Origin of the sequence: Algoriphagus sp. AGSA1, from assembly GCF_021390545.1 — a bacterium.
Lineage (GTDB): Bacteria > Bacteroidota > Bacteroidia > Cytophagales > Cyclobacteriaceae > Algoriphagus.
Genome location: NZ_JAJUWR010000013.1, coordinates 1 through 115343 on the forward strand (window position 1 = coordinate 1; position 115343 = coordinate 115343).

The 115343-nt window shown below is 42.5% G+C and carries 102 protein-coding genes, 2 tRNA genes and 1 riboswitch (1 of these 105 running past the window's edge); of the genes, 53 read left to right on the forward strand and 51 right to left on the reverse strand.

The features are described 5' to 3' along the window. Positions 1–225 precede the first annotated feature (225 nt). Both LZF95_RS11610 and LZF95_RS11615 read right to left on the reverse strand, forming a co-directional pair. Entirely contained in the window at positions 226–897 is a 672-nt protein-coding gene (locus LZF95_RS11610; RefSeq protein WP_233755168.1) for a PolC-type DNA polymerase III, read from the reverse strand. Then, positions 894–2840: a DUF294 nucleotidyltransferase-like domain-containing protein gene (locus tag LZF95_RS11615; protein ID WP_233755315.1), complete on the reverse strand. Its 1947-nt coding sequence runs from the start codon at positions 2838–2840 to the stop codon at positions 894–896. Before LZF95_RS11615 ends, LZF95_RS11610 begins: the two co-directional genes overlap by 4 nt. Before the next feature lie 124 nt (positions 2841–2964). Here LZF95_RS11615 and LZF95_RS11620 point away from each other — a divergent pair, with 124 nt between their 5' ends. Then, the gene (locus tag LZF95_RS11620; protein WP_233755169.1) at positions 2965–3138 is read left to right on the forward strand and encodes a hypothetical protein; all 174 of its coding nucleotides are present in this window, start codon (positions 2965–2967) and stop codon (positions 3136–3138) included. A 54-nt stretch (positions 3139–3192) separates the two neighbouring features. On the opposite strand, the gene acs is transcribed toward LZF95_RS11620, so the two are convergent. From acs to LZF95_RS11645, 5 genes are all read right to left on the reverse strand, one after another. Beyond that, positions 3193–5085 (reverse strand): acetate--CoA ligase, encoded by a 1893-nt coding sequence (gene acs, locus LZF95_RS11625; protein WP_233755170.1) that lies wholly within the window; start codon positions 5083–5085, stop codon positions 3193–3195. A 48-nt stretch (positions 5086–5133) separates the two neighbouring features. Beyond that, a complete protein-coding gene (locus tag LZF95_RS11630) occupies positions 5134–6819 on the reverse strand; it encodes a sodium:solute symporter family protein (RefSeq protein WP_233755171.1) in 1686 nt (561 codons plus the stop codon). Between the two features lie 19 nt (positions 6820–6838). Then, positions 6839–7102 carry a DUF4212 domain-containing protein gene (locus LZF95_RS11635; RefSeq protein WP_233755172.1) on the reverse strand — a complete coding sequence of 88 codons (264 nt, stop codon included), beginning with the start codon at positions 7100–7102 and terminating at the stop codon, positions 6839–6841. A 168-nt stretch (positions 7103–7270) separates the two neighbouring features. Continuing rightward, complete coding sequence (locus LZF95_RS11640) at positions 7271–8026, reverse strand: ZIP family metal transporter (protein ID WP_233755173.1); 756 nt, start codon at positions 8024–8026, stop codon at positions 7271–7273. 88 nt (positions 8027–8114) lie between these two features. Next, positions 8115–9182: an FAD:protein FMN transferase gene (locus LZF95_RS11645; RefSeq protein ID WP_233755174.1), complete on the reverse strand. Its 1068-nt coding sequence runs from the start codon at positions 9180–9182 to the stop codon at positions 8115–8117. A gap of 121 nt (positions 9183–9303) precedes the next feature. On the opposite strand from LZF95_RS11645, the gene ruvB reads away from it, so the two are divergent. Then, complete coding sequence (ruvB, locus tag LZF95_RS11650) at positions 9304–10338, forward strand: Holliday junction branch migration DNA helicase RuvB (protein WP_233755175.1); 1035 nt, start codon at positions 9304–9306, stop codon at positions 10336–10338. A gap of 125 nt (positions 10339–10463) precedes the next feature. Here the strand turns inward: ruvB and LZF95_RS11655 are convergent, their stop codons facing one another. The 5 genes from LZF95_RS11655 to dapF form a co-directional block, all read right to left on the reverse strand. After that, entirely contained in the window at positions 10464–11231 is a 768-nt protein-coding gene (locus tag LZF95_RS11655) for a S1/P1 nuclease (RefSeq protein ID WP_233755176.1), read from the reverse strand. A gap of 64 nt (positions 11232–11295) precedes the next feature. Then, positions 11296–12486, reverse strand: a complete 1191-nt coding sequence (locus LZF95_RS11660) for a M20 family metallopeptidase (RefSeq protein WP_233755177.1) — start codon at positions 12484–12486, stop codon at positions 11296–11298. Then, a complete protein-coding gene (locus tag LZF95_RS11665) occupies positions 12467–13015 on the reverse strand; it encodes a hypothetical protein (RefSeq protein ID WP_233755178.1) in 549 nt (182 codons plus the stop codon). The genes LZF95_RS11660 and LZF95_RS11665 overlap by 20 nt, the downstream gene beginning before the upstream one ends. Positions 13016–13022: 7 nt before the next feature. Next, positions 13023–16403 carry a preprotein translocase subunit SecA gene (gene secA / locus LZF95_RS11670; RefSeq protein WP_233755179.1) on the reverse strand — a complete coding sequence of 1127 codons (3381 nt, stop codon included), beginning with the start codon at positions 16401–16403 and terminating at the stop codon, positions 13023–13025. A 102-nt stretch (positions 16404–16505) separates the two neighbouring features. After that, positions 16506–17279, reverse strand: coding sequence for a diaminopimelate epimerase (gene dapF / locus LZF95_RS11675; protein WP_233755180.1), 774 nt, complete (start codon positions 17277–17279; stop codon positions 16506–16508). 269 nt (positions 17280–17548) lie between these two features. On the opposite strand from dapF, the gene LZF95_RS11680 reads away from it, so the two are divergent. Further along, the gene (locus LZF95_RS11680; protein ID WP_233755181.1) at positions 17549–18019 is read left to right on the forward strand and encodes a nucleoside triphosphate pyrophosphohydrolase family protein; all 471 of its coding nucleotides are present in this window, start codon (positions 17549–17551) and stop codon (positions 18017–18019) included. Here the strand turns inward: LZF95_RS11680 and LZF95_RS11685 are convergent. The 5 genes from LZF95_RS11685 to mutS all read right to left on the reverse strand — a co-directional run bounded on the left by LZF95_RS11685 (position 18003) and on the right by mutS (position 23440). Next, on the reverse strand, positions 18003–18872 hold the full coding sequence (locus LZF95_RS11685; protein WP_233755182.1) for a mechanosensitive ion channel family protein: 870 nt from the start codon (positions 18870–18872) through the stop codon (positions 18003–18005). The two genes, LZF95_RS11680 and LZF95_RS11685, sit on opposite strands and share 17 nt — an antisense overlap. Before the next feature lie 750 nt (positions 18873–19622). Then, positions 19623–19706 (reverse strand) — tRNA-Leu (locus LZF95_RS11690). A gap of 67 nt (positions 19707–19773) precedes the next feature. Further along, a tRNA-Gly gene (locus tag LZF95_RS11695) sits at positions 19774–19846 on the reverse strand. Positions 19847–19985: 139 nt separating this feature from the next. Further along, positions 19986–20783, reverse strand: coding sequence for a helix-turn-helix transcriptional regulator (locus LZF95_RS11700; protein ID WP_233755183.1), 798 nt, complete (start codon positions 20781–20783; stop codon positions 19986–19988). Between the two features lie 50 nt (positions 20784–20833). Next, on the reverse strand, positions 20834–23440 hold the full coding sequence (gene mutS / locus LZF95_RS11705; RefSeq protein WP_233755184.1) for a DNA mismatch repair protein MutS: 2607 nt from the start codon (positions 23438–23440) through the stop codon (positions 20834–20836). Between the two features lie 89 nt (positions 23441–23529). Here mutS and LZF95_RS11710 point away from each other — a divergent pair, with 89 nt between their 5' ends. Continuing rightward, positions 23530–24063 carry an RNA methyltransferase gene (locus LZF95_RS11710; RefSeq protein WP_233755185.1) on the forward strand — a complete coding sequence of 178 codons (534 nt, stop codon included), beginning with the start codon at positions 23530–23532 and terminating at the stop codon, positions 24061–24063. Here the strand turns inward: LZF95_RS11710 and LZF95_RS11715 are convergent. The 6 genes from LZF95_RS11715 to LZF95_RS11740 form a co-directional block, all read right to left on the reverse strand. Further along, the gene (locus LZF95_RS11715; RefSeq protein WP_233755186.1) at positions 24060–24473 is read right to left on the reverse strand and encodes a hypothetical protein; all 414 of its coding nucleotides are present in this window, start codon (positions 24471–24473) and stop codon (positions 24060–24062) included. The genes LZF95_RS11710 and LZF95_RS11715 overlap by 4 nt on opposite strands. A gap of 27 nt (positions 24474–24500) precedes the next feature. Next, on the reverse strand, positions 24501–24956 hold the full coding sequence (locus LZF95_RS11720) for a PaaI family thioesterase (protein ID WP_233755187.1): 456 nt from the start codon (positions 24954–24956) through the stop codon (positions 24501–24503). Between the two features lie 128 nt (positions 24957–25084). After that, on the reverse strand, positions 25085–25672 hold the full coding sequence (locus LZF95_RS11725) for a hypothetical protein (protein ID WP_233755188.1): 588 nt from the start codon (positions 25670–25672) through the stop codon (positions 25085–25087). Between the two features lie 35 nt (positions 25673–25707). After that, positions 25708–26466 (reverse strand): SDR family NAD(P)-dependent oxidoreductase, encoded by a 759-nt coding sequence (locus LZF95_RS11730; protein WP_233755189.1) that lies wholly within the window; start codon positions 26464–26466, stop codon positions 25708–25710. 51 nt (positions 26467–26517) lie between these two features. Next, the gene (locus LZF95_RS11735) at positions 26518–27051 is read right to left on the reverse strand and encodes a YfiT family bacillithiol transferase (RefSeq protein WP_233755190.1); all 534 of its coding nucleotides are present in this window, start codon (positions 27049–27051) and stop codon (positions 26518–26520) included. A gap of 5 nt (positions 27052–27056) precedes the next feature. Beyond that, positions 27057–27749, reverse strand: a complete 693-nt coding sequence (locus LZF95_RS11740) for a ComF family protein (RefSeq protein ID WP_233755191.1) — start codon at positions 27747–27749, stop codon at positions 27057–27059. Between the two features lie 80 nt (positions 27750–27829). On the opposite strand from LZF95_RS11740, the gene LZF95_RS11745 reads away from it, so the two are divergent. From LZF95_RS11745 to LZF95_RS11810, 14 genes are all read left to right on the forward strand, one after another. Further along, positions 27830–28171 carry a carboxymuconolactone decarboxylase family protein gene (locus LZF95_RS11745; RefSeq protein WP_233755192.1) on the forward strand — a complete coding sequence of 114 codons (342 nt, stop codon included), beginning with the start codon at positions 27830–27832 and terminating at the stop codon, positions 28169–28171. A gap of 6 nt (positions 28172–28177) precedes the next feature. Then, positions 28178–28540 carry a hypothetical protein gene (locus LZF95_RS11750; protein ID WP_233755193.1) on the forward strand — a complete coding sequence of 121 codons (363 nt, stop codon included), beginning with the start codon at positions 28178–28180 and terminating at the stop codon, positions 28538–28540. A gap of 3 nt (positions 28541–28543) precedes the next feature. Further along, positions 28544–29305: an exodeoxyribonuclease III gene (locus LZF95_RS11755; RefSeq protein WP_233755194.1), complete on the forward strand. Its 762-nt coding sequence runs from the start codon at positions 28544–28546 to the stop codon at positions 29303–29305. A 36-nt stretch (positions 29306–29341) separates the two neighbouring features. Further along, positions 29342–29743 (forward strand): ATP-binding protein, encoded by a 402-nt coding sequence (locus tag LZF95_RS11760; protein WP_233755316.1) that lies wholly within the window; start codon positions 29342–29344, stop codon positions 29741–29743. Between the two features lie 3 nt (positions 29744–29746). Continuing rightward, positions 29747–30172, forward strand: coding sequence for an rRNA maturation RNase YbeY (gene ybeY / locus LZF95_RS11765; protein WP_233755195.1), 426 nt, complete (start codon positions 29747–29749; stop codon positions 30170–30172). A gap of 75 nt (positions 30173–30247) precedes the next feature. Next, entirely contained in the window at positions 30248–32113 is a 1866-nt protein-coding gene (gene mnmG / locus LZF95_RS11770; protein ID WP_233755196.1) for a tRNA uridine-5-carboxymethylaminomethyl(34) synthesis enzyme MnmG, read from the forward strand. A gap of 124 nt (positions 32114–32237) precedes the next feature. Further along, the gene (locus LZF95_RS11775) at positions 32238–33011 is read left to right on the forward strand and encodes a class I SAM-dependent methyltransferase (protein ID WP_233755197.1); all 774 of its coding nucleotides are present in this window, start codon (positions 32238–32240) and stop codon (positions 33009–33011) included. Next, positions 33008–34678 carry an Ig-like domain-containing domain gene (locus LZF95_RS11780; protein WP_233755198.1) on the forward strand — a complete coding sequence of 557 codons (1671 nt, stop codon included), beginning with the start codon at positions 33008–33010 and terminating at the stop codon, positions 34676–34678. Before LZF95_RS11775 ends, LZF95_RS11780 begins: the two co-directional genes overlap by 4 nt. A 464-nt stretch (positions 34679–35142) precedes the next feature. Next, positions 35143–36891, forward strand: a complete 1749-nt coding sequence (locus LZF95_RS11785) for a long-chain fatty acid--CoA ligase (protein WP_233755199.1) — start codon at positions 35143–35145, stop codon at positions 36889–36891. A gap of 350 nt (positions 36892–37241) precedes the next feature. Further along, on the forward strand, positions 37242–37712 hold the full coding sequence (locus LZF95_RS11790) for a MarR family winged helix-turn-helix transcriptional regulator (protein ID WP_233755200.1): 471 nt from the start codon (positions 37242–37244) through the stop codon (positions 37710–37712). A 44-nt stretch (positions 37713–37756) separates the two neighbouring features. Next, positions 37757–40162, forward strand: coding sequence for a 3-hydroxyacyl-CoA dehydrogenase/enoyl-CoA hydratase family protein (locus tag LZF95_RS11795; protein ID WP_233755201.1), 2406 nt, complete (start codon positions 37757–37759; stop codon positions 40160–40162). A 78-nt stretch (positions 40163–40240) separates the two neighbouring features. After that, positions 40241–40594 carry a four helix bundle protein gene (locus tag LZF95_RS11800; RefSeq protein ID WP_233755202.1) on the forward strand — a complete coding sequence of 118 codons (354 nt, stop codon included), beginning with the start codon at positions 40241–40243 and terminating at the stop codon, positions 40592–40594. A 41-nt stretch (positions 40595–40635) separates the two neighbouring features. After that, positions 40636–41811, forward strand: coding sequence for an acetyl-CoA C-acyltransferase (locus LZF95_RS11805; protein ID WP_233755203.1), 1176 nt, complete (start codon positions 40636–40638; stop codon positions 41809–41811). A 76-nt stretch (positions 41812–41887) separates the two neighbouring features. Continuing rightward, positions 41888–43675, forward strand: coding sequence for an acyl-CoA dehydrogenase family protein (locus tag LZF95_RS11810; RefSeq protein ID WP_233755204.1), 1788 nt, complete (start codon positions 41888–41890; stop codon positions 43673–43675). Positions 43676–43984: 309 nt separating this feature from the next. Here the strand turns inward: LZF95_RS11810 and LZF95_RS11815 are convergent, their stop codons facing one another. Both LZF95_RS11815 and dgt read right to left on the reverse strand, forming a co-directional pair. Then, entirely contained in the window at positions 43985–46999 is a 3015-nt protein-coding gene (locus tag LZF95_RS11815) for an AsmA-like C-terminal region-containing protein (protein ID WP_233755205.1), read from the reverse strand. Between the two features lie 264 nt (positions 47000–47263). Then, positions 47264–48610, reverse strand: a complete 1347-nt coding sequence (gene dgt / locus LZF95_RS11820) for a dGTP triphosphohydrolase (protein ID WP_233755317.1) — start codon at positions 48608–48610, stop codon at positions 47264–47266. Between the two features lie 101 nt (positions 48611–48711). On the opposite strand from dgt, the gene LZF95_RS11825 reads away from it, so the two are divergent. From LZF95_RS11825 to LZF95_RS11845, 5 genes are all read left to right on the forward strand, one after another. Beyond that, positions 48712–49518 carry a DUF4382 domain-containing protein gene (locus LZF95_RS11825; protein WP_233755206.1) on the forward strand — a complete coding sequence of 269 codons (807 nt, stop codon included), beginning with the start codon at positions 48712–48714 and terminating at the stop codon, positions 49516–49518. Positions 49519–49603: 85 nt separating this feature from the next. Next, a complete protein-coding gene (locus LZF95_RS11830; protein WP_233755207.1) occupies positions 49604–50401 on the forward strand; it encodes a DUF4382 domain-containing protein in 798 nt (265 codons plus the stop codon). Next, entirely contained in the window at positions 50401–51426 is a 1026-nt protein-coding gene (gene ribD / locus LZF95_RS11835; protein WP_262912239.1) for a bifunctional diaminohydroxyphosphoribosylaminopyrimidine deaminase/5-amino-6-(5-phosphoribosylamino)uracil reductase RibD, read from the forward strand. Before LZF95_RS11830 ends, ribD begins: the two co-directional genes overlap by 1 nt. Further along, positions 51419–51901, forward strand: a complete 483-nt coding sequence (locus LZF95_RS11840) for a GAF domain-containing protein (protein ID WP_233755209.1) — start codon at positions 51419–51421, stop codon at positions 51899–51901. Before ribD ends, LZF95_RS11840 begins: the two co-directional genes overlap by 8 nt. 46 nt (positions 51902–51947) lie before the next feature. Further along, complete coding sequence (locus LZF95_RS11845) at positions 51948–52250, forward strand: GIY-YIG nuclease family protein (protein WP_233755210.1); 303 nt, start codon at positions 51948–51950, stop codon at positions 52248–52250. 226 nt (positions 52251–52476) lie between these two features. Here the strand turns inward: LZF95_RS11845 and LZF95_RS11850 are convergent, their stop codons facing one another. Both LZF95_RS11850 and dxs read right to left on the reverse strand, forming a co-directional pair. Continuing rightward, a complete protein-coding gene (locus tag LZF95_RS11850) occupies positions 52477–53250 on the reverse strand; it encodes an alpha/beta fold hydrolase (protein WP_233755211.1) in 774 nt (257 codons plus the stop codon). A 3-nt stretch (positions 53251–53253) separates the two neighbouring features. Further along, on the reverse strand, positions 53254–55170 hold the full coding sequence (gene dxs / locus LZF95_RS11855) for a 1-deoxy-D-xylulose-5-phosphate synthase (RefSeq protein ID WP_233755212.1): 1917 nt from the start codon (positions 55168–55170) through the stop codon (positions 53254–53256). A 182-nt stretch (positions 55171–55352) separates the two neighbouring features. Here dxs and LZF95_RS11860 point away from each other — a divergent pair, with 182 nt between their 5' ends. The 4 genes from LZF95_RS11860 to LZF95_RS11875 all read left to right on the forward strand — a co-directional run bounded on the left by LZF95_RS11860 (position 55353) and on the right by LZF95_RS11875 (position 60572). Continuing rightward, positions 55353–56102, forward strand: a complete 750-nt coding sequence (locus LZF95_RS11860; protein WP_233755213.1) for a ScpA family protein — start codon at positions 55353–55355, stop codon at positions 56100–56102. Between the two features lie 94 nt (positions 56103–56196). After that, positions 56197–57261 (forward strand): lysylphosphatidylglycerol synthase transmembrane domain-containing protein, encoded by a 1065-nt coding sequence (locus tag LZF95_RS11865; RefSeq protein WP_233755214.1) that lies wholly within the window; start codon positions 56197–56199, stop codon positions 57259–57261. Position 57262: 1 nt separating this feature from the next. After that, positions 57263–59725, forward strand: coding sequence for a bifunctional UDP-N-acetylmuramoyl-tripeptide:D-alanyl-D-alanine ligase/alanine racemase (locus tag LZF95_RS11870; RefSeq protein WP_233755215.1), 2463 nt, complete (start codon positions 57263–57265; stop codon positions 59723–59725). A gap of 37 nt (positions 59726–59762) precedes the next feature. Then, the gene (locus LZF95_RS11875) at positions 59763–60572 is read left to right on the forward strand and encodes an ion transporter (protein ID WP_233755216.1); all 810 of its coding nucleotides are present in this window, start codon (positions 59763–59765) and stop codon (positions 60570–60572) included. Here the strand turns inward: LZF95_RS11875 and LZF95_RS11880 are convergent. From LZF95_RS11880 to LZF95_RS11890, 3 genes are all read right to left on the reverse strand, one after another. Beyond that, on the reverse strand, positions 60569–61258 hold the full coding sequence (locus LZF95_RS11880; protein ID WP_233755217.1) for a TrkA family potassium uptake protein: 690 nt from the start codon (positions 61256–61258) through the stop codon (positions 60569–60571). The genes LZF95_RS11875 and LZF95_RS11880 overlap by 4 nt on opposite strands. A gap of 63 nt (positions 61259–61321) precedes the next feature. Continuing rightward, positions 61322–63136, reverse strand: a complete 1815-nt coding sequence (locus tag LZF95_RS11885; RefSeq protein WP_233755218.1) for a TrkH family potassium uptake protein — start codon at positions 63134–63136, stop codon at positions 61322–61324. A gap of 30 nt (positions 63137–63166) precedes the next feature. Continuing rightward, positions 63167–64429: a voltage-gated chloride channel family protein gene (locus LZF95_RS11890; protein ID WP_233755219.1), complete on the reverse strand. Its 1263-nt coding sequence runs from the start codon at positions 64427–64429 to the stop codon at positions 63167–63169. Positions 64430–64564: 135 nt separating this feature from the next. Here LZF95_RS11890 and LZF95_RS11895 point away from each other — a divergent pair, with 135 nt between their 5' ends. Next, the gene (locus LZF95_RS11895) at positions 64565–65455 is read left to right on the forward strand and encodes a TIGR01777 family oxidoreductase (RefSeq protein ID WP_233755220.1); all 891 of its coding nucleotides are present in this window, start codon (positions 64565–64567) and stop codon (positions 65453–65455) included. A gap of 13 nt (positions 65456–65468) precedes the next feature. Here LZF95_RS11895 and LZF95_RS11900 read toward each other — a convergent pair whose 3' ends face one another. Beyond that, the gene (locus tag LZF95_RS11900) at positions 65469–65642 is read right to left on the reverse strand and encodes a PLDc N-terminal domain-containing protein (protein WP_233755221.1); all 174 of its coding nucleotides are present in this window, start codon (positions 65640–65642) and stop codon (positions 65469–65471) included. 212 nt (positions 65643–65854) lie between these two features. On the opposite strand from LZF95_RS11900, the gene LZF95_RS11905 reads away from it, so the two are divergent. The 5 genes from LZF95_RS11905 to LZF95_RS11925 all read left to right on the forward strand — a co-directional run bounded on the left by LZF95_RS11905 (position 65855) and on the right by LZF95_RS11925 (position 72194). Further along, complete coding sequence (locus LZF95_RS11905) at positions 65855–68407, forward strand: M14 family zinc carboxypeptidase (RefSeq protein ID WP_233755222.1); 2553 nt, start codon at positions 65855–65857, stop codon at positions 68405–68407. A gap of 133 nt (positions 68408–68540) precedes the next feature. Next, a complete protein-coding gene (locus LZF95_RS11910) occupies positions 68541–69635 on the forward strand; it encodes an amidohydrolase family protein (RefSeq protein ID WP_233755318.1) in 1095 nt (364 codons plus the stop codon). Positions 69636–70194: 559 nt separating this feature from the next. Next, the gene (locus LZF95_RS11915) at positions 70195–71016 is read left to right on the forward strand and encodes a LytTR family DNA-binding domain-containing protein (protein ID WP_233755223.1); all 822 of its coding nucleotides are present in this window, start codon (positions 70195–70197) and stop codon (positions 71014–71016) included. A gap of 77 nt (positions 71017–71093) precedes the next feature. Beyond that, positions 71094–71729, forward strand: a complete 636-nt coding sequence (locus tag LZF95_RS11920; RefSeq protein ID WP_233755224.1) for an intradiol ring-cleavage dioxygenase — start codon at positions 71094–71096, stop codon at positions 71727–71729. A 135-nt stretch (positions 71730–71864) separates the two neighbouring features. Next, positions 71865–72194 carry a hypothetical protein gene (locus tag LZF95_RS11925; RefSeq protein ID WP_233755225.1) on the forward strand — a complete coding sequence of 110 codons (330 nt, stop codon included), beginning with the start codon at positions 71865–71867 and terminating at the stop codon, positions 72192–72194. 414 nt (positions 72195–72608) lie between these two features. Here the strand turns inward: LZF95_RS11925 and LZF95_RS11930 are convergent, their stop codons facing one another. Next, positions 72609–74996 (reverse strand): TonB-dependent receptor, encoded by a 2388-nt coding sequence (locus LZF95_RS11930; protein WP_233755226.1) that lies wholly within the window; start codon positions 74994–74996, stop codon positions 72609–72611. 134 nt (positions 74997–75130) lie between these two features. Next, positions 75131–75227, reverse strand: a riboswitch (TPP riboswitch). A 160-nt stretch (positions 75228–75387) separates the two neighbouring features. Here LZF95_RS11930 and LZF95_RS11935 point away from each other — a divergent pair. The 3 genes from LZF95_RS11935 to LZF95_RS11945 all read left to right on the forward strand — a co-directional run bounded on the left by LZF95_RS11935 (position 75388) and on the right by LZF95_RS11945 (position 77269). Continuing rightward, on the forward strand, positions 75388–76233 hold the full coding sequence (locus LZF95_RS11935; RefSeq protein ID WP_233755227.1) for a fumarylacetoacetate hydrolase family protein: 846 nt from the start codon (positions 75388–75390) through the stop codon (positions 76231–76233). Positions 76234–76282: 49 nt separating this feature from the next. Further along, positions 76283–76726, forward strand: a complete 444-nt coding sequence (locus LZF95_RS11940; protein WP_233755228.1) for a hypothetical protein — start codon at positions 76283–76285, stop codon at positions 76724–76726. Between the two features lie 111 nt (positions 76727–76837). After that, positions 76838–77269: a secondary thiamine-phosphate synthase enzyme YjbQ gene (locus LZF95_RS11945; protein ID WP_233755229.1), complete on the forward strand. Its 432-nt coding sequence runs from the start codon at positions 76838–76840 to the stop codon at positions 77267–77269. Between the two features lie 3 nt (positions 77270–77272). Here LZF95_RS11945 and LZF95_RS11950 read toward each other — a convergent pair whose 3' ends face one another. The 7 genes from LZF95_RS11950 to LZF95_RS11980 form a co-directional block, all read right to left on the reverse strand. Next, a complete protein-coding gene (locus LZF95_RS11950) occupies positions 77273–78661 on the reverse strand; it encodes a hypothetical protein (RefSeq protein WP_233755230.1) in 1389 nt (462 codons plus the stop codon). A gap of 17 nt (positions 78662–78678) precedes the next feature. Next, positions 78679–79611: a polysaccharide deacetylase family protein gene (locus LZF95_RS11955; RefSeq protein WP_233755231.1), complete on the reverse strand. Its 933-nt coding sequence runs from the start codon at positions 79609–79611 to the stop codon at positions 78679–78681. 43 nt (positions 79612–79654) lie between these two features. Beyond that, complete coding sequence (locus LZF95_RS11960; protein WP_233755232.1) at positions 79655–79921, reverse strand: hypothetical protein; 267 nt, start codon at positions 79919–79921, stop codon at positions 79655–79657. Between the two features lie 29 nt (positions 79922–79950). After that, positions 79951–80187 carry a hypothetical protein gene (locus LZF95_RS11965; RefSeq protein WP_233755233.1) on the reverse strand — a complete coding sequence of 79 codons (237 nt, stop codon included), beginning with the start codon at positions 80185–80187 and terminating at the stop codon, positions 79951–79953. A gap of 134 nt (positions 80188–80321) precedes the next feature. Beyond that, a complete protein-coding gene (locus LZF95_RS11970; protein WP_233755234.1) occupies positions 80322–81554 on the reverse strand; it encodes a serine hydrolase in 1233 nt (410 codons plus the stop codon). Between the two features lie 120 nt (positions 81555–81674). Further along, positions 81675–82736, reverse strand: coding sequence for an aminotransferase class I/II-fold pyridoxal phosphate-dependent enzyme (locus LZF95_RS11975; RefSeq protein ID WP_233755235.1), 1062 nt, complete (start codon positions 82734–82736; stop codon positions 81675–81677). Positions 82737–82744: 8 nt separating this feature from the next. Next, entirely contained in the window at positions 82745–83167 is a 423-nt protein-coding gene (locus LZF95_RS11980) for a VOC family protein (RefSeq protein ID WP_233755236.1), read from the reverse strand. Between the two features lie 60 nt (positions 83168–83227). Here LZF95_RS11980 and LZF95_RS11985 point away from each other — a divergent pair, with 60 nt between their 5' ends. The 4 genes from LZF95_RS11985 to LZF95_RS12000 all read left to right on the forward strand — a co-directional run bounded on the left by LZF95_RS11985 (position 83228) and on the right by LZF95_RS12000 (position 86390). Then, entirely contained in the window at positions 83228–84139 is a 912-nt protein-coding gene (locus tag LZF95_RS11985; protein ID WP_233755237.1) for a patatin-like phospholipase family protein, read from the forward strand. Continuing rightward, complete coding sequence (locus tag LZF95_RS11990; protein WP_233755319.1) at positions 84117–84731, forward strand: bifunctional 2-polyprenyl-6-hydroxyphenol methylase/3-demethylubiquinol 3-O-methyltransferase UbiG; 615 nt, start codon at positions 84117–84119, stop codon at positions 84729–84731. Before LZF95_RS11985 ends, LZF95_RS11990 begins: the two co-directional genes overlap by 23 nt. Before the next feature lie 72 nt (positions 84732–84803). Then, on the forward strand, positions 84804–85406 hold the full coding sequence (locus tag LZF95_RS11995; protein WP_233755238.1) for a trimeric intracellular cation channel family protein: 603 nt from the start codon (positions 84804–84806) through the stop codon (positions 85404–85406). A gap of 90 nt (positions 85407–85496) precedes the next feature. Then, positions 85497–86390: a YitT family protein gene (locus LZF95_RS12000; RefSeq protein ID WP_233755239.1), complete on the forward strand. Its 894-nt coding sequence runs from the start codon at positions 85497–85499 to the stop codon at positions 86388–86390. Positions 86391–86489: 99 nt separating this feature from the next. Here the strand turns inward: LZF95_RS12000 and LZF95_RS12005 are convergent, their stop codons facing one another. Beyond that, positions 86490–87065, reverse strand: coding sequence for an isoprenylcysteine carboxylmethyltransferase family protein (locus tag LZF95_RS12005; RefSeq protein ID WP_233755240.1), 576 nt, complete (start codon positions 87063–87065; stop codon positions 86490–86492). Positions 87066–87100: 35 nt separating this feature from the next. Here LZF95_RS12005 and LZF95_RS12010 point away from each other — a divergent pair, with 35 nt between their 5' ends. Both LZF95_RS12010 and deoC read left to right on the forward strand, forming a co-directional pair. Beyond that, on the forward strand, positions 87101–88309 hold the full coding sequence (locus LZF95_RS12010; RefSeq protein WP_233755241.1) for an NAD(P)-dependent oxidoreductase: 1209 nt from the start codon (positions 87101–87103) through the stop codon (positions 88307–88309). Further along, positions 88302–88964 (forward strand): deoxyribose-phosphate aldolase, encoded by a 663-nt coding sequence (deoC, locus tag LZF95_RS12015; protein WP_233755242.1) that lies wholly within the window; start codon positions 88302–88304, stop codon positions 88962–88964. The genes LZF95_RS12010 and deoC overlap by 8 nt, the downstream gene beginning before the upstream one ends. On the opposite strand, the gene LZF95_RS12020 is transcribed toward deoC, so the two are convergent. After that, positions 88961–90067, reverse strand: a complete 1107-nt coding sequence (locus tag LZF95_RS12020) for a Na/Pi symporter (RefSeq protein ID WP_233755243.1) — start codon at positions 90065–90067, stop codon at positions 88961–88963. The two genes, deoC and LZF95_RS12020, sit on opposite strands and share 4 nt — an antisense overlap. 248 nt (positions 90068–90315) lie before the next feature. On the opposite strand from LZF95_RS12020, the gene LZF95_RS12025 reads away from it, so the two are divergent. The 4 genes from LZF95_RS12025 (at position 90316) to LZF95_RS12040 (ending at position 95256) form a co-directional block, all read left to right on the forward strand. Next, entirely contained in the window at positions 90316–91446 is a 1131-nt protein-coding gene (locus LZF95_RS12025) for a hypothetical protein (RefSeq protein WP_233755244.1), read from the forward strand. A gap of 12 nt (positions 91447–91458) precedes the next feature. Next, positions 91459–91902, forward strand: a complete 444-nt coding sequence (locus LZF95_RS12030) for a nucleoside deaminase (RefSeq protein ID WP_368670777.1) — start codon at positions 91459–91461, stop codon at positions 91900–91902. Positions 91903–92006: 104 nt separating this feature from the next. Beyond that, complete coding sequence (locus LZF95_RS12035; protein ID WP_233755246.1) at positions 92007–92618, forward strand: superoxide dismutase; 612 nt, start codon at positions 92007–92009, stop codon at positions 92616–92618. 205 nt (positions 92619–92823) lie between these two features. Then, positions 92824–95256 carry a TonB-dependent receptor gene (locus LZF95_RS12040; RefSeq protein ID WP_233755247.1) on the forward strand — a complete coding sequence of 811 codons (2433 nt, stop codon included), beginning with the start codon at positions 92824–92826 and terminating at the stop codon, positions 95254–95256. Between the two features lie 54 nt (positions 95257–95310). Here LZF95_RS12040 and LZF95_RS12045 read toward each other — a convergent pair whose 3' ends face one another. Further along, the gene (locus LZF95_RS12045) at positions 95311–96471 is read right to left on the reverse strand and encodes a hypothetical protein (RefSeq protein WP_233755248.1); all 1161 of its coding nucleotides are present in this window, start codon (positions 96469–96471) and stop codon (positions 95311–95313) included. A 109-nt stretch (positions 96472–96580) separates the two neighbouring features. Next, positions 96581–97045 carry a MaoC family dehydratase gene (locus tag LZF95_RS12050; RefSeq protein WP_233755249.1) on the reverse strand — a complete coding sequence of 155 codons (465 nt, stop codon included), beginning with the start codon at positions 97043–97045 and terminating at the stop codon, positions 96581–96583. A 129-nt stretch (positions 97046–97174) separates the two neighbouring features. Between LZF95_RS12050 and LZF95_RS12055 the strand changes: the two genes are divergently transcribed. The 4 genes from LZF95_RS12055 to mtgA all read left to right on the forward strand — a co-directional run bounded on the left by LZF95_RS12055 (position 97175) and on the right by mtgA (position 102104). Continuing rightward, positions 97175–99094: a DUF3857 and transglutaminase domain-containing protein gene (locus LZF95_RS12055; RefSeq protein WP_233755250.1), complete on the forward strand. Its 1920-nt coding sequence runs from the start codon at positions 97175–97177 to the stop codon at positions 99092–99094. Next, positions 99087–101000 carry a DUF3857 domain-containing protein gene (locus tag LZF95_RS12060; protein ID WP_233755251.1) on the forward strand — a complete coding sequence of 638 codons (1914 nt, stop codon included), beginning with the start codon at positions 99087–99089 and terminating at the stop codon, positions 100998–101000. The genes LZF95_RS12055 and LZF95_RS12060 overlap by 8 nt, the downstream gene beginning before the upstream one ends. Before the next feature lie 66 nt (positions 101001–101066). Then, the gene (locus tag LZF95_RS12065; protein ID WP_233755252.1) at positions 101067–101312 is read left to right on the forward strand and encodes a hypothetical protein; all 246 of its coding nucleotides are present in this window, start codon (positions 101067–101069) and stop codon (positions 101310–101312) included. 96 nt (positions 101313–101408) lie between these two features. Continuing rightward, positions 101409–102104, forward strand: coding sequence for a monofunctional biosynthetic peptidoglycan transglycosylase (mtgA, locus tag LZF95_RS12070; protein ID WP_233755253.1), 696 nt, complete (start codon positions 101409–101411; stop codon positions 102102–102104). Between the two features lie 512 nt (positions 102105–102616). Here mtgA and LZF95_RS12075 read toward each other — a convergent pair. Beyond that, positions 102617–104344, reverse strand: coding sequence for a chloride channel protein (locus LZF95_RS12075; protein ID WP_233755254.1), 1728 nt, complete (start codon positions 104342–104344; stop codon positions 102617–102619). A 119-nt stretch (positions 104345–104463) separates the two neighbouring features. Next, positions 104464–105393: a M28 family peptidase gene (locus LZF95_RS12080; protein ID WP_233755255.1), complete on the reverse strand. Its 930-nt coding sequence runs from the start codon at positions 105391–105393 to the stop codon at positions 104464–104466. A gap of 69 nt (positions 105394–105462) precedes the next feature. Here LZF95_RS12080 and LZF95_RS12085 point away from each other — a divergent pair, with 69 nt between their 5' ends. Then, the gene (locus tag LZF95_RS12085; RefSeq protein ID WP_233755256.1) at positions 105463–106449 is read left to right on the forward strand and encodes an NTPase; all 987 of its coding nucleotides are present in this window, start codon (positions 105463–105465) and stop codon (positions 106447–106449) included. A gap of 203 nt (positions 106450–106652) precedes the next feature. Here LZF95_RS12085 and yjjX read toward each other — a convergent pair whose 3' ends face one another. Both yjjX and LZF95_RS12095 read right to left on the reverse strand, forming a co-directional pair. Then, positions 106653–107219 (reverse strand): inosine/xanthosine triphosphatase, encoded by a 567-nt coding sequence (gene yjjX / locus LZF95_RS12090; RefSeq protein ID WP_233755257.1) that lies wholly within the window; start codon positions 107217–107219, stop codon positions 106653–106655. 24 nt (positions 107220–107243) lie between these two features. After that, positions 107244–107951: a YebC/PmpR family DNA-binding transcriptional regulator gene (locus LZF95_RS12095; RefSeq protein ID WP_233755258.1), complete on the reverse strand. Its 708-nt coding sequence runs from the start codon at positions 107949–107951 to the stop codon at positions 107244–107246. A gap of 146 nt (positions 107952–108097) precedes the next feature. On the opposite strand from LZF95_RS12095, the gene LZF95_RS12100 reads away from it, so the two are divergent. Both LZF95_RS12100 and LZF95_RS12105 read left to right on the forward strand, forming a co-directional pair. Then, on the forward strand, positions 108098–109429 hold the full coding sequence (locus LZF95_RS12100) for an NAD(P)/FAD-dependent oxidoreductase (protein ID WP_233755259.1): 1332 nt from the start codon (positions 108098–108100) through the stop codon (positions 109427–109429). A 94-nt stretch (positions 109430–109523) separates the two neighbouring features. Then, a complete protein-coding gene (locus LZF95_RS12105) occupies positions 109524–109952 on the forward strand; it encodes a DUF4890 domain-containing protein (protein ID WP_233755260.1) in 429 nt (142 codons plus the stop codon). A 56-nt stretch (positions 109953–110008) separates the two neighbouring features. Here LZF95_RS12105 and LZF95_RS12110 read toward each other — a convergent pair whose 3' ends face one another. The 4 genes from LZF95_RS12110 to gltB form a co-directional block, all read right to left on the reverse strand. Beyond that, on the reverse strand, positions 110009–111292 hold the full coding sequence (locus tag LZF95_RS12110; RefSeq protein ID WP_233755261.1) for a DNA-processing protein DprA: 1284 nt from the start codon (positions 111290–111292) through the stop codon (positions 110009–110011). Between the two features lies 1 nt (position 111293). Then, on the reverse strand, positions 111294–113390 hold the full coding sequence (locus tag LZF95_RS12115; protein WP_233755262.1) for a RecQ family ATP-dependent DNA helicase: 2097 nt from the start codon (positions 113388–113390) through the stop codon (positions 111294–111296). Positions 113391–113754: 364 nt separating this feature from the next. After that, a complete protein-coding gene (locus LZF95_RS12120) occupies positions 113755–115227 on the reverse strand; it encodes a glutamate synthase subunit beta (protein WP_233755263.1) in 1473 nt (490 codons plus the stop codon). Between the two features lies 1 nt (position 115228). Continuing rightward, positions 115229–115343, reverse strand: partial view of a glutamate synthase large subunit gene (gene gltB / locus LZF95_RS12125; RefSeq protein ID WP_233755264.1) — the final stretch only. Its footprint extends 4376 nt past the window's final position; the window shows 115 of its 4491 coding nt (coding positions 4377–4491); the start codon falls outside the window, past its right edge — the gene reads right to left on this strand; it ends in the stop codon at positions 115229–115231.

Genomic DNA, 115343 nt, shown 5'->3' on the forward strand with positions numbered 1-115343 from the left:
CGGACAAACATGTCTAAAAGTAATCAAAAACACCCCCAGGACACCCAAAACGACAAGTCTAAAATACTAAAACACTGTTTGTCAGTTAATTATAATGAAATGGGACTGACGACTGTCGAAGTCAGGAAAAAGTTGAAACCCAAAAAACTTGGCTTCTAGGCAATCTCTCTGTTATGACGATGGTCAGGTCTTTCAAGTGGATAAAAATCACTCCTTAGAATAACCTCAGCGAATGAGCTGGCCATAAGTATTTACTCCTTTAGCCTCTGCGATTTTAAGTAATTTCAAAAAAAGTAAAGCAGTTAGCAGGGCATCTCCAGTGGCAGTATGTCTATCATCTAAGGGAATCTGAAATCTATCGCATAACGCCTCCAAACTGTAATTATTTGTCTGAATATGATTTGGGTTGGCATTTGGCCCATGGTCTAAACGTATCGTAAAACTCATCGTGTCAATAACAGGATTATGAAATTGGCTTAACCCAAAAGGACTAGCCATCTGCTGAAGCATACCAAGATCAAATCCTACATGATGCCCGACAATAATAGAGTTGGAAAGATAAGTAAGCACCTGCCTGATAAACTGTGAGGTTGGAAGCTGGGGACTACGCTCGACCAACCCATGAATCAAAGGAGATTGGTTGAGGTTTTTGGAGGATTCAGGATACCACTCCACTGCAGACTTTACCAGAATACACTCATTGAAAATCTTCACTGCACCGAAGGAAAGTACTGAGTCGGTTTTGACGTCCAGACCCGTGGTCTCAGTATCTAGGACAACAAACTCAAGCTGGCCGATTGTCCGTATAGAGGGAATAGTGACTTCATTTTTTGAGAGGTATTCCTTGACAAAATCAGAGGATGTGTTTTTTGATTTGGAAAATGGCCACCAGCTCATTGCCCAAAAGTTTCTAGCTGAAAACGTACCTTCACAATATCCTGCAGCTCATCGATGGGCACAAACGTGTTTTTCAGTAATTGTCGCTGAAGCTTTCCGAGGGATTCCGGTTTGATGAATCTCCCATCATTGTCATATTTCATTCCCTCTATGGCTCTGATACGGATGAGGATTTCAAATGCTTTAGCTGCCTGACTGAACAATTCCTTGTAATTGGGCTCCAATTCTCCAAGTCGCTCGAATCGCTTGAAGGTATTATTGATGCCGATTATCCCATGGCTTAAGGTCAGCAGCCTCGCCAAATCCACTAGTGGCCGTATAGCTCTGGCTTTGATATCAAATTGATCTCTATGTTCCCCGGACTTTTCCACCACAAAATTCCTGAAAAACCCGAGAGGAGGGGGGGTGGACAAGGTATTTTGCGCCAGAAAATTAAGAAAAACAGGCTTTTTTCGTAAAGAATCATAGATAAACAAACTTAATTCTTCTGAGAGACTTTTGCTTCCACTTACAGCCCTGAAATCAAAAAATATGGAGGCGGAAAGCAAGGCCTCCTGGGTAGGCGTGAGAATCCAATCGGCAAAATATTGCTGCCATCGGGCCAATGGCTGTACCCATTTGGGGTTGCTGGCCATGATATCCCCGGGACATGGCGCAAAGCCGCATGCAATCAATACTTCAACTACCTTGGCACCCAATTTTAGAAAGTACTGGGCTGCCCGTTCCTTCATTGCCCCCTCCACATTTTCATACACGAGCGCATTGTCCTGATCCGTACGGAGTAATTGTTCTTCACGCCCCTCACTTCCCAAAGTCAGAAAGCAGTAGCGTATAGACTGCATTTGTGGATATTCTTTTTCAAGTGATTCTTCCGCGATCTTAATTGCCCGCTGTATGATCACATCGTTGATTTCGGTCATGACAGAAGCCACGAAATCCATGGCCACCTCATTTTCCAAATAATACGCCAGCATCTTGCTTGCGCGGTTTCTGATGGCGCTGATCTCCTTTACATCCTGGGTATTCAGTAATCCATGAATAAGTACGGCGGGACTATTGCCCATAGATACCAGCACGTCATGATCCGATAGAATACCACAAACCTTCGTCTGATCAGTCCCATCTTCAGTGAGGACGAGATGATGAAGCCTGTTTTTGATCATGGTAAGGTAGAGATCGGAAAAGTTGGCATTTTTCTTACGGGTGACTACCGGAGAAGTCATCACCTTACTGACTGAAGTGGAAAGTGGGAGAGCCTTGGCTATGACATTGAAACGGAGATCCTTATCAGTAATAATCCCAATCGGACAGGAATATTCATCTACGATCACTATGCTGCTTACATCTGCCTGTACCATCAGTTGTGCAGCTTCCTGTACAGAATGGGATGGATCGCAAGTGAGGACATTATACGATATTTTCACTTCGGACTGATCCGAAAAAATAAGCAAGGAATTGTCCCTGGTCTCATTCTTCAGAACCCCTCTGGCTTTTTGCCCTTGTGACAAATCCTGGCGCACCACGACCTGCCCTGAGGCAAATCCAGCCGCAAAATACAACGCCACTCTGCTATTGTCCTTTAAGATCTCTTCAAAGACCTGTACCGGAATAGCATAAATCAGGCTGTCCTGGTTAATCTTGGCATTAAGCACATACGGTCGCTTACCCAACAGTGCCAATACTCCGAAAACATCACCTTCATCCAAATATTCCTTGATCTCTTCTTCTGCTGTGTGGCTCTCTGTAAGATGTATTTCCCCTTCCTTCAGTATAAAGAAATGGGGACATGGGGGATCGCCTTGTCTGAAAAGTGTTTCTCCTTTAATCAAAAACTGGATCTCCACTGCACTGGATATTTTTTCCAATTCCGCTTGCCCTAAAAAAGAGAAAGGTGGAAATCGCTTGAGAAACTCAGCTACTCTGTTGACTACTACATTGGCCATTTGGTGGTGGAGAATCAGATTATCAATGACATACGTATTAATTTCTTTGAGAAATACTGACAATATGGCTATTTTTCTGTACAGGCTAGGCTTTTGAAGCCGACAAAGCAAAGCCATAAAAACCATGAAGTTCACAACCCAATTTCTGCGCTATCTCAAACGCCTAACGTGGGCTTTGATAGTAGCCTTTATGGTCGGAGTCCACAATTTTTATAAACAGGAAATGGACTCCCCAGATTCTATCGTTTCTTCTATCCAGATGGATGAAGAAGAGGAAGATTCCACTCCAAAAGATTAATGAAAAAGAGCCAAGATCTAGGTGTCTTGATTCTAAGATCTTGGCTCTTTTTATCTACTTTTTACCTTCAATAATCTTCGTCACCACGTCCGGGTCAAGCAAGGTGCTGGTATCACCCATATTGTCCAGTGATCCCTCCGCCACTTTACGCAAGATTCTCCGCATAATTTTTCCTGATCTTGTTTTCGGTAATCCCGGCACCAATTGGATTTTATCAGGCTTGGCTATAGGGCCGATAATTTTGGAAACCATTTCCTTGATCTCGTTGATCAGGTTATCCTCAGTTCTGTTAGTCAAGTCAGCTATGACATACGCATAGATTCCCTGCCCCTTCACCTCATGTGGATAGCCAACTACTGCGGATTCTATCACCTTGGGGTGTTCATTGATTGCATTTTCTACCTCAGCTGTCCCCATTCTATGCCCAGAAACATTGATCACGTCATCTACTCGGCCAAGGATTCTATAATACCCATCATGGTCCCGCTTCACACCATCTCCTGTAAAGTACATTCCCTTATACGTGGAGAAATACGTTTGCTTGCAACGCTCGTGATCTCCGTAGGTGGTACGGATCATACTAGGCCAAGGAAATTTAATGCAAAGATTGCCCTCCACAGAGTTTCCGGTAAGCTCGTTCCCTTCAGTATCCACGATGCACAGCTGCACTCCGGGAAGAGGCAAAGTCGCATAAGCTGGCTTGGTGGGAGTGATTCCGGCAATTGGTGAGACCATAATTCCGCCTGTTTCTGTCTGCCACCAAGTATCTACGATCGGGCACCTATTCTTGCCGATATGGGTATGATACCAGTGCCAGGCTTCTTCGTTGATCGGTTCACCTACAGAACCCAAGACTTTCAAAGAGCTTAAGTCATATTTTTGGATAGGGTCTGTTCCATAAGCCTGAAGCGCGCGTATGGCGGTAGGTGCGGTATAGAACACGTTTACTTTGTGTTTTTGCACCACATCCCAGAACCTGCCGGCATCAGGGAAAGTAGGAACTCCCTCAAACATCAGCGTGGTGGCTCCGGCCAAAAGTGGTCCATAGACAATGTATGAATGTCCGGTGATCCAGCCCACATCAGCTGTACACCAATATACATCCCCTTCGGAATATTGGAAAACATTATCGAAGGAATATTGGGAATACACCATGTATCCTCCTATGGTATGGACGACCCCTTTGGGTTTGCCAGTGGAGCCAGATGTATAAAGTATGAAAAGCATGTCCTCGCTGTCCATCTCTTCGGCTATGTATTCATTTGGGGATTCAGCGATCACCTCATGCCACCAGAAATCACGTCCTGCTTTCATAGTCACCTCCTGCTTTGTCCGCTCATAGACAATGACCGTTTCCACAGAACTTTTTTCCAATGCTTCATCCACTACAGCTTTCACCGCAATTTTCTTGCTGCCTCGGAAATTGCCATCGGAAGTCAATATGGCTTTTGCTTCGCAATCATTCACCCGATCAGCCAAAGCAGAGCTGGAAAACCCTGCAAAAACCACAGAGTGGATGGCGCCGATCCTGGCACAGGCAAGCATGGCAATTGCCGCTTCAGGTACCATCGGCATATAGATGATTACCTTATCCCCTTTAGTTATGCCTTTACTTTTTAAGGCATTTGCAAAGCGGTTTACTTCATGGAATAACTCCCTGTAAGTAAGGGTTCTTCCTTCTTCTTGTGGGTCATTGGGTTCCCAGATGATGGCAGGACGGTCACCAATGGTAAACAGGTGACGCTCAAATATATTTTCGGTGATGTTGAGTTTACCATCCACAAACCACTTCACATTCGGTTCTTCGAAATTCCACCTCAACACCTTAGACCAGCGCTTCCTCCAGTGAAATGAATCTGCGATTCTTGCCCAGAATTCTTCCGGTTGGGTTACGCTTTTTTGGTATTCGTAGAGATAGCCGCTAAGGGTATGTATTCTGTCACTCATGGTAATCTTTGGTTTATTGATTTCAATATTGGAGATAATCCCCCTAATTTAATGATCATGTGCTTTTCCAGCACCACGTGGGATCCTAATTTCCTGCACCATGTCCTGGACCGCCTGTGGCGGAGCCGGTGTGAATCTGGAGACCGTTATACAAACGATGAAATTAAGGATCATTCCTATGGATCCTATACCTTCAGGCGAAACACCAAACCACCAGTATTCCGGAATATTCATGTCCGGACTGATGAATTTGAAGAAAATAATGTATCCAATCGTAAAGACCAAGCCCGTAATCATACCTGAAATCGCCCCTTCTTTATTGACTCTGGATGAGAATATTCCCATGATGATCACAGGAAAAAAAGATGCCGCAGCCAATCCGAAGGCAAATGCGACCACCTGGGCCACAAAACCCGGAGGATTTACACCAAAATAGCCCGCTAGCAAAACAGCCCCTGCCGCAGCAAACCGGGCTATTCTCAACTCCTTTTTCTCCGAAATGCCGGGTCTGAAAGTTTTAAATAAATCTCTGGAAACCGAAGTGGAAATCACCAACAGCAAACCTGCAGCGGTAGAAAGTGCAGCAGCCATAGCTCCTGCGGCCACCAATCCTACCACCCAATTGGGAAGCTGGGCTATCTCAGGACTTGCCAATACCATGATATCCCTATCTATACTCAATTCGTTGGCTTCAGGATCGGCTACATACTGGATCTTTCCATCCCCATTTTTATCATCCACTTTAATCAAGTCAGTTTTCTGCCAGGTGCTGATCCACTCCGGTAGATCAGAAATACTTTTTTCAGAAGTGGAGTCAATAGTATTATAGATGCCAAAAGCAGCAATCGCAGGTGCTGTGGTATATAAGATTGCTATAAATACCAATGCGTAACCCGCCGACAGCCTGGCGTCTTTCACCCTGGGTACAGTGAAAAAGCGGACTATCACATGGGGCAATCCCGCAGTACCCACCATCAAGGCCAACGTAATCATAAACATATCCGTGATGCTTTTTCTTCCTGATGTATATGCCGCAAAGCCCAACTCTGTGAGTACTCCGTCCAGTTTATCCAACAGCGGTGTGCCATCAGCGACAACCCCTCCCAGACCTAATTGAGGTACAGGATTCCCGGTTAATTGCATGGAAATAAAAATAGCCGGAACCATGTAAGCGAAGATCAATACGCAATACTGCGCCACTTGGGTGTAGGTAATGCCTTTCATTCCTCCGAGTACAGCATAGAAAAACACAATACACATCCCTATCACCACTCCCCACTCGATCGGCACTTCCAAATACCGGGAAAAAACTATTCCCACGCCGCGCATTTGTCCCGCTACGTAGGTGAAAGAGATGAATAAGGCACAGATTACCGCCACCACTTTCGCCGTGTTGGAATAGTACCGGTCTCCCACGAAATCCGGGACGGTGAATTTCCCGAATTTTCTCAGATATGGAGCTAGAAGTAGCGCCAGAAGAACATAGCCTCCTGTCCAGCCCATGAGATATACGGAGCCATCATAGCCTGCGAAGGAAATGATCCCCGCCATGGAGATAAAAGATGCCGCAGACATCCAGTCTGCGGCGGTGGCCATGCCATTTGCCAGTGGGGACACTCCTCCTCCCGCCACATAAAATTCCTTAGTGGATCCGGCACGTGACCAGATAGCAATACCGATATATATTGCAAATGTAACTCCTACCAATAGGTAGGTCCAGGTAAGTATTTCCATAATTTTCTAGCTTAAAAAGTTACTCCTCATCCACATCAAATTCCCGATCCAGTCTATTCATCCGAACGACATAGACAAAAATCAAAATCACAAAGGCGTAAATAGAACCCTGCTGGGCAAACCAAAAACCGAGCTTAAATCCCCCAAGCCGGATTTCATTCAGCGGATCTACCAAGAGGATACCAAACCCGAATGAGACTACAAACCATACGGTAAGCAGCATAAAAAGTACTTGTAGGTTTTTACGCCAGTAGGCTTTCATTTTTTCTTTTTGGGTAGGCATATCTTGGGGTTAAGGCTGAGAAATTGAAATTACGCCATAAGCTAGCGATAGCATCTGTAGGAATGCAAGCTGTTTGCTGTGAAATATTAGAAATTTTAGCGCAAGCCCCAAAAAAACAAGTTTCTATTGGAAAAAGAGAACTAGCATGTAAGAAGATTGCTGCCAGTATCAATTCATAAAAAACTCAGACAGAATGGCCAGGCCGGCAGCAAAAAAACTTACCAGCAATTTGTTTAGCTGAAACTTGTGGTGTGGACTGCTTTCAAAGAAAATCGTAGTGGAAATATGCAAAAAACCACCGGCTACCAAGCCATATAAAATGCCGATTCCCTGCTTTTCCAGAATACCACTTTCAAATAAAAAGGAGCTGGACATCATCCCAAGTGGAGAGGCCAAGGCAAAAAGTGTCAATAAAATTAAAGTGGTCTTTTTGCTCAAAGCACTAGATAAAACCGCCACAAGGGCAAAAGCAGCCGGACCTTTATGAAGAAGAATTCCCAGTAAGACTGTTGTGCTGTTGTGCACATGCCCCAGTGCATGCTCGCCTTCATCCATCAATTCTCCATGGGAAAGTAAAGTGCCTTCCAGAAAAGCATGGATAAACAAGCCCAACATAACTGTGACCATTGCCTTGCTCCCTTGATGCTCGTGGGCATGGATGTGGCCATGCTCAATTCCACTGGACCAAAACTCCAGTAACTGCTGAAGAAGAAAGCCTATCAGAATATAAAACCCCATCTGCTTGGTATCAAATCCACTGTCGAACAATTCTGGAAGTATGTGTAGAATGGTAATGGAGAATAAATACGATCCCGCAAACACCAATACCAGCCGAAAGTATTTTTCTCTGAAATCGGGGGCAAAAAAAACCAAAGACCCTGCGATCATGGCGGTAAGAAAAAGAAGTAAAAATTTGAAATCCATTGCTCTAAATCGCTTTTCTTTTTTCCGGAAAAGTAGAATTATACTAACCCTGACAAAGGTAATATAATTCAATACTGTTGCATTTAAATTAATTCTCCTGCAAAAAAGATAAATATGGCTTTAAGCTCTCACTTGCAAATGTTTTATAACCACCATTCCCGTCATCAAAAATCAGAAAAACATCGATTTCGCTAAGTACGGAATCCAGAGCAAGTGCCTTATCTTTTCCCATGACCATCATGGCCGTGGCATATGCATCAGCCAGAATGCAACTCTCAGCCAATACAGTAGCACTGAGGAGGGAGTGGTTTACCGGATATCCGGTCGCCGGATTGATCGTATGTGAAATCTTCACAGAATCCCTCATATAAAAGTTACGATAATTGCCGGAAGTAGCCATTCCGCGGTTTTGAAGCGCGATAATACTGATCAATTCGGCTGCATTGGCCGATTCCTCTGGCTTATTTACACCAACCTTCCATAGTTCTCCTTTTTCATTTAAGCCATTGGCTACCAGCTCCCCACCTATTTCCACTAAGAAATCAGTGATTCCTTTACTTTTCAAAAAATCAGCGACTACATCCGACCCGTAGCCTTTGGCTATAGCGGAAAAATCCAAATAGATGCCCGGACTCTTTTTACGAAGTTGCTTTTGATCAAAATCAATCTTGTCAAAACCCACGCTGGCCAACATAAGTTTGATGTCCACACTGTCTTTCAGTTCTGGACCCGTGGGCCCAAATCCCCAAATATTAACCAAAGGCCCTACTGTAGGATCAAATGCCCCATTCGTGTTTTCATAGACTGTTCTGGAGGTCTCCAGAACTGGCAGTAGAAATGGGAGATTAAAATCAATCGTATCCCCCTGATTGAATTTACTCAGTTCGGAATCCGGGATATAAGTGGAAAGACTTTGGTTGAACACATGCAAAAGGGAATCTATAGCCGGCTGAAGGTCGCGGTTTTCTTCATCGAGATAGGTTACATTATAGGTTGTTCCCATTGTTTGCCCCGCCAGGTATATTTTTCCCGGTACCACCTGTGTGTCGGCAATCTTAATCTCCGTGGTATCCCGATTTCTCCACAAGTAAACCAAAATGATGGCAGTCAATAGGACTACAGAATAAATTATGTTTTTACGTGCATTTCGACGCATGGTGAAAAGATTTTGAGAGCGAATTTAAGGCTTATTTTCCAGTTTAGCAGGGGAAGGGATGATTCATAATTTCGGGCAAGGCATCCGTATTTTTCTATATTTGTGGGCGTACAGATATACTATGAGAGAAGATTATTTAAGTGGGGAAGACGAAAGTCTAAGCCCGAAGGACAGAGATTTCGAAAAAGCTTTACGCCCACTGAGCTTTGAGGATTTTACAGGTCAATTTAAGATCGTGGAAAATCTACGTGTATTTGTGCTTGCCGCAAAGAGACGGAACGAGCCTTTGGACCATGTGTTGTTGCATGGTCCTCCAGGTTTGGGCAAAACTACCCTTAGCCACATTATAGCCAATGAGCTCCAGGCCGGTATTAAGATCACCTCTGGGCCTGTGCTGGATAAGCCTTCTGATCTGGCCGGATTACTGACCAACCTAGACGAAGGAGATGTGCTGTTTATTGATGAGATCCACCGGCTAAACCCTATTGTGGAAGAGTATCTGTATTCCGCTATGGAAGACTTCCGCATTGATATTATGCTGGACTCAGGCCCCAATGCCAGGTCTGTTCAGATTTCTCTGAGTCCATTTACTCTGATAGGTGCTACCACACGGTCCGGATTGCTTACTTCTCCGCTGCGGGCAAGGTTTGGGATCAATTCCAGACTGGAGTATTATGATGCTAAATTGCTGACGGATATAGTGAGCCGGTCTGCAGGTATTTTACAGACTCCGATCGACGAAGTAGCTGCTTACGAAATCGCCAGAAGGAGCCGGGGCACACCCAGAATTGCCAATATGCTGTTGCGCCGGACAAGGGATTTTGCACAGGTAAAAGGAAATGGTACCATTACCCTGGATATCGCCAAAATCGCACTGGATGCACTGGATGTAGATGTGAATGGTCTGGATGAAATGGACAACAGAATCCTGCTGACCATCATAGAAAAATTCAAAGGAGGTCCAGTGGGTCTCAGCACTATCGCCACTGCCTGTGGCGAAGAAGCAGAGACAATAGAGGAAGTGTATGAGCCGTTCTTGATTCAGGAAGGCTATCTGAAAAGAACCGCCAGGGGAAGAATGGCGACGGAACTCGCCTACAAGCACCTAAAAATCAAACCTGCCCAAGGAATGGGAGGGTTGTTTGAGGGAATATAAAAATTTTAAGCCATTTATATCCAATAACAAATTGAATTCACAAAGGTTAGACTTAGTAACAAACTAATGGCACCTTAAACAAAAACCCGTTGGGCTATGAAAAACCAACGGCACTTTTTATCCTTTTACCCGTAAATCTCCTCCAGAATCTGCGCCAACCGTACACTCGCAGCAATAAGTCTCTCTTCTAACAATTTTGAATTTTCGTAGCCATAAGCATAGGATATTTTCTTGTTTTCTGGCAGCATATAGATAGCTGGTCTGGCCGCTACAGCTTCAGCTAGCCAATCCTGCATAGTACCCGAGCGGTATTTACTGATTGTTTTTTTATCTATCCTTCTTAAAAGCTCATCACCGATTTCAGTATAGCTCATAGATTTACCATCCAGCATCCCACTATCCCAAACGGCGTGAAGATTAGTGGATTTTCCAAAGTACTGTACCTTCACATCGTTGCCTCCCTTGTCCTCTCCTGTGCCCACATGCAGCGGCTGATGGATATCCTCCACCAAGTGGATAAGCATTTTCAGCATTTCGGTTTCTTTCTGAGATTCGAGGTTCCCGGCCTTCAGTTCACTCTTGATACGATTGATTTCTACATAAATATTACCACCTTTTTCTTGGATTGATTCGTCATATTCACCGCTTTTGCTGGTCATGTAATGCCAGGAATAGGCATAATCATAGGCATGGTCCGATTTGATATCATCCATCCAAGTTCCACTTCTGGCTATGGACATAGGATAAAGCACCTTTTCCACTTTTTTCCGAACAGACTTTTTCAGCTGTTTATCTGCCATGTACCCTATCAGATAGTGGCCTAGTTGACCCCAGGCAAAAGATTGGGTGACTAATAGAAAAACAAGTATTGAAGTGGATAGAAGTTTTTTCATGATAGGTGACATCTAGTAAAGAGGGAATTTACCGGAAAAGAGTCAAAGAGGCGTTACGACAAAATTATCCTTCTTGGAGTTCAGAGATTGCCAAAAATGCCATGAGCCCTGATCCAATTTCCAGCGCATCTTCATCTATATCGAAAGTGGGTGTATGAACCCCAGAGGTAATTCCTTTGGCTTCATTTCTGGTACCCAATCTATAGAAGCAGCCGGCGACTTCCTGAGAATAGAAAGCAAAATCCTCTGCCGCCATCCAGATGTCCAGGTCAAGCACATTCTCTTCTCCCAGATAGGCTATTGCTGCCTGATGGGACCGTTCGGTCAGCTCTGGGTCATTTTTCAAAAAGGGATAGCCCTTTTTGATCTCAAAATCCACTTCTCCACCCATTCCTTCTACTATCCCTTTAGCAATTGAAAGCATTTTTTCATGTGCTTTTGCTCTCCAAGCTTCGTCTAACGTGCGGAATGTACCTTGTATCTTCACTTCATTAGGAATCACATTAGTGGCTCCCAATGCCTCCACTCTTCCAAAGGAAAGCACAGAAGGGATCTTCGGACTGGCAGCTCTGCTGACCACCTGCTGCAATGCCACAATCATATGGGATGCGATCAAAACAGGATCAATCAACGTCTCAGGCATAGCCGCATGACCGCCTTTGCCTTTTACTGTCACGTAGAGTTCATCAGCACTGGCCATATAGATTCCGGGACGGAAGCCCACTTTGCCCACTTCAATAAAGGGCATCACGTGCTGACCAATAATTCCGTTAGGCCGGGGATTTTCTAAAATTTTATCCGCAATCATGAGAGAAGCCCCACCGGGTGCTACTTCTTCCCCGGGCTGAAAGACCAGCTTTATTGTACCTTCAAATTCATCCCTGATTTCATGCAGAATTTTCGCAGCTCCCAATAAAGACGCTGTATGCACATCATGGCCGCAGGCATGCATAATGCCAGGTTTTGTGGACTTGTAGGGAACATCATTTGCCTCAATTATAGGTAAAGCGTCCATATCCGCCCGAAGTGCTATTACCCGCTTTTCAGGGTTTTTCCCTTCTATCAGTACTGCCCATCCAGTGTCGGCTTTTGACTCAATATGTGAGATTCCTATTTCTTGGAGTTTTTCCTTTACAAACTTTGCGGTGTTGTATTCTTGAAAAGACAGTTCCGGATTGGCGTGAAGGTGGCGACGGTTTGCAATTACTTCTTGTTTATAGGCTTTAGCCAGAGCTTTAATTTTGTCCTTCAGCATTTTCTTGGTTGAGTTCATTTAGCGTCTTGAATTCTTCCCGCTGAAAACGATCTTGAATTATCCTCGCGGTAGGGAATTCTGTTTTGACTTGGGCGAAGCTTTTTTGAGCTTCAATTTTATGTGCGAATTTCCCGACCTTCACCAGGTATCTAGGCTGCTGGTATTGCATCTCTGGCACCAAATCAGGAAAGTTTGCCACAAGATCATCACGGGTTTTAAAGGCTTTTGTACGGTCAATTCCTGAATACACCAATACAGAGTATCCACTGAAATAAGGCTCAGACTTATTCTTACTGAGTAAGCTTTCCTGTATTTGATCCAACTGCCCATCAATCGCCTCTGTGGACTCTGGGTATTCTCCCAAGGAGGGTTTTGAATTCATCTGTGCCCGGTAATCTGGATATTCCGGAAGAGAAGGTTCCAGATTTTCTTGATACCTAGCGTAATTAGATGCTGATGCAGAGGTTTTGCCTGTGGATTTACATCCAGCAAATAATAGTAAAAATCCTAAAACCCAGAAAATTCTCATGTCTCCTTTAATTATCGATGATTACACATTTTCCCTCCTGCACATCCTGTTCCACACTTTTATATTTCACATCAGTTTTGGTGGTGCCATTGGTGTATTGCACAGAGACTTTATCATTTCTTCCATACACCTTATCTGATTTTCTAGGAGCTACGACCTGAGGAGTAGGTCGTCCGGCATTGGCCGCGGCTGCAGCGGCACGGTTAGCGCCAGGGTTCAGGGTGCTTCCCACATCTGCTTTTGAAGCCTGCACCTTCGCTTCCGCTGCTCTTTGAGGAGCGGCCGCATGTACTTGATTAGGATCTTGCTTAGGCAGGTCTGCTCTGGTCAAGAATGATGTCATGTCCTCATTCAACTTGCCTATAAAGCGCTTGAACATCTCAAAGGCCTCAAACTTGTAAATGAGTAGGGGATCTTTTTGCTCATAGACGGCATTTTGAACCGACTGTTTCAGATCATCCATATCACGGAGATGCTCTTTCCAGTTTTGATCAATTATCGCAAGGGATACATTTTTCTCAATAGCCCTCACCAGTTCCCTGCCGCCTGTGTTTACGGTATTTTCAAGATTTACAACTACCCCGATTTGCTTGATTCCATCAGAGATGGGAACCATAATATCTTTTACGGTAGCGCCTCTTTCTTCCTGAACCCGCTTAAAGATCGGTAGAGCAGTGCTCATCATTTGCTCACTTTTTTTCTGATAAGCTTCGAATGCTATGGTATATAACTCCTGGGTCAACTGGCCTGCATCCTTTGATTTGAGATCATTTTCCGTAATGTTATGATCTACGCCTAAGGTGGTAAAGACATTCATTCTAAAGTCTTCTGCATCGCCATTGGACTTGCCTATATCTACGAGACCTTCACAGACATCATACATAATATTAAGGATGTCCAGTTCCAGCCTTTCTCCTTTAAGCGCGTTTCTCCGTCTCTTATATACTACCTCACGCTGGGAGTTCATCACATCATCGTATTCAAGCAGTCTCTTTCTGGTTCCAAAGTTGTTTTCCTCTACTTTACGCTGGGCCCGTTCGATCGACTTGGAAATCATGCTATGCTGTATGACTTCGCCTTCTTCCAGCCCCATCCTGTCCATCAACTTGGCTATACGATCAGAGCCAAAAAGACGCATCAGACTATCCTCCAATGAAACAAAGAACTGGGAAGACCCCACATCTCCCTGCCGTCCTGATCTACCACGGAGCTGTCTGTCCACACGTCTGGATTCATGACGCTCAGTACCAATGATAGCCAAACCTCCGGCTTTTCTGGCTTCCGGGGTCAATTTAATATCCGTGCCACGACCCGCCATGTTGGTAGCAATAGTTACAGTACCCGCCTGACCCGCAATAGCAACTACATCAGCTTCCTTTGCATGCTGCTTTGCGTTCAGTACCTGGTGCGGAATCTTCTTTAGGGTCAACATCCTGCTCAGTACTTCGGAGATTTCCACAGAGGTGGTACCCACCAGTACAGGTCGTCCCGCAGCTACCAGCTCATTGATTTCATCACCAACGGCATTGAACTTTTCACGGACAGTCTTATAAACTTTGTCGTCCCGATCTTCTCTAATAATCGGCTTATTGGTAGGGATGACCACTACATCCAATTTGTAGATTTCCCAGAATTCCCCGGCTTCAGTCTCTGCCGTACCGGTCATACCAGCCAGCTTGTGGTACATTCTGAAGTAGTTTTGCAGTGTAATGGTAGCGTAGGTTTGGGTAGCATCTTCCACTTTCACGTTTTCCTTGGCCTCAATCGCCTGGTGCAACCCATCTGAGTAGCGACGGCCTTCCATCACACGCCCGGTCTGCTCATCCACGATCTTCACTTTACCATCTACCAGAATATATTCTGTATCCCGCTCAAACATGCAGTAGGCTTTGAGGAGTTGATTGACAGTATGGATGCGTTGGGCTTTTACGCTATAATCTTTGATCGCTTCTTCTTTTCGAACCAGTTTTTCGGTGTCGGAAATACCTTCTTCTTTTTCCAGATCTGCAATCACGACTCCTATGTCTGGAAGAATGAAAAACTCTGTGTTTTCATTCTTAGTAGTCATCGTCTCGATGCCTCGGTCTGTCAGATCGACTACGTTTGTTTTTTCATCAATTGTAAACAAAAGCGGCTCATCTGCCTCAGGCATTTGTCGTTTGTTATCCTGCAGGTAGTAGTTTTCCGTTTTCTGAAGAATCACGCGGATTCCTGGTTCAGAAAGATATTTGATCAAAGGCTTGTACTTTGGCATTCCGCGGAATGCCCTAAAAAGTGCCAACCCGCCTTCTTTCTCATTGCCGTCAGCGATCATTTTTTTGGCAGAGCTAAGGAAGCCTTGGATCAATTTGCGTTGCTCATCCACTAGCGTTGAGACTCTTGGCTTCATTTCATCAAACTCATGCACATCGCCCTTGGGCACAGGCCCGGATATGATCAGAGGAGTTCTTGCATCATCAATCAGCACAGAATCGACCTCATCTATCATAGCAAAATGGTGCTTACCTTGGACTAGGTCTCCGGCTTCGCGGGCCATGTTGTCCCTCAGGTAATCAAACCCGAACTCGTTATTGGTTCCGTAAACTATATCGGACGCATAAGCTCGCTTTCTACCCTCAGAATTTGGCTGAAACTTATCTATGCAATTCACCGATAATCCGTGAAATTCAAAAAGCGGCGCATTCCATTCGGAATCACGCTTGGCCAGGTAATCATTGACCGTAACGATATGCACTCCTCTTCCGGCAAGGGCATTTAGATATGCCGGTAGGGTAGATACCAAGGTTTTACCTTCCCCGGTGGCCATTTCGGCAATTTTTCCTTTGTGGAGCACCATACCACCGATCAGCTGTACATCGTAATGGACCATGTCCCAGACCACTTCAGTACCCGCTGCCATCCATTTGTTGTGCCAGATCGCTTCATCGCCCTGGATTTCCACGTTCGGCTTGTTGGCGGCCAGTTCACGATCACGGTCAGAGGCCTGTACCACAAGCTTTCCATTCTCCTTAAAACGTCTTGCTGTTTCTTTTACTACAGCAAATGCCTTTGGCAAAACCTTTTCCAAGACTACCTCCAAGGCCACATTCCGGTCTTTCTCTATCTGCTCTATCTGGTTGAAAAGCTGGTCTTTTTCATGAATCGCCTTCACTGGCAACTCCTCCACCTTTGATCTTATGGCGCTGATCTTATCATCAATCTCCTTTAGGTGGGCGTTGATTTCTGCTTTGATTTCCGCAGTTTTAGACCTCAGTTCATCATCACTGGCATTCTTCAGCTCAGAAAAGACCTCGTTGATCTGTTTGACTAAGGGGAGAAGTTCTTTTATATCTCGGTCGGACTTGGTTCCAAATACTTTTGCAAGTCCTTTTGCTATAATATCTAACATGCTAGCTTTTTGTGATTCTCTATATAGGGCTTCAAAATTAAGCCCTTTTTGTTATAATTGATAATAAAACCAGTTCATCGGAGCAGAACTCTTCTTGGTTGGTTAAACGCTTATTTTTCCTCTGTAAACCTGCTCAGCTGGCCCTATAAGCCATATTTCTTTATAGGTTCCGTCTAATTCGGCTTTAAACTCTACGGCCAAATCACCACCAAGGGTTTTTATTTTGATCAATGCTACAGGTCGGTCTTTACCAAACGTGATTGCGGCCGCAGTCACGCCGGTGCCGCAAGAAAGTGTCTCATTTTCCACGCCTCTTTCATAAGTACGGACGAAGATCTCATCATCCGTGAGTTTTTGCACAAAATTGACATTTGTGCCGGATGGCGCATACATCTGGTCATATCTCACCTTCTTTCCTTCTTCAAAAACGGAATAGCCTGCTACATCATCGACAAATCGGATGTGATGTGGTGAACCTGTGTTGACAAAAGAATCGCCCTCTTTCTCTTCTATTCCTGCTACATCCCCCATCAGCAGATGCACAAGACCATCTTTCAACACAGCTTCATGTACCCCATCTATGGCAAGGAATTTCGTTCTCTCTTCCAGAATGCCTAGGAAGGCTGAAAAAGCCACCGCACACCTTGCTCCGTTGCCACACATACTCTGGCTTCCGTCGGCATTGAAATAGATCATTTCAAAATCATAAACCTTATGATTTCTAATCAATATTAACCCGTCAGCACCTATACCAAACTTTCTATCACATAGCCTGCTGATCAGTTTTAAATCCGTCTCGTCAAACTTTGCGGCACGGTCATCGATCATGATGAAGTCATTGCCGGTTCCCTGATATTTGTAGAATGAAATTTCCATTGAAAGTTAAAGTGTATTTCTGGACAAAAACCCATCCAAGCGGTTGTGGAAATACAAACATATACATCTTGTCGCAAAATCAGACGTATTGTCTGATTCTCAAATTAAAAACCGCCAGAAATTGATTCGAATTTAGTTAATACCACGGTGATAATATGAAAAGGAAACCAATGAATTGATAAAGCAAGTAGCAGAATTTTAGTAAAACAGAGCCAAAATCCAGTCTTTTTCATTTATTTCAACCTTTCATTTATTCCAATTATTATCTTATGCAAGATCCAAAATCGCTGACTTCTGTTGCCCTATTTCACGAAACCTTCAAGCACCCGGTATTGCCTTCCCCTGCCATCCCGGAGAAAGTAAGGTGCGATCTACGTGTTTCTCTTCTGGCCGAAGAGCTGAAAGAACTCCAAGAAGCCATTGTGAATAATGATTTGGTAGAAGTAGCCGATGCACTATGCGATTTGCAGTACGTATTATCCGGTGCGATACTGGAATTTGGTTTAGGAGAAAAATTCAAAACACTTTTCGATGAAGTGCAGCGGTCAAATATGAGCAAAGCCTGCAAAACCGAAGATGAGGCAAAAGCTACCGTGGCCCATTACAATGCAAAGGGCACTGAATGCTTCTATGAAAAAGAAGGGGATGTATTTTTGGTATTCAGGGAAGGGGATAGAAAAACACTCAAGTCAGTCAATTATTCTCCGGCAGATCTGACAAGCATTATAGAAGGGAACTAGGGATTGAGGATTTAAAATCCTTTCCCTGATAATTCTTCAGTTCCACCACATGTGCCGGCATATTAAAGCCGGCCTTTTCCAAGGTAGTCAGTACCTTCAAAATAGCCTGTGTCTTCACTTCAGGATCAGAAATGGTCCGTTGGAAAGTGTTGACCCAAAAAGTTACTTGGACATTGAGGGTACTCTCTGCCAACTCCATCACCCAAACCCCCGGGACTTTCGGGCTTTCCAAGACTCCCGGCACTTGAAGTATGGTTTTTCTAATCAAGTCTATCGCTGCCTGATAGTCCGACCCATAGTCCAGTCCGATAATAAAGTCATAGCGCAGAAACCCATCAATAGTAAAGTTGATCAGAGGATTTTTGATTATCACGGCATTTGGAATAAAAACATCCTTGCCATCCCCTGTTTTGATCTGAGTATCCCTAAGATTAAGTGTAAGTACCTTCCCCTTTAGCCCATTAATATCCACAATATCGCCCACCCTAAAGGGACGCTTAAATGCTAAGATTATCCCCGCCAGGAAGTTTTCCCCAATATCCTTCAGCGCAAAACCAATAATAAAAGCAGAAATCCCTGCCCCGGCAAGCATACCTGAGATCACCCCATTCAAGCCTATTATCCTAAAAACGACAAGCAAGCCTGCTAATATCACCAAAGTCCCGAATATTCCTGCGAGAAAGTCAGCAAGGAGATGGTCGTCCATACGCTTAATCAGACGGTTTCGTAACAAATTCCTTGATTTGCGGGCTAAGAATAAAAATGCTAAAAAAACAGCCAGTGCTATTCCGGCAATAATCAACCATTGCTGTAGAATAGACCACTCCAGAGAGAAATGTTCGAATAACTTCATCCTGTTTAAAATACAAAAAAAGTGCAAAATGTGGACAGCTCGGCATTACATTCCCTTAATGTAAGACTGAATTCTCTAATAATACAACACCTGTGAACTCAACACAGATCAACCCCAAAAGCTTGGGATGTATTCGGTACCGCTCTGTGGAAAATTGGTTTATCCGCTTTTTATTCCCCTAACATCGTCTTTCATTTCCCCAGGGTGACACACATAGGTTGTAAGCGATGTGATTCTGCTCCTTGTGCACTGGGGCTACACGCTTTATGGCCAACATATTTTACTGGGCTGATCACAAATCCCTTTACATTACTGATCGTGCCGTTGGCACTCTGAAAACATATCTGCTTCATTAACCCAGAATTGCATTCTGGGCATTTACAGGCCTTGCCTTTGGCAAGGAAAATCCTTTTGCCGGAAAAGAGTTGATTTAAGCGTATGTGCCAAAGGCACAACAGGTAACCGCCCTGAATGCAGCAAAGCGAAATTCAGGGTTGGGAAATCCGAATGAATTCGCCAAGAGTGCCAACGGCACGATCGGTAAACCCTAGGTCACTTCTACTGGCGGGGATCCCTATAGCTCTGGTAAAAACTATGGTGGCTTGGTGGCTACGGGATCCAACACAAGTTAATTACATAATCAAGCATCATGATCCCACCCCAGATATTCAGACTGATCCCAGATCTATCAACGAGTCCGAACACCCCCAAAACCCAAACAAAAAGCCCCACATTTCTGTGAGGCTTCAGTACCAGGAGCGGGAATCGAACCCGCACGGCCTTACGGCCACAAGATTTTAAGTCTTGCGTGTCTACCTATTCCACCATCCCGGCTTCACTCCGGCATACCGGAGCTACTATTGCCGTGAAACAAGAAAGCCCTTGAATCAAGGGCTTTTTGAGCGGGAGACGAGATTCGAACTCGCGACCCCGACCTTGGCAAGGTCGTGCTCTACCAGCTGAGCTACTCTCGCATTGTGTCAACTGAAGTGTAATTCAGTTGAATTGTGGATGCAAAGGTAAGAGTCATTAATAAAAACACAAGCATCTCGAAGATATTTTTTTAATGATCCCAGGAGAAATATTGCCTGAACACTGGTTTTCAACTACCTATCATAAAGGATACGTAGATAATATTTTCGTCATTTCTCCCACATTTTTAGCCTTTAGCTTCTTCAGAATATTTTTACGGTGCGTGGCCACAGTATTCACGGAAATATTCAGCTGCTGAGCTATTTCTTTCGACTCTTTTCCATCCAGAATCAAGGAGACGATCACTTCCTCTTTTCTAGTCAGAGAAACTATTCGGCTATCGGGCGAATTCTTACTTACAAATACCCGGGCTCCATCCTCTTTTTGATAGGAATAATTCCAATCATAACTATTGTTCTTTGGAGGAGTATATAGTTGCACGAGAATATGGAGGTCCATCGCAAAATTACCTGCGGAATCGATTAAGTAAGGACGCGCTTTACCAAGCACCCAGGTCGTTTTTTTGGTAATGCGATGAACCCACCTTGTGGTATAAGAAAACTCAAATGTGTTCTTTTCTTCCATCGTAAGTCTGTGAAAGCATTCAAAAACTATTTTCTGAAAACGGGCAAATTCGGCTCTGTCCTCGGGATGAGTCAGAGCAAAGGTGGTTTCCATTCCCTTTTTCCGATACATGGAAAGAGGATAGCCTGTCAATTCTCTGATGTCTCCAGTAATAAAAACCCAGTTCAAGGTTCGATAATCACAACATGCGATTGTCAAGCCTTCATTTATACCGATTTTTTGACTAAGTTGCTCCAGCTCCTTGATCTTGCCAGCTTCTTCGAGATTTTCCTGAAATTCCTGCTCTTTCCACTTCTGAAAAAAGCGGGTGTACTTGTTTTGCTTTCGCAAATCTTTCAGCAATATCTTATCCATAAAAAATAAATTATCTAACTAAACACAGTCAAGATACAAAAATGGAACACTTAAGATTCCATTTTCTTTTTGATTTCATGCAATTTTAACAAAGCTTCTATAGGAGAAATCGCATTGATGTCTATTCCTTCTATCAAATCCCTGGCTTCCTGAAATTTGGGATCCAGTTCGAACATGCTGAGCTGGTAATTGTTTTTTGGGATAGATTTTACCTTTTGCTGTTGATCTGCCACAGCCTTGTCTTTCTCTAAATGGGACATAATCTCTGCCGCCCTTAAGACAACAGGGTTAGGCATTCCTGCCATCTGAGCCACATGGATACCAAAACTATGCTCGCTCCCTCCAGCCTTCAGCTTACGCATAAAAATCACCTTATTGCCCACTTCTTTTACCGATACGTTGAAATTCTTGATTTTGGGAAAATCCGATGCAAGCTGATTCAGCTCATGGTAGTGCGTGGCAAAAAGAGTTTTTGCCCTATATGTAGGGTGGTTATGCAGGTATTCCACTATTGACCATGCTATGGAAATCCCATCATAGGTGGACGTCCCCCGCCCAATCTCATCCATCAAAACCAAACTTCTATCAGATAGATTGTTCAGAATACTTGCCGTTTCGGTCATCTCCACCATAAATGTGGATTCTCCTTTGGAGAGGTTGTCAGAAGCTCCCACTCGGGTAAAAACCTTATCGATAATACCTATGCGCGCAAAAGACGCCGGAACAAAACTACCCATCTGGGCCATAAGAACCGTTAGGGCTGTTTGTCGAAGAAGGGCAGACTTACCAGCCATGTTAGGCCCTGTTATAATCATGATCTGTTGCGAATCGTGATCCAGATAAATATCATTTGGCACATAATTTTCTCCTGGAGCTAACTGTCTTTCAATTACCGGGTGCCTGCCATCTTTTATTTCCAGTGATTCGGTTTCTGAAATTTTAGGCCGCGCATAACCATTGGAAAGTGCCACCTGCGCAAAAGAGACCAGCACATCCAAGGTACCAAGTACTCTGGCATTTTGCTGGATTTGCGTTACAAACTGGGCCGCCTCCTGCACCAATGCCAGAAAAAAACGCTGCTCTATGGCAATCATTTTATCTTCCGCATTCAGAATTTTGTCTTCATATTCTTTTAGTTCCGGAGTGATATAACGCTCAGCATTCACCAAGGTCTGCTTGCGGATCCATTCCGCCGGCACTTTGTCTTTGTGTGCATGTGTGACCTCCAGATAGTATCCGAAAACTTTGTTAAAGGCTATTTTCAATGAGGTGATCCCGGTTTTCTGTACTTCCCTTTGCTGGATCTGTATAAGAAAATCCTTGCCGGAATTAGCCAGTCCACGGTACTCGTCCAGCTCTGCATCCACACCGTCATTGATTATTCCTCCTTGATGCGTCAGCATGGGAGCATCCTCTTTAAGTTCCTTGTCTATTTTCTCCAGCAAAAACTCACAGGGATACAGTTGATCCGAAAGTCGCTGAAGAGTAGGGTTTTTCTGGCTCTTTAGCAATTCTTTTATAGGAAGGGTGTTTTTCAGGGCGCGTTTGATCTGGTTGATCTCTCGGGGATTGGCTCTGCCCACTACTACCTTGGAGATCAACCGTTCCAGATCTCCTATATGCTTGAGTGGAGAGACTATTTCCTCTATCAAAGAAGCGTTTTGATAAAAGAAGTCCACCACATTCAAGCGTTCTTCTATGGCAGTTTTCTCTTTCAGTGGCAAAACCATCCACTTTTTCATCATTCGGGAGCCCATCGGCGTGACTGTCTGATCCAGAATATGAATCAGGGGTACGCCTCCTTCGTGCTGTGGAAATACCAGTTCCAGATTTCGGATGGTAAACTTGTCCAGCCAAACATACTTCTCCTCCGCTATCCTGGAAATAGATGAAATATGCTGGATCTCTTTGTGCTCTGTTTCTTCCAAATAGTGCAAAATAGCTCCGGCAGCTATGATTCCGTCCGAAATCTCCTCTATACCAAAGCCCTTCAGGTTAGCTGTCCCAAAATGTGATTTAAGCTTCTCGTAAGTGAAATCAAACTGATAAACCCAGTCTTCACAATGAAAAGTGATAAAATCATTTTTGAGCATTTCTGCGGCAGGCTTTTTGGCAGCTTTGGAGAAAATAATCTCTGCTGGCGCAAAACTTTGGATCAACTTCTCGAGATAGGATGCATTGCCCTCAGCACACATAAATTCACCCGTAGAAAGGTCTAAAAACGCTATTCCATGCTTGTCTTTGCCAAAAGAAACCGATGCTAGGTAATTGTTTTTCTTGGTATCCAAAACCTGGTCATTGAACGAAAGCCCAGGAGTCACAAGCTCTGTCACCCCCCGCTTTACAATACCTTTTACAGATTTAGGATCTTCCAGCTGGTCGCAGATTGCCACCCGGTTTCCGGCCCGTACCAACTTGGGCAAGTAAGTATCCAAAGAATGGTGTGGAAAGCCCGCCAATTCAATATGTGAAGCGGATCCATTTGCACGCTTGGTCAAGACAATGTCAAGAACTTTACTCGCGCGCACCGCATCCTCCCCAAATGTCTCGTAAAAATCCCCCACACGAAAAAGCAGTAAAGCACCCGGGTGTTTGGCTTTGATCGCATTATACTGCTTCATTAATGGCGTTTCTTTGCCGTCTTTAGACTTACTCATGGGGTTATGCTTACTTTTGTGATAATTCTGGTTCCTAAACCTCGGAATAAAGCCGAAAATAAGCCATTCACAAAGCAGAACAAAAAAGGATGAAGAAATTAAGCATGGAAGAACTGGAAAGAGTCTCTGTGGAAGAGTTTAAGAAAATGCCAAAATCACCTATCATACTTGTGCTTGACAACGTCAGAAGCTTGAATAATGTGGGGTCGGCCTTTAGAACGGGCGACGCTTTTGGTGTAGAGAAAATATATCTATGTGGGATAACTGGCACCCCGCCGCATCGTGATATCCAAAAAACCGCTTTGGGAGCTACGGATTCTGTAGCTTGGGAGTATTGTCTAAATACTATGCTGGCCTTAAAAGAACTAAAAGAGAATGGATACCAGATTTGTGCATTAGAACAGGTGGATCAATCCGAAATGCTAAATGACTTCGCTCCGGAAAAAGGAAAAAAATATGCTTTGGTATTCGGAAATGAAGTCTTTGGAGTAGAAGAAGAAGTACTTAATGCCTGTGATGCGGTATTGGAAATCCCGCAGTTAGGCACTAAGCACTCCTTAAATATCTCCGTCTCGCTGGGAATAGCGGTTTGGGACTTTATGGTAAAATTGGAACAATTCTAATTTTTGCTGAATCGATATCGAAGACCAAAGGATCCTCGGAACAAAGAGTCATCATTGAATCCAATAATCGGAGCTCCTTCTATATGAAAACCGAAGTCCTTTTGCTCAAAAGGATAAATATTTAATCCTACAGGTATTACGATACCGTCAAAGCTCCCTACTCTTAATCCGCCCCCTCCATAAAATTCAAAACGGTCATTTTTCTTGAAAATATAATTAGCCACTAATTCCGCAGACATACTTTCTAGATATGAATCAGTGCCCAGGCGAAATTCTGGGATAAACCGCTCACCAAACTGGTAATTCACTCCCACAAAGGGCAGGTTACTTTGATGAAATACTATTGTGGTTTGAGAGAAGGAAGCGAAAGAAAATAAGCCAAACAGGGCAATCAGTAGAATCTTTTTCATTTGTGTAAAATTAAGTTGTTTAAAAGTTCAAAATTTTAATTCACTAAGCTTTTGATGCGTTTTGATCATATTGGAAGTGGCTTTGGCAACAAGCTTATCTGAATTCTTAATAATTACGGCTTCCCAATGATTTAGGTTTACTCCTGAGCGAACTAATTTCGCCGAAACCTCTAATTTATCCCCGATTTGAGCAGTAGATAAAAAGTCAACATTCAAATTGATGCTTGTCATCAAGTACGCAGGGCCTGTTGCAAAATTACCCATTCCTATCACCTCATCCATCATCAAGGAAGCAACTCCGCCATGAAGTATTTTAGCAGGATTACACATTTCGGAAGAGACAGTGTAAGCGACCTTTATTTCTCCTTCCTCTACCTCCAGAAGGTTTCCGGCCAGCCAGTTTCCGGCCTTTGAGGGTGTTTGATCAAGCTTTTTCCCAATCAGCTTTCTAAGCTGTAATAAATAAGGGTTCAATTCATTCATGGGTTGTTTGTTTATATCTGCGGTCCTTGGAATAAATTATAGGAATCAATTGAGTATCACTCTAAAGTAGAATGACTTTCAAAGTATAGGCCTCCAAACTGGGAAAATATTTAAAATAAGATCAACACTTAACCATTTACTAATCTAAAATAATCTTCAATAGTTGTTTTTATAGCATCTTTTTCCCCTGGCTTAGACCATATCGGGAACCAACCTGAATCAATCTTAATCTCAAAATCCGCATCTTTCCCTATCCATGACTGAAGCCGCATTACATACGCCAAAAGTTCTGAATTATTTCCGTTTTCCAAATGAAGCACCTGTTGCTCTTTGTTGATCGTTGCACGGATTTCTAAAGGCCAATCCACTCTGGTAGGCTCTAAGTATATGTAGGCCTCATCTTTTATAGAATTGAGCAAGATTACTAAATCCAACAATGGCCCAGAATCCGAAATTTCCCTTTTGCCATGGCGGAACAGTAGCATTGCGGCATCAGCACGGGTTTCCCTATCGTAGTTAATAGCCCTGACATTCAAAAAATATAGACGGCTCGACGAGCTCATGCGGAAAGAACTGTCCCCTCCTGAGTTATTGGCACGTTTGGTATTGAAGAAAGAGAGCACCAGCACGAAGCCTACAGATATTACCCCGAAAATCTTCAGAATTCTTATAAGTTCCGGGGAAAAAACATCCGAATTGGACTGCCTTTGTGGCATGTATAAGTTGTTTTAGGTAGTTCTATTAAAAGTCGTCAATGTACGTATGAGCCCGCATTAATGTCAATAGTTGTTCCGGTAGCATGGTCTGCCAGTCCAGAACATAAAATAGTGATGAGTGGCGCAATATCCTCGGGTTTGGTCAATTCACTTAGCGCAATATCCTTAAGTGCAACCTCATCACCATATTGTGAAAGGATTTCATTTGCCATATCCGTCCGGGTGAATCCCGGGGCTATCAGAAAAGCTTTGATCCCCAGTTTCCCATAATGGCGTGCTATGGATCTGGTCAAACTGACCAAAGCTCCTTTGGAAGCAGCATAAGCAAGGTAATCCGTTGTATCTCCCCGAAACGCCGCTCTTGATGAAATATTGATAATTCTGCCGTTCTTATACTTTCTTGCATGTTCCACAAATTCCTTGCACATGATCCCAACAGCCGTAGTATTCACCTGGAAGGTTTCATTCCATATTTTCACCCAGGATTCAGTAGGTAGGTCGTCTGCTGCAGATAGTGCCACACCGGCATTATTTATCAGTGCTGAAATTGGTCCATATTTCTCTGCGAGCTTTGGGATAAACCCAATGACTTGATTGAGATCAGAAAGATTGCAGGCTTCTATGAAAGAAGGATTACTTAATTCCTTCTGCAGCTTCTCAGCAGCTCCTACGTTAGTGTTATAATGAATGATTACCTCCGCCCCTGATTCGGAAAGTTGACTTGCGATAGCTCTCCCAATACCACGCGAGGCTCCCGTAACCAGAATTCGTTGATTTTTGAGGTTTATGTTCATAGTATGTAACGAAATAAGCAAAAATTAAGAAATCCACTTTCCTCGCTTATCTTACCAATTTTCACGCAAAATCAAGTGCTGTATATGGGCCAAATGGTGCATAGAATGCCAATGGTACATTAAGGTAACTTCTGACAGAGACGCTGAAGCCTTCGTTTCGGGGTGATAATAGGTTTTCTCGAAATCAGTGGATGTCATAGCTTCCAGCACAAAAGCCCATTTCTCATGGATCCCTTCTATCAACCTGAGCGAAATGTCCATCGGGAGTGAGTAATCTGCCAATTTTGCCCAAGAAGCTTCATCGTAAGGTTTGATAGTAGGGTTTTGCTCTGTCAGAGCCAGTTTGAAGCGGATTAAGGCATTCATATGGCTATCGGATAAGTGGTGGATTACTTGTCTCACAGTCCATCCGCCGGGGCGATAGGGAGTATTCAGCTTTGTTTCTGAAAACCCATTGACTGTCTCTCCAAGGTACTTTGGAAACATTCGTAGGTAAGTAATTGCTTCAACGAGGCTTTTTTCCGATAAATGTTCCGGCTTCTGAAATTTCCCAATCGGGTACTTTAATAATTCGATGTCAATCATAATGTTTATCCTCCGGCTGCTATTGTCACCAAATCTACTTTATTTGTTCCATTAGCCAAAAGTACGTTTGCGCAAGCACAAAGGGTAGCTCCAGTTGTAATCACATCATCTACCAGCAGGATTGATGTACCGGTGCCTGTGATTGAAGGATTGGCTTCAAATACCTCCCCCACATTATCCATACGCTCAAGCCGTGATTTTTTGGTCTGAGTCTCGGTAAATTTCTTACGGATCAGCACGTTTTGCAACTTCAGACCCAGTACCTCTGCAATACCAAGCCCAAATTGTTCACTTTGGTTGTACCCTCGTCGCCTTTGTTTCAGTACATGTAGCGGAACCGGTACAATTACATCCCAATGACCTTCAAAACCATTTGTTTTGAGTATTGTGCCATAAAGCAATCCTAGTTCTTTCGCCAACTGAGGTTTATTTCTATACTTCAATTTATGCAGGATCTTTTGACTGTTCCCTCCTTTAGTAAATTTCAGAAATGACATGACTGCACCTACACTGGTCAATCCTCTCACTTTATCACAGAGATCATTGTTGTAGGGTCTCAGGTGATAACTAGTAACCGGTAATGTCCCTTTACATACCATGCATAGATTAACTTCACGATCATGAAGTATTGTACCGCATTGGAGACAATTGCGGGGAAAGAGCAAATCCAAAAAATCTTTTACAAAAAATAAACGCATTGTGAAAATGGCTTGTTAATGAAGGCCAAGGGCAAATAGTGGTATATTTGCCACCAAATACCTTACTAAACATCAAGTTAATGAATCTCATAGAAGAATTCAACGCATATCGCAGCCAAATGAATGAAAAAATATTGGCCGAAGATAATAAAGTAATCAAGCGTATATTTAATCTTGATACCAATGCCTATTCAGAAGGATCTATAGACATTAAATCCAAAGAAATGATTGGATTGGCCTGCTCTATGGTATTACGATGTGATGACTGTGTTAAGTACCACTTGGAGAAATGCCATGAAATAGGACTTACCAAAGAACAAGTCTTTGAAGTATTTTCTATCGCAACCTTAATAGGGGGAACTATAGTGATTCCACATCTAAGAAGGGCAACTGAATTTTGGGAATCACTTGAAAATCAATAACTTACAATGTTTAAACGCGATCTACAATTAGAAAAACGCTGGTCGAAATTATTAGAAGGCCTCAAAGAAACTATCGGGAAAAAACCTGCGGACTTAAATGGCGTTCTCTTTCTTATTGGGGTGCAGGAACTTGGTCAAGGAAATAAGATTTTCAGTAAGGAGCAAAAACAGGATTTGATGCACATTGCAGTTTGCAAAGTATTAAGTTATGATGGCTTTTACGAACTTGATTATGTTGATCAAGATGGCTGGCCTCACTGGAACCTGGTAAAGGAACTTCCACATTTTGATTTATTGGATCAGGAAAAGCTTCTAAAGATTCAAGTATTGGAATACTTTGAAAAAGAATATGAAATAGTTATCGATTAGCTTGTGAAAATAGTATCATATAATGTAAATGGCATTCGTGCCGCAATGAACAAAGGATTTGTAGATTGGCTTAAATCTATTAACCCGGATATCATTGGTTTACAGGAGGTTAAGGCAAATTTAGATCAGATTGATGCCAGTATATTTCATGATTTGGGTTATGAGATTTATTGGTATCCTGCATTTAAAAAGGGATATAGCGGTGTAGCTGTTTTGACTAAAGTAAGTCCTAAATCTGTTAAATTAGGCATGGATCACCCCAAGTATGATGAAGAAGGAAGACTTCTCCAGGTTGATTTTGAAGATTTCTCATTCCTTACGGCATACTTCCCATCGGGAACTACCGGAGATATAAGACAGACATTCAAATATGAGTTTCTGGACGATATGTATGGATATACGCAGGATTTAAAAAGAAACAATCCAAACTTTATATTGAGTGGGGATTACAATATCTGCCATAAAGCCATAGATATACATAATCCGAAAAGCAATAAAAACACCTCTGGTTTTTTGCCGGAAGAAAGAGCCTGGATGGATAAATTCACTGAGTCCGGATTTGTGGACAGTTTCAGGGAATTCAACAATGAGCCTCATAATTACACGTGGTGGAGTTATAGAGCAAACTCTAGAGCAAAGAACTTAGGATGGAGAATAGATTACCATATGGTTACTGAACCACTGGCACATAGATTAAAAGATTCAAAAATTCTCTCAGACGTCAAACATTCAGATCATTGTCCAATTCTCATCGATATAGAATAGTATCAGCGTAGATCATACTCATTGAAAATAATCATGATGAAAACCATTAAAATTTCTATTCCTTCTCTTCTGGAGAACATAAAAATAATTGAAAGTTTCATCGACAATGCTCGTGAAAAATTTGAGATCAATGATGATATCTATGGTAATATTATGATTTCTGTAACAGAATGCATCAGCAATGCAATCATTCACGGTAATCAGTTGGACAAAAATAAGCTAGTCCATTTGGAGCTGACCTTAGAATCGGATTTACTGTTATTCACCATTCAAGACGAGGGAAGTGGTTTTGACCATAATGGACTCAAAGATCCAACCGCACCGGAAAACATAGAAAAGCCAGGGGGGAGAGGTATATTCCTCATAAAGCATTTGTCCGACGATGTGAAGTTTGAGGAAAACGGAACCAAAACCATCCTATCATTTTATATGAATTAGGCTATGGCTATAAATTTCTTTATAGAGGAGATTTCATTTGCATTAAAGAACAGGAGAAGAAGAAAAGCTTGGCTCAGACAGCTTGCCCTTTCTGAAAACCATGACATCGCTGAACTCAATTATATATTCTGTTCGGACGATTACTTGCTCACCATCAATAAGGAATATTTGAACCACGATACCTTTACCGATATCATCACGTTTGATAATTCCGAAGAAGAAGGGGTCATAGAAGGTGACATCTTCATCAGCATCGACAGAGTAAAGGACAATGCCAGAACACTAAAAATTCAAGAAGAGGAGGAACTGAACCGTGTTATTAGCCATGGTTTACTCCACTTACTAGGGTACAAAGATAAAACCAAGGCACAATCAGTTCTCATGCGGAACAAAGAGGATTTCGCCATTAGTTTATACGAGAAAACATAACGTTCCACGTGAAACAGTTCATTCTTCTCAAGACAGAAAACAAATGTTTCACGTGGAACGCTAAATAAAAACACAATGTTTCCAATTTACGATGTGATTGTAGTAGGGGCAGGGCATGCGGGATGTGAGGCAGCTCATGCGGCAGCCAAAATGGGCTCAAAAGTACTGCTCTGCACAATGAACATGAATACAATAGCCCAAATGTCTTGCAACCCTGCGATGGGGGGAGTGGCAAAGGGCCAAATTGTGCGAGAGATAGATGCATTAGGAGGGATGTCAGGGATAATATCTGATAAATCCATGATCCAATTCCGAATGCTCAATAGATCTAAAGGGCCTGCTATGTGGTCTCCCAGATCTCAAAATGACCGGATGAAATTTGCGGAAGAATGGCGGCTCGCATTGGAAAAAACCCCAAATGTCGATTTTTGGCAAGAAATGATTAGCGGTCTCTTGATCAAAAACGGAGAACTAAAGGGGGTAAGAACCAGCATAGGCCTCGAAATACACGCAAAAAGTGTTGTGCTAACCAATGGAACATTCCTAAACGGCTTGATACATATCGGCGAGAAGCAATTCGGAGGAGGAAGAACTGGAGAGGCAGCAGCGAGGGGCATTACAGAGCAATTGGTAGAGCTAGGGTTCGAATCAGGAAGAATGAAAACCGGAACCCCACCAAGAGTAGATGGAAGAAGTCTGGATTATAGCAAAATGGAAGTGCAGCATGGGGATGAAAATCCAGAAAAATTCAGCTATCTAGACTCAACCACCCCATTGAAAGAGCAAAGAACTTGCTGGATCACCTATACAAACAAAGAAGTACACGCTAGTCTGGAAGAAGGATTTGACAGGTCCCCAATGTTCAACGGCAGGATACAAGGCTTAGGCCCGAGATATTGCCCCTCTATAGAAGACAAGATTAACCGCTTTGCTGAGCGGGATAGGCATCAGATCTTCGTAGAACCAGAAGGATGGAATACAGTGGAAATGTATATTAATGGGTTCTCCACCTCCCTTCCAGAAGATGTACAATTCAAAGCACTAAGAAAAATAGCAGGTTTTGAAAACGCAAAAATGTTTCGACCAGGCTATGCCATCGAATATGACTTCTTTCCACCAACACAATTAAAACTCACACTAGAAACACAATTAATAGAAAACTTATATTTTGCAGGCCAGATCAATGGTACTACTGGTTATGAGGAAGCCGCATGTCAGGGACTGATAGCTGGGATAAATGCGAGCTTAAAATCCCAAGAAAAAGATCCATTTCTACTTAAAAGATCAGATGCATATATAGGTGTATTGATCGATGACCTAATCAACAAAGGGACAGAGGAACCCTATCGAATGTTTACTTCAAGAGCAGAATTTAGACTTCTTCTTCGCCAAGACAATGCTGACCTAAGACTGACTAAGAAAGGACACGAAATAGGCTTGGCATCTGATCAAAGATTGGAGAAAATGAACTCCAAGAAAGAAAAAACAGCAAGACTCATTAATGAACTAAAACAAAAAAGACTAGCTCCGGAAACTGTAAATGATGGTCTTCAAAAAATAGGATCAGCACAGATCAAAGAAAAGATTACCGCCGAAAAACTCTTAAAACGCCCACAGCTAGGCATAGGAGACCTTAAAAGATTCCATAACGAACTCGATGCCTATCTATCCAACTATGCGACTGAAGTACTAGAACAAGCTGAAATACAGATTAAATACGACAGCTACATTGAAAAGGAACAGCAAATGGTAGATAAACTAAGTAACATGGAAAACTTTAAAATACCTGCAAAGTTTGACTACTTGGCGATACCTGCACTCTCAGCAGAAGGAAAACAAAAATTAAACAAAATAAGACCCGAAACTATGGGACAGGCTTCACGGATAAGCGGGGTAACACCTGCTGATCTATCAATCATCACCGTTTATCTTGGAAGATAAGATGCTCCAAAAACTTAAAAAATGCCCACTGTGCAAAAGTGGGCTTTTTCTAAATACCTCGGAAGTAAAAGATCATGCGGTAAGCCAAGAAGCTTTCATAATATGCAAATGTCAAAATTGTGGATTGAAATTCACCAATCCAAGACCATCCGAAGAAGCAATAGAACCTTATTACGATTTTCCAGAATATTTCTCCCATGATGATAATGCAAAAAACCTTACCCAATTCCTGTATCAACAAGTAAGGAAAGTTGCTTTATCAGGTAAAGTCAAACTTCTAAATAATCTGAAACCTACAAAGGGTCGGTACCTTGACTACGGTTGTGGCACTGCAGAGCTACTAGTGAAAGCCCAAAAAGAAGGATGGGAGGTAACTGGAGTGGAACCAAGCACAAAAGCGAGAAACTTAGCTATCTCCAAACTAGAAGGAAAAGTCTTCGAAAGCATAAAACACCTTCCATCAGCTGAATATGATATCATCACCTTATATCATGTAGTAGAGCACATACATGAGTTAAGGAAAACCATAAATTTTCTTATAAAGAACTTAAAATCAGATGGTTACATACTAATTGCTGTTCCCAATCCTGATAGTTATGATGCTATCAAATATGGAAAGTACTGGGCAGGCTGGGATATCCCACGACATCTTTACCACTTCAATCAACAAGCAATGACACATTTTGCAGAAATATTTGATCTGCAGCTAGTAATGAAAAATCCCATGCGTTTTGACAGCTATTATGTGTCATTACTTTCAGAAGGATATAAGAATCCCAAACAGGCAACTCTCCTAAAATATTGGAAAGCCATTCAGACAGGCAGTAAATCTAACAGAACAGCTACTAAAGCTGAAAAAAATTATTCAAGCAATCTATTCGTTTTCAAAAAGAAGTGATAAACAATAATGTAATCATACTGCTAGTATTTTGCCTCTTGCTATTTTCATGTGCCAAGCAAAGTGCTCCTATGGGCGGGCCACGGGATGAGGATCCACCGAAAGTAATAGCAATGAGCCCAAAAGATCAGAGCCTGAACACAAAACCCGACCAAATAACAATCACATTTGATGAATACATCAAACTGGACAACGCCACTAAAAACATACTGATAACGCCAAGGATAAACAAGGATAAAGTAATATTCACCGCACTGAAGAATACGCTGAAAATAGATCTGAACCAGGAACTTGAGGATAGTACAACTTATGTTTTTAATTTTCAAAAATCCGTAGTTGATCTAGCAGAAGGAAATCCTGCGGAAAATCTCAAACTGGTCTTTTCAACAGGTTCCAGTATAGACAGCTTGAAACTATCAGGATCTGTGAATGTCTATTTTCCAGAAAGAAATAACAAAATAGAAGATGCCATAGTAGGCCTATACCCCTTGGATGATACTACAAATGTATTTTTGGCTCCGCCATATTATCTATCCCAAGTCGATACAGCGGGAAACTTCGAATTGACGAACATCAAAGCGGGTAAGTATTTAGCCTACGCTTGGAAGGACGATAACAATAGCCTAAAAGCAGAATACAAAACAGAGGCATTTGATTTTATCAAAGATACCCTCACCATCAATGAAGATATAGAAGGATTACAATTTAATCTTGCGAAAGGGGATCAGAATCCAATTCGTCTATTAAGATCCTCTACCCAAGGAGCCAACTATACAGTTGTCCTCAATAGAACACCTGTGGACATTGCAATTGAAAATAAACAATTAGGAGAAGATATATTCTATACACTGGGGGACAAAAGAATAAACCTATATACAGATAAACCAAAAGCAGACAGCCTTCCCTTCCGTATGATACTTACAGATTCGGTAGGATATAGTGTGGATTCTCTGATCTATGCAAAATTTGAAGAAACAGATAGAAAACCCGAAAAACTAACAATTACCCCTAATTCAGGTAAAAGCTTCTACAAGAATCTACTTATCGAACTATCCTTCAATAAGCCGATCATGGATATCTCCTATGATTCCCTATACCTGTCATACGATACAGCGAGTGTTATACCTATACAGCCTGAAATACTCAGCTTCCGGGATTCACTAAGAAGGGATATTATAGAAGTAAGACTGAACATACCGGATTCAATTCCTTTTGATGTGTTCACCTTAAAAGCAAGTGACTCCACATTCAGGGATATTGAAGGCCAATACAATGAAACCGCCCTAAATGCCAATTATAAAAAACTAAAACAGGAAACTCTGGCAGATGAACTGGCAGGTAAAATCGAAGGAGCCTCTGCCCCATTTATTCTCCAACTACTCGATGGAAAAGGAGAATTGAAAAGGGAGGAATACATATCCGAAGGCAATAAATTCTCTTTTAAATCACTAGAATCAGGCAACTATCAAATACGTGTAATAGAAGACAGCAATGGAAACCGTAGGTGGGATCCGTCCAATTTTGAGCAAAAGAGGTACGCTGAAAGAGCCTTCTATTACATTGATCCAGAAACGCGGAACAAAAGCATCACAGTGCGCGGCGGATGGACGCTGCAAGATCTGGTCATCACGGCAACACCCACTTCTGGCCTAAAAACAGAGAACTAATCCGTGGATAAGTACTCCGATAACTGTGGATAGAAGTGGATTAGTAAAGGATAACTCCTCATTTATCAACGAGCCTTATACCACCTCTATCCCAAGCTTCTGACTTTGGGGAAAAGCTCCTACTTATCCACTGATGAAAATCAAGTAATCCACATGCGTCTTTCCAACAGTCCCCACAAGTCAAGGTATCCACAAAAATCAATAAAACCCAATAAAAAAAAGAAGTTCAGGTACTTACAAGTGGACAAAAAGGGGATAACTAGTGGACAATAGCAAGGTAACTCAACAGACAAGGTGGAAAGAATAAAAAGACGAGGTTATCCCCATATCCACACCCCTAATAACCCTAATAAAGAATTTTTTTAAAAATCTATTTTACAACTACTATAAAAAGAGAGCGTGGATAACTCTTTGTATTGCCTCGGCATTTTGGTAATATTATAGAAACCCAAAATGTATATCTTATGGAACTTTCCAGGCTTTTTGACCTGATCCCTTATCAGATCAGCTTATATGATAAAAAAACAGCTGTATCCAAAAAGAAAAATGGAGATTGGATTCATTATTCTTCCAGAGATATCAAAGAAATCATTGATAACCTGAGCTTGGCCTTAATCAAAATAGGAATCAAGCCTGATGAAAAAATAGCTATTATAGCAGAAAACTGCCCAGAGTGGAATTTTGTTGATTTGGCCCTGCAGCAGATAGGAGCTGTCTCAGTTCCTATGTACCCTACGATCAGCTCAGAGGACTATGCGTTTATTTTTGACCATGCTGAAGTGAAAATGATATTTATAGGGGATGAACTCATATTTGAAAAGGCAAAAATAGCCGCGGCAGACAGGCCTATTTACAGCTTTCAGAAGATAGAAGGAACAGTTTTTTGGGAAGATCTTTTGGGCATAGGAATGAACGAAAGCCTACAAGAACTCGATAGAAGAAAATTTGCCGTGGATACCGCTGATATATTTACGATAATTTATACATCCGGTACCACAGGCAGGCCCAAAGGAGTTATGCTCTCCCATCATAATGTACTTTCGAATGTTTTGGGAATAGCTGATGCCATGACTCCAGCTGTCGGTACTTCTAGGATTTTAAGTTTTCTCCCACTCTGCCATATCTATGAACGGACTGGGTTTTTCTGCTTTATGTATCTCGGATATTCTATTCATTATGCGGAGAGTATGGAAACTATAGGGGAAAACCTGAAAGAAATCAAACCTCATGCATTTAATACTGTTCCTCGTCTTCTGGAGAAAATCTTCGACAAAATAGTGGCGAAGGGTTATGAATTGAAAGGAATCAAAAAATCACTTTTCTTTTGGGCACTTAATTTAGGGCTAAGATATGATCCGAATATTAATCAAGGTTTCTCTTACAATCTTCAGTTAAAAATCGCAAATAAGTTGATTTTTTCTAAATGGAGAGAAGCATTGGGAGGAGAAGTAATGCAGATTAATTCCGGTGCTTCATCTTTGCAGCCCAGGCTTGCACGGGTCTTTTGGTCTGCTGGAATAAAAGTATGTGAAGGTTATGGTCTGACTGAAACTTCACCGGTGATTACTGTATCTATTTGTACCCACGAAGAGATGAGGATAGGATATGTGGGTAAATTGATAAAAGATGTCGAAGTGAAGATTGCGGAAGATGGCGAAATCCTCGTCCAAGGCCCAAATGTCATGCATGGATACTATAAGCAACCCGAACTCACGGCAGAGGTACTTAAAAACGGCTGGTTTCATACTGGAGACATAGGAGGGATGGACGACGGCTACCTTAAAATCACGGATAGAAAAAAAGAAATGTTTAAAACCTCAGGAGGTAAATATATCGCTCCCCAACCTATGGAGAATAAATTCAAGGAATCCAGTCTCATAGATCAATTGTTGGTGGCAGGGGAGAACCGTAACTTTCCCGTTGCGTTGATTGTGCCCAGTTTTGAAGGATTGAAGGATTATTGCCAGCATAAGGGAATTCCTTATACTTCTGACAGGGAGATGGTGGAAAGACCGGATATTATAGAAAAATATAATCGGGAAGTAGAAGGATTGAATAAGTACTTTGGCAAATGGGAGCAGATCAAGCGTTTTAGACTTTTACCTGAAGCATGGGGAGTAGAATCGGGTGAACTGACTCCTACCATGAAATTGAAACGAAAAGTAATCCATCAGAAATTTAGTAAAGAAATAGAAAGACTCTATGTGGACTAGAGCTATACTGAGGAGTTAACCAATATGTAAAGCCTTCTTTTCTACTGACTAGGACCTGGTAGGATATACTCTACACAATTAACCCGATCTGTGCTAATTTTACTTTGCGTATAGCTCAGAAGTTTTTTTGTTATCTGTCCCTGCTGGCTGAGGATAAGCGTATGGGACTGATGGATCCTAGGTGTCAGTTTTCGAAGAAGCTATCGAGAGAACCCAACCAGTCTTAAAATGAATTTTTTACTCGAGGAACCAAAATTTATGATGCATGCATAACTTTTTTTCGATATAGTATGCATGCATACATTTTTTTCTTAAATTAGAGATCAGCAATAGGAAGAATCCCTGTAGAGATGAAGAGAGAAGAAACAGTTGATTACCATATCAAAAGTGCCTGGCATGCAATTTCCAGGATGTACAACCAGCAGGCTGCTGAAGAGGGATTCACCACGGCCATTGGATTTGTGCTGATAAATATCAATTCCACTGAAGGGACTCCTGCCACGAAAATCGCACCTAAGCTAGGCCTCGAGACCAGAAGTCTAACCAGGATGCTCAGGACTATGGAAGAGAAAGGGCTGATCTACAAAAAGCCTGACTTAGTAGATAAGCGATCGGTTCGCATTTTTCTTACGGAAGAAGGAAAAAGAAAAAAGGAAATATCCGTGAATACTATCAGGGAGTTCAATGAGCAAGTACGGGAAGTAGTGAGTGGGGAAGATCTTAATCAGTTCTTTGCTGTATTTGAAAAGATACAACTGGTCATAGACCAGATCCAAACGGATAGAGGAGTGGATATCGACAAACCAATATTTGAATTATAAACCAACAACAACCAGGAGGTTATTATGACCAAAAGCCCAAAATTATGAACAGAACAATTAAAAAGGTAGCCATTTTAGGTTCGGGGGTTATGGGATCTAGGATTGCCTGCCACTTCGCCAACATTGGCGTGCAGGTACTTTTGCTAGACATAGTTCCATTCGAACTTACTGAGGAAGAGCAGAAAAAAGGATTGACCAAGGAAGATAAGGTCGTGCGTAACAGAATGGTGAATTCTGCTTTGCAAAGCACATTAAAATCCAATCCTTCACCTATCTATGATAAGTCTTTTGCTAACCGGATCACTACCGGGAATTTTGACGACGATCTATCTAAAATCAAAGATTACGATTGGGTGATGGAAGTCGTGGTGGAAAGATTGGACATCAAGCAGTCTCTTTTCGAAAAGGTAGAAAAACACCGTAAACCTGGGACACTGATCACTTCCAATACTTCGGGCATCCCTATGCACATGATGTGTGAGGGAAGAAGTGAGGATTTTCAGGAGAACTTTGCAGGTACCCACTTTTTTAATCCGCCAAGGTATCTAAGACTATTGGAGATCATCCCTGGGCCAAAAACTAATCCTGAAATCATAGATTTTCTGATGGAGTATGGGGATAGATTCTTGGGAAAAGAGACCGTATTTTGCAAAGATACTCCTGCATTCATCGCAAATAGGATTGGTGTATATGCTATTATTTCTGCCATGCACACCATTGAGAAAATGGGACTTGGAGTATCTGAAGTGGATAAACTAACAGGTACTTTAATAGGAAGAGCCAAGTCAGCCACCTTTAGAACCATGGATGTGGTGGGATTGGATACCACAGTCAATGTGGCAAACAATCTGTACAAAGCCTTGCCACATGATGAATCCCGGGAGAAATTCAAGCTGCCCATAATCATGGAGGTACTCTATGAGAAAAAGTGGCTGGGAGATAAGACAGGATCGGGCTATTTCAACATGATCCGGCATAAGGACGGATCCAAGGAACTAAAGGAAATAGACTTTGAAACTTTTGAGTATAAGGATCTGGAAAAGCCAAAATTCAAGGCATTAGAATCAGCCAAAGAATTTGAAGATCTGAAGAAGAGGATCAAACATTTGGTGAATTTTGATGATAAAGCCGGTGAGTTTTACCGTGCCACTTTTTATGATTTGTTCAGGTACTGTTCTTTCAGAATTCCTGAGATTGCGGATGAACTTTTCCGAATAGACCAGGCGGTAAGTGCAGGTTTTGGTTGGGAACTGGGACCGTTTGAAAATTGGGATTTGCTAGGCGTAAAAGAGACCGTAGAAAAGATGGATGCTGTGGGCGAAAAGCCTGCAGACTGGGTATTTGAAATGCTCGAAGCTGGGCATGAATCTTTTTATAAAGTAGAAAACGGTAAAAAGCATTTCTACGATATTCCGAGCAAAAGCTACAAAGAAGTACCTGGAATGGATGGTTTCATTATTCTGGACACCTTAAAATCTGCCGGAAAAGTAATTTGGAACAATGCAGGATCCTCCATCTACGACATGGGAGATGATGTGATCTGTTTGGAATTCCATAGTAAAATGAACTCCATGGGGCAGGAAGTGATCGAAGGAATCAATACTGCAATCGGAATGGCCGAGAAATCTTACAAAGGATTGGTAATCGGTAATGAAGGTGCGAATTTCTCCGCAGGAGCCAATTTAGCCATGCTGTTCATGTTTGCGGGAGACCAGGATTTTGATGAGATCAATCTGATGATTGCCCAGTTTCAGAATACAATGATGCGGGCAAGATTCTCATCTATACCAGTGGTAGTCGCTCCACACAATATGGCACTTGGAGGAGGATGTGAGCTTTCTCTTCACTCAGACCACGTGCAGGCGCATGCAGAACTATACATGGGATTGGTAGAAGTCGGCGTGGGTTTGATTCCGGCTGGAGGAGGTACCAAGGAGATGACCTTAAGGTTCTCAAATGCCGTCAAATCCGGTGATGTAGAGCTGAATCGACTGCAAGATACCTTTATGAATATAGCCACGGCAAAAGTTTCTACCTCTGCCGAGGAAGCTAGGAGCCTGGGTTACCTGAGACCTTCGGATGGTATTACCCTCAATAGAAAACGCCAGCTGGCAGAAGCAAAAGCGAAAGTAATTTCCTTGCACGAAGAGGGTTATACTCAGCCATTGGAGCAGGCGAATATCCGTGTGCTGGGCAAAGAATCCCTGGCGTTGTTTGAAGCTGGAATTACCGGCATGAGATACGGTGCATACATTTCTGAGCATGATGCTTTGATAGCCAAAAAACTAGCCTACGTGATGTCTGGAGGGGATTTGTCTTATCCTACAGAAGTTTCGGAAAGGTATCTTTTGGATTTGGAACGTGAAGCTTTCCTGAGCTTGACAGGTGAGCAAAAGACACTGGAACGGATTCATAGCATATTGTTCAAGGGGAAACCGCTGAGAAATTAATAGCTGGATATAAGTAGCAAGTAGTTAGATTCAAGAACCAAGAAGCAAGAACCAAAGTTTTAACCTAAATCGATTGTCATGCATAATTTTAAGAATTTGAAGATTTGGCAAAAATCTGTAGATCTGGCAGTAAGAGTCTATAAGATTACCTCCGACTTCCCTTCCTCAGAAAAATTTGGAATGACTTCTCAAATGAGAAGAGCAGGAGTCTCAATTCCTTCAAATATTGCTGAAGGCACAGCTAAATCTTCTTCGAAATCTTTCTCCAATTCCCTTGAGATAAGTTTGGGAGAAAGTTATGAATTAGAAACTCAGATGGTAATTGCAGAAAGAGTTAGCTTAATATCAAGTGAATTGGCCAAGGAAATTGGATCTGATATTTCCGAAGTTCAACGAATGATTATTGGTTTCAAATCCACCTTAACTACTTAAAATTCTTGGTTCTATAATCTCGAATCTAAAAATCTAAAAAAATGGAAGCTTACATAATTAATGGATATAGATCGGCGGTAGGGAAAGCCAAAAAAGGTGGTTTTCGATTTTATCGACCGGATGACCTGGCAGCGGATGTGATCAAACATCTCGTGACAAATACCCCAGGCTTGGAAACCAAAATGGTTGATGACCTAATCGTAGGAAATGCTGTCCCGGAAGCGGAGCAAGGAATGCAGATGGGTAGAATGATTTCCCTATTGGCATTGGGAGTAGAAAATCCCGGTTTTATCGTGAACCGGTATTGCGGTTCCGGGATCGAGGCTATCGCTTTGGCAGTAGGAAAAGTAAAGGCTGGCATGGCAGATTGCATCATTGCCGGCGGCACAGAATCCATGTCTATGGTTCCTATGATGGGCTATAAAACTGTCCTAAACTATAAAATAGCCACGGAGGATCCTTCCTATTACCTGAGTATGGGATTGACTGCCGAGGAACTTGCGGGGGAATACAGCATCACACGGGAAGATTCAGATGCCTTTTCGGTAAAATCTCATGAGAAAGCAATTGAGGCGATCAAGTCAGGAAAATTCAAAGATGAAATCGTGCCTGTGGAAGTGGAAGAAACTTACTTGGACGAGAAAGGCAAAAAGAAAACCAGAAAGCAAATCATAAATACCGACGAAGGGCCTAGACCTGGGACGACCATGGAAGTATTGTCAGGTTTGAAACCAGTCTTTAAAAACAAAGGGCAGGTAACTGCCGGAAATTCTTCCCAAACTTCCGATGGAGCTGCTTTTGTAGTGGTGATGTCTGAGCGATTGATGAAGTCGCTAAGTCTTGATCCTATTGCGCGATTGATGTCCTATAGCGCAGCTGGGGTTGATCCTAGAATAATGGGAATAGGACCTAAAGAAGCTGTGCCAAAGGCGCTAAAGCAGGCCGGTCTTTCCTTGAACGACATAGATTTGATTGAGTTGAACGAAGCTTTTGCCGCGCAAAGCTTGGCAGTGATCAAAGCACTTGATCTCAATCCAGATATCGTCAATGTAAATGGAGGTGCAGTCGCACTAGGCCATCCGCTGGGATGTACTGGAGCCAAGCTGTCGGTGCAGATATTCAATGAGCTCCGTCGCCAAAACAAGAAATATGGAATGGTCACTGCCTGCGTGGGCGGGGGACAGGGTGTTGCTGGGGTGTATGAGCTTTTGAAATAATGCTGTATGCCTTGATTCTAAAGTTCGATTTGAAATCGAGCTAAGTCTTATGTCTAGCGTCTAAAATCTTAATAAAATGGCTACCAAATCAACCCAAGGAGGAGAATTCCTTATCAAAGAAACAAATGCTCAGGACATCTTTATTCCTGCAGAGTTTACTGAAGAACAAAGAATGATGGCCCAGGCCTGTCAGGATTTTATCGATACAGAGATCACACCTTATGCCCAGGAAATCGATAGCATGAAAGATCCGGAATTAGTCCCTAAGATTTTCAAAAAAGCAGGAGATCTGGGACTATTGGGAATCACTGTTCCCGAGGAATATGGAGGAATGGGCATGAGCTTCAATACCTCTATGCTTATTGCGGATATCATCGGGGCGGCGGGTTCTTTTTCTACTACTTATGGTGCGCATACTGGGATCGGCACGCTTCCCATCCTATACTATGGTACTGAGGAACAGAAGAAAAAATACCTTCCTAAGCTTGCCACAGGCGAATGGGCTGCATGTTATTGTCTTACTGAGCCTGATGCTGGTTCGGATGCGAATAGTGGCAAAACCAAAGCCACCCTTTCCGAAGATGGTAAAACCTACCTGATCAATGGACAAAAAATGTGGATTTCCAATGCGGGCTTTGCAGATGTGTTTATTGTTTTTGCCAAAATCGAAAATGATAAAAATCTTACGGCATTCATTGTGGAAAAGTCTTTTGGTGGGATCACCATGAATGAGGAAGAGAAGAAGATGGGCATCAAAGGATCGTCTACCCGCCAGGTATTTTTCAATGATTGTCCCGTACCCGTGGAAAATATGCTTTCTGACCGGCAGAATGGATTCAAAATCGCTGTAAATATCCTGAATATCGGAAGAGTGAAACTGGGAGCCGGTGTACTGGGAGGAGTAAGGACGGTGACTTCTAACGCCGTCAAATACTCCACAGAGAGGAAACAGTTTGGTGTCAGCATCAATTCTTTTGGTGCCATCAAATCCAAGCTGGCTGAGATGGCTACCAAGTCCTACGTGTCTGAAGCTCTTTGTTATCGAGCAGGTCAGGATATAGAAAACAAGATTAACGCATTGGAAGCAGATGGCATGGATCCATCTGAGGCCAAGTTGAAAGGTGTGGAAGCATTCGCCATAGAGTGTGCTATCGCAAAGGTGCAGTGCTCAGAAGTATTGGATTATGTGGTCGATCAGGGTGTGCAGATCTACGGGGGTATGGGTTACTCCGCTGATGCACCTATGGAACGTGCGTATCGTGATGCGAGGATTTCCAGAATCTATGAAGGCACAAATGAGATCAACCGTATGCTGATGGTAGGAATGCTTCTCAAGAGAGCCATGAAAGGAGAAATCAATATTTTTGATCCCGCTATGGCAGTTTCTAAAGAATTGACATCTGTCCCTTCTTTTGAATCTGTAGATACCTCTGAGCTTTTCGCTGCGGAGAAAGAAGTGCTGAAAAAGCTAAAGAAAGTATTTCTGATGGTGGGCGGCAAAGCTGCTATGTCCCTTCAGGATAAGATCGAGGACGAGCAGGAAATCATGATGAATCTGGCCGATGTGATGATAGAAATTTACGCGAGTGAGTCAGCCATACTCCGTACAGAGAAATTAGTATCCATGAAGGGGGAAGATGCCTGCAAGCACCAGATTGCCATGACACAGATTTACCTCTCAGAAGCGGTGGACAAAATCAATACTGCTGCCAAAGAGGCAATTGGGAGTTTTACCAAAGGGGATGAGCAGAAAGTAATGCTGATGGGATTGAAGCGGTTTACCAAATCGGAGCTTTACAATACCAAAGAGCTACGGAGACAGATCGCCGATTACATGATTGATCAGGGGAAATATCCTTTTTGATTGGTACCTATCTATTGGTTCGTTGTTTGGTAAGATCTAAAAATAATTAGTCTAAAATGGATTGAGACGAAGAGAAATCCCACTACCTTGACAGGAATCAGTTTCACCTTTCTCATCACACATCATGGCTAAGCAACCAGAAGGAAAACCAAAAAATGATAAGTCTCAGCCGACCAAAACGCTGAAGGAAAAACGAGCTGCAAAAGCTGCTAAAAAGGAAAGCAAAAAAAGAGATTAACCTAAAAGCAGGGGTCTTTGCCCCTGCTTTTTTTGATAATCTGAATAGGTAGTCTTTGCAAGTTTATTAGATCATTGATCTTTCTTTACAGAAGTACTGTCTGGTTTAGCTGTGGGAGTACTTTTAGGGAAAAACCCCTTCAGCATTTTTTTGGCTTCATCTACAGCTTTGTCCTTAGCCACATCCGCTTGTTTCTCCAGCTCCTTTTTAGTGCTGTCTTGAGCCATTGCAGATTTGTTTTTTAGCACTTGTTTCATACTATCCTGAGCAGCATTGAACTGTTCGGTGGCTTTGTTTTGAAGGCCTTCGGCCTCCCCGGACACTCTTGCCTTAAGTGCATTTGTCAGCAGAGATTCTATGCTGTTTCCTCCAGCAAGGGCTATTTTTGGAGAGTTATATGTTCCCGAGAGATTCAGCGCCAGTGGAATGCTGGTGTTTTCATCCGCAGCAGTTCCGGTAATTGAGGCGAGTAGAGAATTCGCTTGGCTACCAAATTTACCTGCAGGGATCTGCATGTTTACTAGGTAATTTATAGATCCGTCAAATCCCGCAGTTCCTTGCACTTTTGCCTGATAGTCCCAAAGTTTTACATCAAAAGGTTTCACATCCATTACACCATTGTCTATGCTGATAGGAATAGAAATATTCTTCAGTTGCAGGGAATTTGCGTCTTTTAGCTTAGTTAGACTGGTAATTCCTTCAAGGATCTTACTGTCTTTCAAGGCTGTTTCGGCTACTTTCAGTAAACCTTCTCCATTCAGACTAGAGAGCAAAGGCATCATATCCGCCCCTAGTTTTCCGGAGAAATTAAGATTGGAATTGAATTTACCGGTCAGATTCTGGGCTATCGGGGCAAAAGCCTTGATGGTATTGAAGCTTTTGAATGCTTCGGATATACTGAGTTCGGCAATATTCAATTTGAAATTGAACAATGGAGCTGTGATATCCCTTGGATCATAACTACCGTCCATGGCGATAGTTCCACCCATGGTCTTCATTGAGGCATTGGAAAAGCTCAGTACACCTTCTTTTAAGCTCATATTTCCCTTCACCTCTTTGAGGTCAAGATTGTCATACAATACCTTACTTGCAGCTACAGACATACTGAAATCTATATTTTTGGGAAGCTCAATCACTGACAGTTCGAAACTGGCTGTGTCCGAGGAAGTGCTTTCGCTCATCCATTCATTTACATTGAAGCTGTTGCTGGTAAGTGATAGTTGACCCTTAAGGATACCATTTTCTCCCAGGATATACTCCATATAGTTGGTAAGAGAGCCGGTCGCCTGAAGTGGGCTTGAGCCAAGTTTTGAATCAAACTCTGAAAGTTGGATGTTGGAGGGGTTGAAAGATGCTTTGGCAGTGCTGATCTCTACCTTTTGCGGTAAATCATCAGCTACATACCTGAAATTTTTCATTTCCAACTCACCTTGGGTTTCCAGTTGATTGTAATTCTTTGCTTCTACAGCGGCATAGGATCCCTTGGTGCTGATATCCGCATTTATCCTTCCCTCCATCTCCATCCCCTCCATTGGGAATATTGCCAGGATTTTCTTTAAATCTACGCCACCTTTGACCGTGCCTTCCCAAATCAATTTGTCGAAATCCCGGATTTTCATGTTTCCGTTGATTGCCTCACCTTCCAGCTCGAATCCAAACCGGCTAAGATCCACCAAGAAATCCATCATGCTCCCATTGGGATTTTGAACAGAAGCGTTCACGTTGAGTTTTTCTATAGGTGCAGGGTAATCAGCACTTTTCACATAGCCATTGGCCAGTAGAAGTTTTGCATTGAGGGCAGGAATGATACCAGCTGCGGAGTCATATCGTCCTTTTGCAGTCGCATCTACGTCCAGGTTTCCTTTCAGTTCAAGACCTTCAACCGGGAAAATCGAGGTAATCTCGTCCAGATTTAGTTTACCTTTTAGCGCAGCATCCATGGTGTAGCTCACCAAATCGGAGAGGTACAATTTCCCGGAAATCGGATTGCTGCCAAAATCTAGGTTAAAAGCAGGGATATTGACTGAAGTGTTATTGATGTTATCCGTTTCGTTTAATACTTGTAGATCCAGGTTTACATTTTGGACTGGTCTGGGCAAGTCGGGATATTGAAACATACCCTCGTCGATTTTCAAAGAAATATCAAAAGTCGGAGTTTTTTCTTCATTGTAGATTCCCTTGATTTTTCCATGAAAATCCATTGATCCTGAAGTTTTCAGGCTAGAAAAACTTTCGGTATATATTCCCGGTACCAAAGAAAGTATGCTTTTAAACTCGTTGTCTTTACCATCCATAGAAACATCCATCTCTATGTCTTCCCCCGGTATTGCTAAGTAGCCACTCAGGCCGAAAATGAAGTCATTCAACTGAAAATCCCCATCTCCTAGGGTAAACTTCATATTTTCCAGGTCAATATTCAGTAGCGTGTTACCCTTAAAAGTTTTATTGGAAAGGTAGTTTACGTTTTCGTAGGTGACATCTGCAATCAGGGCTTCGATTTCAATGGGGAGATCATATACATCAGCAGTAAATTCACCGGTTCCTTTGGCATTTATCCCCCCTAATGCCATAAAATAATTGAGCTGCCTATCGTCATACACAACATTCAGATTGCTTATTTCAATTTTATCCACGCCTATCTTGAAACTGCTTTCGGCGGTTTTTTCCTGCACTACTTCTTCAGAGGGATAAGTGATGTCATAGTTGGCTGTACCATCTTCCAATACTTTGATATAGAGGTCTCCTCCATTCAAATGCACTCCGGTCAATGTAGGATAATCATCAAAAAGAACTGATCTCAGATTGAAATCAACGGCAAGTTCCTGAAGGGACACAAGCGTGTCTCTTTCGAATGGTGCGTTTCCTACAATATCCAGATCCCTGATCCTTGCAGAGACGTTGGGAAATCTTCGAAAAAGGCTAAGGCTGATGTTATCAATATCATAAATCACCTTTGCGTTGACTGTCTCGGCGATTTCCCTGTCAATACGTGCGATGATTTTATCCTTAAAAATGAAAGGAACAGCAATAGCTGCCGCAAAGAGAAATACAATAATGCCAAGGATGATAAGAAGTGTCTTTTTCATCTATTTATTATTTTTTTCGTTTAAAGATTGTCAGTTGAAATCTCACAAATTATAATCATTACGGTGTGCGGTTTTTTAGTCATGCCTACCTACCGGAGTCTGTTCCTGTACATTTCAATCTACACTGTGCCAAGCTAATTCAACGTTCAGATTAAGTAATTAATATACAATCGATGGACTAGGGTAAATACGAGGTTCGATCCACAATAGGTTAATTGCCAACAACTTTTACGCCTGTACTTTTCACATTGTGATTGGAATAGCTCAGCTTCCAGGAAACGAGATTCCTTTGACTCTTCTGTAGAGATTTAGCGCATATTTGTCAGTCATACCAGAGATGAAATCCACCAAAGAACGGAGTAATGGATATGGGTTGACTTCTGCCCCCCAACCTTTCAAGGGAAAATCCTCCGGTAACAGCCTTAGGATGCTTCTATCCTGTCCGGAGAACTTCGAAGGGTCGTAGAACTGATGATACAGGGCTTTAGAAAACACTTCTAAGAGTCCTTCCAATACCTGAAAACCTGCGGCTTCCTTTTCCAAAACCACTTTGGAACGATAGATTTTTTCTACAGATAGATCCGCAATGGCTTTAAGGGCTTTTGCTGATGGGATAATATCAGTAAGGGCTTTGTCAAAGTTTCCTTTGCACATGCTTTCCTCGTATTGGGCAAATACCTCAACACATTCCCTGATTAATTCACCGATAGCCAGAGCTCTGAGGGCACCCAAATTTTGCGCTTCTGTACGAGGTTTTTTCAGCTTTTCCGGGTCAAACTTATCTTTTAGAATAGGTGCCAAAAGCTTCACTGTTTCCTCAAAACTCACCAGTCCAAGGGTACAACCATCTTCCAGATCTATTATACTGTAGCAAATATCGTCCGCTGCTTCTACCAAAAATGCCAAAGGATGTCTATACCAGCATTCTGGACTAGATTTTTCCATGCCCAGTATCGTTCCCATCTGTTCAAAGTCAGCCAGCTGGTTGATAAAAAAGCCGTATTTTTTTTGACTTCGGCGTGCGATATCCCGCTGTGCAATCATACTGGGACGTGGGTATTTTGTGAAAGCGGCCAAGGTCGCATAGGTCAATTTTAGGCCAAATTTTTTAGAAACCAACATCCGGAAACCTTGTGCATTTCCTTCGAAATTGCAAAGATCAGCCAGCTGTTCTGTTCGTACATGAGGTTCCCAGCATTTTCCCGAAGAATGAAATTTGAAAAAGTCGGAAATCGCCTCCTCTCCCGCATGCCCAAATGGAGGATTACCAATATCATGCGTCAACGAAGCAGCAGCCACGATAGCTCCGATCTCAAATGCGGTTATTCCGTTAGTGGTGAGTTGTGGGTATTTTTTCAACAAAAATTCCCCTGCAGACTTGCCTAGGGAGCGACCCACACTTGATACTTCCAGACTGTGGGTAAGCCGGGTATGGACAAACGCTTGCTCAGGAAGAGGAAAAACCTGGGTTTTATCCTGGAGGTTTCTAAAAGGGGCCGAAAAAATAATTCTATCATAATCGACCTCAAATTCACTTCTGACCACTTGTGTAGGTATAAATCCGGGTGTGTCTCCAAATCTGCCCCGGGCTAAAAGGTGTTCCCATTTCATCATGCCCAAAAATAAGAAGGATATCCACAAGGAGTGTGTTTTTTAGTGTCAAGTCTTGGCATGGTACTTGGATTTTCTAACCCATAATAAATAATTACCCTATGAAAAATTTAATTTCTCATCTCTTAATTTCTCTTTTGGCTATAGCCGGCATATCCTGCACCTCAGATGATGACAATCCGGCTGCCGGAGCAGCACGAGTGAATTTTTACTTGGTCGATGCACCAGCAAACTTTGATGAAGTCTGGGTGGAAGTATTAGCGGTGAGGATAAAGATGGATGACGATGTATCCGATGAGGATGAATCGGGATGGCTGGAAATCAACTATGATAATAGCCAGGCTTTAAACCTACTGGAACTCACCGGAGGTAACAGTGAGTTGCTGGGTACAGAAGATTTGCCTGCAGGCGAAATAGATCAACTGCGATTGATTCTCGGAGAGGACAATTACGTTATCCAAAACGGTGAGCGGTTTGAGCTAAAAACCCCAAGTGCTCAGCAGAGCGGATTGAAAATAAAAATCAACGAATACATTGAAGGAGGTATGTCCTATGATCTGGTGATTGATTTTGATGTAGCCAGATCTATTGTAACTGCGGGCAACTCTGGAAATATTATCTTAAAGCCTGTACTTAGAGCCTATATGGAAAAAGCGGCGGCTGGAATTAGCGGCCAAGTACTTCCTTTGGATGCACAACCTGTACAGGTAACGATTAGCAATGGGGAAAATCAATATAATACCTATGTAGATGAAAACGGCAATTATGTAATCAATGGAATGGATGATGGTACTTATTCAGTTACCTTTTCTCCAAATGATCAATATTTGCCCACTGTCATAGAAGGAGTTCAAGTAACGAACGGGGAAATTGTCACTTTAGATCCTGTGACACTTTCCAGTAAATAGAAAAAACCAACCGGCTTAGGCCGGTTTTTTTATGTCCTTTTGTCGGCGATTCAGTTTTTGCGAACTTTTGGACTAAATTTACCATGTGAAAAAACTGAGCTTTTATCCCCTTATTTGTTTATTTATAGTCCTATTTTCAGCTTGTGAGGATCCGGATTCCAACCCGAAGGCACTTTTAAACGTCCTTTTGGTAGATAGTCCTGCGCAATGGGATTCTGTTTTTGTAGAAATAGAGGGAGTGGACATTGATGTTCTGGTACAAGGAAGAGAGACCCAGGCACAGACATTCTATCTGGAATATAAATCCGGAAATAAAAGGATAAAAGTAAGTGAACTCGTCGGCGGAACTCAGCTGCTTTTAGGTAGAAATGAGCTTCCCATAGGTCAAATAACCAACGCAACGATAATACTAGGAGACAATCATTCCATGTTTATTGGTGAGAATAGGTATGACTTGGAGCTTTCGGGCTCAGATGATAACCGGGTTAGCCTGTCCACATCCATAACTTTGGAACAGGGTATATCCTATGATATTATATTGGACATAGATCTGGAGAGATCCATTGTACAAACATCCGAGTCTCCGCTGACTTATGGCTTTGATCCTAGCTTTAAGCTGGTAAAAGGGACAGGTTTGGTTGAATTAAATGGAAATCTGAAACCTACTTCTTTATATCCCGCTATTTATATGAGGAGTGAAAAAGATACTTTTTCTACCCATATTAATTCTACAGGCGAATATTCATTTAGGGTACCAAAGGACAACTATGTATTGTATTACAATCCTAAAAATGAGCGATATCAAGACACTACTTTTAGCTTGGATCTTACAGCAGTCCGTGATAGTAGCTTAAGGGATATTACTTTTAAAGTGAAACCTTGATGGCAAGCGATTCACTTTATATGCGGAGAGCACTAGAACTGGCGGAGCTTGGGCGGGGAAAGGTAAGCCCAAATCCCATGGTAGGTTGCGTGATTGTGCATCAGGATAAAATAATCGGTGAAGGATATCATCAGGAATATGGCAAAGCCCATGCTGAGGTAAATGCGGTTAATGCTGTGAAGGATCAAGAGCTACTTACCGAGGCTACGGTCTATGTGACACTCGAACCCTGTGCCCATTTTGGTAAAACCCCTCCCTGTGCCCATTTGCTGGTGGAGAAGAAAGTGAAAAAAGTTATAATCGCGGCTTTTGATACTAATCCCTTGGTAGGTGGAAAAGGGATCCAAATTCTAAAAGATGCTGGGGTAGAAGTCGAAATTGGCCTTCTGGAAGCGGAAGCTAAGATTCAGAACAAGCGGTTTTTTACACAAATAGAAAAAAAACGGCCTTACGTAATTCTGAAATGGGCTCAGACACTTGATGGATTTGTATCTAGAGAGGATTATTCTTCTAAGTGGATTACCAATGCATCGAGCAGGCAGCTAGTGCATAAGTGGCGGGCAGAAGAAGATGCGATTATGGTGGGTAAAAACACCGCCAAATATGATGATCCGGCACTGAATGTGAGGGATTGGGTAGGAAAAAACCCCCTTAGAATAGTCATAGACAGTAATCTGGAGTTGCCTAATTCATTAAAATTATTTGATGAGGCTGTTCCCACGCTCTGTTTTAATTCGCAGAAATCAGAAGTAAATGGTACACTGGAATATATAAAATTGAAGTCTGATTTTCAGGTTTCTGATATTTTAAAGGAACTGCAGCAGAGGAATATCCAAAGTGTGATTGTAGAAGGGGGAAGTTTTTTATTGAATAGGTTTTTGAAATCCGAACTTTGGGACGAGGCCCGGGTGTTCACGAGTAGAACCAAATTCGTCCATGGGATACCAGCACCTGTTGTACCTGTTCCAGTCTCTGAGACTATCGAGATCTTGGATGACACCTTAAGAATATATCATCATGTCTGAAACATTATATATACCTGGTTCAGGTACAAAAGCCGAAAAATACGAAGCTATACTACCTCAGATTGAGGCATTGATCACCGGAGAGCCTGACCTCTATGCAAATCTGGCGAATATATCCGCAGCATTGAAAGAGGCATTTGACTTCTTTTGGGTCGGGTTTTACCTGGTTAAAGAGAATCAGTTGGTGCTAGGGCCATTCCAAGGTCCGATTGCCTGCACTAGGATTTCCATGGGAAAGGGAGTCTGCGGTAAGGCGTGGCAGGACGGAAAAACGGTTCTGGTACCGGATGTTGATGCTTTTCCTGGTCATATTGCCTGTAGTTCGGCTTCTAAGTCAGAGATAGTAGTCCCAGTATTCAAAGGAGGGCTGGTAGCTATGGTGCTGGACGTGGATTCCGACCAGTTAGATGATTTCGATTCTGTGGACCAGGAATATTTGGAAAAGCTGATGGGTGTACTGGGTAAGCGGTTATAGTTTTATAAACTAAATTAGTTGGTGTGATTTAAATTGTAATTTTTCCATGAAAGCGTATATGTGCATATTGATTTGTGGTAATGGATCTTATTATACAGGCAACGCCAAAAATCCAGAATTAAGATTGCAAGAACACCAACCCCGCAAGGAATCTAATTTTACACGAAAGCATCTTCCTGTGAAGCAGGCATACTTTGAAGAGTTCGAGAGAATTGATGAAGCATTTGAAAGGGAAAAGCAGATTCAAAAATGGTCTCATGCAAAAAAAGAAGCGCTGATAAATAGAGACTTCCAAAAACTGAAGCAGCTTAACAAAGATGGTTCGACAAGCTCACCAATCGAGAGATGACGCCCCATTCCCAATGATTAATTCCCGGTGACCGAGCGAAGTCGAGGCTCCTAGTGCCTTGGGAAGATTGTTTTGTGAATCGTAGATCAAGGGAGTTCAAAAAAAATCAAATGAAGGGTAATTTGTAATTGATTTTTTACCTTTTCAACAGAATTCTTTCCAATATAAAATCACAGAATAGCTGGATTTATCTTTACAATGTTTCAAGCTCACATTCAGGTAAGCTTTAAGAATCAGTGATCTTCCCGCAAAACTCCCGCAATAGCTCAATGCACTTATTTTTTTGCTCGATCATTCCCAGATGTCCTACACCATTTAATTCGTGGTAGTGGGTAATTGCAGGTTTATGGGCTCGGCTTGCATCGATTTTTACCGCTCCATCCTCAGTGCCCGCTATCATTAGTTTGGGGCCGGTATAATCCCTAAGTACCTCAAAACGGTCTATGCGATCTCTCATGGCTTTGGTGTACGCCAGTAAGCCTTCCAGCGTGGATTGCTTAGCCTGTTCTATTGCCCGTGTGATTTCCTCCTGAAGTTCCTCCTGCTTTTGCTCAGGAATAAGTGGAGGCACGAAAGAAGTCACAAAAGTATCCACGCCATGTTTTTTCAAAAAAATCAGTGTGCGGTCTCTCATGCCCTTCTTTTCTTCATCATCCGCAAAAGCTGTGGAGTGGAAAAGCCCAACTCCTTTTAACTTCGCTCCCATCAATTCCAGTAAAGCCAAGGTCACATACCCTCCTAAAGAATGCCCGATGACAATGGGGTTTTGGATGTTTTGCTCTTCCATCCATTCTTTCAGTTGAACTGCAACGTCTTCTAGGCGATCGTTGGGAATTGATAGAGGAGACTGGCCACAGCCAGGAAGGTCTGGACAGAACACCGTAAATTCATCTGAGAGAGATACTGAAATATCCGACCACATTTCGCCGATCTCACAGAATCCGTGAATAAGAACCACAGGCTGACCAGTTCCTTTAGAAAAAAAATGGACGGAGGACATAATCTAAGTTGTTTTGATGACAGCGGCCATGCTCCTAACCGTGGAAGCTATCCCTTCTGGGTCAAAACCACAGTCTCTGTGAAGCTCGATCTGCTCCCCATGTTCTACTACTTCATCAGGGATGCCGAGACGCTTTACTTGGGCTTGATATCCATGGTCCATCATCCACTCGATCACTGCCGAGCCGAATCCGCCCATCAGGCAGCCGTCTTCAACTGTGACTACCTTCTTGAATTTGCCAAAAATCTCATGGAGCAGTTCCCCATCCAGAGGTTTCACAAAACGCATATCGTAATGTGCAGGATTGATGCCTTCTTTAGTAAGTTTCCCACAGGCTTCTACAGCGTAGTTACCGATGTGTCCAATAGATAGTATGGCAATTTCTTCTCCTTCTTTTACGATACGTCCTTGACCTAGGGGAATTTCTTCAAATGGGGTTTTCCATTCCGGCATCACGCCTTTTCCTCTTGGATATCTGATGGAATAAGGGCCGTTATGGATTGATGCTGAATACATCATATTCCTTAGCTCTTCTTCATTCATAGGTGCCGATACGACCAGATTGGGAATACACCTGAAGAATGCGATATCGTATGCGCCATGGTGCGTAGGTCCATCCGCACCCGCAAATCCAGCTCTATCCAGACAAAATACCACCGGCAGGTTCTGCAAGCATACGTCGTGCAATACCTGATCATATGCCCGCTGCATGAATGTGGAATAGATATTACAGAAAGGGACTAATCCTTGGGTAGCCAGGCCTGCTGAAAAAGTAACCGCATGTTGCTCAGCGATTCCTACATCAAAAGCCCTATCTGGCATGGCTTTCATCATGATATTCATGGACGATCCAGAAGGCATGGCAGGAGTCACCCCCATAATTCTATCATCAAGTTCTGCCAGTTCCACTAAGGTATGTCCAAAAACATCCTGATACTTAGGTGCCTGAGGTGTACTGGGAGTCGTCTTATAAATTTCGCCGGTTACCTTGTCAAATGTCCCGGGGGCGTGCCAGGTAGTTTGGTTCCCTTTTTCTGCGGGAGCGTAGCCTTTGCCCTTCATGGTCACACAATGCAGGATTTTAGGGCCGGGTATATCTTTAAGATCCTTGAGTATTTCAGCCAAGTGATTGACATCATGCCCATCCACCGGGCCGAAATAGCGGAGGTTTAGTGATTCAAATAGATTACTTTGATTGAGGAGAGCTGATTTAATACCACCTTCTACCTTGGATATGACATCTTGGGCGCTAGTTCCGAATTTGCTCAGCTTTCCCAGTATTTTCCAAATCTCATCCTTGGCCTTATTATAGGTCTTGGAAGTAGTGATATCTGTAAGATAATCTTTGAGTGCACCGACGTTAGGATCGATGGCCATGCAGTTGTCATTCAGAATGATCAGCAAATTGGTATCGCTTACTCCTGCATGGTTCATGGCTTCGAATGCCATACCCCCGGTCATGGATCCATCACCTATGACAGCGACATGCTGCTTGGCTGAGAGGCCTTTGTATTGGGAAGCCACCGCCATGCCCAAGGCAGCCGATATAGAGGTGCTGGAGTGTCCCACGCCAAATGTATCGTATATGCTTTCTTTTCTTTTTGGGAAACCTGAAAGCCCTCCATAGAGGCGGTTCGTGTGGAAGCGCTCTCTTCTTCCGGTGAGTATTTTATGGCCATAAGCCTGATGGCCTACATCCCAAACCAGTTGATCTTCGGGAGTGTTAAGTACATAGTGAAGTGCGACTGTAAGCTCTACTACACCCAGGCTGGCACTGAAGTGACCTCCATATACGGAGACATTATCGATGATAAACTGCCTTAGTTCATCACAGATCTGAACCAGTCTATCCTTAGGAAACTTCTTCAGATCTGCTGGACTATTTATTTGGGCTAATAATTCTCCTGGTTGAATGAGCATTTTAGAGCGATGATGTGTGCAAAGAGGTATAACAACAACTATGCTTCTTTGTTTCTATAAATCTTACATTTTCTGAGCAAGAGCATATTGCTCTTTCTCCTGCCAGTTCCAATTAATTTAGCGTAATTGAATATCTTTGGCTACTACTAAGTTGCAAAATTAACCAATAATTTAAATATCCTTTGAGTTTCGAAATCAAATTACCGCTCTTCGAAGGTCCCTTTGACCTGATGCTCTTCTTTATAGAGCGGGATGAGCTGGATATTTATGATATACCTATTTCCAAGATTACCAATGACTTCTTGGATTATGTGCATCAGATGGAGCAGATGGAAATGGAGGTGGCCAGTGATTTTATCCTCTTTGCAGCCACTCTGATGAAAATCAAATCCAGAATGCTTTTGCCCAGGCCCGAGCTGAATGAAGAAGGAGAGGAAATAGATCCCCGGGAAGAATTGATCAGGAATCTACTGGAATACAAAAAGTACAAATCAGTGATCCAAGAGCTGTCGGCTATGGAAGAGGAAGAATTATCAAAGCAAAAGCGGGGAAACATAGCTGCGGAACTAAAAGCTTTGAGTAAAGTAGATGATGTAGATGCTGAGATGCAGGATATGGATCTGTACAAGTTGCTGAAGGTGTTCCAACGGACCATGGCCAAAATGGCCTCGCGCGTGGATGAAACCAAACATACAGTGATCCAGTATCCATATACTATCGCCCAGCAAAAAGACTTCGTACTGGAGAAGATCAGCTTTAAGAAAAAAGTACCATTCGCTGAGTTTATCAGCTACAAACCCGATAAGATTTTTGTGATTTATACCTTTTTGGCTATTCTGGAATTATTGCAACTTTCCCAGGTGACCATCGTCCTAGGAGATGGTTTCAATAATTTCTGGGTGGAAAAGATTGAGCCAATAGCTGCTGTCTAGCGTATGAAATCGAGCATGTCTAAGGCGGTATATAGAGTGATGGTTATCGGTCTTGCGAGATTCCATGTGGCCATAAAAAATCAATTGTAAACACATGAAATTGGATAACAAAAAGATTTTCCAAACTCTCAATCCGAATAAGATTTGGGTGCCAGTCATCATTGGATTGGGGATTGTTTTTGCCATGTTTTACTTTGATCCCTCAGTCACGAGATCTTCGCTACGTGGGGTTTTTGATGCATCCATGCCTTGGATATTTTTGGCTATCACTGTTATTCTGTTTAGGGATGCGGGCTATGTGTATAGAATCCGGGAAATCACAGACCGTCAACTTACTTGGAAACGGGCAATTTATGTAATTATCCTTTGGGAATTTGCCTCAGCGGTAACCCCATCGGTAGTAGGAGGAACTGCGGTTGCGATTTTTATACTGAATAAGGAAGGTCTCAAACTAGGCAGAGCCATTGCTTACGTGATGGTGACCGCTATTTTGGACAATTTGTTCTTTGTGATCGGTGCGCCGGTTATTCTTTTTTTTGCCAAGGGGAATATATTTCCGGTAAGTAAAGTCCTGGAGAGCCAATTGGGTAAAAGCCTGGAAGCCATTTTCTGGGTTAGTTACTCATTGTACGCTGCATATAGCTTGATTATGGCGCTGGCTTTATTCTTCAGACCTAGGGTTTTCAAGTGGCTGCTGATCAAGTTATTCTCTATCAGATGGCTTCGCAAGTGGAAACATGACGCACAAGAATATGGTAATCAGATCATAGAAGCTTCCAGGGAGCTGACGGGTAAGAAAGCAGGCTATTGGATACCGATAATTTTGGCCACGATCTTTATTTGGAGTTCCAGATATCTGATGCTCAATGCACTGATATCGGCTTTTGTTCCATTGGATATATATGAGCATGTGATCATTTTCGCCAGACAGGTAATTATGTGGATTGTGATGATGATCTCCCCTACTCCGGGCAGCAGTGGCACTGCGGAGTTTTTCTTTGGACAGTTTTTTACCGAATTTCTGGGTAACTATACCTTTGTCACCAGTATTTTATGGAGGCTGTTCAGCTATTACCCGTACCTGATTCTAGGAGCTATTTTTCTTCCAAGGTGGATTAGGCAGGTGTTTTTTAGGAAAAAGACAAAAGACGCAGAGTAAGATGTTTCAGGAAATCAATCAAAATACCATTGCTAGTATTCTGAAAGGAAGTATAGTAAGAGAAAACAGTGATGTTCACATTTCCCAGATTGCCATAGATTCCAGGGCAATTCTCCACCCAGAAAAAACACTGTTTGTAGCACTGCGAGGGGCTAAAGCTGATGGTGCTGATTATATCCCGGAGCTCGTAAAATCAGGCGTAAAAACATTTCTGGTCCACCAGGATTTTGATGAACGGGCGATACCTGAGGGCTGCTTTATAAAAGTTCCCGATACCAGAAGAGCCTTGCAGATTTTGGCCAAATTTCAGCGGTCTCTTTTCCGAAACCCGATAATAGGGATTACCGGGAGTAATGGAAAAACCATTGTAAAAGAGTGGCTGGGACAGATTTTGGGAAAGCAATATGCTGTGGCCAAGAGCCCTAAAAGCTATAATTCCCAAGTAGGGGTACCTCTTTCCATTTTTGGAATTGAGGCCTATCATCAACTGGCGATATTAGAAGCAGGAGTCTCCAAATCTGGTGAAATGCAAGCTCTGGAAGAGATGATCAAGCCTGATCTGGGAGTGTTCACCAATCTGGGAACAGCCCATCAAGAGGGGTTTGAAAGCCCCGAGTCCAAGCTGAAAGAGAAGCTTTCCTTGTTTTCGGAGTCCAAGTTCCTGGTTTATTGTAAAGACCAAACACAGGTCTCTGTTTGTATAGAAAGGCTATTTCCTTCGGAAAAGCTAGTGGGATGGTCCGATCGCTCAGGTGCGGAATTTACCAGGTCTGTAAAGGTTAATGAGATGGGTGCGCGTATTATTTTGATCAAATCTGATCTTAGTACGCATACTTTCCAGGTTCCCTTTGCGGATGTCGCATCTTTGGAGAATATTACCCATGTGATTGTAGCAGCTATGACTTTGGGGCTAAATGCGGCTTCTATACAAGAGGGGATTTCTGATTTGAGGTCGATAGATATGCGTCTTACATTGAAGCCGGGTGTCAATAATTCCCTTTTGATTGATGATACTTACAACAACGACCTGGCTGGATTAAAAGTGGCGTTGGATTTTATGCAGCAGCAGAGACCCAAAAGGCGTAGGATCTTAATCTTGTCCGATTTGCTGCAGCAGGGTTCGGCTGAAAAGATATATGAAGAAGTAGCGCATCTGATCAAGAAGTATCAATTTGACATCATAATAGGTGTAGGAAGCGAGATTTTTTATCTGGGAAAAATATTTCCTCAGATTTTTAAAGGTTTTGGATCCACAGAAGACTTGTTGGAAAGTATATATCCGGGGGATTTTGCCAATGATATGATCCTGATCACCGGTGCCAGGGTGTTTGGCTTTGAGGAGGTAGTAAACCGTCTTCAGCAGCGGATACATGGGACTACACTGGAGATCAACCTTAATGCCATTACCCATAATTACAACTTCTACAAGAAGTTGATTTCCCCCAAGACCAAAGTAATGGTGATGGTTAAGGCCTTTGCCTATGGCGGAGGAGCTTCGGAAATTGCCAATCTGGCGCAGACGATGGGGGCAGATTATCTTGGGGTAGCTTTTTCTGATGAAGGGATTGCGTTGAGAAAGGAGGGCATTACCCTACCTATCATGGTGTTAAACCCCATGGAAGAATCTTTTGGGCTTTGCGGCGAATATGATTTGGAACCGGTGGTGTTCAGCCTTGAGTTTTTCCAGAGTTTGGCGAACTGGTGTACCTCGCACCACAAGCAAATGAAAATCCATCTTGATCTGGATACCGGCATGCATAGATTGGGTTTTGAAAAAAAACATATAGCAGAGCTGAACCATTTGGTTACGGCAAATCCACAATTACGTATAGCATCTATCTATACTCACTTGGTAGGTGCTGATGAGGATATCCACCGTGATTTCTCTATTTTTCAACTTGAAAAATTTGAAGAAATGAAAGAGGAAATCCTGAAAAATATTTCCTATAAACCCATTATTCATGCGTTGAATTCAGCGGGGATTGTGGCTTTTCCGGAATGGCAGTTTGATATGGTTCGGCTGGGGATCGGACTTTACGGCGTGGAGCTTACGGGGCGCCATCATTCTTCACTCCGTACAATCAGCACACTCAAAACTACCGTGTCCCAGGTGAAGGAACTGGAGGCGGGTGAAACAATAGGATATTCCCGAAAAGGCAAATTGGAGCATGGGGGGAAAATCGCCACCCTGGCTATAGGCTATGCGGATGGATATGACCGTCGTTTCGGAAATGGGGTAGGGTATGTTTTGATCCATGGACAGAAGGCACCGCTCGTAGGAAACGTATGTATGGATATGTGCATGGTGGATGTCACAGGCCTGGACGTGAAGCCTGGAGATGTGGCAATTATTTATGGAGAAAATATATCTCTTAAGGAACTGGCGCTATTGATAGGAACGATACCCTATGAATTGCATACGAATATCAGTACACGGGTGAAACGTGTCTATTATCTGGATTAGAGTTGGTATTGACTGGTAAATTTCTCTAAATTCCCTTATGATAATCACTAAAAAGCGATTAGCACATATTGTTTTTGAGTCAGATGACTGGGCGTCCAAGACATTTGATATTGTGCTGCTGTTCCTGATTTTTGGGAGTATCCTGGTGGCAATCTTGGATTCTGTAGCCAGTTTGCATAGACAGTACGGAGAAGTGTTTCTATTGTTGGAATGGTTGTTTACTATTCTTTTTACCATAGAATATGCCTTAAGGATATGGCTTTCACGAAAGCCACGGGGATATATATTCAGCTTCTTCGGAATGGTCGATCTGCTGGCGATTTTACCGGCTTATTTGAGTATTCTCATAGTGAATTCCCAGCTGCTTACAGTCATCAGGGCCTTGAGACTATTGCGGGTGATCCGGATTTTAAAACTTGGGAGGTACGTGGCAGAGGCGGAACATCTCACCAAGTCTCTTCGGGCGAGCTCTCACAAGATTATGATATTCATAGGGTTTGTGCTCACTATAGTTCTGATCATGGGTACCTTGATGTTCATCATTGAAGGTCCTGAGCATGGATTCGACAGTATTCCTATGGGGATGTATTGGGCTATTGTGACTTTGACCACAGTAGGGTTTGGAGATATTACCCCACAGACCACAATAGGTCAATTTGTGGCCTCGCTGATCATGCTGCTCGGCTATGCTATTATTGCCGTTCCCACAGGGATAGTTTCTTCAGAGATGGCGGCAGAGAAACGAAGGATGGAGAAAAGAAAAAAGGTTTCCTGCCCTGTCTGCAAGCATACCGGACTGGATGAATGGGATGAGTATTGTAAATTCTGTGGCCACAAGCTGAACTAGTCTCCAAGTGTCAGGAACTGCTGGATGTTCTTTATTTTCCCGAATAGCAGAAGAATATCTTCATTTTCAAATTTATATTCAGGGGTTACCACACCTATTACCTCCTTGTGAGGGGTATTGATTCCCAACAGATTTTTCTTTTGTTGGATTTTGATGATGGTGAGAATATTGAGGTAGAATTCCTTGCGGATATCTGCATCTGCCACCGTCAATCCTATATATCTTGAGGGGACTTTTACTTCCACGATATTATATTCTTCAGATATCTCCAAGGAATCCAATACCCCTTTCATTTCGAGACGCTTAGCTAGTCGATCTGCCGTTTCCTCTTCCGGATGGATGATTTCGTCCACACCAATGGCTTGAATGACGGTTTCGTGCAGTTCATTGATGGCACGGGCAATTATGCGCTTGGCCTTTAGCTGCTTGAATATAGCGGTACTCATGATCGAAGCCCCAATATGTTCCCCTATGGCTATGATCACAACATCTGTGTCTTTCAGGGGTAAATTCTTCACTGCGGCCTGATCAGTTGCATCCATTACTATGGAGTGGGTGATGCCATCCTTTATCATCTCTATCCTGCTTGCATTAGCATCTATTCCTATCACCTCATGCCCGAGATTTGTCAATCGCTTAGCCAGATAGCCGCCGAAGTTTCCTATACCTACTATTATATATTTCATTTTTTATGTGTTATGAATTACTCATTTGGGATTTTGTCCAAAAGCTATCATAGAGTATTTCAGCTAAGTAATAAAGACAGTTTCTTCAGGATATTTGTAACGCAATTCACCGATTTTCCTGACAATTGCAATTAGAATAGTCAGTGATCCCACCCTACCAATCAGCATGATCGCCATCAAGACTAGTTTGCTTCCTATACTTAACTGGGAGGTAATCCCTAAAGAAAGGCCAACTGTCGAAAAAGCACTGAAAACTTCAAAAGCCACATCCATTAAAGCAAGCTCTGGATTAAAAATCATCAGTAGAAATACCCCAAGCCCTATTACTAGCACAGAGAGCGAAATTACCGCAAAGGCTTTTTTAAGCGTTTCATTCGTCAGTTGCCTTCTGAAAACCTCAACTCTGCTTTTACCGGAAGCAATACTGAATGTATTGAGCATGGCCACTGCAAACGTACTGGTTTTCAATCCGCCACCTGTAGATCCCGGAGAGGCACCTATCCACATCAGTAATAGGTAGATCAGTATCGTAGGAACAGTCAGTTCCCTCATATCTACCGTATTGAAGCCTGCCGTTCTAGGTGTCACAGCTCCAAAAACAGTGGTGACAAATTTTCCGTAGGGACTGAGCCCTTTTAACGTGGCCTCCTGCTCGAAGATAGCATAGACAACCATGCCGACTATCAGCAGAATTCCTGTAGTATAGACTACTAGCCGGGTGTTGACGCTGGAAACCCTGGGACTATGTCGATATTTCTCCATACCAAGGATATGTTTGGTGCCTCCCACAATCACATGCTTCAGGTAGGCATAGTAGTTAAGTACCACAGGAAAACCGATTCCACCTAGCACAATAGCCAAAGCTATAGCTAGATGCATAGTATAAGCATCTCTAAAGCCCTCTTCATATAGTCCATTGCTAAGTGTGGAAAAACCTGCATTGCAAAAAGCCGAGATAGCATGGAATAATGAAAAGAAGAAATGATCCCCTATACCGCTAAATTGTGAAGAATCGGTAAACTTATAAACCATATAGGTACACACTCCTTCCACTAAAACCGTAAAAGAGATAATCTTGAAGAGTGTTTTGTATATCTCATTAACATTGTTTTCGTTGATGTAATCCCTGATAAACAGGCGGTTTTCTATTGAATAACTTCCTTTGAAAAAGAAGCCGAAAAAGCTGGTAAACACCATGATTCCCAATCCACCGATTTGAAACAATATCATGATTACTACCTGGCCAAAAAAGCTAAAATCCTTTGCTGTGTCCAGAACAATCAGCCCGGTGACACAAACTGCCGAAGTGGAAGTAAATAGTGCGTCTATGAAGCTAATGCTGCCCGTACTTGCTTCAGGGAGGCTAAGTAGCCCGGCTCCAACCACTATCAGTAAAACAAAAGAAAGAATAAATACCAGGGGAGGACTGAGTTTCAGTTCATTTACAGTGAGACTAAACTTGCTGAGCTCTATGAAAAAGAGAATAATCACTAAACCGTTAATGAGATGGTATTGTCCTGTGAATTCCAGGATAAGCTGTGTAGTCTCATCTCCGAACACGTTCCAGCGTATCAAGGCTGTGCATAGCAATACCAAAGAAAGGAACAATTCGAGCAACACCCGAGCAGGAATGAAGGATTTTTCCAGCAGAAATATTTTTACCAGGTAGCCTGCCCCCATTAACATAAGGGAGGTGGTAAAGAGCGTAGAGGTTACCACCTGTTCTTGGGGATCTATTGAGTAACCTAAATGAAAAAGAAGGATTCCAAAAGCTAGAAAGCTACTTATCCGCACTGTTATTTCCTGAATCTTCACCACCTTCTTTAGGAAAAGAATATTTCGATCAGGGTTGGAAAAAAAATTAAGCTTAAAATTCATGCTTAAGAAATGACATTCGGTAAATATCCCTCATTTTTTTGAATGCTTATTTTTTCCCAAGGTAAATATCCCTTCTGCGGGGTACAAATCAAATTTCCTGTCAAGGTTCTGCGAAGAATAAATACTTGATCTGCCACTGAATAAATAGGCTACCAAGCAGGCAATGCCTAAGAAAATCCCACTTTCGTAGCTAAACAACTCCATTCCCATGACGGTACATGCTAATGGAGTATTGGTCGCTCCCGAAAAAACCCCTACAAACCCCATTCCTGCCAAAAGTGCCAGTGGCAAAGGAATCCATGATGAAAGGGCATTGCCCAAAGTCGCTCCGGTGAAAAACAGTGGAGTGACTTCTCCTCCTTTGAACCCTGCTCCCAAAGTAAAACCTGTCAGTCCTGTTTTGGCCAGCCAATCATACCAGGGCAGTGGTGTCTCGAATGCTTCTACTATCCGGGGAACACCCAGCCCAATATAGGTAGTGCTGTCCGAAATATATACAAATGCAGCTATCAACAGTCCGCCTATGACCGGACGAAGTGGAGGGTAGGAGACGTATTTCGAAAACTGATGAGTAAAGAAATGAGTGCATTGGGCAAATAATCTCCCGGAAAACCCAAAAGCAATCCCTGCCGGGATGACCCAAAGTAAGTTTTCAAAAGTATGTGGAGGTACGAGATCCATAAAATAATGTGTATGGCCAACGCCAAAAAGAGACGAGCAAAACCAATTGGCAACAAATGCAGTCCAAAACGCTGGAAACCACGATTTCCAGCGGAATTTTCGGTGAAGCATCCATTCTAATGCAAAAATTGCCCCTGCTAACGGAGTACCGAAAACTGAAGCAAATCCTCCGGCTACACCAGCGATAAGAATGATCCTTCTATCCTCGGGATTTAAGTGAAAATATTTCGTTAACTGATCGGCTAGGGAACCGCCCATTTGGACAGCAGTGCCTTCACGACCTGCGGAACCACCGAACAAGTGGGTGATAATCGTCCCTAAAAGTACCAAGGGAGTCATTCGTAGCGGAATTGGCTTTTCTGTTTTATAGAGCTCATCCAGTAAAAGGTTGTTCCCTTTTACGGAATTTTCTCCATAGCGATAGTAAGTCCAGCCTATCAGAAATCCTGCTAAAGGCAGGAAAGCAATGATCCAAACATGGTTTTCACGGTAATCTGTGGCCCAGCTTAAGGAAATAAGAAAAATGGCAGATGCGACACCCGAAAGTGCTCCTACTATAAGCCCTAATAGAACCCACCGTAGTAAATACCGAATTATAGATACACTATTCAAACTAGCTTTTACAATAAGTTATGCCAAATTAGGTATAGATATTGGATTTAATAAAGTAATATAAACCCTTTATCACTTGGAAAGTGTCAACATAATTAGAGGTATTCGGGTTATCTTCATATAAATCACCCAACTATGAAAAATATTCTTATTTCCGGAGGTTCTGGTCTAATCGGCCACAAAATTACCCAGTTGCTGGAACTCAAAGGATATACAGTGGCCTGGCTAAGCCGTTCTCCCCAAAAGCAAAAGTCATTTCTCTGGGAAGTGGAAGAGCAGACTATAGATCCTTCGGCCGTGGAATGGTCAGATGCCATCATTCATCTTGCCGGTGCAGGAGTGGCTGATAAGCGATGGACTGAAGGTCGCAAGAAGCTCATTTTGAACTCGCGGGTGGAGAGTACCCGATTGCTGTATGATGCCATAGAGAAAACCATTGATAAGCCCAATGCTATCATCTCGGCTTCCGCTGTGGGGTTTTATGGATTCGATACTGGTACCTCTTTGATGGATGAAAACCATGTTCCGGGCTCTGATTTTTTGGCGCAGGTAGTCGTAGCCTGGGAAAATGAAGTGAGGAAAATGGAGGCCTTGCACCTCCGCACCGTGATGCTCCGAATCGGGATTGTGCTTGATTCAGAAGGTGGTGCGCTTGGCGAGATGATGAAGCCACCGATTGCCGCACCCTTAGGAAATGGAGATCAGTGGATGAGTTGGATAACTATCGAAGACCTGGCAAGAATGTTTGTGTTTGCGCTGGAGAAAACTACCCTGCAGGGGGTTTTCAATGCCGTAGGGCCAAATCCTGCTACCAATCAGCAATTGACCCAAGCAGCTGCAAAGGAGAAGGGAAAGCCGTATGTAGGGATCGGGGTGCCGGGTTTTTTATTGCGGATTGTTTTGGGAGAAATGGCAGCTATGGTCTTGGGAGGGAATCGCGTATCTTCACAGAAGATCCAAAAAGCAGGCTTTGAATACGAATGTCCTGATTTGATCCCAGCACTGAAGCATATTTATCATAAATAATTTAATTTTTACGTTAAATCCTCTTCCCTCTACCGATCACAAACCAAAGCACGGTACCCAGCAAAGGTACCAGCACCACGATGATCACCCAGATCAGCTTATCGTTGTCATTCGCAAAATTGCTGGTGATCACGTCATAAATCGTAAAGGCATATATTGCCAAGCCTATAATTCCAAGTCCGAACATAGTGTGAGGGATAAGTGTTTTTAGTGCTATTTGTCAAAATCAAATATAGGGTAGGTTCAATTCCATGGTATGGAATTTGCCAAATGAGAAAACTTTCACTAGATGGGGTCAAATCCATCTGTTTTCTTCAGTTATTTTAACCATTGAACCAAAATAGCTTTTTTTTTAGAACCAAAATATGAATTTCGCTAAAAGTTAATCCCCAAATCTTTATGAAAAAAAGTTTTCTTTCAATGCTTTTATCCTTTTTTATCCTGAGCAGCTATGCCCAAGTGGACTTGAGCTATTACTTGCCGATGGGATATACATACGACGAATCAATTCCTACTCCTAAGGAGGTCTTGGGATATGAAGTCGGGGAATGGCATGTTACTCATGACCAGCTTGTGATGTATATGAAGGCCGTGGCGGAAGCCTCCGAGCGGGTGACTTTTGAGGAATTTGGAAGAACATACGAGAGAAGACCTCAAGTGCTCCTGACGATTTCTTCTCCCGCAAATCTTGCAAAGATCGATCAGATCAAAGGGGAAAGAATGAAACTCAGGGATGCAAATGCCTCGGTGGATATAGCAAATATGCCTGTTGTGATGTTTATGGGTTATTCTGTCCATGGGAATGAGCCAAGTGGTGCAAATGCCTCGCTTCTTGCTGCCTATCATTTTGCTGCGGCAAAGGAAATAGCAGAAGACTTGGACAGCATGGTTTTGCTCCTCGATCCTGCGCTCAATCCCGATGGACTCAACCGCTTTGCATCTTGGGTAAATACGCATAAGTCATACAATATGAATGGCGATCCGAATAATTTGGAGTTTAGTGAAGCATGGCCTAGAGGTAGGACGAACCATTATTGGTTTGACTTAAATCGGGATTGGCTGCCTGTTCAGCATCCGGAGTCTAGAAACAGAGTGCGAGTTTTTCAGGAATGGCTTCCGAATATTCACTTGGATTTTCATGAAATGGGTACCAACAGCACTTTCTTTTTCCAGCCTGGAGTACCTGCGAGAATGCATCCCCTGACTCCGGAAAAGAACCTTGAACTGACTGCGAAGATCGGTACCTATCATGCCAGTGCATTGGACAAAATCGGCTCACTATATTTTAATCAGGAGAGTTATGATGATTATTACTACGGAAAAGGCTCCACCTATCCCGATGTACAAGGGGCTATTGGGATTCTCTTTGAGCAGGCAAGTTCCAGAGGTCATTTGCAGCAAAGCGCTAACGGTATGCTCAGCTTTCCCTTTACTATCAAAAACCAATTCACCGCGAATTTGTCGTCTTTCAAGGCCGCAAAGGAAATGCGGCAAGAGCTGAACACCTTCATGTCTGATTTTTATAAGAATATTGATAATGAGGTAAACGCTGACCCTAACAAGGCTTACATTTTCGGAAACGAGCAAGATGATGCAAAAAGTTACCATTTGGCGGATTTGATCTTGCAACATGACATTAAGGTTTTCAGCCTAAATGAAGATATTACGGTCAATGGGAGGCAGTTCAAAAGTGAAAATTCATATATAGTCCCTGCTGACCAGCCACAATATCGCCTGATCAAAGCGATGTTTGAGACCAGAAATACATTTAGTGACAGTCTATTTTATGATATTTCTGCCTGGACTTACCCGATGGCATTTAATCTGGATTACATGGCACTCAACTCCCAGATTCTCAATCTTGCCAGTACAGAGGAAGTGACTAAAGACAATCTTGTCCTGCAACCCGGGAAAGTGATCGGAGATGTAGGAGCCTACTCTTATGCCATGGAATGGACTGATTACTACGCTCCAAAAGCAGCTTATAAACTGATGGATGCAGGTTTTTTAGTCAGGGTGGCTACGAAGGAATTTGGAGCGGGAGAAAAACAATTCGGTCGTGGAACCTTGTTGATTTCCAAAGGGGAAAGCGGACTGGATGATCAGGCCTTTCATCAAAGAATCTCTGATATAGCATCCACTTCCACGGTAGATATCTATGCCCTTTCTTCAGGATCCACTACTGGAATCAACCTGGGATCACCTGCAATAAGTCCACTGGATAAACCTGAAATAGCACTCTTGGTCGAAGGGGGAGTGAATGGCTATGAAGCTGGAGAAATCTGGCATTTGATGGATCAGCGATTTGAAATTCCTATTACCCTGCTCGCAATGGATAGGATAGGAGAAAATACGCTTGAGCGGTACAATGTGCTGATTATGCCGGAAGGAAGGTATAATGGCCTCGGCAAAAGCGGCGCCTCCGCGATTCAAGCATGGGTTTCCAAAGGAGGAACCTTGTTGGCAAAAGGGGGTGCTATCCAGTTTTTGAAAGCGAATGAGATAGGGAAATTCAATTTCAGAGAAGCTGCGGAACCAGAGGCAGGCCTACAAAAAGCCTATAGTGATTATGAAAATAATCGGGGTGCAAAAGTTACGGGAGGTGCGATATTCAATGCAACACTGGATCTGACCCATCCCATCGGATATGGCTATACCACTTCGGATATCCATACCTTCCGTAATGATAATTCGTTCATGGAACCTTCCGAAAATCCTTATGCCAATCCTCTGGTTTATACAGATAAGCCTTTGGCTTCGGGATACCTTCACCCTTCCAATCTTCCGGGAATCCAGAATGGATCCGTGATTCAGATTTCAGGAGTGGGCAGAGGACGTGTTGTGGCTTTTGCGGATAATATGAATTTCCGGGCATTTTGGTTTGGAACAAATAAACTCTTCATGAATGCAGTCTTCTTTGGTCAAGTTATCCAAAGCGGTACAGCTAGATGACTTCAATCATTTTAAATCCCGGATCAAGACCCGGGATTTTCTGTTTATGGGAGTTAACTCTGACCAAAAATTTTGCGTAAGCAAGCCTAATGAATTTTACTATATGTCTATGAATATTTCCACAAGGTTTTTAATGGTTTACGCCTTATCGGTTTTCGGCAGTAGTGCCTTTGCTCAGGTTATGAGTTTTGAGGACTACAATCCACCTTCCACACTCAAAGTTCCAGAGCACCCAGTTCAACGGGCTAAGTTTCCTTTTGTGGATATTCACAGTCATCAAGGAGGGATCAATGAGCAGAGAATCGGCGAACTGATCGCAGAAATGGATGAATTGAATATGGGTGTTTTGGTCAACCTAAGTGGCCGGGGTTTTGGTCGGGGAGACAGCAATGCACAGCAAGAATACATAAAGGCCATGCTGAAGGAGTTCAATTCCTATGCTCCCGGGAGATTTATTGTATTTACCAATTTAAACTTCGCAGGCTTTGGAGATGAAAACTGGACTAGAATCGCTGTAAAGGAACTGGAGGAGGATGTAGCGGCAGGGGCAAGTGGACTGAAAATCTATAAAAGCCTGGGGTTGAATGTGAAGGATTTGGATGGAAACAGAATACCGGTGAATCATCCTGATTTGGATGCAGTATGGGCCAAAGCCGGAGAATTGGGAATTCCCGTGATTATCCATTCAGCCGACCCGGCGCAGTTTTGGCAGCCTATGGATGCAAATAATGAACGGTGGCTGGAGCTGAAGACACATCCAAACCGTCAGCGGGGAGCTGATAATCCGGCACCTTTTGAGCAGATTATGGCTGAGCAGCATGATGTGTTTGCGAAGCATCCGGAGACGACTTTTATCAATGCTCACATGGGCTGGATGGCCAATGATCTGGATGCAGCTTCCGCGCATCTGGAGAAATATCCCAATGTGAATTTCGGGATCGGTGCCGTAATTGCGGAGTTTGGGCGGCAGCCTAGGCGGGCAAAGGAGTTTTTTGAAAAATACCAAGATCGCGTACTGTTCGGAAAGGATGCTTACAATAAGGAGGAGTTCTATACTTATTTCCGTGTGCTGGAAACAGAAGACGAGTATTTTCCCTATTACAAAAAGTACCATGCTTATTGGGCCATGTATGGTCTTGGGCTCTCTGATGAAGTGTTGAAGAAGTTGTATTACAAAAATGCGCTGCGGATCGTACCGGGAATGGACAAGCGTGTTTTTCCGGATTGATGTGGTGATTTTCCCGCAGATGGTCGCTGATCTGTCCCGCAGATAATCGCTGATTGAAAACGCTGATTCCCGCAGATTTTCACAATTGGCCTCTGTGCTAACCCGTAACCTTTTCTCAGCTGCTGTTCTTTTTTCTAAAATTCTCGGATAAGCTCCCGCAGAGCTGACTACCGTAGGGTAGGTTTACACAGAAAGGAATACAGATTTCCGCTTACCAAAAGATGTAGCCCTTTCATCCCGATCACCCAATTCCTGCTATGTAAAGCTGCTTTACATAGCATCCCGTATATGTAAAGAAAATCGAGAAATCTTTACATATACTCTTGACTATGTAAAGAAACTATAGCTTTTATTTACTGCCGCAAATTATCTTAATAAACTGGCAGAAGATGGGGTACTGCGCAAGGAGAAACTGGGCACAGGGAATTACTGTGTAAAAGAGAAGCTGTTTTCCTTACTTTCAGTTAGTTCCTAGCGTAAGGGTTAAGGGATTCTGTGTCGGCACAGGTCACAGAAGATTCAACTGGGTAAATTATAGACGAAACAAATAGGCAGATCGATGAGTCCGATATTCCAAGAAAAGAAGCTCAGAATAAAAGCGACACTGAAATACCTAGTCGTTCTGCTTTTGGTATTGCTGGTGACGATCTTTCAGGATTATTTGCATTCACGGTACAATGCTTATTCCTTTTATGCCTCAGAATCCTTTCTTTTTAATATGTTCTGGATTCTGATTTTACCGGTGAGCCTCATCTTTAATAGAGCGTTTACAAAGAATGCCACTCTGGCCCGAATACATGTGCTATGGGTGAAAAGGATTGCTTTCATCCTCCTGGCCTCTTTTTTACACATCCTGCTTTTTGCGGGGATGGTCCATGTGGTTTCTGCACTATTCTATGACCACACCTTTAGTTTTTTCGCAAACCTTAATTATACGATTGCACAGGATTTATATAAATACTTGCTGATCTATTCGGTGCTTGCTTTGGTGCTGTTCCGAAAGGAAAGCCTAAAAGCTGAAGAAACGCCTAAAATCAATCATCTGAACCAGATAATCGTGGATTCTGGAAGGAGTAAAAGTGTTGTCAAAACCGCAGACATTTATTATATCCGCGCAGAAGTCCCGTATGTCGCCATTCATACTTCAGAAAAGAAATATTTGCACACAGCTACCCTCAAGTCAATTTTGGAGCTGCTACCGCCGGAGAAATTTGTAAGGGTCCACAAATCCACGATTATTAATCTCAGTAAAGTAGTGTCATACAAATCACGCTTAAACGGTGACTATGATATCCGGCTTTCCAATGAGCAGGAGCTTCGGCTGAGCAGAAATTATGCAGATATCTTCAGGCAAAGATTTACTTCACATCAATCGTCTTGAGGTAAATTCTCCTCTGCTTGGCCTATTTAATTTTTTAGGGAGGCGACTTTTTCTAAACTTTTGGAAAAAACCAAAACATGAAAAATCTCACTATCGCCATGCTAATGGTATTTCTGCAAGTTAGTTATGCCTGTCAAAGCCAAACAAACTCTTCTAACAATGACCGGTTCGTCGGCGGTGGTTGTGAAGGATGCGAGGCTATTTTTGAATTTGGGGAAAAGAAGCTCAGTCCTGTAGATACCCTGCCACTTTTTTCAGAAAATACGCCGAAATTAAAAATCAGCGGTAGCGTATTTCAAGAAGACGGAGAAACTCCCGCCGCAAATGTGATTATCTATATCTATCACACCAACAGGGAAGGAAAATATCAAACCTACGGAAATGAAAAAGGCTGGGCTAAGCGTCATGGTATTATCCGGGGATGGGTGAAAACGGATAAGGATGGGAAGTATGCTTTTTTCACATTTAGGCCAGCGGCATATCCAAGCAGAGATGAGCCTGAACATATCCATATCACCATTAAAGAACCGGGAAAAACGGCGTATTATCTTGACGACTTTGTATTTGAGGATGATCCGATCTTGACACGGGAAATGAGGGAAAAAATGGCAAATAGAGGCGGATCAGGTATTATGAAACCAACCCAAGCGCATGATATGCTTACGATTCGCAGGGATATTATCCTAGGTCAAAACATTCCCGACTATGAATAAAAAGATAGGGATATCGCCTACAGCGGAAGCTGGGCAGATCGTACACTTGTGGATCGAGCGATAACCCTAAGGGTGGAAGTATTATGTAAATAGGGGATTGTTTACGTTATTGAGTAGATAAACAACTCAGAATTCTTGAAACATTTCCATCATAAGAATCAAAATGATGGGACCAAAGGTCCCCGAACACTTGGTCAGATATTTCTTGCTTCCGGCCTGCTGGTGATTCTTGTTGTAATTTTTGTTGAGTTTGATACAGATCCTCTGAAGGTTGTTTTAGTAGCGGGGGGAGCATTGGTTATTGGGTTGATTTTGGCCTCTATCAAGTCAGGAACTCTTATTGATTTTCAAAACCAACAATTCAGAGAATATAAAAAGATCCTGTGGTTTAGTTTTGGTGAATGGGAGACACTACCGCAAGTCGGCCGTGTGGAATTGATTCACCACAGCTTCCGAACTTCATAAATTCCTAATGGAATTACCCCTACACTCAATGGCCAAGTCACGCTGTACAAAGTCGTTCTACTCGCAAATAATAGAAAGTTTTTAGTACTCGATTATTCCAAAGAAAAAACAGCAATAGTTGCATTGGAAGAATTAAAGGTGGGGTTGGGGATTTGAATTAGTAATGGTTGGAGAGTAATTTGGCATTATGTTGTAGTCTATATATCAAGGAAATTAGGGTGGCCTTTTTCCCGTAGATTTCGCTGAAAATAACGTAGATTTTCGGAGATTCTCTCTCTAAAATAGGATGGAATCTGCTCCTTGGTACCAGTCAATAAACCTGAGTCCCAACAAAGTATTGACCTAAATAAAAAAAGCACGGATTCATGCAGAATTGTTCTGTGGAAATCCGTGCATATACTTTGTTTTCTGCTTTTAGAACTTCAAGTTCAATCCCAACATAAAGTTGGTGCCGGCCATCGGGTAGTAGTAATTCTCCGTTACTAATTCCTTTTGGCTTTCACCAGGTACGAAATAGCTGAAGGTATAGCCGTTTGGCTCATACATCTCATTGAAGATATTGTTTACCAATAGATTTAACTCTACACTTTTGAAGAATCTTGGTTGCACAGAATAGCTGATGCGTATATCGTTTGTAAAGAAAGCATCTAGTGTGCGGCTGTCATTTCCGGTATTGTCCAGATATTGCTTGCCTACGTACTTGCTCATCCAGTTCAGGGATAGGTTTTTCACCGGCTTATATTCGATCATGGCAGATGAAACCACATTTGGGGAAAAAGCAATGTCTGTATCGGAATAAGGAATCTCTTCCTGGGTGAACTGATCTGTGCTGTAGTCATCTATGTACTCGGTAAATTCCTTGATCTTGTTTTGGCTCAAAGCCAGATTGGCACCAAGAGTCCACCGCTTTGACAGCCTATAAGCACCGTCCAATTCTATTCCTGCACGGTAAGAATTTGGCACATTTTCCCGGATATAGGCACCGACATTATTGATCTGCCCTGTAAGAATCAGCTGATCTTTGTAGTCCATGTAATAGAGATTCGCATTGTAATTGAATCTTCCGCTTTGCGCGCGGAGACCTGCCTCTACATTGTTGAGCCGTTCAGGTCTCGGTATTTCTGTGATCGGGTTATCGGTGAAATCTGACCGTGTGGGTTCACGGTTGGCCACAGCATAGCTGGCATACCAGGTTTTGCCATTTTTTTCATAGCTCAGTCCAAACTTGGGATTGAAAAAAGTGTACTTCTCTTCTCCATCCACAATTCTCCCATCGTCATTTACCCCCACAAAAGAGTAATCGATTCCCCTTACTTGAAGATCCCCAAACAGATATAATCCAGAGGAAACTTCGTGGGTAGCTTTGAGATAGATGTTACGGTCATCTTTGACGGCATTGTTGTCATAGTATCGATCCCGGATGTCGGTATCCCCGGCGATTCTGGCCCAGATGATTTCTCCGAAGTGATCTCCATCATAGCGATTGGCTCCACCGCCAAGAACCATGTCCCATTTCCCATTGTCAGAGATATAATTAATAGAGGCTACGGCACCATAGAAGTCATTGTCCAGCCATCGCCTGCGGATAATATCCGTGCTGCTGATCATAGAATCCCCGATGATGACGTCTGGCAGGTTATAGTCGGCAAAGTCATCGTCTGCCCTATACTGCTCATAATATCCCCGGCCGTAGGTATAGTGCAGTGCTGCATGGGTTTTCCAATTGTTTCCGATTCTTCCTGTATAGATCAGCTGGTAATGATCTTGTTGATAGTTGTCAGTTTCGTTGTCGTAGGTATAATAATTCCACGTCCGGTCATTTTCAAGCTTTGCTTCAGGAAGACCATACCAGCTTTGATAGGTTTTTTCATTACCGGAGAATACATTGAGTTTCAGCACATGGTTTTCTCCATAGAATCCAGCGGAGACAAAGTAGGATTTCAGGTCTGAGGTAGCCCGGTCCACATAACCGTCCGAGCTGATCTTGGAAAGGCGTGCATCGACAGCAAATCGATTGTTCAGTAAGCCGGTACCGGCCTTTACTGTATGTCTCCAGGAGTTGAAGGATCCTGCGGAATTGCTGATTTCGGCATAGGCATCATCCTGTCGGGTATCTGTCTGGAAATTGAGGCTTGCACCGAAAGTCGCCGCGCCATTTGTGGAGGTGCCCACACCACGCTGGATCTGGAGATTGTCCACAGAGCTGGCAAAGTCCGGCATATTCACCCAGAAAACCCCGTGGGACTCTGCATCATTCATGGGAATACCGTTGACCGTGACATTGATTCGGGTCTGATCGGAGCCCCGGATACGCATACCCGTGTAGCCTATGCCTGCTCCAGCATCTGAGTGCGTGACCACAGAAGGAGTGAAGTTCAGCAGCATGGGAATATCCTGACCTAGGTTTCTTTTTGCCAGCTCTTCCTTACTGATCTCCTGGAATGTAGTAGGTGTGCTCTGGGAAGCTCTGGTTGCTGAGACAATGAATTCCTCGGTCAAGAGATCCGTTGGGTTTAGCCGTATAGTCAGTTCGCCTGTGTAAGGAAGCTCTAGATTCTGCTTTACCGTAGTGTAGCCAATGTAGGATACCCTAAGATCCAGAGCCCCATTCGATAATTTATTTATGGTAAAAATTCCATTTTCGTCAGATACTCCCCCTTTGCCCTGGTTTTCCGCCCAGACAGATGCCCCCATTAAAGGTTCTCCGGAAGAGGCGTCCAGCACTTTTCCGGTTAGAGCTTGCTGTGCCCAGCCAGAAATTGAGGCAAGGAAGAAAGCGAGGCCAAGAATTACTTTTTTCATGTGTATTAGTTCCCTTGAGGAATTTTGAGTGAAACATGGGAAAGCTTAGGGGAAGTTTTCCGTGATTGTTTACCCTTATGCCCATCAAATTGCAAAATGGCCGAGAAGTATCCCTTCGACTTAGTTTTTACTTTGATGTTGCTTGTTCATTTCCCTTCGCCGGCATTACCCGGATCAGGTCGTATGGGTATGATCTCAGCCCGTTTTGTTAAGGCACCCCTTATGATCTAGAAACAAAGGTAATGGGGAAAAGTTGCTTCGCAAATCCTAGGTTTATAATTTTAATCCCTGCTATTGTCAAGATGTTGGTGGCGGGGAGATGTTTCTATCTTGATTTTTTATCCTTGTCTCAAATCTTTTTCCTAAATTCCCACCTAAACCCTATTGACCTATGAAAATTTACAAATTGCCCGCGGGCACACTTTTACAGCATGAGAACCAAGTTTTTTTGGGCCCGGAACTGGACTGGGATAGTTTGCTTGCGAAAGAAAACCTCAAAGATTATTTAAGTAACGAAGCCAAATCTTGGCAGGAAATTTCCAAGGAGGAGATGGAATCGACTTTAGCCAAAGGAATTTTAGCACCTATGGGTAACCAGGAAATATGGGCTGCTGGAGTGACCTACTTCCGTAGCCGTACTGCCAGAATGGAGGAATCCCAAGATGCCGGAGGAGCGGATTTCTATGATAAAGTATATAATGCAGATCGTCCGGAGTTGTTTTTCAAAGCAACCGCCAGTCGTGTTTCTGCTCCTGGGGCTGCAGTGAATATCCGACAGGATTCCAGCTGGGATGTGCCGGAGCCTGAGTTGACGTTGGTTGTTTCCCCTTCTGGGAAAATCCAAGGTTATACCTGTGGAAACGACATGAGCAGTAGGAGTATAGAGGGGGAAAACCCACTTTATTTGCCTCAGGCTAAAGTCTATGCAGGTTGCGCAGCCATTGGGCCTTGCTTATATCTGACAGATGAGTCAATTGAAGAAACAGCCAACATCCGTCTGGAGATTTTTCGGGATGATGTATTGGCTTTCGTCGGAGAAACAGCATTGACTCAGTTAAAGCGTAAGCCTCAGGAATTGGCGGAATGGCTTTTTCGGGCTAATACCTTCCCGATCGGATGCTTTTTGATGACCGGTACTGGAATAGTTCCAGATGACTTTACACTTGAAGTAGGGGACAAAGTCAGAATAGGTATAGATCATGTAGGAGTGTTGGAGAATTATATAGAAAAGATCTGATTTGTAGCGATTTATATTCATAGACCGTCACTCTTACAAAAGATTGAAAATGAAAAAGGTTAACAAGAGTTTCCGGTTGCTGCTACTGTGTATGATTTCCATTTTGGCAATCTCTTGTCAAGAGGATGAAGAGCCACATGACGTCTTTCCACAGACTTGGAAGCTTGCCGGTTGGCAAGCTTACGGGGTGGAAGAAGATTCAGAATTTCAGCCCATCAGCGACTCCACTTATACCTATTTGTTCAGAAGTGACGGCACCTTTGTCAAAAACGTGGGAGAGGAATCAACAACAGGAACCTATGAAACCGAGGTATTGATCTATGAGGTAGGGGGTAAAAGAAAGCATTACAAACTGATCTTCCCAGAGGATATTTTAAGACATAGTTGCTATGCAAACAGTGAATATCTTCAAATTGATGCAAACGGGATGCTGGTTGGAGGAAGTGCCCCTTGTGATGGGCCAGCCTTGTTCTTTCGTTTACAGGGTAAATAGAAAGATTCAATATTGAAAAGGAGAATAGACCTTACCATAGAATCTGGGACTTTCTGACTGGAATTTGTGCCCAAAGGTGTTTTACTGTGCAGTATGATCTTATTTTTGTAAATGACTCAATTCTTTCAACACAAACTTCGCTTGCAGTCTTTTCCTGCGGGATATCATCTGATCACTGATGAGATAGAAGATGCAATCCCTGAGATCGAAAAGATACAAACAGGATTTTTGCAGGTATTTATCCAGCATACTTCTGCAGCTTTGACCATCAATGAAAATGCCGATCCCACTGTCAGAAAAGACTTTCAGACCTTTGTAAATGAGTTAATTCCAGAATCTTATCCACGGTTTATCCACACCTATGAAGGGCCTGATGATATGCCTGCGCACATTAAAGCCAGTTTTTTTGACACAAGCATTCAGATCCCCATAACTGGTGGAAAACTTAACCTTGGAATCTGGCAGGGAATTTATCTCTGTGAATTCAGAAGAAACGGAGGAGGTAGAAACCTGATTCTGACTGCCTTTGGAGAAGTGAAATGAATCTTATTTCCTAGCCTCAATCTTCACATGCTTTCCTGTCATTAGGATTCGGCGATAACCATCCTTGGTGTCAGTGCTCACTTCTTTTCCCAGCACCTTCACTTTGGAGAATTCCTCTGGGATCTCTATGGACAATCCTCCGTTTTTCTCTGTCTGGGTTATTTCTACTGTTATCAGATTCTTTTCTGTAGTAATGGTAATATTCAGTTTGTTGCCATCAATCCACAGGTTTTCAATACCAGCCTCTTGCCAATCTTGCGGTAGATTTGGACGGATGTAAGTCACCCGATTTTCTATATCCCCATAGATACCCAATAGAGATAAAATCGCCGGTTGGAAAAGCTGCCAGGATGGTTGAATATGACGTGGCTGAGCTTCATCAAACATAAAAATGTCCTTATCTACTTGTTGTGAAAAGACTGTGCTGAGTTCCTGAAGTATGGAATGGAGCTCAGATGGATCTTCCAGGGAAGTAGGGTTCTGGCCACCCGCTTTATACTTAAATATGCCGGCTTTGTACTTGCTCCAGTTGTATGCATCTGTGATATTCTGATCTGGAATCTGGATTTTGGAAGTGGACTGAAGTGAGTCTGTGAGTGTAAATCTTTCATCCCAATCTGCAAATAGATCTGTACGGAGATCTGCCAGTGTTTCCATGGCAGAAAATTCACTTTGGGCAGAACCGGCAATGTACACCGGAACGAGCTCTTCCTCATCCGGTGAAAGCTCAAGTTTGATCTCGAAAGCTGCCCCTGCGCCGAACTCTTCAGGTAGAATAGCACATTCGGGAGAAACAGGATTTAAAACCAAAGCTGTAGAAGAACCCATTACCACAAACCAGTCGTTTTCTTCATCCTTGGTAGTGAATATTCCTGTCAACTCATCGAAGATCACACGATCTGTTGCATATTTGCCAAATGTACTGTCCATCATGGCACCAGGCTTTAAGTCGCTTGTTGCCTCAAATTGAAAGCTTAACTGTTTGGGAGATTTGCCTTTGTTTTTGATAAAATTCAGGATAGTTATGCCCGGTTTATCTTTACTTACAAAAATCACTTGCCTTACCTTCAAATCTTCATTTTCTAACAGATAGTGCTGGTCTATCGCAAATGGGAACTTGGTTTTTCCTGTGGGCTTCTCTAAACAGGATACACCGTTTTCAGTTTTGATTGAGACGCTAAACCCTCGTAGAAGTTGTATGGTTTTCAGGTTTACAGCTCCTTCATCAAGGAGTATATTTTCATTTGCCAAAGAATACTTCTCATCCATGGGGATGGTGATAGAACACAGGCGTTCCAAGCTTTTTACCAGTCTTGCCTCTTCAGATTTTGGTGCTTGACAGGAATAAGCAAGGGTACAAAAAATAAGGATAGCTATAAGGGATCTAGTCATAAAGAATTTTACGAAACTTACATGGTTTTGCCAATTTCCCTCCAAGTTACCAATTGCACCTTGTTTTGTTCCAGTAGAGTTCTGGCTTTTTCACTGGTGAAGAAGTCATAGTCTGCCTGCCTCCAAGGCGCGTGATACGTATCATGCCCTTTAGTCACTGCATTCATTTCCTCATCATCATATGCCAAATGGATCAGAATTACATTCAGGCCTGAGGATAGATTATTGAGTGTATTAGTGTAAAATTCTTCCATTCCACTTTGGTAATCCGCTGGATAGGCCATGAATAGCTGGTCCACCACAGGATAGTTATCCACAATGATTTCTGAAAATAAGTTAGCGTTCGGCTTGATGATGTTATCAATCATCTGCTGGTTGATCATGGCCGGGATATGGAGCTCCTGCGCAATTTTAAGGTAAGAAGCTAAATATTCCGGTTTCCCATAGAATATGCAGCCCATGTGAGAATCCAAATGGGTGGGTGTGATCCCTATTTGGTTTGCGGCTTTTATCTGGGCGCGGATTTCTTTTTCTACTTCCTCGGCACTGGCATTTGCAGTGACTTGTCCACAATCCGGATACATGTGGCCTTTTTCGTTTGCCAATCCAGGAACAGCTGTTTTTCCGGCTTCAGGTCCCCAATTGTAATGAAGCCATTCATTGGTGAGCGTAATGTGTATTCCAATATCCGCATTAGGCATTTCCTTAGCCATTTCGCCTACTTCTGCAGACCATGCAGTAGGCACCATCATGCTGGTGGAATTAACCAGCCCCTTTTTCATCGCCTCAAAAGTCGCTTTGGTTTGAGAATGCGATACCCCTGCATCATCTCCATGAATGATAAGTAATTTACTATCTTTGGGGTAGCCCAGTTTTTCTGCGAGATTTTGGGAAAAAGTATAAGCAGGCACAATTGCCAGTAGAAGTAATAAAATGCAGGATCTTTTCATTTTGGGCTTTTGTTTTCCCTAAGTTAGAAAATCTACAATTTGCTCAACTTTTATAGTGCTTTGATTTGACCCTATATACCCACAGATAGGTGAAAAAGCTCAAAAACACCTGTAAAACACCAAAATGTAGCCAAGTGTAAGGTTCCCTAAGAGGTTCAAAATTGATGGTGTTATTATAATACAGTTTTGAGATCACCAGAGCCAAAATTGTCGCAGGAAGCACTACCACCATCCAAAAATAAAGAAATGAACGGTAAATAAAAGGAATGGTTTTTTTAACTGTTGGAGCTTTGGCTTTGCGGCTTTTCATAATGGGTCTGTGGCTTGTGTGAGTCTAGATCAACTTTCCTCTTTGTATCTCTTAGCTTTTGGTTTATAATCCCTATAGTACATCCATAGCCCAAAAAGTACCTGAAAGATCAGCGTTCTTACATAAGTAGAAGGCAACTTCAATAACTCCCAGCTGATCGATCCTTTGAAAAGTTCGGTGATGAGGATCGTGAGAATGCTGGCAGGAAGGATGTAAACCAGCCAGAAGTTAAAAAATGAGCGGTATAGAAAAGGCGCTTTTTTCATCAGTTATTGGATTGAATTACTCAGGCCTGTCAGGACATGATGACTCATGATTAGGGAGCAGAACCTATATTAATTGGGTGAATTAAGTTGCAAAACCACGTTTTCTCTTCCAGAATTCAAGAGGCTTGATTTTGTCAATATTCGAATTTAACTGCCCGCAGATCGGCAGGAATTGTTTTTTTGCGTTTTGTTTCCAGGTGGTAAAGGTATTTCCCTAACTCTGCAAAAAAAGGAAATCCTATTTTTTCATATTCATAGTGATCATCATTGAGCGTATTGTTGTCATTGACATAGATTACCGCAGAGACGAAAAACTCTATACCTTTTTCAAAATCCACATAATAACTCGCATCTAGCAAATGCCCATAAGCCTGCCCGGTTTTATTGAATATGCGGATGCTTTTTGGGATGTCGCCTTTATCATTTCCATCTAGGTAAAATTTTGAATAAGTGTCCCAGTATTCTTCTTTTGGGTAGTGGGGAAAATCACTTTCCGCCGGAAGCATACCCATGTATTTAAGGATGAAATTCCGATGCTCTTCATTGATAGAGAATCGCTCTGATTCTACAAAAGACATAGGGAAAACAATTCTTTGGACTACTCCATGAAGATCTGAGAGAGCCAGTTTATTTTTATAGGTAAACTCCATTGGCTCCATGATCAGAGAATCTCCCACGTAGAATGCCTCTCCTATCGTTGGATTGTTACTATTAGTATAGTGCTGTGTGGAAGTTCGCTCTGGTTTCTCGAAGATCACATTGCCTACAGAATCCAAAAACCGTATAGGATTAACTATCCGGTTTTCCTCTGGGCTTGAGGCAACACTTAGTCTATGATTGATGACGCTGTGGTAAAGTCCTTTTTCTTTCAGTTTTTCATTGATGTAGTCCTGCCCAAGGAGTTCATATAGACGATTGTAGGCGTCATTGTCCGATACCAACAGAATTTTCTTGATGTAGTGAGCTACACTTGGAACGGAATCTTTTGAGGATAAATCTGATAAGGCTGGCTTTTGGAAAGGACGTATGGAATCCACCAGCATAGCCGTTTCTGCTGTTAACCCCTTTATATTTTGTTCTTCCAGCCATTCCAGTGCAAGGATGGCAATGGGTAATTTTACCGTGGAGGCGGGGTAGAAATAGTGGGTATCGTCAAGGTTTACCGTGAAATCCGTCATCAGCGCATTGCCGTGTTCATTGCGGTCTATCTGGGTGTAAATTATTTGCACTTGATATTTATCCACATCGTCTAATACCTGCTTCAACATGGGAAAATCTTTCAGATCATCTTCGAAAGGCATTGTTGTTTTCGAAGAACATGAACATAGCAATGCAAGAAGACAAATAACCAAAACAGGTTGTTTCATGTGTTTATAATTTGTTTTTCAACGGCAATATTGCCTCTCACAAATTTTTTAGGGGGGTACTTTTGGGGAGAATGGGGTGAATAATCATGACTTTGTGTAATGCATAAGCCACGCTGCTTTTCATGTTTGGGAAAGATCCTGGATTATATCATTCAGGTACATCAGATCGCTGAGCTCATGATAGGCAGAAACCACGATTCGATTTACACTGGGACTATCAGCAGTTGGATAGGCAAAAGATGAGGTGATGATTCCTGCTTTTTCAAATTCTTTCACCCAGGAATCATCGGTATATACAAATGCGGGAAAATACCTTGACCCTTTTATTTGTTTTACTGCGGCTGTTTCCTGTGCAAAAATCCCACAGGCATCTTCTAACCATGTTTTTTTCTCAAGATAAATATCCTCCATATCCAGGAAAGTTTGTAGGTGTGCGGGCGAACCTGGGGATGCTCCTCCAAATAGCGGAGTACTCTTTATCTTTTCAATTTCTGAATCCGATCCCAAAATAATTCCTGCTGGTAGTCCCAGCCCTTTTCCCAATGAGCCTGAGACGATCAAATTGATCGAAGTATGAGCCCATCGTGAGTAAGTACCATAAATACTATTCCCTAATACACCAAAGGCATGGCTATCGTCAACTAATAGGTTGACTTCATGTTTTGTTGCGATATCTTTTACCCACTCATAGTCATGGATTTCACACAGAAATGGATCAACGGCATTGCCGATTAGAAGGATTTTTTGAGGAGCAAGCTTAGCAGCCTGCTCTAAACACCAGTTTTTCCATTGTGCAAAATTTAATTGTGCGGCAGTATATAACCCATCCGGAATCACCGCGGCATGTGCATCAGGGGCGATCCATGTGAGGGTAGATGGGTGATATAAAGATTTCCATGCGGCAATTCCAGCCAAATAGCCCGAGCTCAGCACAGCTGCGGAAGGAGCCGCAGCTGACAGGGCAAAATGCTCCTCGAAGTCCTCAAAAACCTGCAGACGTACGTTGTTGTTTCTACTTTGCCCATGATTGGCACCGTATTCAAAAAGATTATCGGCCAGTACATCCAAAAAATCCATGTTTTGGGCCATCCCCAGATAGGAGGTTCCGCTGAAATAGAGGTATTCCTTACCATCTATTTCTATCATTCTACCTATACCTGTATCTAAATAATGATTTTTCAATTTGTCTATCAGTTGGCGAATATTTGTGATTCATCTTGAAATGACTTGAACTCCAATGCGTTCCCGCAAGGGTCTAAGAAAAACATGGTAGCCTGCTCGCCCACTTCGCCCTTAAATCGGATATAGGGATCTATGACAAATTCGATCCCGTGAGACTTAAGTTTGTCAGCTAACTCATGCCATTCGTCCCAAGGTAGAATCGCTCCAAAATGCCGTACAGGGACATTTTTGCCATCCACGGCATTTGTACTTGCCTGCGCCAATTCTTCAGGCTTGATGTGGGCGGAAAGCTGGTGGCCGAAAAAATTGAAATCAATCCATTTTTCGGTGTTTCTACCTATCTCACAGCCAAGCAGATCTCCATAGAACATGCGGGTTTCTTCAATGTCCCGAATGGGGAAAGCCAAGTGAAATGGTTTAAATTTGCTCATAATGCGTACTTTCGTTGAGGGTTTTTCGGCTTCAATTTAGTTGTTTTATCCTTAAATAATATGAAGAAAAGCAAATCGGTATCATTGGTTCTGAGTAGCGGTGGAGCGCGGGGATTAGCGCATGTAGGCGTGATCGAAGAGCTGGAGAATCGTGGCTACCAAATAGAGGAGATCGCGGGATGTTCGGCGGGGGCATTGGTGGGAGGCATGTATGCAGCCGGCAAAATGAACGAATTTAGTGATTGGATGTGCCACCTGGACAGGTTGGATGTTTTCTCGCTTATGGATTTTACATTTTCCAGCCGGGGATTTATCAAGGGAGAAAAAGTGTACAACGCCTTGAAAAACGTGGTACAAGACTGCCAGATTGAAAATCTGAAAATTCCTTTTTCCTGCAATGCGGTGGATTACCGGAGCGGTGAGGAAGTCGTATTTAGAGAAGGAAGTCTATATGCGGCCATCCGGGCATCAGGCAGTATTCCTACGGTGTTTCAGCCCGCAAAAATCAACGATTATGAACTTATCGATGGAGGTGTGCTGAATCCAGTGCCTATTTCCCTTCTCCGGCATCCTGGTGACAACCTGCTTATGGTAGTAGGATTAAATGCCGCTGACACAGAATTGGTAACTCCCCCCACCAAAAATGCGGAAGGGCAACGGTTTATCTCCATGCCTAAGTGGCTCAAAGATTATAGAAACAAAATGCGGCAGTATTTTCCGGAGCAGGAAAAGGTACCAAAATCCAATTCTCTAAGTTCGATCAACCTGATGACCCGCTCGTTTGATTTGCTTCAAGATCGGTTTTGTTCGCTTTTGGTAGAAAAATACCCAGTAGATGTCACTGTACAGATTGCCCGAAACCAGGCAGGGACGCTGGAGTTTCACCGGGCTGCGGAATTAATAGAAATCGGGAGGCAGAAAGCCGCCAAAGCACTAGATGAATGGGAAAATGCAGATCACGGAACTGAATAAGTTACTCGGCAATATTGATATCTATCTGTTGGATCAGATTCTGAAAGGTAGATTCAGTCCTGATATGAAAATACTTGACGCAGGATGCGGGGAAGGGCGAAACGCCCAATATTTTATTAATGCGGGTTATCAGGTGTTTGGAGTTGATCAGCAGGATCTTGCTATTCAATACCTTCGCTATGCTGCCAGAAGTCTTCACCCTTCTTATGATATTCATCGTTTCCAGCTTGGCAAAATGGAAGATATCCCTTTCCATAAAGAGGCTTTTGATGCAGTAATTTGCTCGGCTGTGCTTCATTTTGCGACAGATGAAGCCAATTTTTGGCAGATGATGAATGAAATGCTCCGTGTGCTTAAGTCCGGGGGGGTTTTATGGTTTAGGATGACAACGGCTTTTGGGGGCATATTGGAACTGAGTACGGAGACCAGTGGCGGTAAATATGCTTTACCGGATGGTTCTGAGCGGTTTTTGTTGCAACAGAGGCATTTGGACAAGTTAAATGCACTTGGCTTACGATTCCTAGAAGCTCCGAAATCAGTACTTGTCCACGGAAAGCGTGCCATGGGAGTTTTTGTGATGGAGAAGACGTAAATTGATTGTTTAAATGGTAAGTTTGAAAATGTCCGTGGAGGGAACAGCATTTTCAATTGAATTTTTAGAAATATGGAATTACAGTATGTCTTGGAATTGCTTGGGACCATTGTCTTCGCCATCTCTGGTGCCCTTGCTATTCGGGAGCGGGAACATGATATGTTCGGGGCTGGTTTTACGGGATTCATTACAGCTATAGGAGGAGGTACGCTGCGGGATATTTTGCTGGATAGTTATCCACTTGTCTGGATTGGAGACGTAAGGTTTCTATATGCTATTTTGATAGGTATTTTGGCCGCCTTCGTTTTCCCTAATTTCCTAAGTAGGCTACGCAGAACCTTCTTTCTTTTTGATACACTGGGTATTGCTTTTTTCACGGTTCTGGGTGTTGAAAAAGCACTAAGTCTAGGGGTTCGGCCTGAGATTGCGGCAATAATGGGAATGTTTTCAGCGGTAATGGGCGGAGTAATAAGGGATACGCTGACGAATGAAATACCTATTCTATTCAGAAAAGAAATCTATGCCTCGGCCTGTCTGTCTGGAGCCATTTTCTATTTGACACTAAATTATTTCGATGTTTCCAGAGATGTAAACTTACTCTTATCCATAGCGGTCATAATCTTGATCAGGCTTCTTTCTATGAAGTACAAGTTGAGTTTACCTAGATTGGATTAGAATGACCGGGAGTAAATGAATAATGTTTATTGCATTATATTGGACTCGGTTTTTCCCAGGAAACTATCGCATTTTATCAGTTAATAATTCATGCATCTTACTCAAAATCACGTGGATTGGAAATCCATTTTGGATCCTTTTTCTATTCTCTACATCATAGCAGGGGTGTTTTGCGCCGCCGCCGCCCTTGAAATGTTCCTTCTGCCCAATCAATTTCTAGATGGGGGAGTAACCGGTATGGCTATTATTGTCAATTTGCACTATGGTGTCAATATCAATCTATTGCTGGTAGCCTTCAATATCCCTTTCCTTTGGCTTGGCTGGAAGAAGATAGGGAAGACCTTTGCGGTACAATCCACATTTTCAATATTCCTGTTGGTTTTGGTGCTGGAGTTTGTCTCCTTCACCCCGATCACAAATGACATGGTGCTTAGTGCCGTGTTCGGAGGTGTTCTGATGGGGGTGGGGATAGGTCTGATACTGCGTGGTGGAGGATTGATCGATGGTTTTGAGGTGATTACGGAGTTTGTGCATAAAAACTCTCCGCTTTCCGCCAGTGAGATCACCATGTTTTTCAACTCACTGATCTTCCTGTTTGCTGCCTTGTTTTTCGGAATAGAGCCAGCGATGTATTCTATCATCACCTATTTTACCGCGATCAAGATGACAGATTATATTGTTGATGGTTTGGAGGAATACACTGCTTTGACCATTATTTCCAAGAATGATGAAGAGGTAAAAAAATTGATAGTAAAGCAGTTTGGCAAGGCTATTTCAGTTTATAAGGGAGAACGGGGATATCTTCCGGAGGCTTTTGATATCAAATACCCATGTGATATCATTATGACGGTAGTAACTAGGCTGGAAGTTCATCGTATCAAACTGGCGGTGCAGGAAATAGACCCAACAGCCTTTTTTTACTTGCAGACGATCAAGGAAGTAAAGGGTGGACAGATCAAGCATGTGGGGAAAAAGCACGGGTGAGGTTCCTAGAGGTTTTTCAGCAAAATGCCGAGCCGAGAGGAAGGTTTTTGCAGAAGCCTAGATGATGTGGGGAAGGAATTCTAATTCCACCTCAGCCGCTTAGCCTAATTTTGGGATCAGTGCAGGCACGGAAGCTTTATAGCTACGATAAGCATCACCATATTTTAGCAGTAATTCTTTTTCCTTAACAGAGATCCCAATCGGCAAGTAAAGGAGAAAGCATCCTAAATGAACCGCAGCAGTAATGGTACCTGAAAACAGGAAATATCCACTAAAAATCAATACTAACCCGGCATAAAGTGGATGCCGGATTTTGGAATATAATCCGCTGGTAACCAATTTTTCTTCCTCTGAATTAGACTCGGATCCCAATAGCCTTTTCAAAGAATACTTCTTGCTTGATTTGGTGACGATGATCGTGCCAAATCCGGCCAGCATATATCCTAAATAATCAGTTAGGCTGCTTTTGGAAATCAATACCGTTTTGTGGATCAACAGTGCCTGCATAGTAATCCCTGATAAAATCAAAATAGCCAATAAGGCATGGACAAGGTGGTACCATTTGTTTGCTTTCCCCCATTTTACCTCCAAAATTCTTTTTATCTTGGATGCAGACAGTAGGGAATGTAACGTGTAAAAAAGCGCCCAGCTCAAAGCCAGAAGAATGTAATCCATTAGGAAATACCAATTTAGGAGAAACTATAATTTTTATGAAAATCGGAATAATTCGCGAAGGAAAAAACCCACCTGACAAACGTGTTCCATTTACTCCTGCCCAGCTGAAGGACATTCAGGACAAGCATCGGGGCGAGCTAAGCATTCAGGTGCAGTCCAGTTCTTTTCGTGCGTATTCAGATGATGAATTTAGGGAAATGGGTGTGGAAGTGGTGGATGATGTCAGTGAATGTGATGTGCTTTTTGGTGTGAAGGAGGTTCCGGTAGCTGATCTGATAGCTGGTAAAACCTATTTTTTCTTTTCGCATACGATCAAAAAACAACCTTATAACCGAGATTTGCTGAGGGCTGTTCTGGATATGAATATCAGGTTGATTGACTATGAAGTTTTGAAAGATGAGCAAGGAAAAAGGGTGGTTGCTTTTGGCAGATGGGCAGGAATAGTCGGTGCGTATAATGCATTTTGGACTTATGGAAAAAAAACGGGATTATTTGATCTCAAACGGGCAAATGAATGTCTCAATCTTGAAGAACTGCACCAAGAGCTGTCAAAAGTCCAGCTTCCTCCGGTGAAAATTATACTGACCGGATCAGGAAGAGTAGGCCATGGTGCGATGGAGGTATTGGATGCCATGCATATCAAGGAGGCTTCAGTGGATGATTTCCTCCATCTTTATTTTGAAGAACCAGTGTATGTAAAATTAAAATCTGAAGATTACAATCGAAGAAAGTCTGACGGGGGCTTTGACAGGGAAGAGTTCCACGCTTTTCCAGAGCGTTACGAAAGCCATTTTCTGAAATTTTCCGAAGCAGGGGAAATTTTGATATCTGGCGCTTATTGGAATCCTGACGCTCCCCGCTTATTCGAACTGAAGGATATAGCAGAGGAGGATTTCCAACTATCAGTGATCGCCGATATAAGCTGTGATGTAGGGGGGGCGACTCCCACCACGCTTACTTCCAGTACAATTATAGATCCCGTGTATGATGTTGATCGTCAATCGGGCAAAAAAATCCCTGCGTTTAGCTGCCAGACCAGTATTTCCGTTATGGCAATTGACAATCTACCCTGTGAGCTTCCACGAGAGGCCAGCAAAGAATTTGGCATTCAGCTGACAAACTGGGTGATTCCGGCACTTTTGGAAGAAAATTCCGGAATTCTGGAGCGTGCCACTATTGCCAGAGATGGGGACTTGACCCTAGAGTTTATGTATCTGACTGACTTTGTAAATCACCATGAATAACCTAAACAGATTTTTGGAATCCACTCTACTTAAGCCCACCATGACAGGCTCTGAAGTGGCGTTGCTGGTAAGAGAAGCAATAGAGGAGCAATTTGTTGGAATTTGCGTCCCCCCTTTTTGGCTGAAGCAGGTTAGGAGAGATTTAGGAGATGAGAATGTACAGCTGGTGACCGTTATCGGGTTTCCTCTTGGCTATACTGATACGGCGACAAAAGTATTCGAGACCAAGGAAGCAATCCGGCAGGGCGCGGATGAGTTGGATCTGGTATGGTCTCAGACTGCATTTCATTCAGGGATGAATTGGCCTAAAGTGGAGATCGCACAAGTAGCCAAAATCTGCCATGAAGAGGGAAGAATCCTAAAGGTGATTATAGAGACAGCTTACTTGACTGAGCAGCAAATCATAGAAGCCTGTACGATCTGTGAGGACGCAGGGGCGGATTTTGTGAAAACATCCACTGGATATGCACCTGACGGCGCACAAGTAGATCACATCAGACTAATGCGCGAGACCTTATCCTCATCAGTAGGCATAAAAGCAAGCGGAGGAATCAAAACACTTGATTCTGCGCTGGAGTTAATCCAAGCAGGTGCGGACAGGATTGGCACAAGCTCAGCTAAGGCCTTGATGGACTCTTGGAGGAATACAGTTTAATTGCTGAAATAAATCAGTAAAAACGGAATGATAAAGAAAGTCAACAGAATATAAGCAAAGCCTATAAACTTGCTGTTAACCGATTTAGTACCCATGTACTTGGCCAATAGTACTGGGAGATTTCTTAGAGTAGGGTATGGCAAAAAGATCAAAGCTCCGATGAAATTGAAGAGAAAATGGACAATGGCCAGTGCGATGGCAGCTTCTGTCTTATAGATTGCCGCTATTGCGGCTGTAATAGTCGTTCCTATATTGGCGCCAATGATAAAGGGAAAGGATTTTTTCACAGACACTTTTTTGTTGGCCACCAGTGGCACGATCAGCGAGGTGGTGACGGTGCTGGACTGCACTGCGGCAGTGAAAAATGTCCCATAAATAAAGGCCATGTAAGGATTCCTGAAGATCAGCTTGTTTAATTCTTGGAAGCTGTCCAGTACAAATGCTTGATAAACGGCAGACGATAGGAGTTTAATAGCCCCAAAGACCAGAAATACAGAAATTATCATGGTCAGAAAGGGGATATCAATCGTACCGGAGATCCACTCAGTTATTGGCCTGGTAAAGACTTTGTTGTAAACAATAGGGCCGGTGTAGGATTCATTTGGTACAAAGAGGTGGGCGATTGAAATGGAAATCTTGGACAAGAAACCAAAATAAACCTCCATTGGCAACAAAAGGACTACCGTGAAAATGTTGAAAATATCATGAAGCATTCCCGCGGACAGAGCCCTCCTGAATTGTTTTCTATTCATGATATACGAAAGGGAAACCAGTGTAGAAGTCAGCGTGGTCCCTATATTGGCACCCATCACCATAGGGACGGCCTGTTCCAGTGTGAGATTGCCCGCAGCCACCACTGCCACTACACTGGCGGTGACTGTGGAACTGCTCTGAATCAGAGCCGTCATCAGTAGTCCGATAAAAAGACTGACAAACGGATTACGGGTAGCTAAAAGAATGTTTTCTGCCACTTCGTTATTTAAGTGGCTCATGGCTACTGTGAGTAAGTCAATGGCAAAGATGAATAGCAAAAGAGCCAGAAGCATCAGCAGATAGCTTTTGGTTCTATTTACTTTGTTTTTTTCCAGCTTTAAGCCCTCCATCTACATGATTTAGGATGTATCCTTGTTTTGGGTAATCAATTGTTTAGGATTGAGGAGCTAGCTGCTTGAGGACAAGCGTACTCTAGAATCCAAATTTTCAATAAAATTATGGGCAAAAGTTGAAATTTTTTTGCGAAAAACAAGATGAAACTGTCTTTTTGAAGTAGAAATGTACTTACTTAACAATTTGATAATATGGATAGAAATATATCTTCTTTAATTTTGCGCGACTGACCTAAAGGCAAACCATGGCCAAGAAGAAAATAGACCAAAATATCAATCAGGATAAGCTGTCAAAAAGCGCTTATTCCCTTTTTGATTTTACCAAAAAAGAAAAATCATTTTTAATAGTTATCTGTGTTTTGATATCCATTGCAGGATTATTGACACCTTATACCTATGCGGCGATGTGGTTTGGATTTGCATTGGCCGCTTACTCTGCCATCGCCAATGACAGTATCCAGACTATCGGGACATTTATAGCCTCCAACTATAACAAGAAATGGTACTGGCTCTGGCTATTTATGGGGTTGATTTTTGTGGGGACGGTAACTTATAGCTGGCTCACTTATAATGGAGATGTAAGTTACCAGCGGCTGAGTGTGCCGGGATTGGATCAGGCTCCTACGAGTTTTGTTTTCCTTCAGCTTGCGGCACCTATCGTACTTCTCATCATGACCAGGATGAGAATGCCAGTTTCCACGACGTTCCTCTTGCTGAACGTATTTACCTACAAGGCAGGAACGATCGTCAGTGTCATGTTCAAGAGTTTTGTGGGCTATTTGTTGGCCTTTAGTATAGCGATGGTGGTCTGGTTTGTCTTGGAGCGTTTTGTGAAAAACTACCTCAAGGGAAAGCCAGCGCCCTATTGGATTTTTCTACAATGGATCACCTCCGGGACACTTTGGGCAGTGTGGATCATGCAGGATGCGGCTAACATTGCAGTGTTTCTACCACGGCAATTAGACGTACTGGAATTCTCCGTTTATACAGGATTTGTATTTATTGGCCTAGGATTTCTGTTTTATATGAAAGGGGATAAAATACAGGGCATTGTCAATGAGAAGACCAGTGTGACAGATGTACGTGCCGCCACTATTGTGGATTTTGTTTATGCGATCATCCTATTTTACTTCAAGATGTATAGCAATGTGCCTATGAGCACTACCTGGGTTTTCATAGGATTACTTGGAGGCAGGGAAATAGCCATTGCACTGGGAAAACATGCCAAAGCGGAAAAAAGAAACGCCTGGCTTTTTAGAGCGTTCAAGCTTGCCAGAAAGGATGTTTCCAAAGCATTTATAGGTCTTGTAGTGTCTCTGATACTTGCATTCATCATCAACGATGGTGTGAGAAATGAAATCCTGGACTTTTTCTAGACAACATTGGAGATAGATCTATACAGTCACGAGTACTTCATGAATGAAGCCCTAAAGCAAGCCCGACAGGCATTTGAAGAAGGGGAGATTCCTGTAGGCGCGGTCATTGTGTCCAAAAACCGGGTTATTGCCAAAGCATACAACCAGACGGAGAAACTCAACGATGTGACTGCCCATGCCGAAATGCTTGCCATCACTTCAGCGGCTAACTACATGGGGGCAAAATATCTGATTGACTGCAGACTCTATGTCACTTTAGAACCTTGTGTAATGTGCGGAGGTGCCCTCTTCTGGTCTCAGATCGCAGAGCTTCACTATGGGGCCTCAGATCCCAAAAGAGGCTTTTCACATAGCGGCCCGGGTGTTTTGCATCCTAAAACAAAAGTCTTTTCAGGAAGTATGGCCCAGGACTCGGAGCTTCTTTTGCAGGAATTTTTTAAAAAGCTGAGAAAATAAAAGGAAATTGAATCCTTGAGAACCTTTTTCTCGCTGCGGTGGTTGCTTAGGCAGACAATTCGTAGAGTTTTCAATCAATCTTTTAACCTTAAATAAATAACAAAATGGCTTTCGAACTACCATCCTTACCTTATGCCGCTACGGCATTGGAACCACACATTGATGCAAGAACTATGGAAATCCACCATGGTAAACACCACAATGGATACGTAACTAACCTGAACAACGCAATAGCTGGATCTGATCTGGAAAGCAAATCTTTGGAAGAGCTGCTTCAGGTAGCCGGATCAAATACAGCGGTAAGAAACAACGGTGGAGGGCACTATAATCATAGCCTTTTCTGGAAAATCATGTCTCCAAATGGAGGTGGGCCTGCTACAGGTGATTTAGGGAATGCAATCAACGCCAAGTTTGGCAATTTTGATGCGTTCAAAGAGGTTTTCAATAAAGCCGCCGCTACACGATTTGGTTCTGGTTGGGCATGGCTGATCCTCACCGCAGCGGGGACCTTGGAAGTGGTATCCACAGCAAACCAGGACAATCCATTGATGGATGTAGCAGAAATCAAAGGAACCCCGATCATTGGTCTTGATGTATGGGAGCACGCATACTATTTGAATTACCAGAATTTGCGTCCAAATTACATTGCGGCTTTTTGGAATGTGATCAATTGGGAGCAGGCAAATGCAAACTATGCCGAAGCATTGAAAAAATAAGGTTCAGGTATGAATCTACTGGATCCCCGGGCACTTTGTCTGGGGATTTTTTTGTTCAAAGCTGAAATTATACTGTCCGATAGTGATACAGTTATTTTTTGGTCAACATTAAAAACTGTCAGATAGAGCTATTTTAGGCGGTTTTACAGCCTTGGCATTTATTTTTCAACAGGTGGCACATACTCACACACAATGTACTATTGAAATGAAAACGACCAACCTGCTTTTTTTAACTCTGTTCATATACTTGCTCGGAGTAAGTGGCCTAGCGGCCAAAGATCCTAGTAGGATTATAGGAAAAATTATAGATCAAAATGAGCAGCCTGTACCTTATGCGAATGTGGCTTTGATTGATGCCAAATCGGGAAACCTTATAGATGGAGCTGTTTCTGACGAAGACGGGGTTTTTTTGATCGAATCAGTTAAGACTGCCCAGGTGAAGCTGGTAGTATCTTCAATCGGTTTTACCCAATATGAATCCAAAGTATTCGAACTCGCTCCTGGATCGAAGAGGGACTTTGGAAAAGTAACTGTACAGGATGAAATGACTGGCCTGGATGAAGTCACTGTGAAATCCACCCGTCCCGAGATCATCATAGAACCTGACAAAACCACGATCAACGTGGAAGGAACTGTGATGGCGGAGGGTTCCAACGCCCTGGACGTAATAGGACGATCTCCGGGGATATATGTGGATCAGGATGGAATAATCAACCTGAACGGAAGAGCCGGAGCGACGGTGATGATCAATGATCGGTTGACTTATATGAGTGCCACAGATCTGGCAAACTTCCTTCGTGCCATGCCAGCGGATAATATCAAAAGTATAGAAGTGATCAATAATCCATCAGCAAGGTTTGATGCCGAGGGTTCTGCCGGTGTGATCAATATCAAACTGAAAAAGAATACAGTTGACGGTATGTTTGGTAATGTACAGGCCGGAGCACTTTATAATGGTCAATGGCTTCCAAATACCGGAGTAGCGCTGAATGTGAAAAAAGGAAAGTGGAGTACCAATGCCAATTTGAATTATAACCACTGGGGAAATTTCAATGACTTGGAGATCAATAGAAATTTTGCTCTTCCGGAAGGAGTTTCAAATTTCTTCCAGGATTCAAGAATCACAACCAGAAACAAAAACCTGTTTTTCAACGGAGCTGCAAACTATGAGATCAATGAAAACCAAAACCTGGCTATCAATATACAGGCATCTAGTTCCAATGATTCCAATACAAGCAACTCGCTGACCACAATCACTTCTCCGGACGCATCTGATATCAGCTATCTCGATTCTAAAAATGATTCTGATGGCAGAAGCAAAAGAATTTTTGCCAACCTACATTATGACGCAAAGTTGGATACTCTAGGAACGAAGATCAGCGCCGATGTGGATTTTACCAGGATGAACTCAGACAGTGAATCTATGCTGGCAAATATGCAGTGGGAAGGGCAGGATGTAGGTAACACATTTGACTACAATATATTGACCCTCAATGATATGTATTATAATATATTCACCGCCAAAACGGACTTTGTCAAGCCGATAGGCAAGGGGAATACGCTGGAAGTGGGACTAAAAGGCAGCTGGGTCATGTCGGACAACAATCTATACTTAAGTAGATCCGAGGAAGAAGGGCCATTTGTTCCAGATCCAAACAGTAACAGCTTTATCTATAATGAAAATGTCCTGGCGGCTTATGCATCCTATAAAGGGAAGTTATCCAAAAAACTTAGCTATCAAGTAGGCTTGAGGGGCGAGCACTCCGATATCACCGGCAACTCAGTCACCCTAAATCAAGTGAATAAGCAGGACTACTTTAATTTATTTCCAAGTGCCTTCTTGCAGCATAAAGTCAGCGATGATTATCAGATCGTCTATAATGTCAACCGTAGAATCACCAGACCAAATTACCGATTGCTGAATCCATTTGTGTATTACATAGATCCGTTGACCACAGAGACAGGTAACCCGAACCTGAAGCCACAGTATTCCAACAATCTGGAAATGAACCATGTGGTAAAAGGAGCGTATCAGTTTACCCTAGGATATAGTGAGACAGAGGATGCGTTTATGCAGGTGTTTTTGCAGAATGAAGAGGATCGCACCACGACCACTTATACTGATAATTTTGACAAAACAAGAAATGCCAATTTCAGAGCTATCGTCCCTGTAGAAATCAAGGACTGGTGGGCCACTTCCAATATGGCTCAGGTGAGCTATAACCAATACAAATCCCAGATTGGTGATGATTATCTCAATAGCTCAAATACCTCGTTTATGATTCGCTCCCAGCATAATCTGACCTTGCCTTGGGGATTCAAAGCGGAAGTGATGGGTATCTATCTAGGGCCACAGATCTGGGGGCAGGGTGAGATAGCGGGTTTTGGCTGGGTGGACGCCGGGCTTACCAAATCCATCATGAAGGATAAAATCACATTGTCTGTAAACGGAACAGACCTTTTCCGTACCCAAGTAATCAAAGCAGACATTGACTTCGCTGCCATGGATACCAATTTCCGCCAGTATCGCAGCAATCAGGGTGTAAGATTTACCCTAAAGTATAACTTCTCAAAAGGCGAAAGCTTCAGGGTAAAAAGCAATTCGGGAAGCTCAGAAGAGCGGAATAGATTGGATTAATAGTATTTCCCTCAACTGATTTTAATATAGAAAGCCAGGTTGTTGACCTGGCTTCTAGTTTATCTCTGCATTATATAAAGTATAGAAATCCTCTTCAGCCTCTGTACTTTCTTTCCCTAAAAACCACAAAGAACCTTCCCTACTCACGAAGAGATCACTCAATTTGTCGGGAATTTCCGAATCAGTAAGGAGTTTTCCCTCAAGATCAAGGATCTGATATCGTATTTTATATTTTTCTTTCATACGGGAATAAAACTCTTCCCATTCTGCTTGAGGCATATTTTCACTCAAGCGTATTGCATCTTCTTCGCTATACCCAGTTTCATAAGTGATTACCAACTTGTCTCCGGCTTTTACCAATTTCTGAATGATACCATAAGAAGGGTCGAAGCTAATCGCCCTCGGATCTGCTTTTTTAGGATCTTCTCCTTGATTGAGTTTATAATTTTTTAGTTGTAGTGGGATTCTTTGAAGTCGGGTATAGGGTGAATCAAGCTCATGGATATTAAGAAATGGATCTATGCCACTTATGACGTATAGTTGATCATTTACTACTTCAAAAGATGTGGATAATGTTATAGGTTCGTGAGACATGTTGTTTTGGAAAATGCTTTCCGGATCCAGATTTAAAAACTGCTCAAATTCCCCTGTTTTGGGATCGGCCCACACTAACTGTAAAAATGTATCATAAAACTCCGGTTGTGTTTTGTTGTAATCCCCTCGGGCAATCAGTCCAGCCAGGAGTATTTTGTCTTTGACAAAGTGAACCTCCCGTTTGGCATCTGCTCTTCCGCTAAACGGCTTGATATCATTTTTGGGGACTTTGACACTGCTTAGCAGGTTGCCATCGAGATCGTATTCAAAGATGCCCGAGCTGGAAACCACCTGGATATTTTTTGAAGAATTTAATCTGCCAGCGGCCATGGGATAAAACCCAAATCCGTCGGGAGCATCCCTGTCTTTGCTGAATTCGCCTTTTATATTTCCGCCAAAATCGCTGCTGACAAACTTCATGTTCTGAGGATCAAAAAGCAGGATCAGTTCATCGGCTGGACTTACGTCCATGAGGACTAGTTTGCCGATATAATTTACCTGAATTGAGTCAGTGATTTCAATCGTAAGATCTGTCTGCTCAGTTTGTGTAGAAGTAGTGGATGATTCGCATGCAAAAAAAGCAAATGCAGAAATAACCAAAATAACCGGAAAAGTCTTCATTAAATCAGAATTTAGTGTCAACTAATGTATGTATTAGTTGTCTAATATCCGAATTGCTTACGAAAATTCCGCAGGATGGATGTTGTGAGTTATTTAACTGACGAAATTGTTATTCGAAATGATATAAGAAGATCAACACACCTGTAAATGCGGGTTTTTTTTGGCCTTTGATTTCGAGTTTTACCTCTACTTCAGCCTTCACAGTTCCCCGGAGATTAGCCACATTTTTAAGCTTGGCAGCTAATCTTACTTCACTGTCCACCAGCACAGGATTGGCAAATCTCAAGGATTCTATACCGTAGTTGATCATCATTTTCAGATTTCTTACGTCCACGATTTGATCCCATAGATATGGCACAATACTTAAAGTCAGATAGCCATGGGCTATTGTGTTTCCAAAAGCGCCCTCTGCCTTTGCCCGCTCTGGATCCGTATGGATCCATTGATGATCGTGGGTAGCTTTTGCAAAGATATTGATCTGTTCCTGAGTGACATGAAAATACTCAGAAGTTCCGAGGCTTTGGCCGATGTGCTGCTCGAACTCTTCAAAACTACCGATAATTACTGGGGGCATTCCTTGTTTGTTTGGTAAAAAACCAAAATAGAGAAGTTTTAGTGGGATTTACAAGAATTTTGAATTGATCGGGCGAAGATTCTGAAGAGAAATAAAACGCTGAGGTTCACTAAAAAGTTTTCGTATTTCATGTTTGGTTTTTATGAAAATATTCTACTTTGGCGCATGTTTTTGTTTCAGGTTTTTTCGCATTATTTACTGCCCGTACTAGTGTGTTTAGGTGTCACTATTTTTCAAAACACTTCATTAAATCTACCCGAAGACCCTAAAATTTATTCCTTGCTGGAAGAGCATCAGCGGGTAGAAATCCTTGATAATTATCACGTCACGCATACGATAGAGCGAAAGCACACCATCTTAACCCATGAAGGTTTGCGACATGCCTACACTTCTATATTTTATGATAGGCTAAATTCCATCCAAAATTTTGAGTTGGAAGTAATTGATCCAGTAAGTGGGAAAACACTCAGTAAGGCTAAATTAAAGGATATGGCAGATGCTGCTATCAATAGCAGGAGCAGCATTTTCGATGACAATAGGCATAAATATTACGAAGTAAGCAGTAGTAAATTTCCGGTGGTAGTGAAAGTGAAATATGAGATCAAAGCTTCCACCAATTTCCAGCTGGCTGATTGGATCCCGGTCCACTATTATCACCAAAAGGTGACAGAATCTACTCTAACGGTAGTATATCCTGAAAAAATAGGCCTTCGATTCAAAGAATTGAACCTACTAGGGGAGCGGACGGAAATCATCGAAGCAGGCAAAGTGAAGATGACTTGGTTGGAAAAAGATTTACCGGTACAATTGCCTGATTTGAAAAAAGAAGATGATCACAAGTTAATATTGGCACCACTTAATTTTTCCTTGGGTGAATTCAGCGGGAAGATGGAGGACTGGGCTGGCTTGGCAGCCTGGCAATTCAGACTCAATGAAGGGCGGAATTCGCTTCCAGGGGAATTTGCGGAGAAGATAAAATCAATGGTGTCAGAAGCGGATACTGAATATGAAAAGATCCAGATTCTGTACGAGTATCTGCAGAAAAACTACCGATACGTAAGTATTCAACTGGGAATAGGAGGATGGCAGACCACTCCGGCTGCGGACGTGGTAAAATATGCCTACGGAGATTGTAAGGGATTGACCAACCTTATGCAAGCCATGCTGAAGGTTGTCGGCATAGAGTCTAACTATACCCTGGTCTATGCAGGAAAAAATGCCGATGATATAGAGACCGACCTTCCTTCTAACCAGTTTAACCATGTAATCCTTCAAGTTCCGATGACTGACGTACAGAGCCCTATCTGGCTGGAATGCACATCTAATTCCCTTCCTGCTGGGTATTTGGGGGAATTCACCCGGAATAGACATGTTCTAGTGATCAATGAAGAAGGTGGGGCACTCACAAAAACTCCTGCTTATAATACGGATTATTGGAATGCTGTCCGCAGTACAAATCAAGTATTGATCGCCAGCGACGGCAATGCCACCATTAGCTCAGATATACATGTGGAGGGTAATTTCGCTGAACAGATGCTGATGGTAAAGCAATATTTGGATACTCGGGAGCAGCGTGATTATTTTAATAGAAATTCCCCGGTTTCCGGTTTGATTATCAAAGATTATATGCTGGATATAGTGAGGAAAGATTCCCTCTTATCGGCAGATCTTCGCTATGAAGGCTTCATCCAAAAATTTGTTCAGAACACGGCGAAACGTATGATTTTAAAACCATTTTTGGGAAAAATCACTGAGGAAATGCTGGCTAACAATTCCCTTAATCAAATAGATGAATATCAGATTGAACTTCCCGAAATAATGGCAGCTGAGAATTTATCAGAACAATTATTACTTGAAGAAGAGGGGATTCATGTGATTTTACAGGCTTCATTGACCGGGAAAACCCTATCCGTTACCAGATCCATTAAACTATCGCTTGGGGACGCCGTAGCTGAGGAATCCAAATCAGATCTCGTCAAACGTATAAACTCTCTCGGCTCTACCAATTTCTATTTTACTAAAAACACCTCAGCTAGTACGCATGAATAGATCTCTACTTTTACTGTTGACCTTTCTTCTTTCCATTCCCGGTATTTCTCAGACAGCCAAATTGGGGCAGGCGAATCAGGAGGAAATTAACCTTACAGAAGTATCCTATGAACCAGACGCAGCGGCTGTGATCTTAGTTCATGAAGGCAACTCAAAGTTTTATGGGAATATCTTCGAGACCACCTACTTCGTGAGGATGAAGATTTTGAAAGAGCTGGGGAAGCAATATTCAGACATCCGCTTGCGGTATTATGTAGGGGATAAAGGGTACGAGGAAATCAGTGGTGTGAAAGCCCAGACGGTGAATTACAACAATGGAAAGGCAGAGACAACAAAAGTAGAGAAACAAGGGGTTTTTGATGTGATGTTGGCTGATGGCTATAAGGAGTTGAGGATTACCTTTCCAAATGTACAAGTGGGATCCATCCTTGAATATACTTACAAGAAAACAGACAAAAACCTCACCTTCATTGATGGTTGGACTTTTCAGCACAATATTCCTACCCTTTTTAGTAAATATCAGATTACTATGTCGCCTTACTTGGAATATAGAACACTAGGTCAGGGAAGTAACTATGCGACTAAAGTAGAAAAGACCGCCTCCCAAGGGGTGTACAGTTGGACCATGAGAGACCAGTATGCGCTTAATGAGGAGCCTTTCATGAAAAATTACCGGGACTATATCGACCGTATTGAATTTCAATTGACCACCTATCAATCTGGAGCAGAATGGAAAAAGGTACTGGATAGCTGGGAAGTTTTGGGTGATGATATGATTACCTATTATGCGAAAAAGGGCTTTTACAGGGGCAGTCCTATTGAAAAGGAAATTTTATCGGTGGATTTGACTGGTGCTACGCAAAAAGAAATGGCTGAAAAGGCCTATTACTATTTGAGAAATAACTTTTTGATAGAAGGCGAAGACTGGATTTATCCAAAGCAGAGCTTAAATCAGCTCCTGAAAAGTAAAGTCGGAACACCCGGTGAGCTTATGTTGGCCTTGATGGGAATACTTAAATCCCTAGGGATTACCTGTGATCCGGTTTTAATAGGAAGTAAGGGCTATGGTAGAAGTGAGCTGGTAGAATTTCCGTTTCTTAATCAGTTTGATGAAATCCTGTTGCTGACTGAACTTGATGGGCAACTTCAGTTTCTGGACCTAACTGATCGAATGGCTCCCTTCGGCTATGTGGATTTGGATAAGCATGTGTCAAAAGGTCTATTACTGGAAAAAAAATCAAGTAATTTAATTCCAATTGACATAAGCCATAGTTCCAATACGGTGTATCATAGTATAGTGACAATTGATGAATCGGGACAGTTGACCTCGAAGAGTTCCTATAGATGCTACTATTACAAAGGTCTTGAGCTGGCCCGATTGGTGCAATCTCACGAGAAGAGCAATGAACCTATGGAGAAGTTTTTCAAATCTGACGGTGATTCAGAATTCAGTGAGGTAAAGGTGGAAGATGCGCTCCATGAAAAGAACTTTTACACAATTAATTATGAAGTGAATTATCCTACTGCTGCCGATAGCGACTTTATTTCCTTTACTCCAATAAAGTTGTCTGCATTTTCAAAAAATCCTTTTACTGAGGAGTATAGGGTGTTTCCGGTTGATTTTGAATATGCTTTTAATGAGACTTACAGCACTAATTTGGTGATCCCTGAAGGTTACGAAATTGATGATTTTCCCCTAGCTGAAAAACTCACGATCGAGGGAGGGTATGTCACGTTCATGTACACTACCAAAACCTCTGGTAATATGCTGCAAATCAATGCAAAGTTCGATGTAAGAATTCCTTTAATTCCAGCTTATCAATATGGGAATCTGAAGTTTTTTATGGAAAGTGTGGCCACAAAATTAGCTGAGCCAGTCATTTTGAAAAAGAAAGCAGCTATATGATGATGCTGAATATAGGGAGATTGTTTTTCTCCTGTAATATCTTTGTTGGGGTAAAACAAAGGTCATATGACTGCATACTTATATGGGGTTGTTCCGGAAGAACAAGGACGGCTCCTTGATCAGACAGGAATTATCGGCACACTTAATTATCCCAGTAAAGATCAGTCTGGATATAAAGTTATAGAATTACATCATCGAGACTTTCACTTTGATCAAAGAAAACCAGAGCATCTTAAAAATATCGCACAGTATTGGAAGGGATTGATGACAAATGTTGGTTGTGGTATGATCTATACAGTATTGATGATGTAGCGACTATTGATGATGATCTGCATTCTATTCCAGAAGATCTGGATGCTGTGCTTTTATCATTTTGTGCAGGCAAGTGCTACAGTATAATTGAATGTTATGAAGTTTCTTAAAAGGTTTTGGAGAATAGTCTGGAAAACCACCATGTGGTTTTTGATACTCTCCGTCGGATTGACGGTCATCTATCGCTTTGTCCCGGTGGTCATCACCCCCTTGATGGTGATTCGCATAGTAGAGCAGGCCTTTGATCCTGACAAGGAAATCTCGTTTAGAAAGGATTGGGTTCCCCTAAGTGAAATCTCCAAAAATGCATGTCAGGCTGTTTATGCTTCTGAAGATCAGAAATTCCTTGACCATAAGGGATTCGATATGGAAGCCATGGAGAAGGCATGGGAAAACAACAAAAAAGGCAAAAGGATCAAAGGGGCCAGCACAATTACCCAGCAGACGGTGAAGAATGTTTTTTTATGGCCATCACGGAGTTATTTGCGAAAAGGGCTGGAAGCTTACTTCACAGTGCTTGTAGAGCTCTTTTGGTCTAAGGAACGGATCATGGAAGTGTATCTGAATGTGATAGAAATGGGCGATGGAATCTATGGAATAGAAGCTGCGTCTCAGGAGTTTTTCAATAAGTCTGCGGCCAAGCTTAATCGCGGCGAGGCAGCCTTGGTTGCCGCAGTGCTTCCTAATCCCAGGCGGTGGTCTCCTGCCAAACCCTCTGCTTATATCCTAGGCCGTCAAACCTGGATTCTCCGGCAGATGAATAATCTGGCTTCCCTGGATATGGGCGTGTAGAATGTATGTTGAAATTTGTGGATTGTAATATTAGAAATGGATTTAAAGGGCTAATCACCTGTATTTGGGTTTGCATATTAGATTTTGCAGGTTAAAATTGTATTTTTCTAATACAAAAAAATCGAAATTCAAGCAGGTATAGGGTTAAATCTTTTTATTTCCTCCTTCACTGGGAGTATTTCTTGATTTTCGAAATTTTCTTTTAAAGACGGGAGAAGGAATGAATTCTGATTCGTTGTCTTTTCAAGCTTTTTGTTTCTTGAATTTCTTAAAAAATCATTGATTGAAGGCTGTATTCGAAGTTTAAAAAATACAAGTCTTTTTTATCCACATTTTCGATTATTTATCCACACTTATCAACATATAAAATCTAATAATCAGAAAATCAACAATTTATATCATTCTTTTTAAAGGTAATTTTGTGGATAAAGGTACGTAACTTGAAAAAATCAATAGAAAACAAGCTTTAAGAAGTGGATAAATAGAACCGCCAAATTTTATTCTAATTCCTTCTAATCTTGCTTTTGTTTGATCAGCCGTTTGCGGTATGCATTGAAGATTCTGGACTTAGAAACAAAGCCTAAGTATTTGCCATCTTCTATTACAGGAAGGTTCCAGGCACCCGAGAGTTCAAATTTCTCCATGGCTTTTTGCATATTTTCAGTAGCCAATAGGATTTCTGGAGGACTGTGCATCAATTCTTTGATTGGGACAACCTCTTGTTTTTCTCGGTCAAACATGATGTCCCGGATATCATCCAACGTGACTATACCACGGAGTGCTTTATGCTCATCTACTACCGGGAAGATATTCCGTTTTGATATTTTCACCAAGCTGATGAGATCCTTTAATTTGGAGTCAGGATGTATGGGCAATAGGTCTCGTTCTATCACATTTGTGATAGAGATAAGCTCCAGGAGTTCCTGGTCTTTCGATTCAGGCAAGTGCCTGCCTTTTTCCTTCAGTTGCATCATGTAGATGCTGTCTTTCTGATAGGCGGTTTTAGTGACATAGGATATGGCCGAAACAAACATCAGTGGAACGAATAGTTCATAACCACCTGTGATCTCAGCGATAAGGAATATAGCGGAGAGGGGAGCATGCTGTGTGCCCGCCATCACCCCGCACATGGCTACCAAGGTAAAGTGCGCCAGCGGCAGTGGAATAGTGAAGTCCAAAAGATTGCTGGAATAGGCAAAAAGGAAGCCCAATATCCCTCCTACATACAGAGAAGGGGCAAAAATGCCCCCACTACCACCTGCGCCAAGCGTCACTGCGGCAGCAATAGGTTTGACCAGAATGATAAAGACCAGAAAAATGATGATTAGATAGGGATTCTCAATAAGGGAAAAAAAAGGGCTCTTTTCCAATAATTGATTGGAATTTCCATCAATCAGGGTATTTAGGGTATCGTAGCCTTCCCCATAAATAGGGGGCAGGAAAAACACCATTATTCCTAAAATAGCCCCTCCGTATAAAATTCTTAACGCCTGGTTCTCCAGGGTTTCCATCAGTGATTCTGTTTTTCTCACCGCTTGGCTGAAGTACAGTGATACCAGTCCGCATGCGATCCCGAGAAGTAAATAATAGGGCATGTGCGATGCCTGAAAGTTCTGTATCAGTCTGAAATTAAAGACTGAGTCCTTGCCGATCAGGACCATGGATGTGAGGGAGCCAGTCACTGTGGCGATGAGGAGGGGAATAAAACTTGCTGTGCTGATTTCCATCAGTATTACCTCTATTGCGAAAATGACTCCCCCTATAGGTGCTCCAAAAATTGAAGAAATGGCTGCCGCGGCGCCACAGCCTATCAGCAGGGTTCTTTTTTTGGCGTTTAGATGCATCAGGGAGCCTACATTGGAGCCAATAGCAGACCCTGTGACCAGCATGGGAGCTTCTAGGCCTACAGATCCACCAAACCCAACCGTGATGGCAGAAGTGAATACCCGGCTGTAGGTCTTAACCCGTGAGATGATGCTTTGCTTTTTTGATATGGTAAAGAGTATGTCCGGAATCCCATGGCCACCCCCATCTTTGAAGATGAATTTGCTTAATAAGTACGCCGCCGTGATTCCTATAAGGGGATATAAAATGTAGAGGAAATTAGCATATTCTTTATAAAAACCTTCAGTAAGAAAATGCTGTATGGCATGGACGCTTTGCTTCAGGATGACAGCGGCCAAGCCAGATAAGACTCCTATTATCCCACTGAGAATGAGGATAAAAGTCTGGTTGCTCATGTGTCTGAGCCTCCATATCAGTAGCTTGGTGATTAAGTCAGTTTTGGCCAAAATTTCGCGTTAGTAGCATGCTTATTATCTAATGTAAGGAAGATGTGGACGAATGAAAAGTACAGTGCTTACTCTTCCGGCAATTTTGCATCCAAAGCTAGGGTACATTTTAGGATGAGGTTGACGGCATTGACATAAAATTGCTCATCTATCCTGTCAAAGGAGTCGCTTGGCTTATGATAATCGGGATGGTCTTCTACCCCAAAATATATATGCGGAACATTTGCATTGAAGAACGGACCATGATCTGAAGATTGCGTCCAATTATCACTTCCAGTGTTGGGTTCATCATGTCCAAACATCAGTTTGGGCATGGCTCCTGAAGCCGCCTCTTCCAGAATAGACTTGAGCCTAGGGTTGTAGTAGGTGCCAGAAGCGTATAATTCACCCTGCTCATTTCTGGAAATCATGTCCATATTGATATTCAGTACGATCTGTTCCAGTGGGAACGGAAAATCCTTTACCAGTGCCTTGGCTCCTTGCAACCCCATTTCTTCCCCATCCAGTGCGGCAAAAATCATGGAATGCCGGGGCCTGTTTTTTTTGAAATATTTTGCGAGTTCTATTAAGGCCGCAGTGCCGGAAGCGTTGTCATCGGCACCGTTATAGATGGAGTCCCCTGCTGCATCAGGCCTGCCAATCCCTATGTGATCGTAGTGGGCGGTGATGACAATTAAGTGATCCGATGAACTGCCGGCTACAAAGCCTACTACATTTATCGCATCTTCATAGGTCTTGTTCTCTCTTTTGTTTTTAAAACTGAACTGCTGCTGATAATCGGGATAGTGTGCTTCTAGCTTTATAGTTCTGAATTGTTCCAGAATAAAAGATCTAGCCTTAGTATTCCCCTCACTTCCCGTCTTTCTGCCTTTTAATTCATCAGAGGACAAAAACTTTATATTTTCAAGGAGCGTTTTGCTGTTGATACTTTGCCCGGCTACCTGAAAAAAAACTAGAAATAACAGACAACTTAGAGCACTTTTGGTTGTGGGTTGCATTAAGGAAAGTATTTTGCATTAGGAATATTGGTAAAAATAATAAGCTTAGTGGATCACACCTCTGAATTCATGAAATTTAATCTTCTGTTTATTTTTGTTTTAGTACTGAATGTCCAGCAAATCTCAGCTCAAGGGGAACTGCCTGAAGCATTTTTTGATGGTAAATCAGTGGTGCTTGTCTCCGTAGATCCGGCGGCTAGGCCTGCTATGACCTGGATGGAAGTGGCTGATAGCGTTCATAATTCGCTGGTAGAGGCAGGGGCTGATCCGGTCGCGTATTTCGAATTGGAAAAAGTAGCTCTTTCGGAAGCTGTACAGGCAGACTATTCAGAGGTATTTCAGCAGCGTTTAGTGAAAAGCATCATTTTGGTCACCCGACAGAAAAGCCAGATGAGCATACATGTGGCAAGCTTCACCTCCACAGCGCAGATTATACCTTCTGCCTCCTTATTTGGTGTAAGTGCCACGGATATTGGAGAGGTTGTCAATCAATTTGGGCAGCTAGGGGAAAGAAAGGACACAAAGAATCTTTTGGTACTGGATGTTCCTGAATTTCTTTCCATTGAAGCCACAGAGACCTCGTCTAGCCAGAAGTTTTTGGCAAAAAACCCGCTTAATCTGGACGTTTTCAAGTTGGGAATAGTCATTGGAGGATCATCAGCGGAGACAGGGTTGCTGAGCCATTTCAGATACGATATGTATGGCAAATCGCCCGAGAGGGTTATGGCTGAACAGGCTGCCCAGAAAGCGGGGATAGAGCAGGTGCTAAAGCAGGAGTATCCGCATCAGATAGAATGGCTTACAGAGGCAAAATCTGATGCTGAGCTGATCCGTGATAGGGTACAATTTATGTTGGTAAAGGTGGAAGGAAGGGAGGCAGACTTGATGAAAAGCATGGGGCTGGAACCAAAAAGCGGGGATGAGGCAAGTCGCATCGTAGTCAAATACTATATCAAACTCCTCGTGCGGGAGGAGCTCTACATCGGCCCTGAGTGGGATGCGGATCCTGATTGGAGGGTGGCATTGAGTAATTTTCTGAGAAATTTGAAAAAATAGACCTCTCAAAAGAGAGGTCTAGAGCTACTTAATATTAAGGGTGATTTAAGCAACTTTTACTACCTATGGCTTATCCCTGTAGAGTTGTAATATTCCAAGCTATTAGGATAAATCAAAGTCTTAAATTTCAATTATTCAATGATAATCAATTTTTTCCCGAATAAAATGGACTTATTAAAAAAAATTATACAATCCATTATAGTTTAAAACAGTTCTGGATTAACAAATGGAATCAAAGCAAGGTTAATCGCCTGACTATAATATGTTTGTCGTGATATTACTCCTCGGGTAAGTATTCCTACAGAGCCCCCTCCATGTTTGGAATTTTTCTGATCGAAATATTGATCGTCCGCGTTTCCCAGTTCCATTCCTTTCTGGATTAATGCGGCAATGGCATCGGGAAGATAAAAAGTCGCGGTCTTGGCTTTGCCACTCCTTCCCGATTTATCTTCAATGTAGATCCATGCAAACGCAAACATGCCCCGTTCATCTTCATCCACACCACCTTCTATTCCTACCCAATAATCCGCTTCCGGAAATGTAGATTTGGCGTTTATCACACGATTCTTAGCTCCCAGATAGGTTTCCTGATCCCCTTTTGGTTGATCTGATACCTGGGATGCGGCGATGATCCCGTTCACTACAAAACCCTTGTCGAAAGTCTCCGTAAATGCGGATTCTGTACAGGCGATTTTGACAGGGTTTTTACTACCTACTATTACAAGTGGTTTTTCTGATGCCTGAAAATTCTGTCTTTTTGGAAAATTCATAAATAAAAAGACCTAGGCTGATGCCTAGGCCATGTTTGTGAAAATTTGGTTTACGTCATCATCTTCCTCCATTTTTTCGATCATCTTATTGATAATCTCTTCCTGCTCTTCATTGAGTTCGGTCAGGGTAGCAGGGAAGCGCTGAAAATCCGCACTGATGACCTCTATATTTTTTTCTTCAAGTGCTTTTTGCATGGTGCCGAAATCTTCAAATTCAGTATAAACGAAGATTTCCCCTTCATTCTCGTCAATGTCCACCAAGCCGGAGTCAATTAATTCAAACTCTAATTCCTCCAAATCAAAATCCCCTTTGGCAAAGCGGAATACTGCTTTTCTGTCAAACATAAAGACCACGGACCCGGATGTGCCCAATGAACCACCGGCTTTGGAAAAGTAGCTTCTCACGTTTGCCACCGTCCTGTTGATGTTGTCCGTGGAGGTTTCTACTACCACTGCGATTCCAAATGGGCCATATCCTTCATATACCACCTCTTCATAATCTTTCTCATCTTTGTTCGACGCTCTCTTGATAGCTGCCTCTATTCTATCCTTAGGCATTTGCGCGCCCTTGGCATTCTGGATGATGGTACGGAGTCTAGGATTGGAAGCGGGGTCAGGACCTCCCGATTTCACCGCCATTACGATCTCCTTGCCTAGTCGCGTGAAAACTTTGGACATTTTGTCCCAACGCTTGAATTTTCTTTCTTTTCTGAATTCAAATGCTCTTCCCATGGTTAGTAATATTAGAGTGGTAAAATTAGTAATTCTTTTCGTTTGAGGTGAAAAATGGCCCGTATCACACAAAGAATTGGTAATTTCAACCATGTAATTCGCCCAAAAGAGCCTAGAACCCATAAGTTGAATTAAACTCTTTTCAAATGTCTGATCATCTCTCGCACCCCCTGCCAAACATTCCTGATTCAAATCTGCCAAAAGTAGTCATCGTAGGGGCTGGGTTCGGCGGATTGAAACTGGCTATGAAGTTGAGAAATAAGCAGTTTCAGGTTATTCTACTCGATAAGCATAATTTTCATCAGTTTCAGCCGCTTTTTTATCAGGTAGCTACTGCCGGACTTGAGCCCAGCGCAATTTCATTTCCGCTGCGCAAGATATTCCATGGCTCTAAAAATGTTACTTTCCGTATGGCTCAAGTGGATCATTTTGATCCAGCTATCAAGCGGTTATATACGGACATGGGGTATATTGATTACACCTACTTGGTGTTGGCGATGGGCGCGGATACCAACTATTTTGGGTCAAAGAGCATAGAGGAAGCTGCCTCACCTATGAAAACTGTATCTGAAGCACTTTATATCCGGAATAAGATAATTTCAAATTACGAGCGGGCCATCAACATAGAGAAAGCAGAAGACCGCAAATCGCTCATGAATGTGGTGATCGTAGGTGGCGGACCGACTGGAGTGGAGCTGGCAGGAGCTATGGCAGACCTGAGAAATACAGTTTTGCCGAAGGACTACCCTGAGCTGAATTTCCATAACATGAAAATTGTGCTTATAGAGGCAGGTTCTGAGCTGCTGGGCCCTATGTCCAAGGAATCCAAGGAAAGTGCTTTGAAGTACCTCCAAGGACTAGGAGTGGAAGTCATGTTGAATACCCTGGTGAAGAATTATGATGGTAAGGTGGTGAGTCTAGCTGATAAGGATCCCATAGAAACCCAGACCTTATTATGGGCAGCTGGAATCAAACCCAATAGGATTGGTGGTTTGTCAGAGGGTAGTTATGCCCCGAATGGTAGGGTTTTAGTGGATGATTATTCGGAAGTAAAGGGTTGTCCAGATGTCTATGCGCTGGGTGACATCAGTTTGATGGTTCAGGAAGATTACCCTAGAGGTCACCCACAGGTGGCCCAGGTTGCTATTCAGCAGGCAGTTTGTCTGAACAACAATCTCCAGAATATTGCCGCAGGTAAAGAGAGGAGAGCCTTTAAGTATAAAGATCTTGGCTCTATGGCTACAGTGGGTCGCAAACTGGCTGTAGTAGATTTGCCGTTTGTTAGGTTTCAGGGGATCTTGGCCTGGTTTACTTGGCTGTTTGTTCACTTGATGGCAATCCTGGGGGTAAAGAATAAGCTGTTTATTTTTCTGGATTGGTCTTGGAATTACCTGAGCTTTGATCCTAGTCTCAGGCTTTTGATCAAGCCAAAAGCAGTCAGGCCTAGTGAACAAAAGGCACTCACTGAAGAGCGGTAAGGTAATTTACATTTGTTAACAAAATCAATAGTATAGTATGTTAAACCGTGGCAGCTTTTCTGGGTCTAATTCATGTAACTAAACAACAGGAAACATGAAAAAATGGATTTTTGCTACAGGCGTGATAGTAATGATCAGTCTAAGCACAATGGCGCAGAGAAGAGGCGGAGAAAGATTGACTGCGGAAGAAAGAGCCGAAAGAAATACTGAGCAGATGGCAGAAAAGCTATCCCTGGATGATTCCCAGAAGAAGCAGATACTTGAGATCAATCTGGAATACGCTAAAAAGTATGAGGCTGAAATGGTCCAGAGAAAGGCTGAAGCTGAAGCAAGGAAGGCAAAAATGGAAGCTTTGAGGGAAGAGATGAAAGATCAAGACACTAAAATCCAGGCGGTATTGACTGAGGAACAAAGAGCCAAATGGACTGAAATCAAAGCTGAGCAAATGAAGGATCGCAGAAGGGGTAGGCCAAATGCGCAGATCGAAGGGGATCCTAGAAGAGGCAAATCCAGAGGCAATTGATCTGTTTTATAAAATAAGAAAGCCTTCCTGAGAAATCGGGAAGGCTTTATTTTTCATTAATTTGTCTCTTTCAGACTAAAGCGAATAGGTTTATTTTTTTTGACTAAGATTGCTTGATCTACTCCCACTTTGAGCCAATCATCCAGTTGTTTTGAAGTGAGATCGAAACTTTCCAAAAGCTGCGATTTGGTAAAATCTTCACCAGTAAATTTCCCTTCAATTTTCAATATAAAAAACTTGAAGAAGCTCAAACTGCTACAATCCACCGACGAATTAGCAGGAGTTAATATTGGGTGGATTTTATTCTTGCTTTTATACTGAATTTCGGGCTCAGAATCATTTACCTCATCAGACACCGTTGCTCTAGGCACCTGTGGAAAACTATCGAATAATGATCCTTGCTTTTCTTTATAGCTTGCTGTTGGTGTGATGATTTCGGAAATATCAAAACACTCAGTAAGCCTCTTTCCTCCTTTTTTTACTAATTCAGCATTCCCTTTGCCAAAAGCTGATTCCAAAGTTTCGTTCACCCAGAGTGGTACCCACTTGTTTTTCAAGTTTTCATTTGCTCCTTCCCAAGTTCCCCCTTTTGTTTCAGATTTTACGACAATCGTCGCTTTGGAAAGAATATAGATCAGCTTGTTCCTTCCCATCGCATTGCCCACGTTGAAGCCTGCCTCTGGATTAAAAGGTGAAACGAGTGCCAATTTATTATCAACGATATACTTTCTATAAATCCCCTCAGCGGACTTTTTGAGTAAGCTATCTGCCAAAACTCCAATTGCAAATCCGCCTGTATCAAGTACCCCTGTCATGGAATGCTCGTCAATACCTTTGGCACCACCAGATACTATACCAAATCCCTGCTCATGAATTTGAGCTACTATTTTTCGAGTAGCGGAGATATCGGCATCGTCTATCTTTCTGGATCCAACGATCCCGATATAGTTTTGAGACAGCAGCTTCCTGCTTCCAATTCCAAAAAGTATAGGAGGCTCTTTCCCCTTTAAAGCATTTTTTATTGCCTCTGGATAATCAGGATCGCTTCGATTGATAATCCAAATCCCAGCTTTTGTCCATTTTTCCAACTTAAGGGCCAACGCCATTTTACGATCCAACAAATTTATAATTCGTTGTTTGGTAACTTTACGCTCGATCCAAGTACTAAGAATTGATTCTAAATTTCCTGCAAGTAATTTTTCAGGTGTTAATTTCTCATTTTGCATCCACCTCACTATCTCATTCCATTCAGTTATTGACAAAGGTTTTGTTTCTTTATCTAAGTCCTTAGATAGATAAGAGGTAAGTAATAAAATTGCTTTTGTTCTTTCAGAAATCATCTTAATCGCTAACTGATGTGGAAGTAAGTGCTACTGGATAAATAGGGCCTGAACCTGCTTCTTTGAGTAATACAGAAGCGATGGTAAAGGTCCAACGGGAATCCACTGCATCATCGATTAAAAATAGGGGTTTATTTTTAACTGTCCCATCTATCTGAAAAGCTCCGTCTAAGTTTTGGCATTGGTGAAAGCTATTTTCTTGTTCCTTTTGAGCTTGTGTGTTTTTCCCTTTCACGAGGATCGGAAGAAATGGAATTCCTAATTTTTCAGCCAGACGTCTGGCAAAATCTGGAACTAATTCAGGATGCCTTGACGAGGGAATACAGGCCAGCCATTCTGGGAATGGACTTGGATCCCACCTTTTTATTATCATTTCATAAATTGCATCTACCAATTCATCTTTAAAACGACCACTGTGCTTTCCATCCACTACAATTTTTCCCCATCCTGCATCTCCCCATCTGGATAACACTTTTCCAGTTTCTGCTTGGAGATATGAAGGTAAATTTCCGCTCCAACCATAGCTTGATAATGCACCTCTCGGAATTTGCTTTCTTGGCTCAATATCGAATTCTGAATGCTGGAGATATATCGATGCAGCTAGAATGTTTTCATGCCTAGCTGAACTAGTTAGTAGATCTTTACCTAAACAATTGGTACATCTTCCGCATGAGTCGGTAACTTGGTCATCCAATTGATCCTGCAAAAAGTTCATCAGACAGCTCTTTGTGCCAATATAACTCTTAACACTATTCCATTCTTCTAGTCTTAGATTGGTAAGGCGCTGAATTTTGTCAGTATCTAAAGAATAGGTTATCGCTGATCTTTTCCATTGGGTTCCAATCTTTGTGATCGGTGATGGATCTTCAACACTTAGGTATTTAAGGGTTTTCTCGATCAATCCTTTTTTGAGGTTTAGTACTTCCTCCAGATTAGGAACGGATAATCCATCATGATCTTCTAAAGCCTTTAAAATATCATTCACGATCTCTTCGGAGGGGAAAGCTCCTTCTCTAAAATACTTATGTACATCGGCATCTTCCTGACCAAACAGCAAGATTCCATAAGCATCGGGTATCGCTCTTCCTGCTCTTCCCACCTGCTGGTAATAACCTATGATAGATCCTGGAGCCTGAAAATGAATCACAAAACTTAAGTCAGGCTTATCATATCCCATCCCTAAGGCCGTAGAGGCTACCAATACTTTCAAATCATTATTGTAAAGTGAGTCTTCCAAAAATTCACGATAAGCATTTGAATCTTCGAAGTTTTCATCCTCTATTCCAGAATAGTAAGCTGCAGCATCGATTCCGCAATCATTTAGCCACTGTGTTACTGTACGTGCATCGTGCTTGGTCAGTACATATACAATCCCACTCCCATCTAATAGTGGAACGTTCTCTTTCAGCCATGCTAATCTTGAAGCTTGATCAGGAAGGGTAATATTTTGAAGGCAGAGGCTTTCTCTTGTTAAAGTTCCTCGTATGATATGAATGCCTCCAAGCTGTTCTTGAATATCAGCTAACACTCGGTTATTGGCAGTGGCTGTGGTACCCAATACAGGCAAACCATCTGGCATTTGCTTTAAAATTCCTACTATTCGACGATAATCTGGCCGGAAATCATGTCCCCAGTTGGAAATACAATGCGCTTCATCCACCACAAAAAGGCCAATTCGATCTGCTATGGGGTAAAGGATTCTTTCAATAAAGCCTTCATTTGCCAATCGCTCTGGAGAGATCAATAAAGTATCTACCTCATCTTTTAATACCGAGACCTTTACTTTTTCCCAATCTTCAAAATTGGTAGAGTTTATAGTAGCAGCTTTGATCCCCAATCGTTCTGCAGCCTCAATCTGATTTCTCATTAAAGCCAAAAGAGGAGAGATGATAATGCTTGGGCCTTTGCCTTGACTTCTAAGGATTTTACTACTGATAAAATACACTGAACTCTTCCCCCAACCGGTTCTTTCCAAGACCAGTAATTTTTGTTTTTGAACAGTTAATTTCTCAATAGCTTCCCATTGGCCATCTCTGAATTCTGCTTTTGGATCGTTAAGTGATTTGCGTAAGAGTGAAAGTGCTAATTTCTTGCTCATAAAAACACTAATTTGTTGATTTCTATGAAAATCATATTAGTCAATTGCTTACATATAGCAGTATCTGGTGTTACTTACTCAGCCAGTTGTAGAAAAAAAAATCTCTTTTCCAATATTCTCTGTCATACAGTAGATCAGAAAATATTGATTTCAAAACCCCTACATCAATACCAGAAACCAACCATCGAATTTTACTTTACTGAATTTAAAAACTTTTTCAAACAGTAAAGCAAAACAATAACTATAAAATCATTCTGCTTTATTCTAATAAAATTAGAAGGAACGATCAATGTAATTTAGATATTAAAACAAAAAAAAGCCATCTCGAAATAATCGGGATGGCTTTTATAATTTATAGATTAGCTCATTCTACTATCTCCTGCTCTACCTGGAAGAATGACTCGTCTTTCTGCGGTAGGGAAGATTTTCCCATTAGATATTCATCTACCTTTACGGCAGCTTCTCTGCCTTCGGATATTGCCCATACTACCAAGGACTGCCCTCTGCGCATATCACCGGCTAAGAAAACTTTTGAATTGGTGCTGCGGTAATTTTTGGATTTTGGAAGTGTGTTTTCCATTGTCTCTGCGCCAAAAGCTTCCAATAAGCCGTTTTGTGCAGGGCCAGTGTAGCCAATTGCCAAAAATGCCAAATCACAAGGGACGGTTCTTTCAGTACCGGGGATCTCTTCAAAAACGGTTCGGCCATCTTTGTGGACCCACTCCAGATCCACCAGATTTAGGCCTGTTACCTGACCTTCTCCGTTCACTACAAACTCTTTAGTGAGGACGGAAAAGACCCTTTCAGCTCCCTCTTCATGAGAACTTGAAGTTCTCAAGGTCATAGGCCATTCCGGCCACGGATTGAGGGTAGTTCTTTGCTTAGGGGGTTTTGGAAGAAGCTCCAGCTGGGTGATAGACGCAGCGCCATGTCTGTTGGAAGTACCAATACAGTCACTTCCAGTATCACCACCACCGATGACTACCACATGCTTGCCCTTCGCGGAGATTGGATTTTCTGCGATTTCTCCCGAGACTACCTTGTTCTGCTGACCCAAGAACTCCATCGCAAAATGTACCCCTTTGGCATCAGAACCCTTGATGTTGAGTCCTCTAGGTTGTCCAGCCCCGGTAGCCAGCACTACTGCGTTGAAATTTTTGAGGATATTTTCGGCTTTGATATTGAACCCAACCTCCGTGTCGCAGGAGAAAATCACTCCTTCCTGCTTCATAAACTCGATGCGGCGATCGATTACCCATTTTTCGAGCTTGAAATCAGGGATACCAAATCGGAGTAAGCCTCCGGGCTTAGAATCCTTCTCGAAGATAGTTACCTCGTGTCCAGCTTGGTTTAGTTGATCCGCAGCGGCAAGACCTGCCGGGCCGGAACCAATCACTGCAACTGACTTGCCAGTTCGCTTTTTAGGTGGATTTGCCTTGATCAAGCCTAACTCATAGGCTTTTTCCGCTATGTTTTTCTCGATCAACTCGATAGCTACCGGATCCTTATTGATGCCCAGTACGCAGCTTGCCTCACATGGGGCAGGGCAGATCCTACCCGTGAATTCCGGGAAGTTGTTAGTGCTTCTTAAGATGTTAATTGCCTGCTCCCATTCATTGTTGTACACCGCATCGTTAAAATCCGGAATAACATTGCCCAAGGGACAGCCGCTGTGGCAAAACGGAATGCCACAATCCATGCATCTAGCTGCCTGATTATTTAATTTCTCGCCTGAAAACGGCTCATATATTTCCTTGTAGTCACCTATTCTAGCTTTCGCGTCACGGGTAACAGGGGTTTCTCTTTTGAATTGTATAAATCCTTCTTTTGCTCCCATTTTACGCCAATGATTTTGATTGTTCTACTGCTCTTTTCAATAATACTGCCTTGTAATCCCGAGGAATTACCTTGATGAATTTGTCCTTGGATTTGTCCCAATCTTCAAGGAATTTC

Excerpts from the sequence above, each read along its gene's own strand:
- LZF95_RS11610 (WP_233755168.1), bottom strand. The coding sequence starts at position 897 with ATGAGCTGGTGGCCATTTTCCAAATCAAAAAACACATCCTCTGATTTT.
- LZF95_RS11615 (WP_233755315.1), bottom strand. The coding sequence starts at position 2,840 with ATGGCCAATGTAGTAGTCAACAGAGTAGCTGAGTTTCTCAAGCGATTT.
- LZF95_RS11620 (WP_233755169.1), top strand. The coding sequence starts at position 2,965 with ATGAAGTTCACAACCCAATTTCTGCGCTATCTCAAACGCCTAACGTGG.
- acs (WP_233755170.1), bottom strand. The coding sequence starts at position 5,085 with ATGAGTGACAGAATACATACCCTTAGCGGCTATCTCTACGAATACCAA.
- LZF95_RS11630 (WP_233755171.1), bottom strand. The coding sequence starts at position 6,819 with ATGGAAATACTTACCTGGACCTACCTATTGGTAGGAGTTACATTTGCA.
- LZF95_RS11635 (WP_233755172.1), bottom strand. The coding sequence starts at position 7,102 with ATGCCTACCCAAAAAGAAAAAATGAAAGCCTACTGGCGTAAAAACCTA.
- LZF95_RS11640 (WP_233755173.1), bottom strand. The coding sequence starts at position 8,026 with ATGGATTTCAAATTTTTACTTCTTTTTCTTACCGCCATGATCGCAGGG.
- LZF95_RS11645 (WP_233755174.1), bottom strand. The coding sequence starts at position 9,182 with ATGCGTCGAAATGCACGTAAAAACATAATTTATTCTGTAGTCCTATTG.
- ruvB (WP_233755175.1), top strand. The coding sequence starts at position 9,304 with ATGAGAGAAGATTATTTAAGTGGGGAAGACGAAAGTCTAAGCCCGAAG.
- LZF95_RS11655 (WP_233755176.1), bottom strand. The coding sequence starts at position 11,231 with ATGAAAAAACTTCTATCCACTTCAATACTTGTTTTTCTATTAGTCACC.
- LZF95_RS11660 (WP_233755177.1), bottom strand. The coding sequence starts at position 12,486 with ATGCTGAAGGACAAAATTAAAGCTCTGGCTAAAGCCTATAAACAAGAA.
- LZF95_RS11665 (WP_233755178.1), bottom strand. The coding sequence starts at position 13,015 with ATGAGAATTTTCTGGGTTTTAGGATTTTTACTATTATTTGCTGGATGT.
- secA (WP_233755179.1), bottom strand. The coding sequence starts at position 16,403 with ATGTTAGATATTATAGCAAAAGGACTTGCAAAAGTATTTGGAACCAAG.
- dapF (WP_233755180.1), bottom strand. The coding sequence starts at position 17,279 with ATGGAAATTTCATTCTACAAATATCAGGGAACCGGCAATGACTTCATC.
- LZF95_RS11680 (WP_233755181.1), top strand. The coding sequence starts at position 17,549 with ATGCAAGATCCAAAATCGCTGACTTCTGTTGCCCTATTTCACGAAACC.
- LZF95_RS11685 (WP_233755182.1), bottom strand. The coding sequence starts at position 18,872 with ATGAAGTTATTCGAACATTTCTCTCTGGAGTGGTCTATTCTACAGCAA.
- LZF95_RS11700 (WP_233755183.1), bottom strand. The coding sequence starts at position 20,783 with ATGGATAAGATATTGCTGAAAGATTTGCGAAAGCAAAACAAGTACACC.
- mutS (WP_233755184.1), bottom strand. The coding sequence starts at position 23,440 with ATGAGTAAGTCTAAAGACGGCAAAGAAACGCCATTAATGAAGCAGTAT.
- LZF95_RS11710 (WP_233755185.1), top strand. The coding sequence starts at position 23,530 with ATGAAGAAATTAAGCATGGAAGAACTGGAAAGAGTCTCTGTGGAAGAG.
- LZF95_RS11715 (WP_233755186.1), bottom strand. The coding sequence starts at position 24,473 with ATGAAAAAGATTCTACTGATTGCCCTGTTTGGCTTATTTTCTTTCGCT.
- LZF95_RS11720 (WP_233755187.1), bottom strand. The coding sequence starts at position 24,956 with ATGAATGAATTGAACCCTTATTTATTACAGCTTAGAAAGCTGATTGGG.
- LZF95_RS11725 (WP_233755188.1), bottom strand. The coding sequence starts at position 25,672 with ATGCCACAAAGGCAGTCCAATTCGGATGTTTTTTCCCCGGAACTTATA.
- LZF95_RS11730 (WP_233755189.1), bottom strand. The coding sequence starts at position 26,466 with ATGAACATAAACCTCAAAAATCAACGAATTCTGGTTACGGGAGCCTCG.
- LZF95_RS11735 (WP_233755190.1), bottom strand. The coding sequence starts at position 27,051 with ATGATTGACATCGAATTATTAAAGTACCCGATTGGGAAATTTCAGAAG.
- LZF95_RS11740 (WP_233755191.1), bottom strand. The coding sequence starts at position 27,749 with ATGCGTTTATTTTTTGTAAAAGATTTTTTGGATTTGCTCTTTCCCCGC.
- LZF95_RS11745 (WP_233755192.1), top strand. The coding sequence starts at position 27,830 with ATGAATCTCATAGAAGAATTCAACGCATATCGCAGCCAAATGAATGAA.
- LZF95_RS11750 (WP_233755193.1), top strand. The coding sequence starts at position 28,178 with ATGTTTAAACGCGATCTACAATTAGAAAAACGCTGGTCGAAATTATTA.
- LZF95_RS11760 (WP_233755316.1), top strand. The coding sequence starts at position 29,342 with ATGAAAACCATTAAAATTTCTATTCCTTCTCTTCTGGAGAACATAAAA.
- ybeY (WP_233755195.1), top strand. The coding sequence starts at position 29,747 with ATGGCTATAAATTTCTTTATAGAGGAGATTTCATTTGCATTAAAGAAC.
- mnmG (WP_233755196.1), top strand. The coding sequence starts at position 30,248 with ATGTTTCCAATTTACGATGTGATTGTAGTAGGGGCAGGGCATGCGGGA.
- LZF95_RS11785 (WP_233755199.1), top strand. The coding sequence starts at position 35,143 with ATGGAACTTTCCAGGCTTTTTGACCTGATCCCTTATCAGATCAGCTTA.
- LZF95_RS11790 (WP_233755200.1), top strand. The coding sequence starts at position 37,242 with ATGAAGAGAGAAGAAACAGTTGATTACCATATCAAAAGTGCCTGGCAT.
- LZF95_RS11795 (WP_233755201.1), top strand. The coding sequence starts at position 37,757 with ATGAACAGAACAATTAAAAAGGTAGCCATTTTAGGTTCGGGGGTTATG.
- LZF95_RS11800 (WP_233755202.1), top strand. The coding sequence starts at position 40,241 with ATGCATAATTTTAAGAATTTGAAGATTTGGCAAAAATCTGTAGATCTG.
- LZF95_RS11805 (WP_233755203.1), top strand. The coding sequence starts at position 40,636 with ATGGAAGCTTACATAATTAATGGATATAGATCGGCGGTAGGGAAAGCC.
- LZF95_RS11810 (WP_233755204.1), top strand. The coding sequence starts at position 41,888 with ATGGCTACCAAATCAACCCAAGGAGGAGAATTCCTTATCAAAGAAACA.
- LZF95_RS11815 (WP_233755205.1), bottom strand. The coding sequence starts at position 46,999 with ATGAAAAAGACACTTCTTATCATCCTTGGCATTATTGTATTTCTCTTT.
- dgt (WP_233755317.1), bottom strand. The coding sequence starts at position 48,610 with ATGAAATGGGAACACCTTTTAGCCCGGGGCAGATTTGGAGACACACCC.
- LZF95_RS11825 (WP_233755206.1), top strand. The coding sequence starts at position 48,712 with ATGAAAAATTTAATTTCTCATCTCTTAATTTCTCTTTTGGCTATAGCC.
- ribD (WP_262912239.1), top strand. The coding sequence starts at position 50,401 with ATGGCAAGCGATTCACTTTATATGCGGAGAGCACTAGAACTGGCGGAG.
- LZF95_RS11840 (WP_233755209.1), top strand. The coding sequence starts at position 51,419 with ATGTCTGAAACATTATATATACCTGGTTCAGGTACAAAAGCCGAAAAA.
- LZF95_RS11845 (WP_233755210.1), top strand. The coding sequence starts at position 51,948 with ATGAAAGCGTATATGTGCATATTGATTTGTGGTAATGGATCTTATTAT.
- LZF95_RS11850 (WP_233755211.1), bottom strand. The coding sequence starts at position 53,250 with ATGTCCTCCGTCCATTTTTTTTCTAAAGGAACTGGTCAGCCTGTGGTT.
- dxs (WP_233755212.1), bottom strand. The coding sequence starts at position 55,170 with ATGCTCATTCAACCAGGAGAATTATTAGCCCAAATAAATAGTCCAGCA.
- LZF95_RS11865 (WP_233755214.1), top strand. The coding sequence starts at position 56,197 with ATGAAATTGGATAACAAAAAGATTTTCCAAACTCTCAATCCGAATAAG.
- LZF95_RS11870 (WP_233755215.1), top strand. The coding sequence starts at position 57,263 with ATGTTTCAGGAAATCAATCAAAATACCATTGCTAGTATTCTGAAAGGA.
- LZF95_RS11875 (WP_233755216.1), top strand. The coding sequence starts at position 59,763 with ATGATAATCACTAAAAAGCGATTAGCACATATTGTTTTTGAGTCAGAT.
- LZF95_RS11880 (WP_233755217.1), bottom strand. The coding sequence starts at position 61,258 with ATGAAATATATAATAGTAGGTATAGGAAACTTCGGCGGCTATCTGGCT.
- LZF95_RS11885 (WP_233755218.1), bottom strand. The coding sequence starts at position 63,136 with ATGAATTTTAAGCTTAATTTTTTTTCCAACCCTGATCGAAATATTCTT.
- LZF95_RS11895 (WP_233755220.1), top strand. The coding sequence starts at position 64,565 with ATGAAAAATATTCTTATTTCCGGAGGTTCTGGTCTAATCGGCCACAAA.
- LZF95_RS11900 (WP_233755221.1), bottom strand. The coding sequence starts at position 65,642 with ATGTTCGGACTTGGAATTATAGGCTTGGCAATATATGCCTTTACGATT.
- LZF95_RS11905 (WP_233755222.1), top strand. The coding sequence starts at position 65,855 with ATGAAAAAAAGTTTTCTTTCAATGCTTTTATCCTTTTTTATCCTGAGC.
- LZF95_RS11910 (WP_233755318.1), top strand. The coding sequence starts at position 68,541 with ATGGTTTACGCCTTATCGGTTTTCGGCAGTAGTGCCTTTGCTCAGGTT.
- LZF95_RS11915 (WP_233755223.1), top strand. The coding sequence starts at position 70,195 with ATGAGTCCGATATTCCAAGAAAAGAAGCTCAGAATAAAAGCGACACTG.
- LZF95_RS11920 (WP_233755224.1), top strand. The coding sequence starts at position 71,094 with ATGAAAAATCTCACTATCGCCATGCTAATGGTATTTCTGCAAGTTAGT.
- LZF95_RS11930 (WP_233755226.1), bottom strand. The coding sequence starts at position 74,996 with ATGAAAAAAGTAATTCTTGGCCTCGCTTTCTTCCTTGCCTCAATTTCT.
- LZF95_RS11935 (WP_233755227.1), top strand. The coding sequence starts at position 75,388 with ATGAAAATTTACAAATTGCCCGCGGGCACACTTTTACAGCATGAGAAC.
- LZF95_RS11940 (WP_233755228.1), top strand. The coding sequence starts at position 76,283 with ATGAAAAAGGTTAACAAGAGTTTCCGGTTGCTGCTACTGTGTATGATT.
- LZF95_RS11945 (WP_233755229.1), top strand. The coding sequence starts at position 76,838 with ATGACTCAATTCTTTCAACACAAACTTCGCTTGCAGTCTTTTCCTGCG.
- LZF95_RS11950 (WP_233755230.1), bottom strand. The coding sequence starts at position 78,661 with ATGACTAGATCCCTTATAGCTATCCTTATTTTTTGTACCCTTGCTTAT.
- LZF95_RS11955 (WP_233755231.1), bottom strand. The coding sequence starts at position 79,611 with ATGAAAAGATCCTGCATTTTATTACTTCTACTGGCAATTGTGCCTGCT.
- LZF95_RS11960 (WP_233755232.1), bottom strand. The coding sequence starts at position 79,921 with ATGAAAAGCCGCAAAGCCAAAGCTCCAACAGTTAAAAAAACCATTCCT.
- LZF95_RS11965 (WP_233755233.1), bottom strand. The coding sequence starts at position 80,187 with ATGAAAAAAGCGCCTTTTCTATACCGCTCATTTTTTAACTTCTGGCTG.
- LZF95_RS11970 (WP_233755234.1), bottom strand. The coding sequence starts at position 81,554 with ATGAAACAACCTGTTTTGGTTATTTGTCTTCTTGCATTGCTATGTTCA.
- LZF95_RS11980 (WP_233755236.1), bottom strand. The coding sequence starts at position 83,167 with ATGAGCAAATTTAAACCATTTCACTTGGCTTTCCCCATTCGGGACATT.
- LZF95_RS11985 (WP_233755237.1), top strand. The coding sequence starts at position 83,228 with ATGAAGAAAAGCAAATCGGTATCATTGGTTCTGAGTAGCGGTGGAGCG.
- LZF95_RS11990 (WP_233755319.1), top strand. The coding sequence starts at position 84,117 with ATGCAGATCACGGAACTGAATAAGTTACTCGGCAATATTGATATCTAT.
- LZF95_RS11995 (WP_233755238.1), top strand. The coding sequence starts at position 84,804 with ATGGAATTACAGTATGTCTTGGAATTGCTTGGGACCATTGTCTTCGCC.
- LZF95_RS12000 (WP_233755239.1), top strand. The coding sequence starts at position 85,497 with ATGCATCTTACTCAAAATCACGTGGATTGGAAATCCATTTTGGATCCT.
- LZF95_RS12005 (WP_233755240.1), bottom strand. The coding sequence starts at position 87,065 with ATGGATTACATTCTTCTGGCTTTGAGCTGGGCGCTTTTTTACACGTTA.
- LZF95_RS12010 (WP_233755241.1), top strand. The coding sequence starts at position 87,101 with ATGAAAATCGGAATAATTCGCGAAGGAAAAAACCCACCTGACAAACGT.
- deoC (WP_233755242.1), top strand. The coding sequence starts at position 88,302 with ATGAATAACCTAAACAGATTTTTGGAATCCACTCTACTTAAGCCCACC.
- LZF95_RS12020 (WP_233755243.1), bottom strand. The coding sequence starts at position 90,067 with ATGGAGGGCTTAAAGCTGGAAAAAAACAAAGTAAATAGAACCAAAAGC.
- LZF95_RS12025 (WP_233755244.1), top strand. The coding sequence starts at position 90,316 with ATGGCCAAGAAGAAAATAGACCAAAATATCAATCAGGATAAGCTGTCA.
- LZF95_RS12035 (WP_233755246.1), top strand. The coding sequence starts at position 92,007 with ATGGCTTTCGAACTACCATCCTTACCTTATGCCGCTACGGCATTGGAA.
- LZF95_RS12040 (WP_233755247.1), top strand. The coding sequence starts at position 92,824 with ATGAAAACGACCAACCTGCTTTTTTTAACTCTGTTCATATACTTGCTC.
- LZF95_RS12045 (WP_233755248.1), bottom strand. The coding sequence starts at position 96,471 with ATGAAGACTTTTCCGGTTATTTTGGTTATTTCTGCATTTGCTTTTTTT.
- LZF95_RS12050 (WP_233755249.1), bottom strand. The coding sequence starts at position 97,045 with ATGCCCCCAGTAATTATCGGTAGTTTTGAAGAGTTCGAGCAGCACATC.
- LZF95_RS12055 (WP_233755250.1), top strand. The coding sequence starts at position 97,175 with ATGTTTGGTTTTTATGAAAATATTCTACTTTGGCGCATGTTTTTGTTT.
- LZF95_RS12060 (WP_233755251.1), top strand. The coding sequence starts at position 99,087 with ATGAATAGATCTCTACTTTTACTGTTGACCTTTCTTCTTTCCATTCCC.
- LZF95_RS12065 (WP_233755252.1), top strand. The coding sequence starts at position 101,067 with ATGACTGCATACTTATATGGGGTTGTTCCGGAAGAACAAGGACGGCTC.
- mtgA (WP_233755253.1), top strand. The coding sequence starts at position 101,409 with ATGAAGTTTCTTAAAAGGTTTTGGAGAATAGTCTGGAAAACCACCATG.
- LZF95_RS12075 (WP_233755254.1), bottom strand. The coding sequence starts at position 104,344 with ATGAGCAACCAGACTTTTATCCTCATTCTCAGTGGGATAATAGGAGTC.
- LZF95_RS12080 (WP_233755255.1), bottom strand. The coding sequence starts at position 105,393 with ATGCAACCCACAACCAAAAGTGCTCTAAGTTGTCTGTTATTTCTAGTT.
- LZF95_RS12085 (WP_233755256.1), top strand. The coding sequence starts at position 105,463 with ATGAAATTTAATCTTCTGTTTATTTTTGTTTTAGTACTGAATGTCCAG.
- yjjX (WP_233755257.1), bottom strand. The coding sequence starts at position 107,219 with ATGAATTTTCCAAAAAGACAGAATTTTCAGGCATCAGAAAAACCACTT.
- LZF95_RS12095 (WP_233755258.1), bottom strand. The coding sequence starts at position 107,951 with ATGGGAAGAGCATTTGAATTCAGAAAAGAAAGAAAATTCAAGCGTTGG.
- LZF95_RS12100 (WP_233755259.1), top strand. The coding sequence starts at position 108,098 with ATGTCTGATCATCTCTCGCACCCCCTGCCAAACATTCCTGATTCAAAT.
- LZF95_RS12105 (WP_233755260.1), top strand. The coding sequence starts at position 109,524 with ATGAAAAAATGGATTTTTGCTACAGGCGTGATAGTAATGATCAGTCTA.
- LZF95_RS12110 (WP_233755261.1), bottom strand. The coding sequence starts at position 111,292 with ATGATTTCTGAAAGAACAAAAGCAATTTTATTACTTACCTCTTATCTA.
- LZF95_RS12115 (WP_233755262.1), bottom strand. The coding sequence starts at position 113,390 with ATGAGCAAGAAATTAGCACTTTCACTCTTACGCAAATCACTTAACGAT.
- LZF95_RS12120 (WP_233755263.1), bottom strand. The coding sequence starts at position 115,227 with ATGGGAGCAAAAGAAGGATTTATACAATTCAAAAGAGAAACCCCTGTT.